The 103137-nt window shown below is 32.5% G+C and carries 111 protein-coding genes and 2 tRNA genes; 30 read left to right on the plus strand and 83 right to left on the minus strand.

The window, feature by feature from the left end:
- Positions 1-78: 78 nt before the first annotated feature.
- From dnaJ to KO361_02195, 8 genes are all read right to left on the minus strand, one after another.
- Entirely contained in the window at positions 79-1185 is a 1107-nt protein-coding gene (gene dnaJ, locus KO361_02160; GenBank protein MCC7574370.1) for a molecular chaperone DnaJ, read from the minus strand.
- Positions 1186-1281: 96 nt separating this feature from the next.
- A complete protein-coding gene (gene dnaK / locus KO361_02165) occupies positions 1282-3144 on the minus strand; it encodes a molecular chaperone DnaK (GenBank protein ID MCC7574371.1) in 1863 nt (620 codons plus the stop codon).
- Positions 3137-3664 carry a nucleotide exchange factor GrpE gene (locus KO361_02170; protein MCC7574372.1) on the minus strand — a complete coding sequence of 176 codons (528 nt, stop codon included), beginning with the start codon at positions 3662-3664 and terminating at the stop codon, positions 3137-3139. The genes dnaK and KO361_02170 overlap by 8 nt, the downstream gene beginning before the upstream one ends.
- Before the next feature lie 210 nt (positions 3665-3874).
- Positions 3875-3946, minus strand: a tRNA-Asn gene (locus KO361_02175).
- A gap of 46 nt (positions 3947-3992) precedes the next feature.
- Complete coding sequence (locus tag KO361_02180) at positions 3993-4739, minus strand: hypothetical protein (GenBank protein MCC7574373.1); 747 nt, start codon at positions 4737-4739, stop codon at positions 3993-3995.
- Between the two features lie 262 nt (positions 4740-5001).
- Entirely contained in the window at positions 5002-6057 is a 1056-nt protein-coding gene (locus tag KO361_02185) for a hypothetical protein (protein ID MCC7574374.1), read from the minus strand.
- A 4-nt stretch (positions 6058-6061) separates the two neighbouring features.
- Positions 6062-6952 (minus strand): hypothetical protein, encoded by an 891-nt coding sequence (locus KO361_02190; protein MCC7574375.1) that lies wholly within the window; start codon positions 6950-6952, stop codon positions 6062-6064.
- Positions 6952-7851 (minus strand): LysM domain-containing protein, encoded by a 900-nt coding sequence (locus tag KO361_02195; GenBank protein MCC7574376.1) that lies wholly within the window; start codon positions 7849-7851, stop codon positions 6952-6954. Before KO361_02195 ends, KO361_02190 begins: the two co-directional genes overlap by 1 nt.
- 215 nt (positions 7852-8066) lie before the next feature.
- Between KO361_02195 and KO361_02200 the strand changes: the two genes are divergently transcribed.
- Positions 8067-8141, plus strand: a tRNA-Met gene (locus tag KO361_02200).
- A gap of 167 nt (positions 8142-8308) precedes the next feature.
- Here the strand turns inward: KO361_02200 and KO361_02205 are convergent.
- Positions 8309-9130, minus strand: a complete 822-nt coding sequence (locus KO361_02205) for a methyltransferase domain-containing protein (protein MCC7574377.1) — start codon at positions 9128-9130, stop codon at positions 8309-8311.
- Between the two features lie 62 nt (positions 9131-9192).
- The gene (locus KO361_02210; protein ID MCC7574378.1) at positions 9193-9816 is read right to left on the minus strand and encodes a class I SAM-dependent methyltransferase; all 624 of its coding nucleotides are present in this window, start codon (positions 9814-9816) and stop codon (positions 9193-9195) included.
- Between the two features lie 331 nt (positions 9817-10147).
- Here KO361_02210 and KO361_02215 point away from each other — a divergent pair, with 331 nt between their 5' ends.
- Positions 10148-10372 carry a hypothetical protein gene (locus KO361_02215; GenBank protein MCC7574379.1) on the plus strand — a complete coding sequence of 75 codons (225 nt, stop codon included), beginning with the start codon at positions 10148-10150 and terminating at the stop codon, positions 10370-10372.
- A 1-nt stretch (position 10373) separates the two neighbouring features.
- On the opposite strand, the gene KO361_02220 is transcribed toward KO361_02215, so the two are convergent.
- The 4 genes from KO361_02220 to KO361_02235 are packed head-to-tail and all read right to left on the minus strand — an operon-like array spanning position 10374 to position 13128.
- The gene (locus tag KO361_02220; protein ID MCC7574380.1) at positions 10374-11144 is read right to left on the minus strand and encodes a nucleoside phosphorylase; all 771 of its coding nucleotides are present in this window, start codon (positions 11142-11144) and stop codon (positions 10374-10376) included.
- Positions 11137-11988, minus strand: a complete 852-nt coding sequence (locus KO361_02225; GenBank protein MCC7574381.1) for a glycosyltransferase — start codon at positions 11986-11988, stop codon at positions 11137-11139. Before KO361_02225 ends, KO361_02220 begins: the two co-directional genes overlap by 8 nt.
- 2 nt (positions 11989-11990) lie before the next feature.
- Positions 11991-12716 (minus strand): DUF2334 domain-containing protein, encoded by a 726-nt coding sequence (locus KO361_02230; protein ID MCC7574382.1) that lies wholly within the window; start codon positions 12714-12716, stop codon positions 11991-11993.
- Positions 12709-13128: a hypothetical protein gene (locus tag KO361_02235; protein ID MCC7574383.1), complete on the minus strand. Its 420-nt coding sequence runs from the start codon at positions 13126-13128 to the stop codon at positions 12709-12711. Before KO361_02235 ends, KO361_02230 begins: the two co-directional genes overlap by 8 nt.
- Here KO361_02235 and KO361_02240 point away from each other — a divergent pair.
- The 4 genes from KO361_02240 to KO361_02255 all read left to right on the plus strand — a co-directional run bounded on the left by KO361_02240 (position 13115) and on the right by KO361_02255 (position 15881).
- Complete coding sequence (locus KO361_02240) at positions 13115-13609, plus strand: NAD-dependent epimerase/dehydratase family protein (protein ID MCC7574384.1); 495 nt, start codon at positions 13115-13117, stop codon at positions 13607-13609. The genes KO361_02235 and KO361_02240 overlap by 14 nt on opposite strands.
- A gap of 364 nt (positions 13610-13973) precedes the next feature.
- Positions 13974-14549 carry a nucleotidyltransferase domain-containing protein gene (locus KO361_02245; GenBank protein ID MCC7574385.1) on the plus strand — a complete coding sequence of 192 codons (576 nt, stop codon included), beginning with the start codon at positions 13974-13976 and terminating at the stop codon, positions 14547-14549.
- Positions 14524-15036: a HEPN domain-containing protein gene (locus KO361_02250; GenBank protein ID MCC7574386.1), complete on the plus strand. Its 513-nt coding sequence runs from the start codon at positions 14524-14526 to the stop codon at positions 15034-15036. The genes KO361_02245 and KO361_02250 overlap by 26 nt, the downstream gene beginning before the upstream one ends.
- A 5-nt stretch (positions 15037-15041) precedes the next feature.
- Complete coding sequence (locus KO361_02255; GenBank protein ID MCC7574387.1) at positions 15042-15881, plus strand: aldo/keto reductase; 840 nt, start codon at positions 15042-15044, stop codon at positions 15879-15881.
- A gap of 8 nt (positions 15882-15889) precedes the next feature.
- Here the strand turns inward: KO361_02255 and KO361_02260 are convergent, their stop codons facing one another.
- Complete coding sequence (locus KO361_02260; protein ID MCC7574388.1) at positions 15890-16543, minus strand: class I SAM-dependent methyltransferase; 654 nt, start codon at positions 16541-16543, stop codon at positions 15890-15892.
- Positions 16544-16653: 110 nt separating this feature from the next.
- Between KO361_02260 and proS the strand changes: the two genes are divergently transcribed.
- Complete coding sequence (gene proS / locus KO361_02265; GenBank protein ID MCC7574389.1) at positions 16654-18126, plus strand: proline--tRNA ligase; 1473 nt, start codon at positions 16654-16656, stop codon at positions 18124-18126.
- On the opposite strand, the gene KO361_02270 is transcribed toward proS, so the two are convergent.
- A complete protein-coding gene (locus KO361_02270; protein ID MCC7574390.1) occupies positions 18113-18871 on the minus strand; it encodes a 50S ribosome-binding GTPase in 759 nt (252 codons plus the stop codon). The genes proS and KO361_02270 overlap by 14 nt on opposite strands.
- 154 nt (positions 18872-19025) lie before the next feature.
- Here KO361_02270 and KO361_02275 point away from each other — a divergent pair, with 154 nt between their 5' ends.
- Positions 19026-19412 (plus strand): hypothetical protein, encoded by a 387-nt coding sequence (locus tag KO361_02275; GenBank protein ID MCC7574391.1) that lies wholly within the window; start codon positions 19026-19028, stop codon positions 19410-19412.
- A gap of 10 nt (positions 19413-19422) precedes the next feature.
- On the opposite strand, the gene alaS is transcribed toward KO361_02275, so the two are convergent.
- The 4 genes from alaS to nrdR form a co-directional block, all read right to left on the minus strand.
- On the minus strand, positions 19423-21927 hold the full coding sequence (gene alaS / locus KO361_02280; GenBank protein ID MCC7574392.1) for an alanine--tRNA ligase: 2505 nt from the start codon (positions 21925-21927) through the stop codon (positions 19423-19425).
- 63 nt (positions 21928-21990) lie between these two features.
- Positions 21991-24138 (minus strand): ATP-dependent DNA helicase UvrD2, encoded by a 2148-nt coding sequence (locus KO361_02285; GenBank protein ID MCC7574393.1) that lies wholly within the window; start codon positions 24136-24138, stop codon positions 21991-21993.
- Positions 24139-24229: 91 nt separating this feature from the next.
- Positions 24230-27607, minus strand: coding sequence for a vitamin B12-dependent ribonucleotide reductase (locus KO361_02290; GenBank protein MCC7574394.1), 3378 nt, complete (start codon positions 27605-27607; stop codon positions 24230-24232).
- A gap of 110 nt (positions 27608-27717) precedes the next feature.
- Positions 27718-28167: a transcriptional regulator NrdR gene (nrdR, locus tag KO361_02295; GenBank protein ID MCC7574395.1), complete on the minus strand. Its 450-nt coding sequence runs from the start codon at positions 28165-28167 to the stop codon at positions 27718-27720.
- A 338-nt stretch (positions 28168-28505) separates the two neighbouring features.
- On the opposite strand from nrdR, the gene KO361_02300 reads away from it, so the two are divergent.
- Both KO361_02300 and KO361_02305 read left to right on the plus strand, forming a co-directional pair.
- The gene (locus KO361_02300; protein MCC7574396.1) at positions 28506-28820 is read left to right on the plus strand and encodes a hypothetical protein; all 315 of its coding nucleotides are present in this window, start codon (positions 28506-28508) and stop codon (positions 28818-28820) included.
- A 26-nt stretch (positions 28821-28846) separates the two neighbouring features.
- Positions 28847-29320 (plus strand): GNAT family N-acetyltransferase, encoded by a 474-nt coding sequence (locus KO361_02305; GenBank protein ID MCC7574397.1) that lies wholly within the window; start codon positions 28847-28849, stop codon positions 29318-29320.
- Here KO361_02305 and metG read toward each other — a convergent pair whose 3' ends face one another.
- From metG to KO361_02325, 4 genes are read right to left on the minus strand one after another with little or no spacing between them, the layout of a single operon-like run.
- A complete protein-coding gene (gene metG / locus KO361_02310; GenBank protein MCC7574398.1) occupies positions 29321-31435 on the minus strand; it encodes a methionine--tRNA ligase in 2115 nt (704 codons plus the stop codon).
- Position 31436: 1 nt separating this feature from the next.
- Entirely contained in the window at positions 31437-31868 is a 432-nt protein-coding gene (locus tag KO361_02315) for a hypothetical protein (GenBank protein ID MCC7574399.1), read from the minus strand.
- A 2-nt stretch (positions 31869-31870) separates the two neighbouring features.
- The gene (locus KO361_02320) at positions 31871-32707 is read right to left on the minus strand and encodes a hypothetical protein (protein ID MCC7574400.1); all 837 of its coding nucleotides are present in this window, start codon (positions 32705-32707) and stop codon (positions 31871-31873) included.
- Positions 32708-32716: 9 nt separating this feature from the next.
- On the minus strand, positions 32717-33340 hold the full coding sequence (locus KO361_02325; GenBank protein ID MCC7574401.1) for an METTL5 family protein: 624 nt from the start codon (positions 33338-33340) through the stop codon (positions 32717-32719).
- A gap of 209 nt (positions 33341-33549) precedes the next feature.
- On the opposite strand from KO361_02325, the gene KO361_02330 reads away from it, so the two are divergent.
- Together KO361_02330 and KO361_02335 are read left to right on the plus strand one after the other, a co-directional pair.
- Positions 33550-34041 (plus strand): hypothetical protein, encoded by a 492-nt coding sequence (locus tag KO361_02330; protein ID MCC7574402.1) that lies wholly within the window; start codon positions 33550-33552, stop codon positions 34039-34041.
- Between the two features lie 59 nt (positions 34042-34100).
- Positions 34101-34376: a DNA-directed RNA polymerase subunit L gene (locus tag KO361_02335; GenBank protein MCC7574403.1), complete on the plus strand. Its 276-nt coding sequence runs from the start codon at positions 34101-34103 to the stop codon at positions 34374-34376.
- On the opposite strand, the gene uppS is transcribed toward KO361_02335, so the two are convergent.
- From uppS to KO361_02350, 3 genes are read right to left on the minus strand one after another with little or no spacing between them, the layout of a single operon-like run.
- Positions 34377-35078 carry a di-trans,poly-cis-decaprenylcistransferase gene (gene uppS / locus KO361_02340; protein ID MCC7574404.1) on the minus strand — a complete coding sequence of 234 codons (702 nt, stop codon included), beginning with the start codon at positions 35076-35078 and terminating at the stop codon, positions 34377-34379. It abuts the gene before it with no gap.
- Positions 35079-35513, minus strand: coding sequence for a CBS domain-containing protein (locus KO361_02345; protein ID MCC7574405.1), 435 nt, complete (start codon positions 35511-35513; stop codon positions 35079-35081).
- Between the two features lie 13 nt (positions 35514-35526).
- Entirely contained in the window at positions 35527-37341 is a 1815-nt protein-coding gene (locus KO361_02350) for a nucleotidyltransferase domain-containing protein (GenBank protein MCC7574406.1), read from the minus strand.
- Between the two features lie 157 nt (positions 37342-37498).
- On the opposite strand from KO361_02350, the gene KO361_02355 reads away from it, so the two are divergent.
- Positions 37499-38050 carry a cytidylate kinase family protein gene (locus KO361_02355; GenBank protein ID MCC7574407.1) on the plus strand — a complete coding sequence of 184 codons (552 nt, stop codon included), beginning with the start codon at positions 37499-37501 and terminating at the stop codon, positions 38048-38050.
- Between the two features lie 3 nt (positions 38051-38053).
- Here the strand turns inward: KO361_02355 and KO361_02360 are convergent, their stop codons facing one another.
- From KO361_02360 to KO361_02435, 16 genes are all read right to left on the minus strand, one after another.
- Complete coding sequence (locus KO361_02360; GenBank protein MCC7574408.1) at positions 38054-38464, minus strand: 30S ribosomal protein S6e; 411 nt, start codon at positions 38462-38464, stop codon at positions 38054-38056.
- Between the two features lie 103 nt (positions 38465-38567).
- Positions 38568-38945 (minus strand): PadR family transcriptional regulator, encoded by a 378-nt coding sequence (locus KO361_02365; protein ID MCC7574409.1) that lies wholly within the window; start codon positions 38943-38945, stop codon positions 38568-38570.
- Positions 38946-38956: 11 nt separating this feature from the next.
- A complete protein-coding gene (gene rpiB, locus KO361_02370; protein ID MCC7574410.1) occupies positions 38957-39397 on the minus strand; it encodes a ribose 5-phosphate isomerase B in 441 nt (146 codons plus the stop codon).
- Positions 39394-40638 (minus strand): phosphopyruvate hydratase, encoded by a 1245-nt coding sequence (eno, locus tag KO361_02375; protein ID MCC7574411.1) that lies wholly within the window; start codon positions 40636-40638, stop codon positions 39394-39396. The genes rpiB and eno overlap by 4 nt, the downstream gene beginning before the upstream one ends.
- Before the next feature lie 94 nt (positions 40639-40732).
- Positions 40733-41206, minus strand: coding sequence for a hypothetical protein (locus KO361_02380; GenBank protein MCC7574412.1), 474 nt, complete (start codon positions 41204-41206; stop codon positions 40733-40735).
- Between the two features lie 2 nt (positions 41207-41208).
- Positions 41209-42969 (minus strand): translation initiation factor IF-2, encoded by a 1761-nt coding sequence (infB, locus tag KO361_02385; GenBank protein MCC7574413.1) that lies wholly within the window; start codon positions 42967-42969, stop codon positions 41209-41211.
- Positions 42970-43025: 56 nt separating this feature from the next.
- On the minus strand, positions 43026-44516 hold the full coding sequence (locus tag KO361_02390) for a hypothetical protein (protein ID MCC7574414.1): 1491 nt from the start codon (positions 44514-44516) through the stop codon (positions 43026-43028).
- 95 nt (positions 44517-44611) lie between these two features.
- Positions 44612-45520: a calcium/sodium antiporter gene (locus KO361_02395; GenBank protein ID MCC7574415.1), complete on the minus strand. Its 909-nt coding sequence runs from the start codon at positions 45518-45520 to the stop codon at positions 44612-44614.
- A gap of 72 nt (positions 45521-45592) precedes the next feature.
- Positions 45593-47578 carry an ATP-binding protein gene (locus tag KO361_02400; GenBank protein ID MCC7574416.1) on the minus strand — a complete coding sequence of 662 codons (1986 nt, stop codon included), beginning with the start codon at positions 47576-47578 and terminating at the stop codon, positions 45593-45595.
- 69 nt (positions 47579-47647) lie between these two features.
- Positions 47648-47872 (minus strand): DNA-directed RNA polymerase subunit K, encoded by a 225-nt coding sequence (locus tag KO361_02405; protein MCC7574417.1) that lies wholly within the window; start codon positions 47870-47872, stop codon positions 47648-47650.
- Entirely contained in the window at positions 47873-48658 is a 786-nt protein-coding gene (locus tag KO361_02410) for an exosome complex protein Rrp42 (GenBank protein ID MCC7574418.1), read from the minus strand.
- 10 nt (positions 48659-48668) lie between these two features.
- On the minus strand, positions 48669-49364 hold the full coding sequence (locus KO361_02415) for an exosome complex exonuclease Rrp41 (GenBank protein MCC7574419.1): 696 nt from the start codon (positions 49362-49364) through the stop codon (positions 48669-48671).
- Entirely contained in the window at positions 49361-50107 is a 747-nt protein-coding gene (locus KO361_02420) for an exosome complex protein Rrp4 (GenBank protein MCC7574420.1), read from the minus strand. Before KO361_02420 ends, KO361_02415 begins: the two co-directional genes overlap by 4 nt.
- A gap of 16 nt (positions 50108-50123) precedes the next feature.
- Positions 50124-50852 carry a ribosome assembly factor SBDS gene (locus tag KO361_02425; GenBank protein MCC7574421.1) on the minus strand — a complete coding sequence of 243 codons (729 nt, stop codon included), beginning with the start codon at positions 50850-50852 and terminating at the stop codon, positions 50124-50126.
- Positions 50853-50874: 22 nt separating this feature from the next.
- A complete protein-coding gene (gene psmA, locus KO361_02430; GenBank protein MCC7574422.1) occupies positions 50875-51591 on the minus strand; it encodes an archaeal proteasome endopeptidase complex subunit alpha in 717 nt (238 codons plus the stop codon).
- A gap of 1 nt (position 51592) precedes the next feature.
- Entirely contained in the window at positions 51593-51946 is a 354-nt protein-coding gene (locus KO361_02435) for a hypothetical protein (protein MCC7574423.1), read from the minus strand.
- Positions 51947-52189: 243 nt separating this feature from the next.
- Here KO361_02435 and KO361_02440 point away from each other — a divergent pair, with 243 nt between their 5' ends.
- A complete protein-coding gene (locus KO361_02440) occupies positions 52190-52903 on the plus strand; it encodes a hypothetical protein (protein MCC7574424.1) in 714 nt (237 codons plus the stop codon).
- A 38-nt stretch (positions 52904-52941) separates the two neighbouring features.
- On the opposite strand, the gene KO361_02445 is transcribed toward KO361_02440, so the two are convergent.
- Genes KO361_02445 through KO361_02455 form a run of 3 tightly spaced genes read right to left on the minus strand, consistent with a single transcriptional unit; the run spans position 52942 to position 60391 of the window.
- Positions 52942-55158: a hypothetical protein gene (locus tag KO361_02445; protein ID MCC7574425.1), complete on the minus strand. Its 2217-nt coding sequence runs from the start codon at positions 55156-55158 to the stop codon at positions 52942-52944.
- Between the two features lie 3 nt (positions 55159-55161).
- Positions 55162-59301 (minus strand): hypothetical protein, encoded by a 4140-nt coding sequence (locus KO361_02450; GenBank protein ID MCC7574426.1) that lies wholly within the window; start codon positions 59299-59301, stop codon positions 55162-55164.
- Between the two features lie 43 nt (positions 59302-59344).
- Positions 59345-60391 carry an AI-2E family transporter gene (locus KO361_02455; protein MCC7574427.1) on the minus strand — a complete coding sequence of 349 codons (1047 nt, stop codon included), beginning with the start codon at positions 60389-60391 and terminating at the stop codon, positions 59345-59347.
- A gap of 102 nt (positions 60392-60493) precedes the next feature.
- Between KO361_02455 and KO361_02460 the strand changes: the two genes are divergently transcribed.
- Positions 60494-61096, plus strand: a complete 603-nt coding sequence (locus tag KO361_02460) for an HIT domain-containing protein (protein MCC7574428.1) — start codon at positions 60494-60496, stop codon at positions 61094-61096.
- Between the two features lie 9 nt (positions 61097-61105).
- Positions 61106-61597, plus strand: coding sequence for an HIT domain-containing protein (locus tag KO361_02465; protein MCC7574429.1), 492 nt, complete (start codon positions 61106-61108; stop codon positions 61595-61597).
- 14 nt (positions 61598-61611) lie between these two features.
- Here KO361_02465 and KO361_02470 read toward each other — a convergent pair whose 3' ends face one another.
- The 4 genes from KO361_02470 to KO361_02485 all read right to left on the minus strand — a co-directional run bounded on the left by KO361_02470 (position 61612) and on the right by KO361_02485 (position 64526).
- A complete protein-coding gene (locus tag KO361_02470) occupies positions 61612-62580 on the minus strand; it encodes a deoxyhypusine synthase family protein (GenBank protein MCC7574430.1) in 969 nt (322 codons plus the stop codon).
- A 10-nt stretch (positions 62581-62590) separates the two neighbouring features.
- A complete protein-coding gene (locus tag KO361_02475; GenBank protein ID MCC7574431.1) occupies positions 62591-62788 on the minus strand; it encodes a hypothetical protein in 198 nt (65 codons plus the stop codon).
- Positions 62789-62842: 54 nt separating this feature from the next.
- Positions 62843-63922: a mechanosensitive ion channel family protein gene (locus KO361_02480; protein MCC7574432.1), complete on the minus strand. Its 1080-nt coding sequence runs from the start codon at positions 63920-63922 to the stop codon at positions 62843-62845.
- Positions 63923-63995: 73 nt separating this feature from the next.
- Positions 63996-64526, minus strand: a complete 531-nt coding sequence (locus KO361_02485) for a 50S ribosomal protein L16 (protein ID MCC7574433.1) — start codon at positions 64524-64526, stop codon at positions 63996-63998.
- Between the two features lie 208 nt (positions 64527-64734).
- Here KO361_02485 and KO361_02490 point away from each other — a divergent pair, with 208 nt between their 5' ends.
- Both KO361_02490 and KO361_02495 read left to right on the plus strand, forming a co-directional pair.
- Positions 64735-65166 carry a hypothetical protein gene (locus KO361_02490; protein MCC7574434.1) on the plus strand — a complete coding sequence of 144 codons (432 nt, stop codon included), beginning with the start codon at positions 64735-64737 and terminating at the stop codon, positions 65164-65166.
- Positions 65167-65330: 164 nt separating this feature from the next.
- Positions 65331-65645: a hypothetical protein gene (locus KO361_02495; protein MCC7574435.1), complete on the plus strand. Its 315-nt coding sequence runs from the start codon at positions 65331-65333 to the stop codon at positions 65643-65645.
- Here KO361_02495 and KO361_02500 read toward each other — a convergent pair whose 3' ends face one another.
- Positions 65646-66164 (minus strand): alpha/beta hydrolase, encoded by a 519-nt coding sequence (locus KO361_02500; GenBank protein ID MCC7574436.1) that lies wholly within the window; start codon positions 66162-66164, stop codon positions 65646-65648.
- A 21-nt stretch (positions 66165-66185) separates the two neighbouring features.
- Positions 66186-67565 carry a signal recognition particle receptor subunit alpha gene (locus KO361_02505; protein MCC7574437.1) on the minus strand — a complete coding sequence of 460 codons (1380 nt, stop codon included), beginning with the start codon at positions 67563-67565 and terminating at the stop codon, positions 66186-66188.
- 101 nt (positions 67566-67666) lie between these two features.
- On the opposite strand from KO361_02505, the gene KO361_02510 reads away from it, so the two are divergent.
- From KO361_02510 to gyrB, 3 genes are all read left to right on the plus strand, one after another.
- The gene (locus KO361_02510) at positions 67667-68710 is read left to right on the plus strand and encodes a hypothetical protein (GenBank protein ID MCC7574438.1); all 1044 of its coding nucleotides are present in this window, start codon (positions 67667-67669) and stop codon (positions 68708-68710) included.
- Positions 68707-69669: a 50S ribosome-binding GTPase gene (locus tag KO361_02515; GenBank protein ID MCC7574439.1), complete on the plus strand. Its 963-nt coding sequence runs from the start codon at positions 68707-68709 to the stop codon at positions 69667-69669. Before KO361_02510 ends, KO361_02515 begins: the two co-directional genes overlap by 4 nt.
- Before the next feature lie 107 nt (positions 69670-69776).
- Positions 69777-71690, plus strand: coding sequence for a DNA topoisomerase (ATP-hydrolyzing) subunit B (gene gyrB / locus KO361_02520; protein MCC7574440.1), 1914 nt, complete (start codon positions 69777-69779; stop codon positions 71688-71690).
- Positions 71691-71697: 7 nt separating this feature from the next.
- Here the strand turns inward: gyrB and KO361_02525 are convergent, their stop codons facing one another.
- Positions 71698-72381, minus strand: coding sequence for a ThiF family adenylyltransferase (locus tag KO361_02525; GenBank protein ID MCC7574441.1), 684 nt, complete (start codon positions 72379-72381; stop codon positions 71698-71700).
- 280 nt (positions 72382-72661) lie between these two features.
- On the opposite strand from KO361_02525, the gene ileS reads away from it, so the two are divergent.
- On the plus strand, positions 72662-75784 hold the full coding sequence (ileS, locus tag KO361_02530; GenBank protein ID MCC7574442.1) for an isoleucine--tRNA ligase: 3123 nt from the start codon (positions 72662-72664) through the stop codon (positions 75782-75784).
- A gap of 3 nt (positions 75785-75787) precedes the next feature.
- Positions 75788-76585, plus strand: coding sequence for a DUF814 domain-containing protein (locus KO361_02535; GenBank protein ID MCC7574443.1), 798 nt, complete (start codon positions 75788-75790; stop codon positions 76583-76585).
- 12 nt (positions 76586-76597) lie between these two features.
- Here KO361_02535 and KO361_02540 read toward each other — a convergent pair whose 3' ends face one another.
- The 13 genes from KO361_02540 to KO361_02600 form a co-directional block, all read right to left on the minus strand.
- Entirely contained in the window at positions 76598-77293 is a 696-nt protein-coding gene (locus tag KO361_02540) for a hypothetical protein (protein MCC7574444.1), read from the minus strand.
- A gap of 5 nt (positions 77294-77298) precedes the next feature.
- Entirely contained in the window at positions 77299-77547 is a 249-nt protein-coding gene (locus KO361_02545; protein MCC7574445.1) for a hypothetical protein, read from the minus strand.
- Between the two features lie 41 nt (positions 77548-77588).
- Positions 77589-78272 carry a hypothetical protein gene (locus KO361_02550; GenBank protein MCC7574446.1) on the minus strand — a complete coding sequence of 228 codons (684 nt, stop codon included), beginning with the start codon at positions 78270-78272 and terminating at the stop codon, positions 77589-77591.
- Between the two features lie 5 nt (positions 78273-78277).
- Positions 78278-78550 carry a hypothetical protein gene (locus KO361_02555; GenBank protein ID MCC7574447.1) on the minus strand — a complete coding sequence of 91 codons (273 nt, stop codon included), beginning with the start codon at positions 78548-78550 and terminating at the stop codon, positions 78278-78280.
- Between the two features lie 136 nt (positions 78551-78686).
- Positions 78687-79334, minus strand: coding sequence for a hypothetical protein (locus tag KO361_02560; GenBank protein ID MCC7574448.1), 648 nt, complete (start codon positions 79332-79334; stop codon positions 78687-78689).
- An 18-nt stretch (positions 79335-79352) separates the two neighbouring features.
- Positions 79353-79580, minus strand: a complete 228-nt coding sequence (locus KO361_02565; protein MCC7574449.1) for a hypothetical protein — start codon at positions 79578-79580, stop codon at positions 79353-79355.
- Positions 79581-79674: 94 nt separating this feature from the next.
- On the minus strand, positions 79675-80022 hold the full coding sequence (locus tag KO361_02570) for a hypothetical protein (GenBank protein MCC7574450.1): 348 nt from the start codon (positions 80020-80022) through the stop codon (positions 79675-79677).
- A gap of 11 nt (positions 80023-80033) precedes the next feature.
- Positions 80034-80321 carry a 50S ribosomal protein L21e gene (locus tag KO361_02575; protein MCC7574451.1) on the minus strand — a complete coding sequence of 96 codons (288 nt, stop codon included), beginning with the start codon at positions 80319-80321 and terminating at the stop codon, positions 80034-80036.
- Positions 80322-80333: 12 nt separating this feature from the next.
- Entirely contained in the window at positions 80334-81056 is a 723-nt protein-coding gene (locus KO361_02580) for a 50S ribosomal protein L11 (GenBank protein ID MCC7574452.1), read from the minus strand.
- Positions 81057-81164: 108 nt separating this feature from the next.
- Positions 81165-81728 (minus strand): transcription elongation factor Spt5, encoded by a 564-nt coding sequence (locus KO361_02585; protein MCC7574453.1) that lies wholly within the window; start codon positions 81726-81728, stop codon positions 81165-81167.
- 14 nt (positions 81729-81742) lie between these two features.
- Positions 81743-81982 carry a protein translocase SEC61 complex subunit gamma gene (locus KO361_02590; GenBank protein ID MCC7574454.1) on the minus strand — a complete coding sequence of 80 codons (240 nt, stop codon included), beginning with the start codon at positions 81980-81982 and terminating at the stop codon, positions 81743-81745.
- A gap of 11 nt (positions 81983-81993) precedes the next feature.
- Positions 81994-83094 carry a cell division protein FtsZ gene (gene ftsZ, locus KO361_02595; GenBank protein MCC7574455.1) on the minus strand — a complete coding sequence of 367 codons (1101 nt, stop codon included), beginning with the start codon at positions 83092-83094 and terminating at the stop codon, positions 81994-81996.
- A 91-nt stretch (positions 83095-83185) separates the two neighbouring features.
- Positions 83186-83923 (minus strand): FKBP-type peptidyl-prolyl cis-trans isomerase, encoded by a 738-nt coding sequence (locus KO361_02600; protein ID MCC7574456.1) that lies wholly within the window; start codon positions 83921-83923, stop codon positions 83186-83188.
- A gap of 243 nt (positions 83924-84166) precedes the next feature.
- On the opposite strand from KO361_02600, the gene KO361_02605 reads away from it, so the two are divergent.
- Complete coding sequence (locus KO361_02605; GenBank protein MCC7574457.1) at positions 84167-86491, plus strand: DNA polymerase II; 2325 nt, start codon at positions 84167-84169, stop codon at positions 86489-86491.
- On the opposite strand, the gene KO361_02610 is transcribed toward KO361_02605, so the two are convergent.
- Positions 86492-86764, minus strand: coding sequence for a hypothetical protein (locus tag KO361_02610; GenBank protein MCC7574458.1), 273 nt, complete (start codon positions 86762-86764; stop codon positions 86492-86494).
- A 198-nt stretch (positions 86765-86962) separates the two neighbouring features.
- On the opposite strand from KO361_02610, the gene KO361_02615 reads away from it, so the two are divergent.
- Positions 86963-87154: a hypothetical protein gene (locus KO361_02615; protein MCC7574459.1), complete on the plus strand. Its 192-nt coding sequence runs from the start codon at positions 86963-86965 to the stop codon at positions 87152-87154.
- Here KO361_02615 and KO361_02620 read toward each other — a convergent pair.
- Positions 87151-88188, minus strand: coding sequence for a radical SAM protein (locus KO361_02620; protein MCC7574460.1), 1038 nt, complete (start codon positions 88186-88188; stop codon positions 87151-87153). The genes KO361_02615 and KO361_02620 overlap by 4 nt on opposite strands.
- An 85-nt stretch (positions 88189-88273) precedes the next feature.
- Here KO361_02620 and KO361_02625 point away from each other — a divergent pair, with 85 nt between their 5' ends.
- On the plus strand, positions 88274-88726 hold the full coding sequence (locus tag KO361_02625; protein MCC7574461.1) for a hypothetical protein: 453 nt from the start codon (positions 88274-88276) through the stop codon (positions 88724-88726).
- Between the two features lie 58 nt (positions 88727-88784).
- Entirely contained in the window at positions 88785-89840 is a 1056-nt protein-coding gene (locus KO361_02630) for an AAA family ATPase (protein ID MCC7574462.1), read from the plus strand.
- Here the strand turns inward: KO361_02630 and KO361_02635 are convergent.
- From KO361_02635 to KO361_02665, 7 genes are all read right to left on the minus strand, one after another.
- Positions 89837-90736: a DUF58 domain-containing protein gene (locus KO361_02635; protein ID MCC7574463.1), complete on the minus strand. Its 900-nt coding sequence runs from the start codon at positions 90734-90736 to the stop codon at positions 89837-89839. The two genes, KO361_02630 and KO361_02635, sit on opposite strands and share 4 nt — an antisense overlap.
- Positions 90737-90744: 8 nt before the next feature.
- Positions 90745-91749, minus strand: coding sequence for a MoxR family ATPase (locus tag KO361_02640; GenBank protein MCC7574464.1), 1005 nt, complete (start codon positions 91747-91749; stop codon positions 90745-90747).
- Positions 91750-91820: 71 nt separating this feature from the next.
- Entirely contained in the window at positions 91821-92471 is a 651-nt protein-coding gene (locus KO361_02645) for a hypothetical protein (GenBank protein ID MCC7574465.1), read from the minus strand.
- The gene (locus tag KO361_02650) at positions 92472-93107 is read right to left on the minus strand and encodes a hypothetical protein (protein ID MCC7574466.1); all 636 of its coding nucleotides are present in this window, start codon (positions 93105-93107) and stop codon (positions 92472-92474) included.
- Positions 93108-93153: 46 nt separating this feature from the next.
- The gene (locus KO361_02655) at positions 93154-93741 is read right to left on the minus strand and encodes a hypothetical protein (protein ID MCC7574467.1); all 588 of its coding nucleotides are present in this window, start codon (positions 93739-93741) and stop codon (positions 93154-93156) included.
- Positions 93689-94831 carry a hypothetical protein gene (locus KO361_02660; GenBank protein ID MCC7574468.1) on the minus strand — a complete coding sequence of 381 codons (1143 nt, stop codon included), beginning with the start codon at positions 94829-94831 and terminating at the stop codon, positions 93689-93691. The genes KO361_02655 and KO361_02660 overlap by 53 nt, the downstream gene beginning before the upstream one ends.
- 58 nt (positions 94832-94889) lie before the next feature.
- Positions 94890-95906 (minus strand): hypothetical protein, encoded by a 1017-nt coding sequence (locus tag KO361_02665; GenBank protein MCC7574469.1) that lies wholly within the window; start codon positions 95904-95906, stop codon positions 94890-94892.
- A gap of 64 nt (positions 95907-95970) precedes the next feature.
- Here KO361_02665 and KO361_02670 point away from each other — a divergent pair, with 64 nt between their 5' ends.
- Entirely contained in the window at positions 95971-96264 is a 294-nt protein-coding gene (locus KO361_02670) for a DUF357 domain-containing protein (GenBank protein MCC7574470.1), read from the plus strand.
- Positions 96254-96727 carry a hypothetical protein gene (locus KO361_02675; GenBank protein ID MCC7574471.1) on the plus strand — a complete coding sequence of 158 codons (474 nt, stop codon included), beginning with the start codon at positions 96254-96256 and terminating at the stop codon, positions 96725-96727. Before KO361_02670 ends, KO361_02675 begins: the two co-directional genes overlap by 11 nt.
- Here the strand turns inward: KO361_02675 and KO361_02680 are convergent.
- The gene (locus tag KO361_02680; GenBank protein MCC7574472.1) at positions 96724-97707 is read right to left on the minus strand and encodes an RNA-guided pseudouridylation complex pseudouridine synthase subunit Cbf5; all 984 of its coding nucleotides are present in this window, start codon (positions 97705-97707) and stop codon (positions 96724-96726) included. The two genes, KO361_02675 and KO361_02680, sit on opposite strands and share 4 nt — an antisense overlap.
- Positions 97708-97720: 13 nt before the next feature.
- Entirely contained in the window at positions 97721-98134 is a 414-nt protein-coding gene (locus tag KO361_02685; protein MCC7574473.1) for a winged helix-turn-helix domain-containing protein, read from the minus strand.
- Between the two features lie 112 nt (positions 98135-98246).
- Between KO361_02685 and KO361_02690 the strand changes: the two genes are divergently transcribed.
- A complete protein-coding gene (locus KO361_02690; protein MCC7574474.1) occupies positions 98247-99311 on the plus strand; it encodes an aminopeptidase in 1065 nt (354 codons plus the stop codon).
- On the opposite strand, the gene KO361_02695 is transcribed toward KO361_02690, so the two are convergent.
- The 6 genes from KO361_02695 to KO361_02720 form a co-directional block, all read right to left on the minus strand.
- Positions 99308-100378: a hypothetical protein gene (locus KO361_02695; protein MCC7574475.1), complete on the minus strand. Its 1071-nt coding sequence runs from the start codon at positions 100376-100378 to the stop codon at positions 99308-99310. The genes KO361_02690 and KO361_02695 overlap by 4 nt on opposite strands.
- Positions 100379-100381: 3 nt before the next feature.
- Positions 100382-100894, minus strand: coding sequence for a hypothetical protein (locus KO361_02700; protein ID MCC7574476.1), 513 nt, complete (start codon positions 100892-100894; stop codon positions 100382-100384).
- 85 nt (positions 100895-100979) lie between these two features.
- Positions 100980-101480, minus strand: a complete 501-nt coding sequence (locus KO361_02705) for a 60S ribosomal protein L31 (protein ID MCC7574477.1) — start codon at positions 101478-101480, stop codon at positions 100980-100982.
- A gap of 11 nt (positions 101481-101491) precedes the next feature.
- Positions 101492-101665 carry a hypothetical protein gene (locus KO361_02710; GenBank protein ID MCC7574478.1) on the minus strand — a complete coding sequence of 58 codons (174 nt, stop codon included), beginning with the start codon at positions 101663-101665 and terminating at the stop codon, positions 101492-101494.
- A complete protein-coding gene (locus KO361_02715; protein ID MCC7574479.1) occupies positions 101658-102089 on the minus strand; it encodes a 40S ribosomal protein S19 in 432 nt (143 codons plus the stop codon). The genes KO361_02710 and KO361_02715 overlap by 8 nt, the downstream gene beginning before the upstream one ends.
- Before the next feature lie 127 nt (positions 102090-102216).
- A partial coding sequence (locus tag KO361_02720) for a hypothetical protein (protein MCC7574480.1) occupies positions 102217-103137 on the minus strand: 921 nt, incomplete at its 5' end.

A 103137-nucleotide genomic window follows, 5' to 3' on the forward strand; every position in this document is an offset into this window, starting at 1 on the left:
ATATCGGATATGATATCGGATATGATATCGGATATGATATCGGTAAAAATAATTAGTATTTAAATCTTTTGAAAAGAACTAACTAAAAATTTTTTTAAAAAAAGATTTATGAGGATTAGCATCCTCACCAGATTCCTTAGCATAACTCCTCAATAAGTCTTCTTGCTTCTTAGAAAGCTTTTTAGGAACCTCAACACTAACATGAACATTCTGGTCACCAGCACCAAAACCATCAGTATAAGGAATACCTTTACCTTTCATTTTAATAACAGTACCAGGCTGAGTACCTGCAGGAATCTTTAATTTAGCTCTTCCTTTAAGTGTAGGAATATCAACAGTGTCACCAAAAACTGCTTGAGTAAAACTAATAGGAACACCTATATGAACATCATTACCTTCACGCTCAAAGAAATCATCAGGCTTAACAGAAACAAAAATATACAAATCACCAGACTCAACACCAGGACCTCCAGGTTCACCTTCACCCGCAACCCTTATTCTAGAACCATTATCCAAACCCTGAGGCGTTTTAATCTTAATAGTCTTCTCACCATACACACTACCTTGACCCTTACAAGAACCACAAATCTTACCAGGAATCTTACCTAAACCATTACAAGAATCACAAATAGCCACTGATTGAAACGCACCAAAAGGAGTTCTCTTAGTAACACGAATATTACCAGCACCATTACAAGAATCACAATGCTTAAAATCACTACCACCTAAACCATTACAATCAGAACAAATATTCTTCTTTTTAACCTTAATATTTTTTTCAACACCAAAAGCAGCTTCAACTAAAGAAAGCTCCATGTTATAACGTAAATCATGACCTTTACTCCTGGATCTACGCCTAGGATTACCTCCAAAAAACATTTCAAAAACATCATCAAAATCAAAACCACCACCAAAATCAAAACCAGAATAATCAAAACCCGAGAAACCTTGACCACCACCCCCATTTTTGAAAGCAGCTTCACCATACTGATCATACATCTTTCTCTTTTCATCATCACCAAGAACAGAAGCAGCCTCATTTAACTCTTTAAATTTATCTTGAGCATTCTCATCTTTGTTCAAATCAGGATGATACTGCTTAGCCAATTTCTTATAAGCCTTCTTAATTTCTTCTTTAGAAGCGTTTTTATCCACGCCAAGTATCTTATAATAATCCTTACTCATAATATCAATCCCTTAAATAATTCCGCTTAAGTACAAACGAATTAATCAAACATTAATAAAAGTTTACAAAAAAAAATAAAAAAAATAAAAAAAAAATTATTTTTTCTTTGAACCCTTGTTATCTTCTTCCGAATTTACTTCTTCAAATTCAGCATCAACAACTTCTTCATCTTTCTTAGAATCAGAAGAACCTTGAGCTTGCTGCTTTTGTTGCTCCTCAGCTGCTTTCTTATAAAGCTCAGAAGATATTTCTTGCAAATCCTTATTTATTTCATCAGTTTTATCTTTAATCTTAGAAACATCTTTCTTTTCTTCTTCAAGCAGTTTCTTAAGCTCAGCAATCTTCTTCTTAACAACCCCTACTTTAGATTTGTCAAGCTTATCCTCATTTTCCTTGAAAAGATTCTCAGAAGAATAAACCAAAGCATCAGCTTGATTAATTATTTCAATTTCTTCTTTTTTCTTCTTATCTTCCTCAGCATGAAGCTCAGCATCTTTTTGCATCTTCTCAATTTCTTCCTTAGACAAATTAGTAGTTGCCGTGATCTGAATTTTTTGTTCCTTATTAGTTCCAAGATCCTTCGCAGATACATGCACAATACCATTAGAGTCTATATCGAAAGTTACCTCTATCTGAGGAACCCCTCTAGGCGCAGGAGGAATACCCACTAAATCAAATCTACCAAGAGTCTTATTATCCGCAGCCATAGGTCTTTCACCCTGCAAAACATGAATGTTCACAGCGGGCTGATTATCAGCGGCAGTACTAAAAACTTGACTTTTCTTAGTAGGAACCGTGGTGTTCTTAGAAATAATACTAGTCATCACGCCCCCAAGAGTTTCAATACCTAAACTAAGAGGAGTTACATCCAATAACAAAACATCTTTAACTTCTCCTGCTAAAATACCTCCTTGAATAGCCGCACCCATAGCAACAGCCTCATCAGGATTAACAGATTTATCACCTTCTTTTCCAGTTAATCTTTTAACCATTTCTTGCACTGCAGGAATCCTTGTAGAACCACCAACAAAAATTATTTTATCTATTTTATCAGCACTAGTACCCGCATCCTTTAAAGCTTGCTTAGTTGGAACTTCTAATTTTTTCAAAACAGACTGAATTAATTGTTCAAATTTAGCTCTTGAAAGCTCCATGTTTAAATGCTTAGGTCCTGAACTATCCGCGGTTATAAAAGGTAAGTTAATATTTGTTTTTAATTTAGAACTTAGTTCTATTTTTGCTTTTTCAGCAGCTTCTTTTAACCTTTGATAACTAGTTTTATCTTTTCTCAAATCCACACCTGTACTTTTCTTGAAATCATCAGCCATCCAATCAATTAATATTTCATCAATATCATCTCCTCCAAGAATGTTATCTCCGCTAGTAGCTTTAACTTCAAAAACACCATCTCCTAGTTCCAATATACTAACGTCAAAAGTTCCTCCGCCGAAATCAAAAACTAAAACGGTGTGCTCATCTCCTTTATCTAAACCATACGCTAGAGACGCAGCTGTTGGCTCATTAATTATTCTTAGAACTTCTAATCCTGCGATTTTTCCAGCGTCCTTAGTTGCTTGTCTCTGACTATCTTCAAAGTAAGCAGGAACCGTAATTACTGCTTTAGTTACTTTTTGACCAAGGTAAGATTCAGCATCAGCTTTAAGCTTTGATAAAATCATAGCACTAATTTCTTGAGGCGTATATTCTTTATCCCACATCTTAACTTTGTAATCTTCACCCATGTGTCTTTTAATGCTTCTTACTGTGTGCTCAGGATTCATTATTGCTTGATTCCTTGCAACTCTACCAACTAATCTTTCTCCATCCTCAGTCACAGACACTACTGAAGGCGTAGTTCTATCTCCTTCCGCATTAGGAATAATTACAGGTTTACCACCTTCCATCACTGATACCGCTGAGAACGTTGTTCCTAAATCTATACCTATTACTTTACTCATTTTTATCAACCTCCACGTTGTTTTTTTGTTTTGAAATTTTTACTTTAGGACTTCTTATTATCTTGTCACCTAATTTGTAACCTTTTTGAAGTTCCTGAAGTATTAATCCTGATTCTTTATCAGATTCTTCTACCATTACTGCTTCATGAACATTAGGATCGAATTTACCTGATGATTGTATTCTTTGAAGACCTTCTCGGTGAAGAACATCATATAATTGTTCATAAATAAGATTCATTCCTTGACTAAATTCACCTTCTTCTTTATTGTGTTTTAAAGCTAATTCAAAATTATCAAGCACAGGTATTAAATTCTTAATTAGTTCTTCATTAGATAATTTTATGAATCTAGATCGTTCATCTTCAGATCTTTTTCTAAAATTTTGAAATTCTGCGTGTGTTCTCTGAAGAGTATCTTTTAAATCATCAAATTCTTTTCTTGAAATAACTTCTTCATTTGTTGTTTCATTATTTTTTTCTTGAATGTTTTGTTCATCTTTTTGTTTTTCTTTTTTTGTCATAACAACCCACCTTTTCGTTTAAGTTAAATCAACCAATAATTTTATTTTGCGATTTGTTATTTTGTTTCTAGAGGAAACACAAACAAATGTTGTTGATTTAAAATCAACAATGATATGTGAATGTGTTTTTATTTAAAAAGATTACTGTAATAGAAAACATATATTAAAACATGAACAAATTCGTCAAATAAAATAAATCAGAAAAAAAAGCGGCTCTGGCCAGATTTGAACTGGCGACCTGTCGGTTAACAGCCGACCGCTCCACCGCTAAGCTACAGAGCCAACAAAAAAATAAAAAAAAAAATGAATTATTTAAAAAACTTATTAATTATTTCTTAACATCATCCTCAGAAGATTCATCAACGAAATCCTTATCATCCTCAACAGACTCAACTATTTCCTCATCCACATCCTCAACAGACTCAGAAGAATCTTTATCAATATCTTCTTCATCCTTAACTATTTCAGTGAAATCCCTATCCTCTTCTTCCTTAACGCTACGCTTAGCATCCTCTAAACCAACGAATCTAACCTCTAAGAACTTTAAAGGATAAATCTTACCAAGAGAATTCTTCCAATCCTTCTGATAACGAAGATTAATCAAACTATTCACGAAATCAACAAAGTCAACTTCTTTAAGAGTCTTCTTAATCTTAGCCCTAAGAGATAACCTAATAGCACTAGTAGCAGATTCATGAGTCTTAGAATTAGTCATAACGACAGTTTTAATCCTTAAAGACTTACCATCCTTAGACTTAGCCAAAAAAGAATCATCAATCTTATCCCTTTTTCTACGAACTAAACGCTTAATATAAGCAATACTAAGAGCATAACCAATCAACTCAGTCAAACCCTTATTGTCTTTAACTTCCTTAACACGAAAAGAAGCAATCACGTTTTGTTTCTTCATATCATTAGTAATCATAGCCAGATTCAAACTCAAAGTCTTACCAACCACGTCATTAGGATTATAAACCTGAGTTTCCCCTAAAAAAACATTATTCATAGATTCAGGAGCGTATAAACCATACCAAGCCTTCTTCTTTTTCTTAACAGATACATTTTTTGAAGCCATCATAATCACCTATTCGCTCTCTTGCGCTTCTCCTTCTTGAGGCGCTTTCTTTGCCATTTCCATCTCATCTGACCTTTCTTTTTCCAACGTCTTGAACTTCTTTTCATTTAATTCTTCACAACCACGAATAGTTGCTACTTGAACCTCCCATCATAGCTTTTTTATTGATTTTTAATTCTACAACGCGAAAACGCGCTAGAAACAAAGAAGAGAAAAAAAAGTTTATTTAAAAAGTTTTCTGAACAATAAGATTTAAAAATAACTAATAAAAAATCAAAGGAGAAACCAAGCCAGATTCCTTAATCCTGTCAACAAACAAAGGAGAAATCCTTTTTAAATCCGAATTAGAACGTTGAAAACCATGTTTAAACGCATAAAAATTCTTAGTATCATCAGTAACAACATACAAATCCTTTGAATCAACAACTAAATTACGCGTGTGATACGTAATCTCTATCCTAGGAATCCTATATTTATCAAAACTAGAAGATAAAGAATGTCTAGACGCGCCACCCCACGCATCAAACACAACATCATACTTACCAGACAAATAATCAAAAACCTCACCATTACTCGGAGAAGCACCAAAAGGATGAGCAAAAGAACTAACATTCAATTTATCAACACGATCCCCTAACAAATAATGAAACAACGCTTCAGATAAAACATGTTGCTCAAAAATATTATTCTTAGAAGCCCTAGCATTATTAGGATGAAGAACAGTGTGATGAGCCAAATCATAACCTAAGTCAACAAGCATCTTCATCTTATCAGAAGCAAGATCATCTTGCATAAAAGGCAACCTGAAATTGTTAGGAGTACCATAACTAACAAAGAAAACACCACCTCTACCAAAATCAAAATCGTCATAAAATTTTTCTAAAATGCCAACCGCACTATTATCACAAATAGAACCATCACTTCTTAACATGAATTGACCCGGACCTGCATCATCAAAAGTGAAAAGAACAGGCTTCTTACCCACAGGAACCTTTGAAAAATCACCTTCATAAAACTCAGATAACGAAACACTATAAAAATCATTAACATACAAATCAAACAATAATTTCTTAAAATTCTCAGGACTAATAGTGTATCTATCCTCTTTGTCAGCGAAATTATGAAACATCAAAACAGGAATCCTCTTAGATTCAAACTCATACCTAGCAGATTCTAAATTAACAAGAGAATCCAAAGAACTAACAGAATATTCTTTTTCAACAATATTTGAAGATAATTCAACGTCTTTAGACTGAAAACTAGAATAACTAGAACTAAGAAAAAAAAGAAAAGCCAAATCAAGAATTGCAAAATCCAAGGAATTACGAAGCCCCAACAACATCCCTCTCAGCAACAGAATCAATCAAAGAAACTGCTTTTTCATAAAGATCCTTTCTTTTATTAACCAAATAAGAATTACGAGATAAAGCACTCTTTATTTTACGTAAAGAACTAATATCTTTCGAATTAAAATTCTTATTACTAATCACTTTCTCCAAATTAGACACTCTGCTCTTCCAAGAACGCGCATGAGGTGCACCAACTAACTTATTAGACGAATCCTTAACGTAACTCGCAAGAACATCAGCCACGCATTTCACAGAACCAGAATTATCAGAACTAATATCCGCGATTAAATTAGTATAACAATCAGAACGATAATCCTTAATGTGCGAAGCAGAAAACTTATAAGAACCATTCACAAAATCATCCCGCTCAATTAAAGAATCATCAACATAAGAATCAATAGAACTCGCTGAAACACTCCCTGAAACAACTTTTCTCTTTTTAGATTTAACAGTTTTCTTTAAAAAATCATGAACCTCATATTTACCAAGAACTTTATCCATCTCCGACTTAACAACCTCATACTTATCTTTATCAACAACAACTAATCCAGGAAACTTATCAAAGAAATATTTCAAACCGCTTCTATCCTCAACGTCCTGAAGCAAGTTACCACCTGAAAAAAACCTGCAAATATTAGACCAATACCTCTTATTCACACTTTTTTTTAAATACTCCAAATTAGACTCTTCAACTTTAACTTTATTCTCCAACAAAACCAATTGATCCAAATAACCACGATACCTAGAATTAATCCTATCAGAAGCTTCAACGAATTCAGCAACCCTATACGCTTTAGCTTTTTTTAAAAAAGAAAATTTATTCAAAAAAGATACATACCAATCATTAACGAATCCAAGAACCATTATTTAACCCACTCCTTCTTTAAATGAACAACCCCGCTATAATCAACCAATCTACCCCTATCAGAAATAGTATTGCCTGTACTATTATTAAAATCAATAATTTCTTGCTTAGAAACAGAAACACCAACCCTGGACAAAAAACCATCAAGAGACTCAAAAGTATTAACTTCCTTAAAAGAAGGAAAATCACAATTCAAAACACCATCATACGTCTTAAGATTACCTTCAACCAATAACAAAGGCTGACCCCTAAGCACAAAATTAGGATTCTCAATGTTATTAATACGCGCCAAATCCTTATAAACGTTAACATCACCATAATACTTAGACGCAATACTAGATAAAGAACTACCTTTAGGAATTCTAACCCACCCAGGACCCTTAACATCAACAGAAGAATTATAAGAATCAACAACTATTGATTCTTTCGAACGAGCATTAGACAAAGAAGCCTTAGAACGCAAATCATTCAACAAAGAATCATAACTACTAATTCCCGAACTCACCTTACTTTCCAAATCAACAACTAAATAATTAAGACTATCCTTTTTAGACCGCAACAAACCATACTCTTCCCTCAAATTAACCAACTCAGACTCATACTTTCTAAGCTGATTAGAAGTCCTACGCTCAGCCCTAACAAGCACCCTATCCTCTTTAAATTCAACAAAAGCATTCTTCCAAGAATCAACAGCCAAATCAACAGAATCCTTATTAGAAACATAAGTAATAATACCTGCAAGAGTCAAAACAGCCAAACCAGTCCTAAGACGAGCACGAGAAGAATCAACAAAAGCCCTATGAAAACCAATCTTTAAACCATTATAAAAACCAGAAACCGCACCACCCACCCTAGACTTACCAGTTACAGCCCTATAATGCTTATCAAATGAATTCATAAAAAAAATCAAACAAAACAAATTAAAAACAATTACCACAAAAAAACCGAAAAAAAACAACAAAACAACAAAAAAAACAACCAAAAAAATAAAAAAAAACGAAAAAAAACACAAACAAAAGACGACAAAACAAAAACACAAAAAAAAACGAAAAAAAAGAAAAAGTAAAAGTAAAACTTTTAAATAAACCCAAATTATGAAAAACAAAGAAACACGCGGATATAACTCAGCCTGGTTAGAGTGTCGGTCTCATAAGCCGAAAGTCCCGAGTTCAAATCTCGGTATCCGCATACGGTTACGCTCGTATAACGCATAAGGGTTTCGCCTTCGGCTCAAGCCCTTTTTGTTGTACTTTTTCTCCTTTTATTATTTAATTATTAGTTATTTAGTTATAGTGGAATAAGTGTCCTAAGAACAGAGGGCATCCTACAAAAATATACATTGAACACAAACATCATTATTTTTTATATGCTAAATTATGTTTAGCTCTTTGAGATGTTAATACTTGTCCAACCGCGCCTATGCTAAGAAAAGCCATAATTAAATAAATCCACCAAGTAGACTTTAAGGTTATAAATGCTGTGATAAAAGGTATTGTTAAAAAATGAGCAAGTAATAATCCACCTATAACACCCACAACAATAGCCATAGTAGAATCGTTTTGTTCTTCTTTTGAAATTTCATTTTTCTTTTTTGCCATTAAATATGCGAGTTTGTTATTATAATCTTCATCTTCATCGTATTCTTCATATTCTTTGTATTTTATTATGTTCCAATCTGCATATAATTTTTTTAATTCGTGTTTTTTAAAATAATATCCTTCAGAATCTTCTTCTTGGGAATGATCACCTTCTAAAAAAGCTTCAAAAACATTAAGCCCGTCATTTTTTGTATTATTCTTTATTTTTAATAATAATTTTTTCAAGATTTCTTCAGAAAAAAAATGAACTACACCCAAAGCTAAAATAACATCATATTTTTCTTCAAACTCAAAAGATTCTAAATCAGCAACAACTGTTTTTATTTTTAACTTTCTTTTCTTTGCTTCTTTGCTTAATTCTTTTATTGCAGTTTTTGAAATATCTACGCAAGTAACATCAAATCCCTTTTCTGCTAAATGAAGACTATTTCCTCCTTCTCCACAACCTAAATCTAAAACTTTCCCACTCGTTTTATTTTTTAATAGTTCGTGAATTATAGTTTCATCATATTCAAATGTAAATTCATAATTATTACTAGAAAACACATTTCTTTCAAAAAAATATTTTTCTTCAGTCATGTCATATTACCTTCAGATATTTCTTAAATCTAATCTTTTTACAATAATACTTACAAAGCTATTCAAGTCTTTTCTTTTAATTTAGCAATTAAACAATAATGGTTGTGTTTATCGGTGTAAATTTCGAATATTTTAAAGTTCTTGAAATATTTTTTTAATAGTGCTTTTGTATAGATGTAATGAGGAACTCCTTTTTCAGGTCCGTCAAGCATAATATATGTTCTTGGTTCTATAAGTTTTACTTTAGATGCTCTTCCTTTCATTTTGTTTTTCGTGACTGTAATAAAAACTAATCCGTTTGGTTTGAGCACTCTTTCAATTTCTGAAATGCAAAAATTGATTTCTTTTAATTTTGCATGATGTATTACTTGAGTAGAAATTATTGCATCAAAAGTATTATCTTTGTAAGGGAAAGGTTTGTAGCAAGAGGAATTTTTTAGTTTTGCTTTTAATTTTAATTCATTAAGCCACGACCTTGTATGTTTTAAACCAGATTCAGAATTATCCATACCATAAACATCAAAACCTTCTTTTGAAAGTAAAACGATGTGCCTACCTGAACCGCATCCAAGATCAAGAACTTTTTTTACTTTATTTTTTTTAAAAAGATTTATGACTTTATTCATATCTTCGTGTGGCTTATGAAAAACTTTTCCGCTTTTTTTAAATATTGCATCCCAACCCATAAACATCTTATATACAGACATTTATATATAAATTTTTGGAAAGAACTGGCTAATAGGAACTTCTTTGTTTTCTGAAAAAAATTCACAATATTGCTTTTTCATACAAATTAATAATTGAAAAAGAAACATTTATAAGAATCAAGCACTCAATACGTTTTGTAAGTAATTCTTTTAATCAAAACCGAACAAAGACACGTGTTCGCACATCGCTGTGTGGGAATCATCTCAGTATCTGCAGTTATTATTTATTAGTGATTAATTTATTCTTTTTTAGAAATTTTTTGAAAAAAACTAAGAAATATTTATAAAATGAAACTTGTTTATTGTTATTATGAACTACGGCGCACAATCTTTAATTCACGAAAAAACATATTTGAAAAAGTTTAATTTGATATATGGTAAATTAAATAGCAAGCCTGATAAAGTTTTAAAAAGATATAAATCTTTTTTAAATTATAAAACTAAATCTTTTTGTTTGTTATCTTTATTTGATTCCGATACTCAAATTAAATTAAATTCTATAGATGACATATTGACAATAAGAAATATTAAGTAACTTATTTTAATGCTTTAATTAAACTAGTTTTTATTTTTTTACAAGAAAAAATTATTTCTTTCTCATGGAATTTAGGAACCCAATTAAAATTTTTGTCTACAAAATCACTCAGTATAAAAATAGAAGAAACTTGTACATCTCTATATTTAGCTATCGTAAAAAGTGCCGCAGACTCCATATCTATACAAACCGTACCTTCTTTTCTATATTTTTCCGCTTTCTTCTTAGATTCTTTATATCCTGCATCAGTAGTCCAAGAAATGCCTTCCTTAAAAAATATATTATCAGACTTAAAAAAATCTTTTATTTTATTATTTAAAGAGCCACTAGGATATGCATATTTTGATGCTTTTTCATAATGATAAGAAACACCTTCATCCCTAATAGATTTATCACATAAATAAATATCTCCTGCATTACCCTCAGAAATACTCCCACTTATACCAACAGTTATGAATCTTTTTACACCTCTGACAATTAATCTTTCAAATAATAAAGAAGATAAAGGCGCACCTATTCCAAATACAATCACACCACATTTATGTTTATTAAATATCAGTTCATAAAATTCATATTGACCTAATAAAGTCTCAACTAAAATTAATTTCTCACCATCTACAAATGAATTGAATAATTCTTTTTGAAAGAATATAAAACAAGCATCAGGATATTGTTTTTTATGAGAAAATTTCAATTCATACATATATTCATCTTCAGGAGTAATTATGTCCTCATCATAAGGATTATTATCTAATATTGGAATTTCATTCATTTTTATATAACTCAGTAGGAAATTTGTTCCCATCAAACAATACAGATACAAGGAAGCTTTTTTTATTTATATTATTTATGTTTCTTCTAGTAGTAGAATCATATTTCTTTATTTCATTGAGTAACTTGATACTTGGTTCTTGAGCTATTTCTTCTAAAGACTTGAAATTTGTTCCTAAATGATAGCCTGTACAATCATCAACTAAAGATACACAATAATTTTGTCTTAACAACCTTAACCCAAAATCTTCATCAAACCCACCCCACGAAACAAAATCTTCATCTATCCCATTTAAATCGTAAAAAATGCTTTTTTTTATTCCTAAATTGCCACCCCACACCTTAGAATGAAAATCTATGTCTTTGAGTACTCCTTTCCTAGGATCAATATCAGATATCAAACCCTTTTGAAGTTTGTTAAATCTTTTATTTTTAATATCTTCAAAAGAAATTTGAGACAAAAAGTCTGTTGTTACATAAAGAAGTCTGCCTAAAACTACTTTTTGAGAATTTTGTTCAAAATGATTTTCATAATCTTGAATCCATTGAGGAACAGTTATTATATCATCATCTAAAAAGATTAAATATTTCCCTTCAGCGAACTTAGCCCCTATATTTCTCATTTGTGGAACATTATAACCTTCTTTATCCAATCTTATGTATCTGCAAGGAATTTTTGAAGAATATAAATAATCCTTACAAAAATCTTTTGTGCCATCCTCAGATCCATCATCAACAATATTAATTTCAAAATTTTTATTTGATTGATTCTCTAAACTAACTAATGTTTTTTTAAGAGTTTCTTGTCTGTTGAATGTTGTTAAAATTACAGTGTATTTCGCCATTTTTATTTATCCAACCTCCTAATTTCAATGTCATTTTTGTTTAAAAAATGAAAAATATCCTCTAGATTTTTTGAATAATCACCCAACATATAATTGTGATGTAACAATATTCCTAAAAAACCATCTCTCTTTAGTTTCTTTTCAATATGAGGTATTAATGTTGCAGAATCATAAATTTTTTTTGTTGTATAATTTTCAATAATATCAATATTAACCGGAATAGACATAATTTTTTCCGATATCAACTCTATTTCAGAACCATATCCTGATATTAAATCATAATTTTGTTCAATCAACAATTCAATTTGAGGAAATTCATGTCGGGGAGGCACAAATGACAAGACATTATTGTCAAAAAAATTTGAGAACAATAATTTGCCTTTTTGTAATCTTTTTGTATTATCTGCAATAGAAATGCTTGAATGAAACTCACTATAATCTCCATTATGAGCAACATAATTTGTTCCATGATTAAACCCATGTTGCATAGTAAAAATATTGTCATCATATAACAATTTTGCCGAATCAAAATCCATAAACCGGATTTCTGATGGTATAACTGCCACATTTAAAGGAATATTTCTATCAATAAAGAGCTTTGCTAAAACTTTAAATTTATCATTATCATAACCGACATCGTCATCTCTAAAAAATGCAAAAGGTTTAACACTAATTTTTCTTGAGATTTTTTTCATTCTCCAATCCGGTACATAATCAATATTATTCATTTTCTGGAACTATTATATCGTTATTTATTAAATCGTCAAAATCAAATAACACATCTTTTTTTTCAAAACTTTTTTTAGAATTTAATAATTTTAAAGTATTATCATCAAATCTTATAAAATCCCCAATATAATCATTATAAACTCCTTTATGAGATACATAACACCAAGGAGCCAAGACAAAATAATCAGAAGACTTTTTTGTTTTTAAAATTAATTTTTTATTTTTGACCACATTTTCAAAAACTCGTAAATATTTTTCTAACATACTTTGATAATTAAAATTTGTTTTAATATAATTATGAACAATAGTAAAATCTTTTTTTGGAGAATCAAATATTTTAATAATTTGTTTATTTAATAAAAGTTCATCTTTATAATCTATTAAATTTACACAATCCATGTTTTCAGGCAAGTTATATCTTAAAGCACATAATGAACAACACGGTTTAGAATCAGTATCATTACGCTTTTTTAATATTTATGGACCTAAACAAGATTCAAGAATGGTAATTCCTAGATTTTTTGAACAAGCAATTTCAAATAAACCCATCCCGATTTATGGTTCCGGACAACAAACAAGAGATTTTACATACATTGATGATGCAATTAAAGCAACAATACTTTTAAGTGAAAAAAGTAAAGGTTGCGAAATAGTCAACATAGCTAATGAGAAAGAATTAAATATTAAAGATTTAGCAGAAAAAATACTCACAATCACAAATTCTTCTTCCAAAATAGAATTTATTAATACCATAAATAAAAGATATGATTATGAAGTTGAAAGAAGATTTGGTTGCGCTGAAAAATTATTTTCAATTACTAAATATAAACCTAAAACAAATATAGATGAAGGATTAAGAAAAATTTTTGAACACTACAATAAAAATAATTAGGATAGATATTAAATTAGTAATTATTTATCAAACAACTATTCATTAAAATATTAGCGCTTATTCACAATAGAGAACAAATTCTTCTTAAAAGAACAAAAATTAACAAGTGTTAATTAAATTTAACAAAAAGTAGTAAAAAAAGAAACATTCATAAGATTCAATCACTCATTATGTTTTGTAAGTAATTCTTTTAATCAAAACCGAACAAAGACACGTGTTCGCACATCGCTGTGTAAAAATCATCTCAGTATCTGCAGTTATTACCATTTAGTATCAAATACTCTGTGTTTCTTTTGAAAATCATTTCATCAAAACACATTTTTAGAAAACTTTATATACTAAATGTGGTTAATATTAACCAAATATGGATAATAAGTATAAAGTTGTGCTTTTTCTTGCAAAGAAAAATGAATCATACACTTTGCTAGAATTAAGTAAACAAGTAAAAATTCCTTATACAACGCTTCTCAGAGTAGTTAATAAACTAAACGATGTAACTACGACGATTACAAAAGGCAAGTCTAAATTAATACAAATAAAATGGAACGACATAACGACTTCTATGCTCGTTGTTGCATCTTTTGAAGAAAAAAAAGAATTCTTAAAAAAACATCCATTAATCAAGAAAATATCTGAGCAAGTTCAAGATATTGCTTTAGTTTTTGGAAGTTATGCTAAAGGCACACAAAAAAAAAACAGCGACATAGATTTAATCATAATAAATACTAAAGGTGAGAAGAGTGTTAGTTTTTCTAATTTAGAGATTTTGTACGACATAAAAATAAACCCTATGTTTTTTACAAAAAAAGAATTTAAACTAATGCTTCGAGACAAAGAAGAAAACGTAGCAAAACAAGCACTAAAAAATCACGTATTACTTACTGGATTTAAAGAATTCTGGGAGGAAGTAAAAAATGCAATTTCAAAAAGAAATATATAATGAAAAGTTCAAAAAACTCTTAAAAGAAGATTTAATAGTGAACTCGAATGCTCAATTCAAGATCAAATTATTTTTGAAAAAAGCCGAAAACAGTTATTTAATTGCGAATCATCATAAAACTCAAAAAGAAAATCCTGAACAAATATATTGGTGGCAATGGGCAATCACAATAAGTTATTACTCAATGCTTTATGCAGCTAAAGCAGCAATTCTTCAAAAAGGATACGAAGTAAAAACACACGAAGCAGCAGAAGTTGCTCTTGGACATTTACTCGTACCAAATAAATTAGAACTCGAAGACTTAGAATTATTAAATCAAACACATAAAGCATTCGAAGAAGAATACATAACATATTTTCAAGACGCAAGAATAGAAAGTAGCACCTCAAGATATCAAGCAAGACCATCATACACCGAAAAAAGAGTAACTGAGATATTAAAAAACGCGAAGAAATTCATAAACAAAATAGATAAAATACTTGAGTAATCCATATGATAAATAAAAAACTTTCATGCGGATTTGAAATGCCTGCTTTAGGTATTGGCACTTATTCTTTTGGTGGTGAATATGAACGTGATGAATCTAGAAAAGATGAATGGATTCAAGCAATCAAGGACGCGATAGAGTTAGGTTATACTCATATTGATACCGCAGAAATTTATGGTGCGGTTTTTACTGAGGAATTGGTTGCTGAGGCAATACGAGGCGTTGATAGGTCTAAGCTATTCTTAACTTCTAAGGTTTGGCCCACTAATTTTTCGTACGACTCTGTTTTAGAATCTGCTAAAGCTTCACTTAAAAGGCTTAATACAACTTATTTAGATTTGTATTTGCTTCATTCATTCAACCCAAATATTCCATTAAGTGAAACTATGCGTGCTATGAATGAATTAGTTGATAAAGGCTTAGTTAAGCATGTTGGTGTTTGTAATTTTACTGCTAAGCAATTATTAGATGCTCAGAAAGTTTCTAAAGCTAAAATCGTTGTGAATCAAATGAAGCACAGTTTATGGGTTAAAAACAAGCCTGATATTGAAACCTTTAAGTTTTGTCAAGAAAATGATATCTTGATTACTGCGTACAAGATTTTTGGCAGAAACAAAATAAATAACGATAAAATTGATTTGCTTGAAGAAATGAGTAAAAAATACGAGTTAAGTGTACATCAATTAATGATTGCCTGGGTTTTATCAAAGAAAAACTTCACAACAATCTTTACATCAATGCATAAAGATCATTTAAAATCTAACTTGGATGCTCTAAATGTAAGAATAACTTCTGATGATGTAGCCTTATTAGATGAAGAATTGTTAATAAATAGATTTAACTAAAATTTTAATCATTTTATTCTTTTTGCATAAATTACTCTAATCATCAGATTTGAGTTTCTGCTTTTTACTTGATAGTGTTTTTCAATCTTAAAGTTGGTACTCAATAATTTAGTAAAGTCTTCGTATGAAATAAATGTTGTGTAGTGGCCTTTTTTGTTAATTATCCAATTTCTTTTATTTGGATGTTTAGGAAGCTTCTTATTTTCTTCACAATTACTTATGCTATGAACATAAAAATATCCTCCTATGTTTAAATTTTCTAAAAGTGCTTCTTTATAAGTTTTCCAATAATATCTCCTAATATGATGTAAACATCCACAATCAATAACTACGTCGAACTTATTTTTTGATTCATACTTTAGTATGCTGGAAACTTGAAAGCTAGGATTTACTTTTTGTTTAATAGAATTAATCTTAGCAATTTTTATTGCTGTTTTTGAAAAATCTACCCCTGTTGATTTAAATCCTTTTTTTTGAAAGAATATTGTGTTTTTACCGTTACCACAACCTATATCTAATAAACATCCTCTTATTTTTTTTAATTTCAAAAAATCATTGAATTTTTTAACAGATTCATCTATTTCTTCTGTTTTATATGCTTGATGTGATTCTTTGCTCCAACTATGTTCCATGTATTTTTTTTCAAGTATATCTTTTATCATTATTTAACATAAACAAAGTATTTTTATTTAAATAATCATTGTTTTATGTTTTTTATTCTAATTGTTCATTTTTCAATATTTTTATAAATGACTAGTGCACTCTTGTTCTTATGGGAGCTAATAAACAAGAATTTAGTAAAGGAATCTCTGTGTCTAAGGATGAGAATTTCTCTGAGTGGTACACTGAGCTAATACAGAAAGCTGAGCTAGCAGATATGCGTTATAATGTTAAAGGATTTATTTGTTATATGCCTTGGTCAACAATTAGTATTAAAGAGATGTATAAAAAGTATGAGTCTGCTTTGGAAAAAACAGGTCATTTACCTCTTGTTATGCCTTCCGTTATTCCTGAGAGTAATTTCTTGTTGGAAGCTGAGCACGTTGAAGGTTTTGCTCCTGAAGTCTTCTGGGTTACTGAGACCGGAGATGGTCAGAAGTTGCAGGAAAAACTTGCTTTAAGACCTACTAGCGAGACTGCTTTATATAAAATGTATAGTTACTGGGTTAGGAGTTATAATGATTTGCCGTTTAAGAGGTATCAGTCTTGTCAGGTTTGGAGAGCTGAAGCCACTAAGGCGACTCGTCCATTTTTTAGAGCCAGGGAGTTTCATTGGATTGAGGCTCATAACGTTTTTGCTACTCTTGATGATGCTAGGGCTCAAGTCGTTGAAGATATGAATATTGCTTACGATATTCTTGGTAATGAATTCGCGATTCCTGTTTTGTTTTTTCAAAGACCTGAATGGGATAAGTTCCCTGGCGCCATTCATACTTACGCAGCGGATGCTTTGATGGATTCAGGTAAGGTTTTGCAATTACCTTCTACTCATTTGCTTGGTCAAAATTTTTCTAAGCCTTTTAATGTTAAGTTCATGGATAAGGACGGTGAAGAAAAGCACGGTTTTATTACTTGTTATGGTCCTGCTATTAGTAGGATTTATGGAGCTATGATTTCTATTCTTGGTGATGATCAAGGATTAATTCTTCCTTTTGATTTGGCCCCTAAACAAGTAGTCATAGTGCCTGTTTTGTTTAAGGGTAAAGAAGAACAAATTATTAAGAAGTGCGAGGAATTAAAAGCTTCTTTGGAAAAAGATTATTTAGTGGAGCTTGATTTAAGAGATATTAGTCCTGGTGAGAAATATAATCATTGGGAGCTTAAAGGAGTTCCTGTGAGATTAGAGCTAGGCCCTAAGGATTTGGAAAAGAACCAAGTTGTTTTGGTTAAGAGAACTGATAAGAAAAAAGAGTTTGTTTCTTTGAAGGATTTAAGTAATGTTTTAATTAATATTAAAAAGAGTTACACTAAAGAATTAAGAGATAAACAAATGCAGAAATTTAATGATTACATAGTTGATTGCGATACTATTAGCGACATAAAAAAAGTTGTAGATAATAAGAAAATGGCAAGAACAGGTATGTGTTCTATTGATATGGATTCTTATTCTTGTGCTGAAAAGATAGAGAAGCAAACTGATTCTTTTGTTCGTGGTAAAAAATTTGATGAAGAAAACACGAAGAAGAAATGTGTTGCTTGTGGTAAACCTGCGAGCGTAACTGTTTATGTCGCTAAGAGTTATTGATTGAGCCTTCTTGCCAGTCTTTGAGTATGGTTCTGCTTACTCTGTCGATGTCAGGCAAGTTACCTTTTTTTAAGATTTTTCTTTTTTTTGCTATTAATTCTATTTTTTCTTCTCCTTCTAATTCTTCAGGTATTTCGTAGTATTTTTCTATTAATCCAGGGAATTCTTCTAATATTCTTAGCACTACTAAATCAGGGTCTTTTATTTTGTTGTAATCAACAGTTCCTATCATTGCGTGTTTTTCTTTGTTTTTTTCACTGTAAGGAACCACTCCCGGAGTGTCTAAAAACACTATTTTGTTATCTGCTCTTATTCTTTGTATTCCTTTTGTGAATCCACTGACACTACTAACTCCTGCTGAGCTTCTTCCATTCATAGCATTTATCAAAGAAGATTTACCCACGTTAGGATATCCTAGTACACCTACTTGATAACATGTTTTTTCTGGATAGTGTTGTTTTCCTAGAATTATTAGTTTTTCTCTTAGCATTTTTAAGCCGTGATACTTAGTTGAAGAAACAAATATTGAAGGCTTAAATATTTTTTTTAGGTTTTCCGAGTCTTTTTGTTGTATTAAGTCACATTTTGTTAAAACATATATGAATGGTTTTTTTGTTCTTAATATTTTGTCTTCTACTTCTTTGTTTCTTGTTTCTAAGCTAAGACGAGAATCTATTATTAATAGTAAGATATCTGCTTCTTTAATTACTTTGTTTACCGCGTTCCAAAAGTTAACCATGAACATTAGTAAATTTTTTAATTATTTAAAGTGAACGAAAACAAACAAATCTTAAAAAAACTAATTAATCACTACTTTTAAATAGTTAATTGATAGAAAGATTTATAAATCTGATAAATTTTCTAAAAGCACCCCAAAAAAAAAACACAGAGGTAAAAATATGTTAAATAACGTAAAAAAAACAATAAAAGTAATGCTAAACACAGAATCCGTGCAAAGATTAAACAGAATAAGAGACAATTCAATAGAACAAATGTACGGAAACTTTAGAAACGGACATAATCCAGAAGACATAGTAGAAAAAATAAAATCATACCAAAGATTCGAAAAAGGAATAACACCATCAGAAATAATAACTTATCTAGCTCTAAGAAAAGCAGTGAGTTTCGGAGAAAAACTAGAAACAGCAGATCCTAAATTCATATACAATGCAGGAATGGAAAGAATAAAACTATACACAGACAACATAGTAGAACCACTAGGAATAACTCAAAGAGACATAACAGACACATTCAAAAAACAATACAATAAGTTCCTGAAAAACTAAAAAAAAATTTTTATTTTTTTAAATTCTTTTCAATATCAGCCTTGAATCTTTCAAGAGTTTTAATTAAGTGTTCAGGTTGAGTCTTCAAATTAATAGCTGCTTCTTCTAAGACGTTACCTTTAGATTTTTCTTTACTTTCAAGTTTTAACTCTTGAAGCTTTCCTTTCTTAGATTTTTTCCAAGCCTCAAACAATTCCTGCGCCCTAGAAGGAATCTGTTCTGCTTCACAACCAAGAAGCAATTTTGCTTCATTTATAGTCTGTCTTTCTTTTTCAAAAAAATTCTCAGCAGCAGCACCAGCTATGAATTCAAGCCTTATCACACCGTCCTGAATCTTACTAGTCCTAATAATCTTTATCCTTCCAACATCACCAGTAACATCTAAATGAGTACCACCACAAGCCTCAACATCAAAATCAAGAACATTAACAATTCTTAATTCCTTACCAGGAACCGCGCCACCTTGATAAATACGGACACCATACTGCGCTTCAGCTACGTTACGCTTCATAAAAGATTTGTAAATAGGACGATTCTGCGCGACTACTTCATTAGCCAAATCCTCTATTTTTTTAATTTCATCAGAAGATAATTGTTCATAATGAGTAATATCTAACCTACTCTTCTCCAACGTCTTAGAAGCACCCGCTTGCCAAACATGATCGCCAAGAATTCTTTTTGAAGAACCAGTAAGTAAATGCGTAGCGGTGTGATGCTGAGCCAATTGCATACGCCTATCAAAATCTATTTTACACTCAACAACAACCCCTTCTTTAAAATTAATATTTTTAAGTTCGTGTAAAACAATGTTTCCTTGTTTTTTCACACTAATAACTTCTTCTCCATTAATAGTTCCCAAATCATGAATTTGACCACCACTAGTAGGATAAAAAGCAGTACTATCAAGAATAACAAAATAAGAACTTTGTTTAATAATCTTTATCACGTTAGCTTTAAAATGAACCAAATCATAATGATTATAATACAAAATCTTTGTATTATTAACACCTTCTAATTCGAATTTCTCCTCAACAATTAATTCTTTTTTTTCAGACAATGCGTGCTTCTCAGTGATTAAAGAATAAAAATTATCAGGAATCTCAACAATTACTCCTTTCTTCTTAGCTTCTTCCCTAATAACTTCAGGATCCACGCCGTTACTATCATACACCTCTATTAATTTATCAACAGTTATTTCTTTCTGAATAAGTTTCTCAACTAATTTTTTGTTTCTCTCCTTACTTTCATCATATTTTTGTTTTTCAACCAAAAGAATCTTCTTTACATGACTTAGATTATTTGATAATTCAGGAAATAAACTCTTCAAAGAAGAAGCATGCCACTCACAAACATCACCCAAATCTAAATCCCAATTATTTTCATCAATGAATCTTAAAGCTCTACGAAGAATCATCCTTAAATTATAACCTCCTTTAACATTAGAAGGAAGAGCACCATCACTTATTGCGACTAACAAACTCCTAGAGTGCTCAGCAACTGAATACAAAGCTCTTAAAGGTAATAATTTATTTTTTAATTCATCAACACCCATACTCATTCTCTTAGCCACCAAGGACCAAGAATCATTCATATTATCAGATTCATCCATGTTCAACAAAGAACCAAAAGGTAAATACTTCTTCAAAAATACTTCGTCGCGTTCAACACCTGTTTTTTTAATTAATTTATTCATCACATCAGGAAAAACAGCATCATAAATAGTGCCAGAACCTTGAGAGAACCAAGCGATGCGCTCATGACCCATACCCATATCCAAAACTTTTAATTTAAGATTCTTAGGACCATCAAGCGTTTGTTCAAATAACATATAAACTTGATTAGCTAATTCCGCGCCGCGACAAAAGAACTCCATGCAAGAACCAAAATTACCACCACCAGCCCAAGCATCTTCATGAATCAACAATTCTTTCTCAGGAATACCAACAACTATGATGAACCAATCAAGCAAATCCTTAAAATATTTATCTTGATCCCAATCCTGCTCAGACATAAACGCGTGCTGACCAATCATAACGAACCCTGTATGATGAGACATAGTTATACCCACGTTATCAACATCATTAAACCTCAAAGAAAATTGAGGAACAACTAAAGGATTCGCAGGAGGATCAACATCACCATTCACAACGTAAGGCTGAAAATCATAAATGCTAGCCTGAACAAAATCCGTATCTTCACGCCAACGAGCAACCACTGAATAACGAGGAATAGGCGTATACCCCCTAGAACTCATAAAATCAGAAAATTCTTTCCAAACCTGAACATAAGACATATTCTTATTAACAACGAAATCATCAAAGAACTGAAAACCCCCACTACACGAAGGCTCACCACACAAAGTCCTTTCTAAATCTTTAGTCCAAAAATAAACACCACAAGAACAATGCTTACGAACAAAACCCTCCTCAACAAGTTTCTTAGTTGGAAAATATTCATCAGGATTCTTATTAACTTCTAATTTGAATTCTTTCTTGACTTGCTTATCCGGTTTCACATAATCACCTAGTATTTAATAAAAGAAAACTTTTTTGTTTTTATATGTTACTATAAAAACAAATTAAGAATACTTAGCGATTAAACTTAGTAATTCATCTCCGAACTTCTTTATTTTCTCAGAACCAATACCTTTAACAAGACCTAGTTCATCTACATCCAAAGGAGCTTTTTCTATTAATTCTAGAAGAGTAGAATCATGAAAAATAGTAAAAGCAGGAATTCCTAAAGAAATACTCTTATTTTTTCTCCAAACCTTTAACTCTTCTAAAAGTAACAACTTAGCTTTATTATTCAAACGAGAATCAACAAAAGACTCCGATAAAACATCTTTTTTTCCTTTATCACTAAACATGAACTTAGCAGATTTACCTTTCTCAGCCAATAAACGCATCTCAGAAGAAATAAAATAAGAAGGATTTTTACCCGAATAAGTCATCACGAGTTTTTTCTTAGCCCTACTAACAGCTACGTAAAACAAACGACGCTCCTCTTCTTCTTTATCATAATCCTTAATCTTAATAAGCTCAGCAACAGGGTGCTCAGAAGTCTTACAAGGAAAATTCATAGAGTTACAACCAAGAACAAAAACTAATTCAGATTCTAAACCCTTAATTGCGTGAACCGTAGCCAAAGTAACTTCTCCTTTCTTAGCATCAACTTTCTTAATTTGTTCATCACTCTTCACAACGTGAGAAACATTATTATTTTTAAGAAGCCTAGAAAATTCATTAAGCGTCTTATTAGTGCGAGCAAGAACAAAAATTTCTTCTCTAGGAATTTCAGAACCTAGAATTGCTTGAAGAACAAATAAATGCTCTTCTTCCTCTGACTTAAATTTTAAAAGCTTCAAAAAACCTTCTTCTTCCAACACAGATTCTAAGTCAGGCATATTCAATTTTTTAATCGCCAAATTCATAAATTGAACCAACAATTTTTGAGAACGATAATTTTTTCTTAAAAAAATAACTTCTACATCATCATGACTTTGTTCAAATTCCATTATGAACTTAATATCAGAACCACGCCAACCAAAAATAGATTGTCTAGGATCACCAACACAAAACAAATTCTCAGAATTTAACAATTCAACCAAATCCATCTGAGAAGAATTAACATCTTGAAATTCATCAATTAAAATATGATCAAATTCAGGAACTAAAGAAGAATTATTTCTAAAAAAAGATAAAGCATCAAGTAACTGATCAGAAAAATCACGAAGACCCCTCTCAGCCATGTATTCCTCTAATTCTTTACAAGTATTATACAGTAATTGAGCGCTTCTTAAAGAACTAGAAGGCGCATCCTTAGAAAAATCAACTAATCCACCTCTTGCCTTAAAAGTATCCAAAGCCAAAAAACAATCATTCATGAATATGGCTGCTAATTGATCATCAGTTTTACCGCGTCTTTGAGCATAAGAAAAATAAATACTTAAAGCATCTCTTAAATTCAAACCTTGCTCTTGCAAAGCCCTCCTAATACCAACAATTTTATCTTTAAAAGACATAACCCTTACGGGCTTATCATAAATCAAATCGTTATGCAATCTTAAAACTTTTTCACAAAAAGAATTAAAAGTTTCAACCCTAGCATTAGTAATTCCTGAAGATTCTAATCTATACATCATTTCTTGTCTTGCTTTCCTAGTAAAAGTAATCGCTAAAATCCTAGAAGGATTAACACCCCTGTACTTAATCAAGAATTCCACTCTCTTAGTTAAAACCCTAGTCTTACCAGAACCCGCACCCGCGACACAAACAACGTTCTTAGAAGGAGTAACCACTGCTTTTTTTTGTTCATCATTCAAATCTTTAAGAAAAAAATCAAAATTCTTAAACAATTCTTTCTCAGAGCTTGAAATAAAAGTTTTTTGATTATTAGAAAAAGCCAATTTTCGTTTAAAAAAAGTAGGCTTACGAAGCTCATCAACACCCTTCACAGAAATCTTTAAGACCTTAGCATATTTGTTAATAGTACTAAAAGAGATTTGTTCAATGAAACCATGCCTTATCAGAGAATCAACAACCATGCTTAATTCTTCTTTAGAATAAGCCAAATCACCAAAACAATTTAATTCATGCAATTTATTACGCTCAACAGAAGGATTATTAATATCACCAATTAAAATATCAATCAATAAATTTTTCCCAACATTAAAAGGAACCTCTTTTAAAGCTCTCAAAACAAGTAAATAATCTTTTTCGTCCATAAAATCACTCTAATAAATAAAAGGATTAGAAAAAACCTTTTTAATGATTGCGCATAAATGACTAGTGCAAAAAAAATAAAAAAAAAAGTTCTTAAGAGCAACCAGTAGTATTGCCACAATCTTCACAAACAGCACAACTACCACTTCTCTTAAGCTTCATAGATCCACAACCAGAACATTGCTCACCAGTATAACCCTTAGATTTAGCTTCATAAACCTCTGCTTCTTTTCCAGATATTCTTAGTTGTCTTTCCTTCGAAGGCTCAGGTAATTTAGTATCTGATTTAGTATCTGAAGCCTCCATGGTTTTAACGTGGACAAAGTCCTTTCTACCAAGATACTCATAACCAAGAGTTCTAAACACATAATCCAATATGGACGTAGCGTTTTTAATCACAGGATGACCCATAACCATACCTGCGGGTTCAAATCTTGTAAATGTAAAAGAATCCACGAATTCTTCTAAAGGAACACCATACTGCAATCCCTTAGATATAGCTACTGCGAAACAATTCAATAAAGCACCATAAGAAGCGCCTTCCTTGTAAGTATCAAGGAAAATCTCTCCTAAAGAACCATCTGCATATTCGCCTGTTCTAAGGAAAACTTTTTGACCACCAACAACTGCTTCTTGAACAAAACCCGTGCGCTTAGCAGGCATCTTTTTTTGCTTAAGCTTATACACAACTTGCTCATGAATCTTCTTACTATCAACAGTTTCATCAATGTCATCAGATTGCTTAAGCAACAATAATTCTGCATCTTCCTCAGAAGACGAACTAAGCGGTTGACTAAGCTTACACCCATCCCTGTAAAGAGCAACTGCTTTAACCATTAATTTCCAAGCATCTTTATGAGCACGAGCAACATCATTAATACTAGCATGCTTATCCATGTTAATAGTTTTACTAATAGCCCCTGAGATAAAAGGTTGAACCGCAGCCATCATTTGAATATGACCTGAATAATTAATGAATCTTTCACCAGTTTTACCACATCTATTCGCACAATCAAACACAGAAATATGCTCTTGCTTAAGATGAGGTGCCCCCTCAACAGTCATAGTACCACAAACATACTTCTCTGCTTTAGCAATATCTTCTTTAGAAAAACCAAGAGCTTCCAAAACATTAAGCTCAGGCTTATTTATTTGCTCATCAGTGAAACCAAGCTCTTTAAGAGCATCATCTCCTAGAGTCCACTTAGTGAAAGCATATTTCAACTCAAAAACAGTTTTAAGCTGAGACTCAACTTTTTGAATAGCCACGTCAGTGAAACCTTTTTCTTTTAAAGATTCATGATTAATACCAGGACTATCTTTTAAAGTCCCACTACCAACACAATAAGTAACTATTTCTTTAATTTCTTGATCATTATAGCCAAGAACTTCAAGAGCAGAAGGAACTGATTGGTTAACAATCTTAAAAAAACCTCCCCCAGCTAACTTTTTGAATTTGACTAAAGCAAAATCAGGCTCAATACCAGTAGTATCACAATCCATGACTAACCCGATCGTGCCCGTAGGCGCAAGAACAGTTACTTGAGCGTTCCTATAACCATACTCTTCACCCCAAGATAATGCATTATCCCAACAAGAACGAGCATGTTTAATCATATAATCAGGACAAGCTTCAGGACTTAAACCAACAGGCTTAATAGTTAAACCTTCATACTCAGAAGGCTTAGCATTATACGCTGCGCGTCTATGATTTCTAATTACACGAAGCATATCATCTCTGTTATTATCATATCTTGAAAAAGGACCTTGAGCTCTAGCAAGTTCAGCAGAAGTAGTATAGCTCTGACCACCCATTATAGCAGTAATAGAAGACGCAAAACCTCTTCCTTCCGGACTATCATATGCTAAGCCCATCCTCATCAATAAAGCACCAATGTTAGCGTAACCTAAACCAAGGGTTCTGTACAAATAACTCTTTTGAGCAATTTCCTTACTAGGAAACTGAGCCATCAAAACAGAAATCTCTAAGACAGTAGTCCATAAACGCACCGCGTGTTTAAACTTATCAACATCAAACATCTTGGTACCTTCATCATAAAACTTAGTCAAATTAAGACTGGCCAAATTACAAGCAGTATCATCCAAGAACATGTATTCAGAACAAGGATTACTAGCATTAATTCTTCCATCGTTAGGACATGTATGCCACTCATTTATAGTATCATCAAATTGAACACCTGGATCCGCACTCATCCAAGAAGAATAATTAATCAAATCCCAAAGCTTAGAAGCCTTAATTGTTTTGTGAACCTTACCATCAGTTCTTCTAAGTAAGTGCCAATCATCATCTTTATGCAAAGCTTCAAAAAACTTGTTAGGAACACGAACAGAGTTATTACTGTTTTGTCCAGCAACAGTCAAATAAGCTTCAGATTCATAATTAGAATCCATAACTAAAAAATCAATTTCTTTTTTATCTTGCTTAACAAGCATCAAAGCACGCTGAACATAATTAATAGAAACATCAGCATCAAGCGCTTTTTTAACTGCTTTTCTTAAAACAGCATTTTCTTTAAGATTAACTGATTTCTTTTCATACGCAATTTTCATTATGTTATTAAGATGATTCTTACAAGTAATACTACCTTGAACAAGCGCAGCTACTTTTTGTTCTTCTTTCATCTTCCAAGAAACAAAATCTTCAATTTCTGGATGATCAAGATCTAAACAAACCATTTTAGCAGCTCTACGAGTAGTACCTCCTGATTTAATAGCACCAGCAGCCCTATCAAAAACAGTTAAAAAAGATAACAAACCAGAAGATTTTCCACCACCAGATAAGTGTTCGCCTTTACCTCTAATCGTAGAGAAATTAGTACCTGTGCCAGAACCATATTTGAATAATCTTACTTCCCTGGTTATTAAATCAAATAAGCCACCTTCATTCACTAAGTCATCTCTTATTGTTTGAATAAAACAAGCATGAGGCTGTGGCCTACTATAAGCATCTTCTGATTTTCTGACTTCACCACTTTCAGGATCCGCGTAGAAATGACCTTGAGGTTCCCCTCTGATGCCATAAGCAGTAAATAATCCTGTATTAAACCATTGCGGACTGTTAGGCGCGCACATTTGATTAAGCAACATATACACTAATTCATCATAAAACGCGGCCGCATCATTATCTGATTTGAAATAACCGTAACGAACACCCCAATCAGTCCAACAACCTGCTAATCTATGAACTACTTGTTTAACGCTACGTTCAGGACCGAGAACTAATTTGCCATTTTCATCAACAGCGAATCTGCCTTCATCAGTTATTTGAGGAACACCTTTTTTTCTTAAATATTTTTGAGCCAATATATCCGTAGCCATTTGGCTCCAAGAAGAAGGAACTTCTACTTGTTTTATTTCATAAACAACTGATCCATCATTATTCTTTATAATTGAATCTTTGTATGTATACTCAAATAATTCATAAGGAGACTTTCCTTCATGAGTAAACATTCTCTTAACTGATAAACCCTTATCAGAAAAAACCGCGTTGGTTATGTTGTCAACAAACTTCTTACCGTACACATTGTATTTTTTTTCATCCATTCATATTCACCTAAACACTACTTCGAATCAAGCTTTTCCAGCTCTTTTCTAAACGACTCAATGTCTTGAAAATCATTATAAACAGAAGCAAAACGTATATAAGCGACTTGATCAAGTTTTTTTAATTGCTTAATAATAATTTCACCTATATTCTTTGTTGTTACTTCTTTTTTTGTATTAATCCTTAATTTTGATTCAACTTTTGAAGCAATAGCCTCTATTTGTTCTTGAGTAATAGGTCTTTTTTGACAAGCAATTTGCAATGATTTTATGACTTTTTGTCTGTCAAAAATTTCTTTAGTACCATTCTTTTTTAGTATCATTATGTTAATAAGTTCTATTTGTTCATAAGTTGTGAAACGTTTTTCGCACTTCAAACATTCCCTTCTTCTTCTTGTAATGTCTTCTTCTGTTTCTCTGGTTTCTAAAACCTTAGTTTCTGGATAGCTACAAAATGGACATTTCATTTTTTTATCAAGGAGCAAACACTAAAAAATATAAGAGCAAAAACCTGAAATGTTACTACATATAGGTTAAAGCTAATCTTTGAACACTACCCCTAGTGTTTAAACAAGTTCACAAGAGGTTTATAAATTTATCTGTTATTTCATACTATGTTTTGTAAAACATCATTTTTTTATACATATTAAATGATATGCTTTCAAAAACTAATTTCAAAAAATAACAAACCTAAGAAAAGGGTCTGAAAGGCTTCAAATTATAAAAGATTTATATATTAGTTTAATTTACAACTATAAAGGAAGGCACAAAATTAGCAAAAAGCTTTTCTGTGGGGTGAAGCACAGTGGATGAAAACATAGAACTAGGCGGAAAAATATTTTTATCAGGATTTAAGAATCTGAAAAGAGATGAATTACTAATAGCGAAAAAACTCATAGGGAGCTACGCTAGAAAATTCGGAGACGGACTAAAGAATTACGAATCATTAAATCTGCACTTAAAACCAGTACACAAAACTACGCCAGACTCTGAAAAATATGAATTACACATAAAATTAATTCACGATGGTAAAACAACCAACACAGAAGTAGTAGATCATAACGTGTTCGTATGCATAGATTCAGCACTTAAAAAAATAGAAGAACAAGTAATAAGATAACTTTTTTTGTTTTTATTAAATAAAAAATGAGAATAAAAATTCTAAAAGAAAACAGAATTAATGAATATTCTAAATTAGCAAGAGAAACAATCTCAGAGTCAAAATACTACAATGAAAACGCAAAAAAATCAGAAATACAAAAGTTAGGAATAAATCAAATCAAAAAAGATCTTAAAAACAAAAACAACATTTTCATATACGTAGAAAATCAAAAAGAAATAATAGCATTCTGTAATGGATACAAAGAACATGGATTGTTCTGGATAAATTGGATAGGTGTGAAAGAAACACATAGAAAAAAAGGCGTAGCAAAAAAAATAATACATTATTTAGAAGAAGAAATGAAGAAAAAAAATATTCACAAAATATGGTTTGATACACTAATAAAAAATGAAGAATCAGTTCAATTAATAAAAAAACTAAAATATAAAAAAGTAAGCACATTAAAGAATCATTGGTACAACCAAGACTTTTATCTCTGGGAAAAAATAATAAACTAATTACTTAACTCTTCCCTTTAAATTCTTATCAACAATTATTTCAGCACCAATTAATTTTACGCCTTCAGCACTCACACCTTTATCATCAACCAATAATTCAAATTCAAAAAATTCATCAATACTTATCTCTTTGTTTTCTGATTCAACACCTTCAAAATTCAAATAAGTACCAGGCTCAGCATTAGGACACTCTAATAAACCAACTTTTTTACCTTGAGAAACAGCGAGAAGCATACCTTCACTTAAAACACCTCTAAGTTTAGCAGGTTTAAGATTAGATACAACTATTATTTTCTTACCCACTAATTCCTCAGACTCATAATGACCTGCCAAACCAGAAACAATAGTTCTTTCTTCATCACCAAAACTAATCTTCTCAACAAATAATTTATCAGCATCAGGATGCTTAAAAACTTCTTTAATCAAAGCAACCCTAAACACAGGCTTCTTTAAAGAATCAAGATTTTTCTTCGCAACAACTTGCTTACCAGAATACTTATCAGATAAAGACTTTATGAAATCATCATCAACTTTTTCAAATAAAGGCTTAACTTCACCAATCTTATGATTCTCTAAACTCTTACCCAAATCATTAAAAGAATCAAAATCGCAATTTAATTGAGAAAGAATATTCTTAGAAGTTTCAGGCATAACTGGTTGAATCAATAAAGCCAAGTCTTTAATAACATTAACCAAAACAGTCAAATCATTCCTAGCAACACTTGGCTGTTCCTTTATTTTTTTCCAAGGCTCATTCTCTTGAAAAAAATGATTTGCTTTCTTAGATAAACCCATTATAGCCTTAATAGCTCTTTTAAGTTCTATATCTTCATAAAAACCAATAATTTCTTTTATTTCAGCATCATAATTCCAAGAATTAGTAATTTTTCCAACCTCGCCATCACAAAATTTATTCACAAAAGTCAAAGTTCTATTAACCAAATTAGCAAAATTACCAACAACTTCATTATTTAACTTATCTTGAAAATCCTTCCAAGCAAAATTAGTATCAGTTCTTTCAGGTCTGTTCATCATCAAATAATAACGCCAAACATCCGCAGGAATACCTGAATCCTGAATGTTATCCCCAAAAATACCTACCCCTCTAGATTTAGAAAACTTATCATCTTCATAATTTAGATATTCATTCACACTAAGCGTATCAACTAAAGTGTACCTATCATTCGTACCTATAAGAGATGCAGGAAATAAAACTGAGTGAAAAGGAATATTATCTTTTCCCATGAATTGAACAAGCCTAGTCTCATCAGGCGTTTTCCACCAAATCTCCCAATCAGATCTATTAGCCTTAGTTATAGCTATGTAACCAATAGGCGCGTCGAACCAAACATAAAAAACTTTTTCTTCGTAACCCTTAAGAGGAACAGGAATACCCCACTTTAAATCACGAGTAATAGCTCTTTCTTTTAAACCTTCTTTTAACCAAGAATTAGTTGTAGTTATAGCATTCTCAGACCAAGAATTTTTTGTTTTAATAATGTGTTTCTCTAACAAAGATTGTAATTCTTGAAGCTTAATGTATAAATGCTTAGTTTTTTTAAGAACAGGCTTAGAACCAGTAATTTTAGACCTAGGATTCTTTAATTCCTTAGCATCCAACAATTTCCCACAATTATCACATTGATCGCCTCGAGCGTCATTAAAAGAACAAAAAGGACAAATTCCTTCAATGAACCTGTCAGATAAAAACTTTTGAGCTTCAACATCAAAAAATTGTTCTTCTTCTTTCTCGATCAAAAAATTATTTTTATAGAGTTTAAAAAAAATGTCTTGAGTTATTTCTTTATTCTCAGGACTGGAAGTTCTACCAAAACAATCAAAGTCGCAATTAAACCAATCATAAACTTGTTTATGAATCTTAAAAAAATAATCAGTAGCTTCTTCAGGAGTCATGTTCATTTTTAAAGCAATAGCTTCAGTAGTAGTTCCATGTTCATCAGTACCAAGAACTGATAAAACTTTTTTTCCTCGTAAACGAAGAAACCTAGTATAAACATCTGCACTAACAATACAAACCATGGTTCCTAAATGAGGAACATTGTTAACGTAAGGCAAAGCACTAGTTACTAAAATCTTTTTTTCTAACTTAATCACCTCATAAATCCTCTACATCAATAGTTTTAGTTTTTTTCTTTTTTGGTTCTTTCATCTTCTTAGTTATAGGTATCTTAACTTTACAAGAATCACATTCAAAAACAAAAGACTTAACGCCTAAGAATGACTTTCTCTTAAAAGGAATCTTTGTTTTACCTTCATGATTACAAGAACCACAAACATAATCAACACATAATTCTAAAGAAGATTCATACTCATCAGCAGGAACTTCATGATTACAAGAACCACAAACATATTCTTTTGCACGAATCTTAGGTCTCTTAGTTTTAGAATCAATAGGCTTAGTCATTAATTCTTTTTTACACTTAGGACAAAGTTCGCGAAAAGCCCAAGCCCTAACACTTCCTTCAGGAGTTTTTCTTCTAGTAAAGTAAACGAGTTCATTCATATCTTCAGGTTCTCTTAATTCCATGATTATTCCTCCAACGATTTCTTTTTTATCTCAATAGAGATTGCTTTCTTTAAAGTTCTTATATAAAGCGGACAATTCAAATACTCTAATTCGTGTTCTGCGCAGAACTTTATTAAATTTTCCTTTTCTAAATCAGATGAAAATCCGACAAATATATTAATTGATTCAGCAGGATTTAAAACATCAAAATTTTTTGCTATCAAAATTTTTTTCAAACTAGAAGAATACTCAACCCATTTTTTTTTCTTAACATCAAAATTTTTAAGAGCCCATAATAATTCTTTGAAATCTATTTTTTCTCCTGAACCTGAATAAAAAGAATTTTTTAAAAAAAGTAATTCTTTAAAAACAGAATCGTCATCACATGCTATGAACGCACCTCCTGAATTAATAGATAAAGGTTTGTGTTTTCCAAAACTACCAATTATAAAATCTCCTTTTAAAGAATTAACATCACCAATAGAACAAACAACGTCATTAACAACCAATGCATTAATGTTTTTAAAATCATCATAAAAACTTAAAGGATCAGAATAAGCATATCCAGGATTAGTATTTATTATAATTAAAGAATCCTCTAAGAAAGGAAACTCTTCTTTAATTAAAACGCCTTTATTCATAGGTGCTTTAATCACTTTCAAACCAACCTTGTCACCTGATTTTTCATAAGTGTACCAACCACCTTCTTCTTGAAGAATAAGATTCTTAAAACCTTTATTTTTAGAATAACGCATAATTAATTCAGCAGCGTCCCTACACTTATCCATAAAAATAACACGCTTCTTACCAACAATGCTAGTTAATAAAGAAACACATTCAACAAAATAATTCTCATCCACAAATAACACCTACTTAATTCTTTTGCCTAAAAAACCACTAATTTCTATTATTTTAACTGGTTTGTCGTGATGCTCAAATAATTTCTTTAAATGATACTTGAAATCAAATACATCCACTACTTCAAATTCATTATCTTCAAAATATTTAACAACGTAATCTTTCGTGCTAGTCTTATGAATACTTAGAACATTATCTGATAAAGAAACTGCTTTATTAAGAAAAGTAGTATCAACGTTTTTATTCTTAGTACCAAAAGGAGGATTCATAATCACAAAATCAAAAATTCCTGTGATACTAGAAACATCTCCTTGAATTATTTCAAAAGAAGGCAATTCATATTCTTCTTCTACGTTCTTAATATTTTTTTCAAGAATCCTAATAGCTGAAGAATCTTTTTCTAAGAAAACAACTTTTTTAGCACCTAAAAGTAAAGCTCCAATACCTAGAATCCCTGTGCCTGCACCAAGATCAATAACTACTTTATCTTTAATTAAATTACGCATATGAGACGACCACAATAGCTCAGCAGCGACTTCTCCGCTTGTAGCATACTGTTCTAATCCAATAATAGGATTACTAAAAACTAATAACTTAGACAACATCCTAGATAAGTGTTTTAATGACATATTCATAAGAAATATTGAATGCTTTAAATAGATTAATATTAAAAACCGTGCTAAAAAAAATAAAACACTTAAAAAAAGCCAGAATTACTGCTTAGTGATTAAACAACGTTGTAAAAAAAAGCTGATTTTAATAAACACAAATCTTTAAAAAAAGACAATAGTTACCATTAAATAAAGTGTTTGGGGTAATAAGTGCAAAAAGTGAAACAAAGAAGTTGAAAGATTTTCAAACAGGAATAAAATCCGCGTTTGACGCAGTAAAAATGGAACTAGATGAGCACTTAGATTCTATAAATCACAGCACAAGAGAAATACAATCAATCTATGATTACATGAGTGAATTAGATGCTAAAATAGAGAAATTAAACGAACGAATAGACGATATGCAAATGCTAATAAATCCTGAACAACAAAAAGAAGAACCTATAAACTTAACCAACAGAGAACAAGAAGTATTCTTAGTGCTTTATTCAGAAGAAAAAATAATAATAAAAGAAATAGCAAAAAAACTAGGATTCACAGAAGAAATGGTTAATAAATATATATATAACTTAATATCAAAAGGAATACCTGTTCTGAGAGAATACAACGAAAAAACAGTTTCATTCTCCCTAGACCTAAAATTCAAAGATTTACAAGCAAAGAAAAACATTCTGAACATAAACGAATCAATATCTAAAGAAGTCCTAGCAGAAAAAACACTTTGAAACAATTCTAAAAATGTTTAATAGTTAATTTTATAAATTAAACAATGTTCCAATAAGACATGAAACTCACAATAATAGAAAATAAAGCACAAAAACTAGTATTTGAATTAGAAGGCGCAGACCACACATTATGCAATATTCTAAAAGACGAACTAAAAAATAATGATTCAGTAAGCGTATCAACCTACACAATAAGTCATCCACTAGTAGGAAAACCAAAATTCTTCTTAGAAACAAAAAAAGGAGAAAAACCAGTTGATGCCCTTAAAAAAGCAATAGATAACATAAAAAAACAAAACGCGACGATGCAAAAAGCATTCAAAACAATGAAGTGATTACTTCCCAAATCTTCTATCACGCTTAGAAAAATCATTAATGCACTTAACCAAGTCTTCTTTGCTAAATTCAGGCCATTTCTTATCTAAAAATACCCATTCAGAATACGTGCTTTGCCAAGGCAAAAAATTACTAGTTCTACGCTCACCACCCGTTCTAATAATCAAATCAGGACAAGAACTAAGATAAAGATTATCCTCAAAAACAGACTCATCAATATCCTCAACACTTAAATTCTTAGTTAACACATCATTAGCTATTCTTTTAACAGCCCTAAGAATTTCTTCTCTACCACCATAACCCAGCGCGACATTAAAAAAATAAGAATCATTATTCTTAGTTTTCTCAACTAATTCATCAATCCTTAATCTGACATCTTCAGGAAATAAAGATAAATCACCAAGAACTCTGATACGAACACCAGAATTTAAAAACTTAGAATCATTAAGAAGATTCTCAGAACATTTAAGAAATATATTCATCAAATAATCAAATTCGAGCTTAGGCCTATTAATATTCTGAACAGAAAACGCATAAACAGTTACTTCCTTAATATTAAGATCTTTACACCACTCAAGCAATTCAAAAACCTTTTTTTCACCGTACTCATGACCCTTCCAAGGACTAAGATTTAAAGACTTCGCAAATCTGCGATTACCATCCATTATTATACCGACATGACCAGGCTTAATATTAATCACCTAAACAGATTTATGTTCATCTGGCAGAAACTCAAACATACTATCTAATAAATCAGGCTCAATACCAAAAATGTCCTTCATAGTAACAATACCTTGCAAAACACCCTTCTCAATAACAGGCAAACGACGAACATCATTATTATTCATCAAAACCATAGCAGTATAAATACTTCTACCAGGCTCAATACTAATAATATCTTTAGAAGGAGTCATAATATCTTTAACAAGTATTTTATCAGGACTAATACCTGAAGAAACAACCTTAACAACTAAGTCTTGCTCAGTAACTATACCACAAAAAGCTTGCTTATTCATAACCACTAAGCTACCAACTTCTTTAGAAGCCATTATCTCAGCACAAGTCCTAGCAGTCTCAGAAACCTGAATAGTAACAGGTGTCGTCGTCATAATATCTCTTATAAAATAAGTCCTCATAAATAATACCCCCTCAAAGTATTAACTTTATCTTATCTTTAAAAATTTTACCTAAATCAATAATTAAAGATTCACAAACCTGCAAGTCCCTACCAGAACTAGGAGAATCCAACGCATCCTCAAAATCCTTAGGCTCACAACTCACAACCCTAGTTATTTTACCATCTTTCAAAAAAGCCTTCCTAATATTTTTCTCAGGAACCTCTATGTCCTCAATTAAAAACAATTCATCACCCGTCAAAATGATTTCACCAGTCTTAGAACCATGCAAGAACCTAACTCTTGTTTTTTGAACCTCTAATAAACGCCTACGCTGAGCATGCTCCAACAACTCAGCTATAACAAATTTAGAATTAGACACTAACTTATTAACCTCTGATTTTGTAAGTTTTCCAGCATCAAAATCTTTCTTAGCAGAAAAAATGCTTTTCAACTCAGAAAAAATATTAGGAGACAACAACCCCTTATCAGCGAGCTTAGACTTAGTAATAGTTATCAAAGAGTTTTCATCAACCTCATCCAACCCGTGAAGTCTAAGAACTTCCTTTAAAGCATGAACTAATTCATCAAACAACTTAACAAAAACCTCTTTGTCTTTCAAAGCCTGAATCTCCTCAAACAATTTCTTCATACGACTAAGAAAAATCTCCGTTTCTTCATACAACTCATCCAATAATTTACCAGATACTTTCTTCAAAATACCATGCTCCAAGTCCTTCCTAACCTTAACTAATCTTTCCAGAATCTTAACGTGCTTATCCTCTAACAATTTTTCTTTCTTAACAAATAAATGTCTAAGAACATCAGAACACTCCTTAGGCGTAGGAGGAGGCAAACCATAAATCATGACCGCTGCTTGACCAGTAGTAAGCGCAGCCCAATAAAAATCCTCCATACCAATCTCTTTAAATTTTAAAGAAACACGATCAAGAACTTGATCGCCCGCTTGAGCATACATATCAATAGCTTCAGGACTAGGTTTAATCCTACCCATTTGAAGAAGTTGCTTCCAAGGCATAAATGTGCCACGATCAAATAAAGGAACACCATCCCTTAAAAAAGTAAAAATCACAGGGTTAGCTTCTTTAACACTCTCCCAGAAATCAGTCAATAAATAAACTTGAACACCTAACTCTTTATCAATACCCGTCATTTTTCTAACTTCATAAACCATGCTAATAATAATAGATCTTAACTTATCTTTAAGTTCTACCCTAGTCATTTTTTTAACATCAGTATCATCAATAACCACGAAGGTATCAACATCAGACTCAGGCGTAGCCCTACCCTGAACTAAGCTACCTGCTAAGACATAAGAAACAATGTATTTCTCAAATTTCTTAGTAACCATAGCTTTATGAATCTCAGCCAATTTCAAAGAAGATAAAATACCCGTATCATAAACCGTGGCGGAATTAGCAATAAGCTCCATCAAATCATACTTAGCATCAAAACAATTCTGCCAAATATCAGTAACTAAAACAGTTAAAGGATTAAAAGATTTCTTAATACTCTCAGCCATTTTAGAAACAACTTCTGCGACTTTACCACGAAGCTCATCCTTACTCATTTTTTTACTATCAGAATCATCAATTACAACTAAGACATTAACTTTCTCCTTTTTCTCATCATCCTTACTAGGAGGAAGAAGAGCCAAACCCGACAAGTTACCTTCAAACTTAGCAACTAATTTATCTTTCAAAGATTCTAGATTTTTCTTGATATCATCAAGTTTTTTCTGAGAATCAACATCTAAGCCAGGAACATTAGCAGATTCTTTTTTATTATCAGACACACTTTTTTTTGATTTGTTATTTTTCTTAGCCATAAAAACAAACACCCCTAATTTTTTATAATAAGGTCATGAATAAAAAAAAACAAACTCTAGTTATATAAATGTTTTGCCAAAAAAATCAAAAAATATCCGAGAAAGAATTAGTAAAAGCAAAATTTTATTAATAAAAAACTAAAAACCAAAAAGTAAAATGAAAATAACAATATCTGGAACATTAGGAAGTGGAAAGAGCACAGTAGCAAAAATAATCTCAGAGAAACTAAACATAAAAAGATTTAATAGTGGAGGCCTAATGAGGCAAATGGCTGAAGAAAGAAATATGACTCTGAATGAATTACAAGAAATCGCTGAGAAAGACAGAAGCGTAGATGATGAAATAGATAGAAGACAAAAAGAACTAGGAGAAAAAGAAAATGATTTCATATTCGAAGGCAGATTAGGTTATCACTTCATACCTGATTCTTATAAAATATTCTTAAAAACAGATGTTGAAGTAGCTGCTGAAAGAATCTTAAAATCCATGAACGAAGAAAATAAAGAAAGACAACAAGAAGGACTAAAAAAAGATAAAAACGAGATAATAAACAGTCTTAAAAAAAGAAGAGAATCAGAACAAAAAAGATACCAAGAATTGTATGATTTAAACTACGAAGACGAAACTAATTATGATTTAATAATAGACACAACGAATATTAACGCGGAAGAAGTCAGCAATAAAATAATAAAAGAAATAAAAAAATAACAATTATTCTTCTTTAGGTGCTTCAACAGGAGATTCTTCTGCAGGAGCTTCAAACAAAGGCGTTTTTCCTTGTTTAGTAACCTTAAGATTGATTTGAACAGTTTTAGTAATAACTGTGTTACCTGCAACTGTTCTTCTAGCCTTACGACCATCCTCGTTTTTTCTAATACCTATACCTTTAACTATCAATATTTTCTTTCGGTTACCACCTAATACGTCTTTACGCATAGGAAACCCAGCATAATCACTACCACCTGTAATAACGAATTCATAACCAGGTAAACCAAAAGAATCACCTTTTATAGACTCCCCAATTTTTTTACCAATAAAAGCCTCAGCTTCTGCATCTTTAACATCCTTCTTCAAAGTCTTCTTAGAAACAGGATCCCCAATGTTTAACTTAAATTCTACCATTTTTTTTACCTCCGAGAGCATCCGTAACCAATAAATGATTAGGCCTCAGTAAACAATAGAAAAAACTATTCATTTTTAAATCTAACTACAAAAAAACAAAGAATTAACGCTTAATCCTTCTAATCTTGTTCTTTAAACCAAAAAAATACCTAGAAAACAAAGAATAAGACAAATCCAAATCATGTTTTCCTTTAACAGTTAAAAAATAAACTTTTCTCCTACCCTGCTTCTCAAACCTGACTAAACGCTTATTTTTAAGTTTCTTAAGAGCAGGATAAATAGTACCCGGAGTCAAAACAGTTCCTTTTCTCTTACCAATTTTTTTAGCTAAGTCCTCACCTGCTAAAGCCTTACTGCTTAACTCATGAAGAATTAAGAAACTAAGCAACCCTTTAAATTCGATGAAAGGAGACTCAGAAACAACATTAGCTTTAACAACTTTTTTAGATTTCTTCTTAACAACAACTTTTTTATCAACCACTACGACACAACTCACTTTTTTAATTCAAACTTCTTAATTTTATTAATCCTACGAAGATGTCTTCCCTTCAAAAAATCAGAAACAAAAAAAGCTTTAACAATACCAGGAACATTTTTTTTAAGAGTTTTACCACTAAGCACTAAAACATTAGCATCATTATGAGACCTGCTCAACTTAGCCTCAGAAGGCGTATGACAAAGAGCAGCTCTAACCCCTTTATACTTATTAGCAGCGATACTCATACCAATACCTGAACCACAAACAAGAATTCCTAAAGACTTATTCTTAATAACTGCTTCAGAAACCTCGAAAGCAAAATCAGGATAATCATCCGATTCCTTATTAGAAGGAGAAAAATCCTCATAATTAAAATCATTATCTTCCAAGAACTTAGTAACTGCTTCTTTAACTTTTACGCCTGCATGATCACTAGCAACAAACACTCTCTTCATAAAGAACCCCTCTTACCATACTTCATCCTAGGAAAAACACTGCTAATTCTTAATAATTGATTATATTTAGCAGTTCTTTCACCACGAGCAGGAGCACCTAACTTTATTTGACCACAACCAATACCCACCGCTAAATCAGAAATAAACGCGTCTTCAGTTTCACCACTCCTATGACTAACCATGACGTTCCAACCCGCACTCTTAGCTAAAAAAACCGCGTCAAGAGCCTCAGTAACTGTGCCTATTTGATTAACTTTCAAAAGCAAAGCGTTACAAAGCTTTTTCTGAATAGCCACTTTTATTCTTTCAATATTAGACACAGTTAAATCATCACCCACTATTTGAACTTTTTTACCAACCCTCTTAGTAAGAGCTGCGAAGCCATCAAAATCATCTTCAGAGAAAGGATCCTCAATACTAATAATTTTGTAATCATTAACTAATCCAACATAATACTCAACTAATTCAGAAGAAGACATAAACTTATTTTTATAAACTTCGTACCTCTTAACATCTTTATGATAAAATTCAGAAGCCGCAGGATCTAACGCGAAACCAACTTTAGAGAAATAACCTGCTTTTTTAGACGCGATAGTTAACAAATCAAGAGCTTCCTCCGCTCTAGTAATAGGAGGTGCAAATCCGCCTTCATCACCCACAGACGTAGCAAAAGAACCAAAAGACTCAGCGAGAATATCTTTTAAAGAATGATAAATTTCAACTACTATCCTAACAGCTTCCTCAAAATTCTTAGCCTTATAAGGCACAACCATGAATTCTTGAAACAACAATTCATTACCACAATGCTTCCCTCCGTTAATAACGTTAGCAAAAGGAACAGGTAAAACAAACTTAGAATTATTAACTAATTTTCCCAAGTATTCATGAAGCGTTAAATCATAACTAATCGCACCAACCCTAGCACAAGCCATACTAACACCTAGTATAGCATTAGAACCAATAATTTTTTTATTAGGACTCCCATCTTTAGCAATCATGGTTTCATCAATTAAGAATTGATCATCTATAGCTAATCCCTTCAAAACAGGACTAATAACGCGTTTAACTTTATTAACTGCTTTAGAAACATTCTTACCTCTGTACTCTTTAGTTTTATCTCTTAATTCAACAGCCTCATGAGAACCCGTACTAGCACCAGAAGGAACCATCGCGGAAGCGACAAAAGAAGACGTAAAAACCTCTGCTTCGACAGTAGGATTACCCCTAGAATCAAGAATCATACGCGCATTAATATTCTCAATTTTCACAAAAAAACACCTCTATTATTACAAATAAAAGACAAAGAACTAAGATATAAAAACTTTTTGGAAAAAACTAATTAAGTTCTTCATTAACATTTTTAAGTTTCCTAGATGAAGAAACAGAATTAAAAGCAATAAAATCCTTAACTTTAGCGCAACCAAGAAAATCAGATTCATTTTTCAAAATAACAAAACCCGATTCCACACCTATTCTTACATCAAACCCTTTGAACCAATCATGCTTTTCTTCCTGATTAATCTCAACAACGTTACAATTACACCTATCACCTATTAGCTGAGAACCTTCAATGCTTAATCTGAAACCATCCTTGTAAAACTTACCAAAATATAATCCGAGAGCATCAACCCTTAATTTATCAAAATCAAGCAACTCAACATCCCTATTAATTAAAAAAACCTTTTCTTTTTTACTAAGAACAAAAACATAATCAAGCTTTTCATCAAAACAAAATTGTTCCCTCAAAAAAAACATTATCTGCTTCACAGCCTTAGCATTCAAAACTTCATATTTACCAATATTAACCAAAACTAAACACCCCACACAGGGTTATGCTTACGCTTAATAGCAACAATTTCCTTCAAAACATCAAGCTCTAACTTAGACAAATGCTTAGTTAATTTCTTAATCTTCCTAAAATCATGCTCAGACATATCAGAAAAATAAATTTCTCCTTCAACTAAGCGTTTCTCCGCGATGATATTAGGAAAACTAGCCGCGACTTGTCTTCCCTTCTCAACTTCAGAAATACTTTTATTCTCAGATTGCATACTCTTAATAACATCAACCTTATTACCTTGCTTATCCATCAAAAAAGTACCTGACTTAACAAATCCTTCAATCACTTCTATACCTGCAATACAAGGATTACTCTGTCTAAAAATACAATTTTGCAAAACCTCTACTTTAGCAGGTCTAACTAAAGATTTAAGCTCTTCAGCCTCAAGCTTAGCAGTGACCTCATCAGACCACAATTTGTACTCATCAAGCAAAGAATAAATAATATCTTTAACAACCACTTTAACCTTATCCGTAGATTTTTCTTGTTTAATATTAAAACCAAGAATGACAGAGTGTAAAGGATCATCATCATAAGATGATTCAGCATCAGACAAATCCTTCTTAGTAATATTACCAATGCTAGCACGCCTAATACTAATATTTTGCTCCCTAAGCAACTTAATCAAAGCTTCCAAGCTACCAATAGTATCAGCTTTAACAATAATACCTTTTTTATCAGTTTCAAAAGCAACTTCATTAATTTGCTTCATTAAAGACTCTCTTAAAACATACTCATCCTGATCCTTTAAACCATGCAAAGGCATCCCCGCAACGACTTCCTCAGTAAAATCAGGACTACTAATCTTCACACCAGTAGCCGCAATTATTTCCTTAACGACTTTGAACCTAGACTTTTTATCACGCATATCCATTAATTCCTGAGGCATCAACAAAGCCCTAACCCTTGCAATTAACGGTTCAGATAAGGTACCAATCATCACAGTATCTCCTGCTTTCAAAGAACCATCATAAATAATTGCGTCAACACAACGACCAAGACCTTTATCATCCTTAACTTCTAAAATAATACCCTTAGCAGGCCCAGAAATATTTAATTTAAGACTTTCTTCTAAGAATTTTTGAGCTAAACCAGTAATAACCATTAACAACTCATCTAAACCAATACCCTGAGTCGCCGAACAAGGAATAATAGCGACTTGCTTAGTATAATCATCAACACGATCAAAACGCTCCGCGCTAATACTAAAACGTTCATAAAGAAAACCAATTAATTCATAAATCTTAGTTTCAACGACTGTACGAACAGACTCGCTTTGATCCTTAAAAGAAGCAGAAAACAAAGAACTAGTCTTTCTAAAACCCTGAATCAAATCAACTTTGTTAGCAGCAATAACAAAAGGCGTCTTAAACGCCCTAAGAATCTCAATAGCCTCAACTGTTTGAGGCTTTAAACCTTCATTAATATCAATAACAACAATAGCTATATCCGCTAAGTTACCCCCTCTTTTTCTAAGACTAGTAAAAGCCGCGTGACCAGGAGTATCAATAAATAAAATACCAGGAATAGTTATATTCATCTTTAAAGAATCAATTATAGGACCACACTTCTTTCTAATTACATCAATAGGCATAATAGATGCGCCAATTGCTTGAGTAATAGCACCAGCTTCACCTTTAACAATATTAGTACCTCTAACCGCGTCAAGAATACTAGATTTGCCATGATCAACATGACCCAGCACCGAAATAATAGGTGAACGAATAGCCATAACTCAAAGAACAACCTTTTATTATAAAAAACTAACTAAAAAAAAAAGAAAAAAAATTAAAAGAAATCCTCTTGTTTTTGCTTCTTCGTCTTCTTAAAATAAGGAGGATTAGACAAAACAGTTCTTTCTTTATTATTACTGGATTCAAACTTAGCTTTAGCCTTAGGAAGAGTTAAATCACCAACAACTTTTAATCTGGCTTTTACTTTATAAGTAAAAATTCTTTCTTCAAAAGGTTCTAATTCTTCAATATCCCAATAAAGCAACGTGCCTTTCTTAGAAGTCTTATTAACCCTAGACGGCCTAACATGACCAAGCTGAGTAGATTCAACGTAATCAGTTATACCTGATACTTTATCAATCACAGTTAAGTTCTTAACGGAACTACCTGAACGACTCCTAACAAATAATCTTATTCTAATATCAGAAGAACCTTCTCCTTTATCATGATCAATAACCACAACTTCTTTCTCGACAACCACAGGGCTTCTAAGATTAAAATACATAAATATTGCTAAAACAACCAATAATAAGAAAATAACCAAAGGCCAATAATTAGTTCTAACAATTATTATTTTTTGTTCGGTCGGCTTCAAAGTATGAGTCCACAAGAAACTAGATTCGCCATCAACAACTACGAATTCAGCACTAGGCGAAGTCTTAGAAAATAATTTCTTTAACCAACCAGCAGATAATGTAACTTCAGCTACTGCGTCCCTATTACCAAAGTTCTCAACAATTATCGTGTTAGTAACAATGAACAAAGCACTCCTAGAAGTTTCAAGTCTTGAAGGAGTAGACGAATAACCCTCCACTATGACTGTACCTCTATCCTGAGAAATAACTCTGTCAGTTTTAGGATAATAAATTTGAACAACTACTTCATATTCTCCAGGTGCTTGTAAAGGATCAAGCTGAAAAATGAATTCACTAGGAGGAATTTCTTGCAAAGGACCAATATTTATTTTTTCTTGACCTCTAAACAAATCACTAATAATCCTAATTTCTGCATCTTCAATATTTAAAGGATTCCTGTTTTTCAAACCCACAGTTAACCTAGCAGTATACCTAGGATCATATTTCTGAGGAAGATTAAGAATTACTTCTACGTTAGGAACAAAATCAAAAAATAATCCATCATAACTCATATGAACAGGAACTTGAAAAGTTTCAGATTCACCAGTTATTTGAGATTTTAAAATCAGATTCAAAGTATACACACCAATAGGCGTAGCTGGCTTAGGCCAAATATTAAGAACAAAACTCTCCGTGCTCTTAGGACGAACAAGTACTGAGGAAGGAGAACTCATCCAATTAAGAGAGTCACCAAGAGAAAGACGAACATCATATCTTCCTTCAGTTTCAAGCAAATTAGTTATAGTTATGTTATACGTAGCAAACTCATCAGGACTAATCCTGAAATTAATATTATTCTGACTCATAGCGAATTCAGAAGCTAAAGTAGAAGTTGACAAAAACAACAAGAACATAAAAGATGCTAAAATTATTGATGAAACCCCAAACATTGATGATTTTTTAAATACCATTTATAATTCCCTCCCTATAATAACGAAGATAGAAATCATTATTTAAATATTTTTCTTTGAAAAACACCTTAAATAACATAAAATGAAGAAAATAATTATTTAAAATACATGAACAACAAATAAGATGCGTAAAGAATTAAAAAAATTAAACCATGATATTTATTCAAATGATAATGATTCTTGATTTTGTTTTTCATTAAAAAAAACGTTAATAACAAAATACTAATAATTACGAATAAAAAATTTAAAACTCCGAACGAAGAAAAACCAATAGGAGCAACTAATGCTGAAACTCCTAGAACTAGCAAAACATTAAAAATATTAGAACCTATAACGTTACCAACAGCTAAATCATTTTTATTCTTTAACACACTAATAATAATAGTAACTAGTTCAGGAAGCGAAGTACCAAACGCGATAATAGAAGAACCAATAAACATAGTTGAGATTCCTAAAGACTCAGAAATAGATATAGCTCCCCCCACCACCCAATTACCCCCAAAATATAAACCTAGAGAACCAATCAATACGTAAAAAACAGAGAGTTTAGAATTGACTTTTTCCACGTTTTCAACGAACTCCTTCTTTCTACGAAGAATAATAAACAAATAAACAAAGAACAACAATAACAACAAAACACCATGAAACCTAAACAAAACAAGTTCTCCAAATAATAAAAAAGAAGAAAAAATAAGTAACAACAAAGCAAACACAGAACCTAAACTAAAAGGAATATCTATCTTAAAAGAATTCTTAGAAAAAACCAAAGAAACAAATAAAGCACCAACACCAAGAACTAGTAAAGTATTAGCAACATTACTGCCCGCTATGTTACCAATAATCAAATCATTCTCTCCTCTAATAGATGAATAAATATTAACAACTAATTCAGGAAGCGAAGTACCAAGAGCAACAACAGTTAAACCAATAGTCATCTCAGAAACATTATATTTAAGAGAAATCGCTGAAGCCCCTTTAATTAATAAATCCGCCCCTTTAATCAAGAACAAAAAACCTAAAAAAAATAGTAAATATTCAAACATGTATACACCAAGAAAAATAATAATTTAAACAATTTATAAATATTCTGGTTCGTACTTAACAACGAAACAATCAGAATCATCAACGACGTTAGTAAAACCTCTAAGCTTATCCAATAAAGAATCAACATCCACTAAGACTTGTTTTTCCTCACTAAAACTTACAGATTCAAAATTAATATCATCATGATTGGCCAACTTAGATAACTTAGAAAAAACATAATCATCACAAAGAACAAAAGAATCATTCTTATTAATCAAGAACCCTTTATTTAACAAAGACAAAATTTTTTCATTAACACCTAAAGAAAAACCTTGCTTAATAAGATCTTGCTCTTTAAACTCTTTTGACCTAAACGCGAATCTTAAAATACTGATTTCAGAATCATCAAGACTTTTCAAATCAGGAATCTTCTTAGTAACAAAATCATCCTTATTAATAATTATTTCACCATTAACCAATTCTATAAGCAAAGAATACTCACCTTCCTTATCTTTACAAGTAATCTTCTTACAAGGAATAAGCACATTACGAATCTCACCAATAGGAGAATCACTCATCAACCTCAAATCCTTATGAGACAAACCATGCTTAATCAAAGGCATAACTTTTTCTTCCTCAAAACTAGATACTTTATCCAAAAAATCAGAAGAAGACTCACTAATAACAGTGTGAGCTTTCCCCCCATGAAGACTCATCCTAGGCCTAATATTAACAAATAAAGGAACATCAGTTAAACCCGTAACTAACGCAGTACCAATAGGTAAATTCTGAATTTCTTTCTCAACAGAACCAGTAAGACCCTCAACAGAAGCACTAAGAGCCTTCAAATCATTAGGATTAGTAACTTTTAAAATTAATTGAGTAGAACACTGACTAAGCACGGATTTATCAACCCTAGCAGGCCTTTGACTTATAGCACAAAGCCCCAACCCGAACTTCCTACCCTCAGAAGCAATATTCCTTATAATCTTACTAGCTTTAGTCTCACCAAAACTACGCTCAGGACAATAATTATGCGCTTCTTCAAGAACCAAGAAAAAAGGAGGAACTTTATTCTTTTTACGAAGCTCAAACAAATCCTTACAAAGCTTAAACACAATAACTTCTTGAACATCAGGATTAATACCTTTAAGATTAATAATAGTTGCCTTACCAGGTTTTAAAAAATCAGAATAAGGAACAGGCGTACCAGAAAAAATATGCATATCCTTCAAGTGCTCAACCATGCTCATAATGCTCCACTTAGCACTACTCTCCTCAGATTCTAAAGCAAACATAATAGAATCAAAATCAGAACTCTTAGCAGTTTTTAAAGCACTAAAAAGAATCGCTAACTGAGTATTAGACATCTTACCAGGCATTAAATGAACAAGCTCTTGCTTATCAGAAGTCCTAGATAAACGAAGAGGCCTACAACCCTTAACAATTTCAGAATCACCAAATTCAATAACTTCAAAAGACTCAGGTTTCAAATCCAAAAAAGAAAGCTTCTCCAAATCCTGAACGACATCATTCTTAAAACGAAGAGAAGAATACTCCCCGTGAGGATCAATTATTAACAAAGGAATATTTCGTCTAATCATTTCCTCTAACAAAACACCTACTGCATAAGACTTACCAGACCCTGACTTAGCAAGAACAGCTAAATGCATAGACAAAACCTTGTTAAGATCCAAAAAAACCTTAATGTTCTTACCTTCTAATTCACCAATAAACGCTCCATTAGAAACATTAATCTTAATAACTTCCTCAATGAAATCATCCTCAGCCTCTAAAACCTCAGAACCAATATCTAAAGGAATCCTAAGCTTCTTAACCTTTTCATCCTCTTTAAAACCAATAATTTGACAAAACCCCGTAGTAGCATTAACTTCCTTTAAAATTTCAACTACTTGAGCCAAGACATAACCATAAGAAGGATGCATAACTTGAACGTACTGAAACTTTTTAGGTTCTTTTTCTGCATGAAAAAAGAAATCATTAGTCGTCGACTTTCCTACTATTCTACCTAAAATCATTAAAAAGAGTTATTAATCATCATTTATAATTATTTCTACAAACAAAAAAAGAAAAAAAAGAAAAAAGAATTATTTTTCGTGAGGCTTTAACCTCTTAATCTGCATAGGCAAAACACCTTCTTCAAATTCCTTCTTAGCAATCTCTAAAGGATTATACTTAAGCTCCTCTAATTGCTTCTTAGAAAGCTTAATCAAAAAAGGAGCACCCATACCTATCTGAAGAGCCCTAGCCCCAATTAATCTAGCTTTCTCATACTTAGTCACATAACCCTCTGGCAAAGATATCCTAGTCATTCAATTCACCTCGACTATTTTAGATCTTAAAACTTTAGAAGTCTTAATCGCTAAATCAACCATTTTCTCAATGTCCTTCATAGTTAAAGGAGAATCTCCTCCTTTCTGCAAAGCACAAATCTTATCATCATCCAAAACAGTCACAGTTAAACGAGCATCAACAGCCTTCTCCTCCTCATCAGTAGGATCAACGATTAACAAATCACCAATCTTACAAACAGTAATAGGAACAGGCATTTTTTGAAGCTCCAAAGTCTTATCAGTCTTAACATGATAATCAACAGTACCATCCTCATTCATCTTAGGAAACCTAGCATTCTTCAAAGCAGCAAGAGCAGCCAAGCCACCCATATCAATTAAGTTCCCATCATAATTCAAAGGAACAATATCAATAGCCACAGTCCAAACTTTTTCTCCTTTCTCCAAACAAAGAGACTTAGTATTGAAAGCCTTACTCTCCCTAATACCCCTATCTATAACTCTAGCAGTCTCAATGGATTCAATACTAGGAGGACCAGATTCAAATTCAGGATTACTAAGAGGAAGAAGCTCAGCTCCAACCATTAATACTCCGTCTTCAGGTGTATCAGGATAAGGCTTCTCAATAGCCATCTTAACACCTGCAAGAACCTCTGCGTCACCAAAAATGATCTTCGCAGAACCCTCAGCAGTAGATAAAAAACCAGTCTCAATACTTATAGGTCTTAATTCTTCAAGCTTCCTACCATCAATCCTTATACCTTTCTTTAAAGCATTCCTTATATGTTCTTTTACTTCATGATTCATCATAATTACCTCATTTATACTTATTCTTTAAAGCTTCTCTTTGCTTCTCAGCAATTAATCTCAAAGCAGGCTTAACCATTTCCAAGCCTTTAAAAAAATCCTCCTTTGAAACAATACCATCCATTTGAAGAAGAGTAATTTCTTCAGTGCTAGGAATCATCGCAATAGGAACATCCGCAGCTTCATTCTCATCCATGTGTTCTTCATCACCATCCAAGTCAACCAATAAATTACCACGAACCATACCCACTGAAACAGAAGATACCATGTCTTTCATAGTTAAACCCGCATCAGCCAAAGCAATAGCCGCTGCACAAATACCAGCACACCTACTACCCGCATCTGTTTGAGGAAGCTCAATAAAAACATCCACTACTGTGTTAGGATAATCCCTTAAATCAAGAACAGGCCTTAAAGCCTTCTCAGTCACCATACTAATCTCTTTACTTCTACGAGAAGGACCAGGTCTAACCCTAGAACCATCACCTGAAAAAGGAAGCATGCTGTAATTACACCTAAGAATCCCTGTTTTAGGATCTTGCAAAAACTTAGGATGCAATTCCCTAGGACCATAAACAGCCGCGTAAGCCTCAGTATCTCCTATTTTAAAACGAGCAGAACCATCCGCTTTCTTTATAACACCAGCCTCTGCTTCTACAGGCCTAGCTTCATCAAATTTTCTCTTACTTGGTCTTTCAAAAGTCATTGTTGATCACCTTGATTATTATGCTCAGATTCATCTTGCTCAGATAAATCAATAATTCTACCAGTTCTTTGTTCTAAGAACACCTTTATTTTATCAGTCATACCTTGATGATGACTTTCTTTTTCAATCTTCTTAATGGTTTCAGAAACAATCACTTCCATGTCAGGAGTACCCTCAAACCAAATCAAGCCATTCTGACCAATCATTATTTTACAATCAGTCCCTTTCTTAATCATAGAAACCATAGAACCTTTTTTACCAATAATCCTAGGAACCTTGTTAGGATTAACTTTCATAACTCTACCACCCCTAAGCTTTTTAAGCCCAGGACCCTTAGCAGTTACATCTATTAAGTTCTGACTAGTAACATTAGTTATTTTAACCATCACGAAATCTTCCAAATTAAAATACCTAGTAAGATCAGCGCCTTTAGCAATGAAATCAAAACTAGCATCCTTCAAAGGAAGAACAGCGGAATAAGGACAATTAATATCAAGCCTCCAACCACTCATTAAAATGTCATCGACCTTACCAATAATAACGTCGTTTCTTTGAGGTAAGTACCTACCCGCCATAGGAATAGATCTAAGCACTTTGCCTTCAACAGAGATAACTCCTAATCTATTCGCTAAGATGTCTTCGCTCAATCTGTAAGTCCCGTTACTTGGCAAGAAATCCAAGCCCTTAGCAAGAATTTGCCCAGGAACTACTACTTCTTTATCTTTCACTAATAATTCTCCCATTTTTCTTTTTCACCTTTCATTTATTAACATTAACTTCCGCGGAACCCTTAGTCCTCGAACCTAACTCATCCACTAAGTCCGCGTACATACCCGCAGGAATCTTCATTTTACAAACATAAGAACCATCACTCAACCAATCCTCAGACACAACAGAGCCTTGAGCCTTCAAAAAACCATGAAGCTTAGCAGCGAACTGCATAGGCAACCTTATCTGAAGAACTTTCTCCTCAACCCTGATAGGAAGAACAGGTTTTAAACCAGAAATAATTTCTTGAACTTGGTCTTCTGCTTTTCTATATTCATCAATTTTTAATTTAGATTCATTCAACGCGGACTCAATTCTATTAACAGGATGAGGTAACCCAGACCTAGGATCAATAGCTATTCTATGAATAGCATTAATTATTTGTTTTCTCTTCTCATCACGAAGCTTCTCTCTGTGCTCAGAAGATAATTGAACTTCTCCTTGTTTAATTAATTTCAAAGCAGCCTTAAAAAAGTCTTTAGTCAAAAAAGCTTGTTCTATGTCTTCTTCATTAGCTAATTCGCCTTTCTTCGCGTCAGAAAAAATATTCTCAGATTTTAACAACTCAGATAAATCCTCTATTGAATCAGAATTCTTATTCTTGAAATCAATAGCTAAGTCAGGATCAACAACTATTTCAAAGTTCTTACCGAACTTAGTAAACCTAACAAGGTTAAACTGAACTTTTTCATGAGCAAATATTTTTTCTTTCATTCTCATAACGAATCACCTAATCTTTTTTTTATTTACAAAATTTTTCTAATTTATCTTTTGGAACTTTTTCCATTTGCTTTGTGCTTAAAGGAATAATAGCTGCGTCGATTCGCTCAGGCTTAAAATTATCATTCAAAAATTTTTTAAGCATCTTAATAGCTAGTTGAAGACCTTCATCAACACTCATAGAGTCTTTGTATTCTTTATGAAGCATTTCTTCTATTTCAGGTTCTCCCTCACCAATAACAGTTGCCTTGTATTGATAATAAAGACCTGTCGGATCCGTTTCGAACAAAGTCAAACCAGTAGAATCAATGCCTGCAACTAATAAAGACACCCCAAACGGTCTTAAGCCTCCCGATTGAGTACAAAGTTGTTTTAGATTACACATGTCTTTGACAACCGCTAAGTTATCAATAGGATTATCATATTCTACGCGGTGTTGCTGAGCCTTAACCTGAGCTCTTTCAACTAAGACACGAGCATCAGATAATATACCTGCAGCAGTAGCCATGACGTGATCATCAATCTTAAAGATTTTCTCTATTGTATCAGGAACTACTAATTTGTCAACTAATCTCTTATCCGTCACTAATATAACGCCGTCTTTACAAACCATGCCTATAGCCGTGTTTCCTAATCTAACTGTTCTCTTCGCGTATTCAACTTGAAGAAGCCTACCATCAGGACTAAACATAGTTATAGCTCGGTCATAACCCATCATTTGATGTTGTACTGGTTCCATATTAATTACCTCCTAAACGTCTTGGTTCAGTTCTCGCTTTGTTAACTGAACCTGAAACTTTTTTTGTTGTTAAAATAACTTTTCTCGACCCTAATTCATTAATAAAAAGAAGAGAAGCTTTAACCCTGTCTAAGTACTTCGCTGAAGCCCTAATCAAAGCACAATTATCTTTAAAATCTAAAGGAATCAATCCCGCGCCCGCAGCATCTATTATTCCTAAGTTGTGATTAATCTTAGTCACTAATTCATTTAATGGTCTACCCACAAATTTATTAGTATCTAAAGTTATTAGTTCAATGTTCAAATACCTTTTTTTTTCTTTAAGGCTAGGCATAAGACCTTTTATTCGTCTCATAATAGTCACCTAGAAGAACCAACCCTCGCTCCATTCTTCTTTATATAGAGGGGGAACAAAAATTTGTTTATAAAGTTTTGTTTTTAACAGTACCAAGCGCCTTAAAAAAGACTCGGACTAAAAACAGGAAGTATTAAAAAAAAAGTAACTATTTATAAATGAATAACCGAAAAGAATAAAAACAAAAGAAACAACTCAAGATTCATAAAACTTTAAAATCTTAAAATTACGAAGGTGATACCTATGGCTAAGAAAAAAGATGAAAAACCCGAACACATGAAACACGTAGATACATACATGAAACACGCTGATGCAATAGATGTGTTCTCTGATAATTTACACTTGAAAATAATGAATGCTACTTCTAAGACTTTATTAAAAGAAGGATCATCATGGGTTAAAGACGGTGAATATGATAGAAAAGCTATTGCTAAAGGTGGAAAAGTAATAGATGATTTAACTGACGCTATGCTTAATGACTTAATAGCTGCTTCGTCACCACAATTCAAAAAGATGTATAATATTGATTTACCAAAATTAGGAGATGATCCTGCTTCAAAGCATTTCTATGAAAAATTCTTAGGTATAAATAAGAAAAATGTTAGAGAATTCGTAGATAAAAACAAGAAGAATTGGAGTCCTGAAGTACACCACGATTTCACGAGTGATTACGCTAAAAACTGGGTTAACGAACTTAGTTCTTATGCACACTCACACATAGACGCTGAGAAACACTTAGATGATTACATAAAAGAATACAAATTAAAAGACATCATAGACGATAAGATGCTTCCCGCATTTAAGAAATCAAATGAAGCTTCTTTACTAATAAGAGGAATGCTTGATTATTACAGAAAAGAAGGAAAGAACCCTGATGCAGGCGTAGTGCAAAACTTAGCGAATGCATACAAGCAAGAATCTAAAGGAAAAATAGACATAACAAAATACCTAAAATAAAAAATAAAAAAACTTTTTTTCTTTTTTTTCTTATTGTTTTATCTTTCGAATTTAGGAACGAATAATTCTTTGTGTTCTTCTTCCATCTCCACGACTTTACCCATAATAGTTAAGTCATGATGATATCTTACATCCTTAATATTATAAGAAGGATAATACAAATACAAGAAATTATTATACTTCAAATCCTCTACATTAATGGAAAAGAAATCAGGTTCATTAATGAATAATCCGCCTATTACGACTGAGTCGTTAAATGCTGTTTCATTAAATGTTACTTCTTCTTCACCTTTGAATAAGTCCCTAAAGAAACCAGAACTAATAGAATATGTTTTTTCAGGAACTAACAAAACAGGATTTTGTTCATTCGCACCAAGAACTCTTTCAGAAACAAGAATAACTTCGTAATTACCAGGTAATAAAGAAGTTTTTATCTCAGTTTCAGGATAAGACAAATTAAATATTCTTACAAAGCCCGGATTATCTTTCATTATTAACATAACAGTTAATATTTCATTTTCTTCAAGAACACGACCATCTTCCATTGCTAAATCCAAAGACCATGTTCTTTTCTCAGCGTCTTCTAATTCATTAATTTCTACGTTATTAACAAAATAAGATTTTTTTCTAGGCCTAATAATTATTTCTTTTTCAGGATACACTTCTAATATGAATTCATAAGACTCCTCAACTGTTAAATCAGAATCATAACTAACTTGGTAGTTCCCAGTTAAACTATGAAATTCTCCTCCGAAGCAAGGAGGAAGAAAACCTTCAATAACTGCTGAACCATCTTTCATCTTAGAATTACCAACAGGAATCGTAACGTCCAAACAAGTATATGCAAGAGCAAAATCCTCAACAGGACTCTCATCATAACCATTTCTAACAATTACTTTAACAGGAATAGTTCTTTGATCAGGATACCCGAATCCACCAAAATCATCTTCTAATTCATAAGAATCATAAACTATTTCTTCGAAGTCAGTTAACAAGAACTCGTTTTGTCTAACATTAACTTCAACTACGAACCTAAAAATATAACCTTCGTCATTAAAAGCAAAGGGATCCTCTACGGTAACTAGTACAGGATAAGCAATATCATAAAAGAATTCATAATCAGTCATAGCAAAATTAAACAAACCAAGCATACTAATTTGGAGCTTAGGCACCGCGGTAATAACAGGACCAAAACCAGGCTTTATGTTCAAATACATAGGCCAAGAAGGCATATAATCAAAAGAAACCCTTGTTCTTTCAAGCTTATCAGCATCAATATCAAAAGGTGGAAAAATAAAAGATGAATAAATCAAGTTAGCATAAGGATCATTAGTTAAAGGAATAAAAGAATCATAAGCACCCATAACTTGCAAGAAACCAGAATTATCAGCTAATTCAGTTCTCAAAAGTTCTTTAGATTCAAACAAGTTCCAAATAGCAGGAGAACTAACAGTGTGCTCACTATAACGACTAATAGGGGGAATAACAGCATTTTTACCACCCATACTCATTAATTCAAGCACTTTAATAGTGTACTCTTCCAAGAAAGAAGCATCAGAATAAAGTTGTGATTCATACAATAATTGCTTAGCAAAATCAAAAGTTTTTCTAAATTCCAAATCAACAACGTCATTAAACTTATTAAGCTTAGCAACAGTGTCATCCTCAAAGAACTCAACTTCTAAACCCCAATCAAGCTCAACAAAAACATCATCCATTCTAAACAAAACATTAGCAAAAGGCTCAGAATAAGAAATAGAATACAAAGAAGCATAATTACTAAAATCATTCAAACAATCAACGATGTTAGATTCAATGTAATCCTCAACTTGAGCCTTAACAGAATTAGGGCCGGATTCAAGAGATGGCACACCCATAATTAAAGAAACACTATCACCACCAGGATTATTAGGAGAATAATACCAATAAGGAATAACTTGATTACTACCAGGAAAAAACTCTAAAGCAGTATTCAAATACTCAGGGACTAAACCATGCTGAAACTGAGAAACATCTATGTAACCCCCTTGCAAACCCACCCTTATTAGAGCTTCTTTAGTTAAAGAACCAACACAATAATTAACATCAAGAACTAAAGGACTAAGCCTAGCGTCAAACTCAGTAACCAAAGCATCAGTAGGATCAGGCTCTACTTCATCAAACAAAAGAAAAAAAGCAATAAAAACTAAAACAAACACTATTAAACCCAAAATAACAAACACCGTAACTTGACCCTTTTTTTTATCCCAAACCATTTTTTATTCACTCACCAATTTTTGACAAATATAATTCTTATCCCCAACGACATCAAAATAATCACGAAGACCATTAACACTCACAGAGAACTCTAAACAAACCTTAACGAAGTCACCTTCATGCCTTATAATCTTACTACCCATACCCCCGAAGTTCTCAGGAACACCACTAGACGCCATAGGCTCCTCAGAACCAATAACTAACTTAGTAAAATCAACTTTATTACCTGCAGAGTCATACATATAAATATTATAACCTAACTCACCACCTTTACTAGTATAAATTCCTCCTTCAACCCAATAATTATAATAAGAATCCTCACCAGGAACTCTTTGAATACTTGATTTTCTACCCGTTATAAAAGCGCCAGGCCTATGACCCGCAGCACCCGCCTTAACCAATAAACCACCAGTATCAGGACTAACCGCTCTAAAACTCTTACTACAGAAACCCCAATCACCACTACCCGTATCAGCGAACCACTGAGAAAGCTGACCCATAGCTGTATGCCTTCCAAAATCAGAAGAAGACTCATCATCATCTCCCCCAAAGAAAGAACCAAGACTCCTAATAGCAGTTATACCACTAGAAACACCCCACGCAGTTTTAACACCCGTAGTAATAGAACCAAAATGATCCTCAAACTTCATATCAACAGCATTATTCCTTTGCTGACGAGACAAATTCTTTTCAGCGCCTTTAATAAGCTTAGCCGTATCCCTACTCTCCTTATTAATATTTGACCTTGAACATTCATCAATATTAAAAGGTTCACTATTACATAAAGCTAATGCTTCCGAATAAGCAGTATGTTTTTCTTGAGCCCTACGACAAGACCTAGACTGCTCATTACTTTCACAAGAATCTATAACCTCTTGACGAGCTGCATTCACCACTTCTTTATCTATAATTTTATTAGATTCAAAAATACTAATACCTGAAGCAACACGATTTAACTCATCAATATTTTCCTGATGTTCAGCTTTAGTTTTATAAAAATCATTCAAAAGTTTAACTTCAGTAGCTAAACCTTTCTTAAGATCAGGATACTTCTCAATTAATGCTTCATATTTCTTTTGGTTAGCTTCAGAAACCATATTAAAAGATTCAACGTTACCGAAAATACCGACGAATTTATTTATATCATGACTACTAAGCTGAGTTTCTAAATCTGAAATCTCTTTTTCCACACTAGCTAATTCCTTTTCTAACTCTTGTTTTGATTCTTCAAGTCTTATTAAATCCGCTAAATGCTCATTTTCCTCACCTATAATCTCAGGATGTTTTTCAAGATCTTCTATTTCAACCCTAATACTTTCCAACTCTTTTTCTAAATTTAAATACTTATCAGTTTTTCTGTTCAAATCATTATTAATTACTTCATACTTTCTAATATTAGATCTGGCAAAAGAATCTTGATTGAAATTACCAATAAGTTTACCTTCAGGAGAATAAACATTATAAGAATCAACAACTATTTTATCACCATCAAATCTGACATTATCAGGACTAACAATTCCTATGACTGTTTCAGTAACTTCATCCTTCTTTGTGATTCTTTCAACTACTTGGAACTGATAATCATCCTCATCATAAACCAAGTACTTGTTACCACCTAAAGATTCGCTGTAAGATAAATCAACAGCTTTAGGGAAGTGACCTACTTGTTGATCAATAGCTAATCTGCTCTTAATAATCCTATCAGCCTGAGTTAAAGGAACCTGACAGAAAGGAGCAGGATCAACCTTGTTAATATTCTTAGCTTGTTCAACCACGCTCTTCAAAGTGCTTATGAAAGTTCCTAAGCTTTGAACAAACACATTAGTTAAACACGCACCTTTAAGCAAGTTATTAACAGAGTTACCTTGAGCCATTATGCTACACGCAATAGGGAAAGCAAAACCAAACAAATTATAAGGATTATTAACAACATCGCTGAATCTAGAAGAAAAATCCCTAAACATATTAACAAAAGGAATCGCATCTAAAACACCTGTAGCTGTGTAAACACACGTAGAATAAGATCTTTCAGCCTCACAATAAGAAACACTTTGACCATGTTCAATCATACCAGTAGTTAAACAATCAAGATAATTACACTCAATGGATTGTTCAACTTTCAAATGATGAATAACAGCAGGAACACACTGCATAGCATAAGCAACATATTTACTCTTGTAAGGATCGTAGAAACTAGAATAACTATCTCTACCAAGCATTTGAGGAACCATATCCGCATCAACAGATAAATAATTCATAAAATCATCCAAGCCACTAACCAAATCAAAACCAACAATATCAGAAACAAAACTACCTTTACACATTAAGTAATTACAAAACTTAGCTGCATTCTTCACCATTTTATCATCTGATTTAAGAAGATTAATTGAAGACCCTGTTTCAATCATACCCAGTCCCGCATTTTGTTGACCCATCATTAAACCCACAACTTCTAAGACTTCACCAGCAGAACTCAATAAGCCCCCAACACTTTCTATGCCTGTTAACATAGTGCAAAACCTTATAGCGTTATCCATACTAGAATCCAACCCTTCAAAGACTTCTTCGGATCTCTCAATTTGCTCCCTTGTTGACTCAATACTATTATAGATCTTATCAGTTAAAGTATCCCTATTATCAAGAGTAATACTAAAAGTAAGATTTACTTTTTCAGGCTGAGAATAAAAATAACCATCTTTCTTAGATAATATTTCAAATTCACAAACATGCTTTAATTCACGAATATCAGAGTACCTATTATTGCTAGGATTATCAAGACCTGTTTGTCTTAAACCAACCCTAACATAAACTTTTTTAGAATCTTTATCAAAATTAAGAACATCAAACTTAGTAACATCTCCGCGAGTACCTGTTTCATTCACAATAACAGGAACACAACTACCAGTGTTCCCTTTAACACTTAACAATTCAGCACCTGAAACTCCTGATAAAATAGCTTCAACATAAAAAGTTCTTTCATAACCCATGTTACGAACATTCATTTTATTAGAAGACTGCACAGTAGCACCAAGACTCCAAAAATTAGGAATAATTTCTCTTTCAACTTCTACTAATTCAACTTCTAAATCTTCACGAACCTTATTTCCCGCAGCATCAGTAAAAATAACAGGAACAACATAAGTTCCTTTAGTAGTAACTAAAGACCTAACCCCCGCGGAACAATCAAATAATCCATCACGCAAAATACACTGACCAGTAATATTAGCCGAACCAACACTTTCACCTATTACTAACATATCCAAGACCGGGCTAACCGCGTCATAAACCTTAGCACTAATCCTGAACGTGTCATCAACACCAGTAAATCCAATTTCTCTAGCATCCACAACTTTTATTTCCTTAATCTCAGGAGGAGAAGCATCGCAAACTAAATTAAAATTATTATGCGTCACTTGTCTTCCTGCATCATCACTACTAGGACGACCCTCAAAAGGAAACAATGAAGCTCTAAATGCTTGATTATCTTCACAAACAATATTAACAGTACCATTACAATTATCAAAATCACAACCAATTATGTAACCCCTAGTACCCCCCAAGCTAAAACCTAAAAGACCACGAAAAAAACCAGCTTCTGAACTTTCAAATTTTAAAATAATATTATTAAAACCTGAAGAGATATAACAAACTTCTTCGTGACAAAACCTAGTCCCTATTAAATTAACCTTAGGATTAGCAGTCGTTCTCTTAAGAGGAATAATATTAGAAGAAACATCATCACCACGTTTTGCTATTATTTCAACTTCAGAAACATGAGTTGATTTTTCAAGAATTAACCCTCTAAACAAACAATTATAATATTCTTCTCTTTGTTCACAAGACGCTTTGCTTATATCCCAAGAACCATATTGACTCACATAACTATTCGTATAAATATTATCGTTTAAGTCACTAACATCAAAAACTATTCCTTGAAGAAAATCAGCATGAACTTTAACTTCTAAGTCAACAACGATAGGCGCCCTCTCAGAATAATAAGTAAGAGTTTTATTATTCCAAACTAATCTAGAATCAGTAATTTCAAGCGCGAACACACTATTTAACAAAGAAATAAAAATGAACAATAACAAAAATACCTTAACACCTTTCAAATGACTCACACCTTTTTTGAATTTAAACATTTTTATTTAAAAAGTTTTCTGAAAAACTCCTTGAAAATACTCATTAATTCTTTCTTATTAACACTGCTTGATTAAAAAAATTAATTAATAACACACAAAGCGCAACCAATATAGGACCCATAATTATTCCAAAAACACCAAATAATTTTAATCCGCCAAAGATTGCCATCACCATTAAAACAGGATGCATGCCTGCTTTTTCACCTAAAAATTTAGGCTTGAAAACATTCTCCATATACAATATTATGAAAGTTCCAAAAGCTAAAACACCTATGCCTGCAAATAGATTTCCTTGAACTAATTGAAATAAACCAGCAGGTATCCAAACCATGGCAGTCCCAACCAAAGGAATCAACGCTAAAACAGTCATCATTAATCCCCAAAAAATAGGATTTTTAAGACCGAAAATAAAAAACGCGAATCCCCCAAGGAAACCCTGAACGAAAGCCATCAATATGTGCCCATACATCACTCCATGAAGAACTTTTTTAGATTCTTTTGTTATTTCATCTTTATGCCTATTAGATACAGGAAGCATACCCATTATGCTAGCCAGAATCTTTTCACCCTCTTTAAATATATAAAATAATAAGAATAACAATATTAACAAACCAACAAATATCTCCGCTAACGAATTAATTATACTAGAAACGGACACCGAAAACGTGTCTCTAATAGCGCTAAACAAAGGAACAACTATGTTTTCACTAGACACATTTAAACCAAGAGATGACTCAATAGCTGAATCAACATCTTCAAAATTATAATGTGAAACCAAATTGTAAGTATTAGTAACTTCTTTTACCACGCTATTAACAAATAAGTAAGAAGAAACACCAATTAATAAAACTATTAATACAACGAGTAAAGAAGCTGACAAATTAGGACCTAAACCTTTGTTTCTTAAAAACTTATTAAGAGGAAAAAAGAACACTCCCAGCGTAGCGCCGAGAACTAAAGAATAAATAAAAGGTTTAAACAATAATGCTAAAGCTAAAACAGCCAATACATAAGCAAATAACAAGAAATAAAAAGCATTTTTAGAACCATTAGGAAATTCACTTTTTATTTTGTCGGATTTTTTCTTCAAACACTCACCTTTTACAAAGAAGACGAAACTTTTTAGTATATAAATGTGTTGATAATCCTTAAAAGAAAAGATTTTTATAAAAAAAGAAGTGTATCTTATTCCATGAGTGGTATCAGCGAAGAAGAATGGCAAAAAATGAGCCCTGAAGAAAGAGAAGAATTTCAAATAAAGAATTGCGTGTTTTGTAAAATTATTAGCGGAGAAATACCTTCTAAAAAAATTTATGACGATAATAACTTCGTAGGCATACTAGATATTAATCCCGGAGTGAAAGGACACATTTTAGTTCTTCCTAAAAAACACGTTCAAATAATGCCTCAACTAGGCACTGAGCTTAGTGGTGAATTAGGAATTGTTTGCAAAAAAATATCTGAGAAAATGAAAAAAGCATTAAGTGTTAATGATGTTTCAGTATTTGTTGCTAACGGCGCAGTCGCCGGACAAAACGCGCCTCATTTCATGATGCATATTATTCCAAGAAAAGAAAATGATAATATATCTCTTAATCCTGAATTAAAAAAATTTAGTTTAGAAAAAATTAATGATTACAGAAAAAAAATAATCAAAGGTCTAGGTTTGCCTGATTTAACAAATGAAAAAAAACAAGATGACTCCAAAGAAGAAAAACAAGAAGTTAAAGAATTAGAAACACAAAATGTTCCTGACAAGGATCTATTAGATAAAATATCAAAAATGTTTAATTAAAGAAAAAAAATGGAATTGCAATTAGAACAAGTAATAATTAGGGATGAAGAATTAGTTGTTTTTTTCCCAGAAGAAACAATTGTTGAAGGAGAACTAGTAGTTGCACCCATACACGCGTTTAAAACATTAGAAGATATACCTGAAGCACTTATTGAGAAAATGTTTCACGTGGTTAACAAAATGAGTTCTAGCTTGTTTGATTTATTAGGATGTCATGGAACTAATTTGTTAATACAGAACGGAGAAATAGCGGGACAAAAATCAGAATCATTATTCATAAGAATAATACCTAGATTCCAAGATGATTCTTTACAATTAAAATGGGATTCTTCTCCGAGCAGTCCTGAAGATTTGGAAAACGTGGTGAAATCTTTTAAAGATGCTGATGAAGAAAAAATACAAGAAGCATATTTAGAAGAACAAAAAAAACAAGCAACACAAAAAGTTCCTGAAGAAGAACAAAATGATTACTTGTTAAAATCTTTAAAAAGAAATCCTTAATTCTAAAAAAAAAATTATTTTTTTCTAAGAGTGGAAGCTATTAATAAAGGAAAAGTCAAAGAAAAATCAGCTCTCACTTTAGCAGTAGGTGCATCTAATTTAATTTTTGCCCAAGTCTTAGCTTCTTCTTGGTTACCCCCTGAATCAGAACCGTCAAACTCAGAAGCAGTAGTTAAATAAATCGCGTAATCAAAACCTTCTCTGAATATTTGAGCATTAAGATTGTAATGCTTAGAAATGCCCCCTCCTAGAATTAATGCGCCTGCTTTTTCTTGTTGAAGAACTTCATTAACAAGACTAACATGATCCTCAGTTACATCTATAATAAAATCTTTATTTTTTTGTTTGAAGAAATAAACTATGTCTCCAAAAGAACCATCCATTATGCCCGGACAATAAACAGGGACGTCGTTCTTAGCGGCCCAGTACAAATAAGAATCTTCACCTAGTTTCAATCCTGCTTTTTTAAGTAAATAAGAAGGAGAAACAACTTTTTTTTCTTTGAAAACTTCTGTTAATAATTCGTTTAAAAAACGTTCAAAATACAAATACCTGTTATTAGGAACAAATATGTTGCCTATTCTACCTACGCCGTGTTCAAACAAGGAACGACCAGACACATCAAATTCACCTAATTTAAATGAACTAAGACTCTTAATTATGTCTTCTTCTACTCCGCTAGCAGTAGTTATTATTGTGTGCATCTTTTTTTGTTTTACCAAAAAAGTAATTATATCTCTTAACCCTGAAGAAATAGCGTTACCTGTAAAAGAAAAATAAATAGGAACTTTTTCTTCAATCATAGTATTCATAATCGTTACTGCTTTAAAGAATTCTGTTGCTTGAAAACCAGTAGACCCAAAGCTCTTAATGAAAGAATCAAAATCAAAATCATTAGAAAAATCATAACCTTTTATCAAAGGATGATTATCTAACTCATTAGTTTTAACCATGTGTTTTTGATCACTGTAAGAACGTTTCATAAATCATCAACTATTCATTATTTAAATCAATATTAGAAGGTGGAATCTGAACTCCTCTTCCTAAAACATCTGCACAATCAGGACAATCATCAGTTTCCCAATCTTCACATATCCCATCATAATTACAACGCGTCTCAGGAGAACGCATACAACCCGTAGCTAACACTGATAAAATCAGCAAAACTAAAACAATTACTTTCTTATTCATTTTTAAACCCCCTAATACTTGCGAATATTTACTTATTTAAATATTTTGAGTTAATTATCTTTTTCTTTTAGTATTTTTTTTAATATTAATATTGTCAGAGTAAATCTTCCTAGCAGGAACAGGAATCTCTATTTTGTTTTTAATTAATAAAGAGTAAATAGCTTTAGTTATCTCGCTTTTCTTAACGAATAAATCATGATAATCATTAATGAATACCCCTATCATTAATTCTAAGTAATACTCCGCTACTTTAACAAAGAAAAATTTAGGCCTAGGATATTTTAATATGTCTTGTCTTTTATCTAACATATCAAAGATTAATTTTTCAACTTTTTCAACGTCTGTCCCTATCGCCACAGGCATAATAATTTTTAACCTTATAGATTTTGTTGGTTGAGCATAGTTCCTTATTTTCATGTTAGCTAAAACAGAGTTAGGAACATATATTTCTTCTAAATCAAAATTCTTAAGCTTTGTACTTCTAAGAGATGTTTCCATGATGAATCCAACTTCTCCATCAGGTAATTCAATTAAGTCCCCTTTACGAAACGTATCATCAAGAACTAAAGCTATACCTCCAAATATGTTTGTTAAAGAATCCCTAAACGCGAATCCTATGATTACGCTCGCTATACCTAGGCTTGTTAGTAATGCACCCACAGATATTTCCCATGTTTGTAAAATGAAAATTAAAGCAACAAATCCTAGTATTATGTCAACAACGCTTTTCATTAAAGGAATTATTCCTTCGTGAGTTTCGTCATTCCTATTTTTTTTAATTTTCTTGCTCCAATTTTCTAAGGAAATATGACTTATTATACTTAACATATACGTAATGAGTATAATGGATAAAGATATTAAGAAGCTATTAAGATTAGAATGAATCCTAGGATAGTCTCTTAAGTATGTGCTAACAATTGCTTGAACACCTAAAACAACTATTATGAAAAGAAGAGGGTGTTCTAGTCTTATTATTTTTTTAACATCATACATTGATTTTTTCTTTACGAATTTGTAAATGTATTTTCCTATTTGATGAACAAGAACCATTAGTAAAAGAACAGAAATTATTATTAAGATAGTTAATAAGAAGTCCGGATTAGATCCAAATAATTCAAGTAGTAGTTCTTTCATCTTATTTCAAGCAATACTCCGAGTATTTATACATTTGTTACAATTATGAGATGATTAAAAAACTAAAAAAAATTTATGCAGAAATAATTTTTTGGTCAACACTTATTGAGAAGTCACAAGGAAACTTTTTTCTTGCTCTGTTAAGTGCGTCTTTAGCAACACTTAATTTGTCTTTGTTAACTTCGACTTCAAGAACTGCTTGACCTTTTCTTACACGGGCAGCCAATCCTACTGCTTTACCAAATGAATGCGCCATACCTGTACTCATACGGTCAGCACCTGCACCTGCTGCTAGAGGATTATTTCTTAAAACATGATGAGGATAAACTTTTATTCTTAATTTATAATTTAAAGGTGCTTTTTCTTCTAGTAATTTATTTGTTGTTTTTCTGGCTGATTCTAATGCATTGTGTCTTAGTTGAATATCAGATTTTGATCTTAGAGATAAAACATAAGAATATTCTTTTTTCTGATTACCCATTACGTATTTTACTATTTTGTTGTTTGGAACTGCTCTTACGAAAGCTTTTTTTCTGTATTTTGATTTTCTAGTGTAAGGTCTTTCTAAGCGTCTCCAAGCCACTGCTCTCATTAATTTTGCCATGTTGGTGAGAAAAATATGTTTGTTTAAAAAGCTTACGGAAACTAATGGTTGTTTTTCTGACTATTTAACTAAATGTTTGTTAAGTTATTCTTAAAGTTTTATAAAAAAAACATTATGATGAAAAACATATTTTAATATACAATAATGTATATCATTATACTAAAAAATGGAAATATTTATATAGTGGCTATGACAAACAAACATAATAATGAGCTACTTAGACCAATTACAAAGAACAGGAACCATGGACGCGGTCCAAAGACAAACAACACAATTTAGCAACGCACCAAGAACAGAAACAACAAGAAAAGAAGACCCAATCACGAATTTTCAAGAACAAATAAACCAATTACAAACAACACTACTAGAACAAAAAAACAAATTCGACAGATTCCTCACAATAAACCAGAACAGAATAATGACCCTGGAGAAAGAGGTAAACCAGCTCAGAGAAGAGCTAAACAAAAAAACACAAATGCTCGATAAACTGAGCGATAAAGAAACCGTACAAAGAACTAGAGAAGCCCTGTTCAACAGAAAAGACAGGGCGCCTCTAGACAGCCCCGTAGACAGAAACAACGTAGCACCATCACAAGTCCAAATCGAAAAAATTTTCAATTGTAGCGGGAAAAAATTCTAAACCACCCCTCTTCAACCCGCTACAAATGAAATTAAAAATTGTCAAGAACGAGAGTTAAGCCGAAAGGGCAACTCCACCTTGGCAATCATATTTCTAAAATAACCGAAAAATAACCAAAAAACGTATAAAAAACAATATTAAAAACAAAACAAAAATAACAAACCGTGAAAGATAACGAACTAGAAAGAATAGCATTAATAGCAACAATAATCGGACTAATACTAATTCTAATAATGATGCCAAAATACGAACCAGTAGACGCACACTATTTAACAAACGACGATAACAATGCTTACCTAGAAGGAACAATAGTAAAAAAATCCTACAACGACGAAACAGGATGGAGTTACCTAGAAATAAACACCTGCAAAAATACAAAATCATTCTACAACGGAGAAATACCCTTACAAGAAAAAGAAAAAATACACATACAAGGCACATACCAAAACAACGTATTCAACATAAAAAAATACAAATAATTAATCAACCAAACTAAGAACATCAATTAACAAATCTTCAAAATCACTCATGCCCTTAAAATACATAGCATCATCAAGAAGCTGAACTTCATCACCCACAGACTCCGCCAAAAAAGCAGAATCATCTAAACTACTCTGATCATCATTTTCAGAAGCATACACAAAAAAATTCTTAGACTTATCCTTAACAACAGAAAAATCAAAATCATCAAGAGAAAAATCCTTAAAAACATTTTTCAAAGAAGAACCAGAAATAAAAAAAACACCCTTAACATCACGAAGCTTTTCCTCCAAAACCTTAAGCACAACAACCCTACCAGCGCCGTGACCAATAAAAATAGAAGACTCATCTAAATGCTTACGAAAATCCTTCAAAGCAGAAACCCAAGAATCAAAACTCTCACCAACAGAAGGCATAACCGGTAAGAAAAAAGAATGACCACGCTTAACAAGCTCAGAACTAAGCCAATCATACCAAGCATGACTTTCCCCATCCGATACCAAAATAATGTTAACCATAAAAAACCATAATAAACAATATTATTTAAAACCTTTGAAACCCTGCATCTTCTTCATCATACGCTGCATATCACGCTCAGAAGAACCAGGCTTAAGCATCTTCATCATTTTCTTAGACTGACGATACTGCTTCAACATACCACGAAGATCAGAAGCAGGCAAACCAGCACCCTTACTAATCCTATCAACACGAGAACCAGAAATAATATCAGGATCCTCCAATTCTTGCGTAGTCATACTACCAAGCAAAGGCTTCCACTTCTCCAACTCTTGCTCCCTATTCTGCAACATATCCTTAGGAATGTTAGCCGAACCAAGACCTGGAATCATATCCACTATTTTGTTCAAAGGACCCATTTTTTTCATAGCCTGCATTTGCTCATACAAATCCACAAGATTAAAATCACCTTTCAACAACTTCTTACCAATATCCTGAGCTTCCTCCTCACTAATAGCACCACGCGTCTTCTCAAGCAAAGCCTCCAAATCACCCATACCAAGAAGCCTCCCTACAAAACCCTCAGATTTAAACTCCTCCAAATCATCACTCTTCTCACCAACCCCAATAAAACGAACAGGAGAACCAGTAATAGCACAAGCAATCAAAGCACCACCACCCTTAGCAGTACCATCAAGCTTAGTAATCACAACGCCAGAAACTCCGCAAGTATCATGAAACGCGGACGCTTGTTTCTCCGCGGCCTGACCAATATCAGCACTCAAAACAAGCAAAGACTCATCAGGAGAAACCACTTTGTTAATACCATCAAGCTCAGAAATTAAATCATCAGAAAGAGCATCCCTACCCGCAGTATCAACAATCACCAAATCAAATTTCTCCAAATCCTTCTCAAACTTCTTATAAATCTTAACAGGATCCTTAACTGATTTATCCGTAAAAACCTGAATACCAAGACTTTTACCAATCTGCTCTAATTGATCCGCAGCAGCAGGTCTCCAAGTATCCAAAGAAATCATACAAACACTCACACCCCTCTTCTTAAAATAAGAACCAAGCTTACCCGCAGAAGTAGTTTTACCAGAACCAAACAAACCCACCAATAAAACCTTAAAAGAACCCTTCTTAGACTCCTTCTTAGCCCTTATACCCGACTTAAAATCAACTTTGCCACCTTGACCAAGAAAATTAACCAATTCCTCATAAACAATATTAACCAAATGCTCCTTCTTAGAAACAGACCTAGGAACTTCTTCATTCAATGCACGCTCCTTCATCTTCTTAGTCAAATCCAAAACGAGCTTAACATTAACATCAGACTGCAACAAAGCGCGCTGAATATCCTTAATTAATTCATTAATAAGCTTCTCATCAACAAATAAAGCATTAGTAATTTTTTTAAGAGTGCTTTTCAATGAATCAGACAACGAATCCAAAACCATACTAATAGAAGGAAAAAACAATTTATAAATTTTTATGCAAAAACAAACACTAAAAAATAAATAATAAACTTTTTAATGAAACATTATTTCTTAAAATAAATATGATAACAGAACAAGAAATACAAGAAATAAGAACAAAATTAAAAGAATCAGCAAAACCATTATTCTTTTTTGATGACGACGCAGACGGCGTAACATCCTTTGTTATGATGTATAAATTAGCAGGAGATGGAAAAGGAGTGTGCGTAAAAGGAAAACCAACCTTAGAAGCAGAGTACATAAGAAAAGTAGAAGAATATAGTCCTGATAGAGTATTCATATTAGACAAACCAATAGTAGAACAAGAATTCTTAGATCAAGTAACCCAAGAAGTTATATGGTTAGACCATCACCCAGTACAAGACAATAAGAACGTAAAATATTATAATCCAAGAAAAAAAAATGATGAAGACAACAGACCCACAAGTTATTGGGCATACCAAGTATGTAAAGAATTACCAGAAGCGCTATGGTTAGCAGGAATAGGAGTCGTAGGGGATTGGAGCTTAGCACTAAAAGAAGAATTAAACAAAGAATATCCTGATTTGTTACCTGAAAACATCACGAGTGCTCCAGAAGCATTGTTTAAAACAAAATTAGGCGAATTAGTAAAAATAATAGATTTTAATCTTAAAGGAACAACTACTCAAGTCATGCAATCAATAAAGATACTAACAAGAATAGAAAGTCCTTATGAAATATTGGAACAAAGCAGTCCTAAAGGCAAATATTTATACAAGAAATACGCAGCCATAAAAGAGAAATATGACTCTTTAAAAAAAGGCGTAGAAGTAACCGAGGAACCAATAATATTTTTTAAGTACACAGATAACAAATTAGCAATATCTAGTATGTTATCAAACGAATTATTATTTGAAAATCCTGATAAGATAATAATAGTAGCAAGAGAAAAATCAAATGAATTAATGCTATCGATAAGATCCACGAACATAAATGTTTCAGAAATATTAAAAGAATCACTAACAGGAACTAACGGATACGGCGGAGGACACGATAACGCGTGCGGCGCCTGTATAAACAAAGACGGATTTGAAACATTCATGGAAGACTTCAAAAATAATTTGAATAAAAAAATAAAAAAATGAATTTTCAAAAAACACAACCAGTAGAAAAAGGAAGTTTCTATTTAGACGTAGCTGTACAAAGAGCAAAAAAACAAGTGAATGCTTTAACAATAAGAATAAAAGATGAAGATAAAAAAGCATTAATAAAAGAAAAAACAAGAATTAAAGTAATAAAAGACACACTAATAAAAAGCTTCATTAACATAATAAATTCTTTTCCAGGACTTGATGGATTGCCTGAATTCTATTACGAATTATGCAAAAGCACTATGGATGTTGATGAAGTAAAAAAAGCATTATCAGTCATATCTTGGGCGCCAGGAAAAATATCTGAACTAGAACGAGAATTCATAAGACAAACAAGAGGAAAAACAAAAGAAGACATAATAAAAGCTAGACGCGCATTCATTGGAAGAATCTCATCCATAATAAAAAGAATGGACAAAAAACTAGAATTAATAGAACAAACAAGAAGAACAATGATAACGTATCCAGACATAAAAGATGATTTATTCACTGTGTGCATATCTGGTTTTCCAAACGTAGGAAAAAGCACGTTACTATCAAGAATAACTACTTCTAAACCCGAAATAGGAAATTATTCTTTTACAACAACAACGCTTAATACAGGTTATTTCAAGGACGGATTTGAAAAAATACAAATAATAGATGTTCCAGGAACACTTAACAGATTTGAAAAAATGAATAACGTAGAGAAACAAGCACACTTAGCATTAAAATACTTAGCTAACTTAATAGTGTATGTTTATGACTTAACAGAACCTTATTCTTTAAAAGAACAAGATGCTTTATTTGAAGAAACAAAGAAATTAGGAAAACCAATATTGATTTATGTAAGCAAAGCCGATTTATTAGGAAAACAAAAAATTAAGGAATTCATAAAAAATAATGAAATAAAAAACGCGAATTATGACTCTGAAGAACTAAGAAAAGAAATAACTAAACAACGAAGAAAATAACACAAAAAAATAAGGATTTAAACAACAAATTTTATAAATAAAAAAGGTTTCTTTAAATCAATAAAAAAAAGCGAGTTTATCGACAAAAAACTAAAGGGAGATTATTCATGAATCAAGATAATAAAGGAAGTTACGATTCTCATAACATAAAAGTACTAGAAGGCTTGACCGCTGTAAGAAAAAGACCTGGAATGTACATAGGAAGCACAGGCCTTAGAGGCTTACATCACATGATACAAGAAGTAGTTGATAATTCCATAGATGAAGCAATGGCTGGGCACTGCGACGAAATAAAAATAATAATACATAATGATACTTCTGTAAGCGTAGAAGATAATGGAAGAGGAATACCCGTGAGTATTCATAAAGAAACAGGACTTCCAGGCGTAGAACTAGTAATGACTAAGTTACACGCAGGAGGAAAATTTGACAAAGACAATTATAAGGTTTCCGGAGGACTACACGGAGTAGGTGTGAGCGTAGTAAACGCGTTATCAAAAAAAGTTGAAGCAACAGTTTATAGAGATGGAAAAGAATACTTTATAGAGTTTGAGAAAGGAATAACCACTAAGCCATTAACTCAAAAAGGAACAACTAACAAAAAAGGAACACTGATTAGGTTCTGGGCAGACCCTGAAATATTTGAAGCACTAGATTATGATTCAGCACTAGTAAATAACAGATTAAGAGAATTAGCATTCTTAAACAAAGGAGTAACAATTATTTTCAAAGATGAAAGACCAGGATTTGAAAAAGAAGCAAAACACATATACGAAGGAGGAATAGTAAGCTTCGTAGAACACTTAAACAAAAACAAGAACGTGATAACCAACACGGTGTATTTCTCAAAAGAAAAAGAAGGAGTAACCGCAGACATATGCATGCAGTACAACGATTCATACTCCGATTCAGTATTTAGCTTCGTTAACAACATAAACACTCACGAAGGAGGAACACACGTTTCAGGATTTAAAACCGCTTTAACAAGAACTCTAAATAATTACGCTGAAAACAACAAGTTACTAAAAGACAAAGACTCAAGATTCTCAAGTGACGACGTACACGAAGGACTAACATGCATAATATCCGTGAAAGTTCCAGAGCCACAATTCGAAGGACAAACCAAGACTAAACTAGGAAACAGCGAAGTAAAAGGAATAGTAGATAGCTTAGTAAGCACCAGTCTTAATACTTACTTAGAAGAAAATCCTTCAGAAGGAAAAAAAATAATAGAAAAAGTACTAAGCGCGGCGAGAGCAAGAGAAGCAGCTAGGAAAGCAAGAGATTTAACAAGAAGAAAATCAATACTGGAAAGTACCACGTTACCAGGAAAATTAGCAGATTGCTCAGAGAAAGACCCTGCTAAATCAGAATTATACATCGTGGAAGGAGACAGCGCAGGAGGAAGCGCAAAACAAGGAAGAAGCAAAGAGTATCAAGCAATACTTCCTTTGAAAGGAAAAATACTAAACGTAGAAAAAGCAAGACTTGACAAAATAATTTCATCTAACGAAATATCAACAATGATAACAGCGATAGGAACAAGCATAGGCGAAGAATTCAACTTAGAAAAAGCAAGATATCACAAAATAATAATCATGACTGATTCAGACGTGGACGGAAGCCACATAACTACTTTGATATTAACATTCTTCTTCAGATACATGAAAGAATTAATAGATGCAGGATACGTATACGTAGCACAACCACCTTTATACTTAGTAAAAAAAGGAAATCAAAAAATATACGTAAGAGACGAAAAAGGAAAAGACGAAATCCTAAAACAATTCGAAGACGCAAAAGGAGTAAGTATCCAAAGATACAAAGGATTAGGAGAAATGAACCCTGACCAATTATGGGATACCACAATGGATCCTCAGAACAGAGTTCTTAAAAAAATAACTATTGAAGACGCAGTAGAAGCAGACCGCGTATTCACCATGCTAATGGGCTCAGAAGTAGAACCAAGAAGACAATTCATCGAAGATAATGCTTACAAAGTACAAAACTTAGACATATAAAAAGAAATTATTTGTTTTTACGAGCATAATTCTTTTCGAAATTAAGATCCCATACATCAAAAAATAACATGTTTTTCTCATTAGGAATACCTAATAATACCTTAGCAGCTTTAGAAGCCACAACTCCCGCAGCTGTATGAACCGTAGCAGCCATTATGCCCTCTTCACTAATTCTTTTATTCTTAACATAATCAGATATCTCATTAAGAGTAGTACCTTGCTCAATCACGAATACTTGACCTTGACTACCACTAACAAAACAATAAATCATAGGAATCTTTTTCTTTGAACAATACTTATCAATAATCAAAGAAACCTCTAAGTCATTAGTACAATCAATAACCAAATCAGAATCTAATAAGTAACTATTAATAGGTGTTAATTCCTCATGAAAAGCCTTAATAGAAACCGCGTCATTAATAGAATCAAGACGCTTCTTAGCTTGTTTAGCTTTAAACTTATTAACGTCCTCTTGTAAAAACAAAGAAGTTTGCTGAATTTCATAATCAAGTATTCTACCTTTATCAATTAAACGAACACCTATACCTGCTCTAACAAGCATGTCAGCAACAACTGAGCCAACCCCTGCTAAGCCAACAACAGCCACTGTTTTAGCTCTCATTTCTTTAGCTCTATCACCTATTTGTTTGACTAATTCGTGCTTAGAATACTTATTATTCTTTGATGCCATATAAAAAAGGATTAACTAAGTTTTATATAAATATTTCGGGGATAAAAATCTTTTATTACACTAATATAAGAAAAATATTTATAAATATAGGAATTGATCCTCTAAGAATGCGAGCTAAAATCCGAGAAATTGTGAAAAACAAAAAAATAAATAAATACTTAGTTAGCATTATTTCTATTATTAACTAAATAAGGTTTCCCTAAAGATTATTAAAGGGAAAAAGAATACTTGTTAGTAATAGAAACATAAATTGATTCAGTGAACGAAAGGGGGTTCATTAATGGCAGAAAAATATGATTATAAAGCGATAGAACAAAAAATGCTTAGTTACTGGGAAAAAGAAGATATACTGAATAAGAAAAGAATAAAAAATAAAGATGGAAAGAAGTTTTATTTTTTACAAGGACCTCCTTATACTTCTGGAAGATTACACATGGGACATGGTTGGAATCACGCGTTAAAAGACGCAGTTCTAAGATATAAAAGATTTCAAGGATTTAATGTTTGGGACAGAGCAGGATATGACATGCACGGCTTACCAACCGAATTAAAAGTAATGAAAGAATTAAACATGAAGTTCAAAGAAGAAATACTTGAGTATGGAATGGATAAATTCAACAAGAAATGTAAGGATTACTCTGTTGAAATGATGAAGCACATGGATGATGATTTAATAAAAATAGGTATAACTCTTGATTTCTCAGATTCTTATCAACCAATAACTAATGAATTCATAGAAGGACAATGGGCATTAGTGAAAAACGCTGATAAAAATAAGCGATTATACTTAGGAGAACGAACCCTTTCTTGGTGTCCTGATTGTGGCTCTGCTTTAGCGAAACACGAACAAGAATATGAAACAGTTACTGATAATTCTATATTCGTAAAGATGCGTGTTAAAGAAAAAAACAATGAATTCTTAGTTATTTGGACAACTACTCCTTGGACTATTCCTTTTAATTTAGCAATAATGGTTAATCCCGAATTAGAGTATCAGAAGTGCAAGATTCTGAGCGGAGACTACAAAGGAGAAACATGGGTTGTAGCTAAGCAATTAGCAGGAGTGTTCATAAACGGAGTCGCAAACGCAGAATACGAAGTCGTAGAAGAATTCTTAGGTGAAAAACTTGAAGGAACAAGATATGAACATCCTTTCAGCAAAGATTATGATGTTTACAAAGAAATAAAATCAGATAAGTTACACAGCGTATTATTAAGTACGGAGTACGTTGATACAAGTGCAGGAACAGGATTGGTTCATTGTGCGCCTGGATGCGGACCTGAGGATTACGAAGTAGGATACAAAAATGGATTGCCTCCTTTTAATAATATTGATGAGAAAGGAACTTTTCCTGATGAAATGAAAATATTTGAGGGATTAGTAGCAAAGAAAGATGATAATAAATTCGTAGAAGCTTTAAAAGAAAGAAATGCTTTGATTGCTCAAAACGAAGTAGAGCACGAATACGCTCATTGTTGGAGGCATAAAACACCTGTTATTTTTAGAACGACTAAGCAATGGTTCTTTAAAATAGAGGATTTAAAAAAATCAATTTTAGAAAAGAATAAGCAAATAAATTGGGTTCCTAAGATAAGTAGTAATCAGTTCGATGCTTGGATAAGTAATTTGAGAGATAATTCTATTACTAAACAAAGATATTGGGGAACACCCGCACCTATTTGGGTTAATGAAAATGATGAGACTGATTACATCGTTGTAAGTAGTAAGAAAGAACTAGAAGATTTGGGTTGTGAAGTTCCTGAGGACTTACATAAGCCGTACATTGATGACGTAATAATAAAAAAAGATAATAAGATTTATAGAAGAATACCTGATGTTTTAGATGTTTGGATAGATGCAGGAATAACCGCTAGGAATTGTTTGTATAACAAAGAAGAATTGTTAAAAAAATGGATGGGTGTTGATTGCGTATTAGAAGCAAAAGAACAAATAAGATTGTGGTTTTACATATTAGCTGTTTGTGAAGAATTAATGGATAGTAAAGAATTGCCTTTTAAGAACGTGTATTGTCACGGTATGTTAACCGCTATCGATGGTGTGAAGATGTCTAAGTCATTAGGAAATATTATTTCGCCTTATGAAATAACTGATAAGTACGGCGCGGACACTATGAGGTTTTATTTGTGTTCTATAAGTGCAGGTCAAAATATTTCTTTTTCATGGGATGACATACAACAAAGGTATAGAACAATAAATGTTTTGTGGAACATACATAATTATTTAACTGATTTTTTAACGAATGAAAAAATAGATTTAGAAAAAGTTATGAAAAAAGATTTAAAACTAGAAATAGAAGATGAATATATTTTAAGTTTTTTAAATTCCGCAAAAAGAGATATAACTCTTCTTTTAGATTCTTATGAGTTAGATAAAGCGTGTAATTTGCTTAATGAATTAATACTTGTTTTTAGTAGAGACTACATTAAGATGATAAGAGAAAGAGCCGTAAGTGGTACAGATGAACAAAAAGAAAGTCTTGCTCAAACATTATTTGTTGTGTTGAAAGACATAATAATTATGAGTAATATATATACTCCTTTCATATCTGAGCAAATATATCAAAATTTGAAACAGTGGAATGTTTTAACAAAGGAATCTATTACTTTTGAGTCTTGGATAAGTTTTGATGAAAAGAAGATAAAGCCTGAATTAGTTGAAGATTTTGATAAATCCTTAAACATAATAACAGGGATACTTGGTGCTAGAGAATTATCAGGATTAGGAGTAAGATGGCCTGTAAAAAAAGTTTTACTTGTTTCAAAAGAGGAAATAAAACTAAGTGAAGAAGTACAAAGCGTGATAAAAGAACAAACAAATGTTAAAGAACTAGAATTTAGAACTGAGTTTGATTATGAATACGAAGTGAAACCTAATTACAAGAATTTGAGTTCTTTGTTCGGAGAAAAAACTAGTGATGCCGCCAAGGAAATAGATTCTAAAAAACAAGACATAATAATCGCGTTGAAAAAAGGCGAAGAAGAATTAGTGATTCTTGATCAGAACATAAAACTAAAAGATTGTTTGAACGTTGAAGAAAAAGTTAATAAGCCATTTTATGTTAGTGATACACCTATATGTAAAGTAGTGTTGGATTCTACTAGGAATGATGACTTAGACTCTGAAGGATATGCTCGTGAAATAATTAGAAGAGTTCAAGATATGAGGAAAAAAAATGATTTTACTAAGTTAGAAAAAATAAGTCTTAACTTAAAAGCTAAACAAGATGTTTTAGAAAAAATAAAGAAGCACACAGATTATATCAGCTTTAAAGTAGGTGCGAAGACTACGAGTTTTGAAGAATCAAATAAAGCCGAGTATCAAGAAACTTTTAAAATAAAAGGTTATGAATTTGAGATTAGTTTTGATAAACTAAAAAAATAAAAAATGGACCTAGTTATTAATCTGGATAAAAACGTTGAAGAGAACGCTCAATTATATTTTGAGAAAGCAAAGAAAGCAAAAAAGAAACTTGAAGGCGCGAAGAAAGCTTTGCACGAAACTAAGAAGAAATTAGAAAAACAAGAAAAAGAACATTCTAAAATAGTGAATAAAGAAGTCGCGTTGAAAAAAGCAAAACAACGAAAAAAGGAATGGTACGAGAAATACAAATGGTTTGTGAGTAGCGACGACATATTAGTTATAGGCGGAAAAGACTCTTCTAGTAATGAACAAGTAATAAAGAAGCACGCAGATCCTTGGAACCTTGTTTATCACACAGAAGCACCAGGCAGTCCTTTCGTAGTAATCAAGAATGATAAAGACCAAGAAATTCCTGAAACAACAAAAGAAGAAGCAGCCATATTCACTGGTACGCACACTAAGGCTTGGGAATTAAACATGAAAAGCGTAGACGTATTCGAAGTAAAACCTGAACAAGTAACAAAAGAAGCAAAATCAGGAGAATACATATCAAAAGGAGCTTTCATGATATATGGTAAAAGAAAGAATTACGATGTGTTAATAGATTTAAGCATAGGTTACTTCGAGAAAGACGGTAATAAAATAATCATGGCAGGTCCTCTAAGAGCTGTAAAAAAGAAATGTGAGAATTACTTAGTCTTAAAACAAGGTAATTTAAAGAAAGGAGAATTAGCTAATAAGCTAATGAAAAAATATGATTTGCCAACGAACGAAGAAATACTAAGCGCTTTGCCTAGTGGAAGATTTGAAATAAAAAAATAAAAAAAATAATAATTATATTACTTCTGAAGCATAAAATGTTACGGTTACGCTACCACCTGTGCTCGCAGAATTAGGAATTCTAATCTCGAAATGAGCTAAGAAACTATTATCACTTCCAGAAGTTAAATTAGAGCAAGCATTATACAAACTCGTGTTTTGAAAAATGTTATAATTAGTCATATTAAGATTATCTGTTTTGTTGCCTAAGTAACCCGCACAACCACCATTACCTACGTAGTCGCCCCAACCATCATTAAGTAATTTGTATCTTAAAGAAGAATTATCAGTACCACTTATTGCTTCACCTGTGCGCAAAAAATCTCCTCCAAAATCAGTACCAACGTCACTAACATTGAATTCTACGTTAGCAGGAAGATTACCATTATTCCTAACAGAAATAGGAACAGGACTATTATAATCAGGACAAGCACCTGCGCCATCTCCTTGAGACGTTTCAGAACTAATATTGACACCTACTCCTTCATCAAGAACACAAGTACCAAAATTAATACTTGGACTGTCTTCAGTCGTTATACTTATGACTTCTTCAATAAGCAAACTAATACTACCTGTGTCAGTATCATTAAAAGTTTGATAACCAGTAGTAGACATAGCACCTAATCTAGAAATACTAATAAAAGTGCTACCAAACGAAACCACTATCGCCGCTAATAAAAGAACAGCTAAAGTCTTATTTGAAATATCCATTTTCTTTAATCCTCCAAAACATCATTTTCATTATTATCTATGTCAAGAGTTATAACTCCTGAAGCAGAATATTCATCCTGCGAATTCTTAATATTTAAAGAAATAGAACCTGAAGAAGAATCCTTCAATTCAGAATCTTGATAATCATTAAAAGACAAAGCTTTAATCAACATGAACACACCTAGAACAGAAACTAGTATGAACAAAATAATAAGTCCCAAAACGACCCTATCCATTTTTTTTTCTTTTTCCAAAACGAATCACCCAAAAAAAAATAATAAAAAAAAGTTAATAATTAGTCAGTCTCCATAGCATAAAACGTAACGGACACCGTATCCCCTGTGCTAGCAGCATCAGGAATCTTAATTTCGAAATGAGCCAAAACACTATTCGCACCAGAACCAGCAGCGCCCGTAGTTAAATTACCACAAACATTATGCAAACTCGTATTCTCAAAAATCGCGTAACTAGCCATACTAGAAGTACCTGACGTGTTACCTAAATTAAGAGCACAACCTGCTTGATTACCTAATAAACCATTGTTAATTATTTTGTACCTTAAAGAAGAACCTCCTTCACCAGTATCCAAGAAATCTCCTGAGAAATCAGTACCTACTTTACTAACATTAAACTCTACTTTAGCAGGAAGATTACCATCATTCCTAACAGCAATAGGCGTAGCCTCAGAAATACCATTACAAAGAGACGTGTTCAAAGTATACTCTGAGTTAATCACTATGTTAGTAGCACCCGCTCCGAAGTCACAAGTACCAAAATTAATATTTCGCTGATCCTCAATAGTAATACTAATAAGTTCCTCAATAGTTAATTGAACCGTTCCAGAATCAGTATCATTAAAAGCTTGATAACCCGTCATTGATATAGCACCAAGCTTGCTTAAACTAACAAAAGTACCTCCAAGAGACACAACGATAGCAGCAAGCAACATCACAGCCAAAGTTTTATTTGAAACACTCATATTATTCATTCCTCCAAATCATCATTCAAAATAATCTCAGAATCAGAACTAACCAATTCATGATTAACAACATCTAAACTTATCATACCCGTAGAAGTGTACTCCTGACCTTCCTTAGCCGTATTAAACGAAACTAAACCCGCAGAAGCATCCTTAATAACTGATTCATCATCAGAAAAATATAATACTTTAACCAATAAAAAAGTGCCAATGATTGAAGCGCAAATAGCAAACACAACCAAGCCAATTAATACTTTGTTAAAAACATTTTTTTCCAATACGAACACCTACGAGACATAACAATGCCTTAATAACAAAAATATTTAACATTTAAGTATATAAACCTTTCGATTAAAAAGAACTGTTTACAGACGAATACATAAAAAAATCATCGCTAAAAAGTTAAAACAAAAATTAATACTCAAAAGCAGTAAAAGTAACAAGAACAGTAGAAAAACCAACATCAACATCATCAGGAATAACTAATTCAAAATCAATAACGACGCTGTTCTCACCACCCACAACGTCAACACCTAATTGCTCACAAACCTCGTATTCATCATCAACAACTAAAAAAGAAGAAAAAGAACCAGGACCTATACCACTCAAACAACCACCGCTATTTCCCTCTCTACCCTCATTAGAAACCTTATATGCTATGTCAGAAACATTAGAAGGAGAACTAAGAAAAGATCCGTTCCTAAGAGCGCCAACCTCATTAGATTTAACAGTCACAGTAGCCACGACACCCCCATCATTCCTAACAGAAATATTAGTTCGCTCATAATACTCACAAGACTCAAAAGTATCCTTTAAACCATCAGAAGTGATATTAAAAACCCTATCCAACAATTTGCATTGACCAAAATCAATAAAAGAACCATCCTCCGTCGTGATAGACAACTCCGATAAGATATCCAAACTAATAAATCCTTGATCATACATGAAATTACTCGTAGACTTCAAAGAATCCAAAGAATAAAGATTAACAAACACACTAGAAACAGAAAAAAAAAGAGCAAAAATCAACAACGAAATCAAAACCTTATTCGAAACCACCATGAAAACAACCCAGCCTCACTACTCAGCAATATCAAGACTAATCTGACCCTGAGAAGAAGAATCCTTCTTCGAATAATCCTTGATATCAAGAGAAATACTCCCAGAAGTATAAGATACTTGAGGAACATCCTCTTGCGCCCTAAAATTAGACGTCTCAAAAAAAACAGTAGTAGCACCAAGAATAGAAATCAAAATAGCCAAAACAGCCAATATAAAAACAGTTTCATTAGACAAATCATTACTCATCGCGAACATCCTCACTAATTAATAAAAAAAAATATTCCTAAAATATTATATAAAACTTTCTGTTTTAAAAAAAAAAAGAGTTTAAAAAAAAAAATTATTTTTTGTATTCTTTAACAACACCAACAATCTTAGACATATTCTCCTTAGTAACAGTTAACGCATAACCTTGAAGAATAACTTTAACGTCCTCAACGTCACCAGGCAACAAATCAACAATCTTCACAATGTGCTCATCCTTCAACCTAGGAATATCTAAATCAACAAGTTTCTTAGACAACTCAGCAGCCGCAGACTTAGACAAAGGCTTAAAATGATTAAGATAATCAATAGCTTTACCAACCCTGAAACTAGGCTCTCCATCCCTCTTCTGAATAGAAGACAAAACACTCTTTAATTCTGCAAGAGAAACAGGTTCTTTTCCAACTATTTCTGGCTTAGACACAATAATTCACCTCAAACCTTCCTTAAATGCACAGGGTGCACAATAAGCATTTTTTCTTTCTTAAAATCCATGATTTTAACTTCGTAACAAGAACCACGCTTAGCCAAAACAACTCCTGACTTACCCACGAATCTAGGACAATAAGTACCCTCAAAAACAGCGGGCTCATAACCTAAAGCGACTTTGTCACCAACATTAAACTCAGCCAAATAAGCCTTAAGACTAACCTTACCTTTTTTCCTATTCTTCTTAGAAAGCAAAGACGACTTACTCCTCCTAACACCACCAATTCTAGCCATAATCAATCACCTTTATTTCTTACCTTTACCTGCTGCTTTATCATCCTTAGGAGCTAACTTAGCAATAATCTGATCAGGAATCTTAGCATCCTCTAAAGCCTTTCTAATCTGATCCGCGGACTTCTTCTCATTCTGAGCAATAATCTTCTTAGCCTGAGCCTCAAAGAAAGCACGCTTCTCCTCTAATTCTTTCTGAAGACGCTTACGTTCCTCTTCAATTTGCTTCATTTCATCAGCAGTAATCTCAGTCTTCTCAGCCTTAATCTCCGCATCAAACTTACCCTCATTAACCATGATTAAAGCTTTCTCAGCAGAAACCTCTTCTACCTTAACACCCATAGACTTGCAAGAACCAATAATTTCCTTAACTCGTTCCTTAAGAGTCTTACCAGACAAAGCATCTTCTTTCATCTTAGCAATCTTAATAATTTGCTCAATCTTAAGATCCGCAACCAATTCCTTATCAGGTTTACCAGAACCCTTATCCACGCCAGCTTCCTTCTTAATAAGAGCAGAAGCAGGAGGAGTCCCAATAGAAATAGTATACTCCTTAGTATCTGAATCAACAGTTACCTTAACAGGAACTTGCATCCCTTTATAATCAGCAGTCTTCTTATTAATATCAGCAACCACGGCACCAATATTCACACCCAAAGGCCCCATAGCAGGACCAAGAGGAGGCGCAGCAGTAGCCTTACCACCTTCAATTAAAACTTCAACTGAACTCATAGCCATATTTATTCCTCATTTTATTAACATAAATCCAAAAGAACGAAATAACCACCAATTTATAAAGCTTTTGCCCACGAAGAAGCAGAAACAAAAAAAAAATAAAAAAAATAATTATTCATCACGCCTAATAACTTTAATAGCATCCATCTTAATCGTTATAGGAATAGGAACCGCTGCATCAAGAAGTTCAACAACGACTTCTTCCTTAGCTTTATCCACCCTAGAAATCTTACACTTCTCACGTTTAAACGGACCACTAATAATTTCCGCGATGTCATTCTTCTGAATATTAACATCTTTCTTAACTTGCTCAAGCATATGCTCAATTTCCTTATAATTAATCTCATTAGGCAAAATACCACGAGCATAAGGAACACCATAAGCAGCTTGCTCAGCATCCCCTCTGGATTCAGCTTCAACGAATATGTAACCACGCATCCCATGAGGCCTAATAACAGAATAAACACTAATCTTCTTCCTAACAACGTTACTAGAAACAAAAGTCATAACTTGATCTTCACGATTAGCAGTAACCCTCAAAGCAAACAACTTAGTACTAATACCTTCAGTCTTAGGTTCTTCTTTCTCAGGCACAGACTCCTGATTATCCATTTCCTTAATCCTTTTGAGTTCTTCCTCACCAGGCATGTTCTTCTTAAGAATATCTTCATCCATAATAAATCACTCCTTCAATTACCTCGCATAAACATTAAATAAAACACCAAAACAAACACGATGCCAACAGCCAAAAAAATAGAAATAGCAAAATCAACAATGTGCAACAAAAAACCAGCGAAGCCAATAAGCAACAAACCAAGACCTGAAACCTTAGTAATAGTCCAATACTCTTGCTTAGAAGGCTTCTTCGAAATACGAAGAACCCTTTTACACTCTGTCAAAAAATTTCTAAGCTTATCCATCCTATTCATCTTAATTTACCTCAGTCAACAAAAGTAATACCTAACTCCGATTCTTTTTCTTTTTTCCTTTCACTCATAGGCTTAGAAGCATAACCACCAATGATTTGAGAAGACTTAACACCTGTAACAACAAGCATTACACGAATACTACCTTGTAAATCCTCAGATATCTGAGCACCCCAAATCATTCTAGCATCCTCATCGAGCTTACTAGCAATACTCTCAACGACTCTACGAGCCTCCTCAAGAGTCATGTCAGTGCCACCCGCAACATTAATCAATGCGCCACTAGCACCAGTTATATCAACATCAAGCAAAGGATTATTAACCGCTTTTTCAACTGCTTCTTCAGCCCTACTAGCAGAATCAGATTCTCCAACACCTATAAGCGCGACACCACCATCACCCATCACTGCACGGATATCAGCAAAATCAAGATTTACTAATCCCGCCTTAGTTACAAGCTCAGCGACGCCCTTAACCGCGTTAGTCAAAATCTCATCAGCAATCTTAAACGCGGTATGCAAAGGAAGATCAGGAGCCAATTCCAATAATTTATCATTAGGAATAACAATCAAAGTATCAACGTTCTTCCTCAAAGCTTCCAAACCATGAATCGCGTTTTCATATCTACGCTGACCCTCCATTTTAAAAGGAAGAGTAACAACACCAACAGTTAAAGCACCTGATTTCTTAGAATATTCAGCAATAACAGGCGCAGCACCAGTACCAGTACCCCCACCTAAACCACACGTAATAAAAATCATATCAGCATGATTAGCCGCGCTCTTAATTTCTTTCTCAGACTCACGAGCAGCTTCCTCACCTATCTTAGGAATACTACCAGCACCCAAGCCCTTAGTTAAATCTCTACCAATCAAAATCTTCTTATCAGCAGAAGTATACAATAAATCTTGAGCATCAGTATTCAAAGCAATAGTTTCAGCACCAAAAATACCTATTTCAGTGATTCTATTAATAGTATTATTACCCCCACCACCGCAACCAAAAACCTTGATGTGAGCCTTCTGCTTAGCTAGTAATTCCTCTAACTCAGCATCCAAATCATTGGATTTTTGTTCGATATCAGTTCGTTTCACACTATTTATTGTTTCAACCATTTAACACTCCCCTCGCAATGAAAAAAAACATAATTTTTTCTTTTAACAAATGTTTTGAATGAGCGAGTATATAAATTTTTTTAGTAATAACTCACTCATCAGAGGCATTATCCTCAACTTTTTTCTCCGAAACTTTATCAACTTTTTTCTTAGTTTCAAAAACAACACTTGTTTTAGTAACTTTTTCAACTTCGCTCTTCAAATTCTTAAGCACGTCCTCAGGTAAATCCATTGACACCTTAACTTTAACTTCGTCGTTATTAACAACTAATTCATCATAAGGTAAACGAATCAAAGAAAGCACAGATTCAACTTTTTCTTTGACGTCATCAATTTTTCTTAAAATACTAATACTGTATTTAACTGTTTTACCTGATAAAGGATGATTAAAGTCAACGATTACGCGACCACCACTAACACTTCTAACAACGCCTCTAGAACCATCTAAGTCAACAGTTAAACCAGGAAACGGATTAACTTTTTGTTTCTTAAAAACATTTAAAGGCATTAATTTTAAAAGCTTTGAATCCTTTTTACCAAAAGCATTCTCTTCACCTAAAATAATGTCATGTTCACCAACATTTAAACCAATAAGTTGCTCGTCCAAACCCGGAAGAACATGATTTTCACCAACACAAATCTTCAAAGACTTAAAATCATCCCTAGTAACATGAGTATGGCCGTGATTGTGACCATGATCGTGATCGTGCTCACAAATCATTCCTGCTTTTTCTGCATCATCAGGAATAGTAGTGTCAAAAATAGAACCATCATCTACTAGTGAAGCAGTGTAATTAATTTCTATGAAATCTCCTTTTTTTATAGTCATTTTTTTTACCTCGAACGATTAATATCATTAAACTTTTTTTTCTTTCATAGAAACCAGGTTTACTTTCTGGCGCGTCAACAATTTTTTAACGATTTCTTAGAAAGATACGACTTAGAACAATTTCTTTTTTTATAAATGTTTCTATGTTCCCTTTGATGACCTTAACAACAACAAAATGAATAAGTAAGTCAATACATAAAATATAGAGAAAACTTTTTTAGTTACATAACATTTCTATTATTAATGAGTCAAAAACAAGAGTGTGAAGGTTTCATAATTAATTCTGTTTATAAAATAGAAAACAAAGAATCATTTGTTTATTGTTATGGAAGATTAAAGAACAAAAAAAGTTTTTGTTTTAAGAAAAGAATCAAGCCTTATTTTTATGTTAAGTTGAAAGATAAAGAAAAAATTAATAAATTTTTAAGTGTTGAATTTGAAGAGACACAATTAAAGAGTTTCTCAGAAGAATTATTAGTGAAAGTTTTGTTTGATAATCAATCTGATTTAAATGATTCTAAGAAGTTATTGGATAAAGAAGGATTTGTTAGTTATGAAGCTGATATTAAGCCAGAGTATAGATTCCTTATGGATAATGACTTGTTAGGCTCTGTTTTTATAAGTGGCGATGTAAGTAAAAGTGATTTGTTGGTTGATTCTTTTTTTGAAGAACCCATAATTAGTAAGGGTTCTTGGATTCCTGGTTTTGAAGATTTAAAGATTTTAGCTATAGATATAGAGACAAGCATGGATTCTGAAAAATTATATTGTGTTTCTTTAGTTCAGAACACGGGTGAAGAAGAAGTTTTGATTGTTGGTAAAAAAGGTTTGAAGAAAAGTACTTGTTGTGAATCAGAAATTGACTTGTTAAATACTTTGAAGGAAAGAATTCTTAAAATTGATCCTGATGTAATAACTGGTTGGAACTTAATAGATTTTGATTTAAAAATTCTTAGCGATAAATCTAAAAAAGGTTTATTTATTTCTAGGAATGAAGAAGAGGTAAGACTTAGAATAACTGATTCTTTCATGACTGATTCTAAAGCCGAATGTGAGGGAAGAGTTATACTTGACGGAATACACTTGTTAAAGACTAGTTTTGTAAGATTAGATGATTATAAATTAGGAACTGCCGCGAAGAGTTTTTCTGATTCTTATAAGTTAATAGGTGACGAGAATAAAGGTGAAGAAATAGAGGAATCTTATAAGAGTAATCCTCAAAAATTAGTTGATTATAATTTGATGGATTCAAAGTTAGTTCTTGATATTCTTAAGAATTCTGGCACTATGGAATTAACAATTCTTAGAAGTAAATTGACAGGTATGCCTCTTGATAGAGTGAGAGCCAGCATAGCTAGTTTTGATTCTTTGTACATAAGGAATTTGCATGAACGAGGATTTGTTGGTCCTAACATGAAGTATTTTAATAGAGAAGAAAGAACTACTGGTGGATTCGTTATGAATTCAGAACCTGGAATTTATGATTATGTATTAGTTTGTGATTTTAAAAGTCTTTATCCTAGTATCATGAGAACTTTCAATATTGATCCTTTAATGTTTGTTCCTGATTGTTCAAAAAAAGATTTGATAAAAGCTCCTAATGGTGCTTGTTTTAAACGAGAACAAGGAATACTTCCTTTAATATTGGAGGATTTGTGGAGTGAAAGAGAAAAAGCAAGATTAAGAAATGATTCTTTAACTAGACAAGCTATAAAGATATTAATGAATAGCATGTACGGCGTATTAGCAAGTCCTAATTGTAGATTTTATAGCACGGACATGGCTAACGCGATTACTCATTTTGGTCATTTGCTTCTTAAGAAAACAAAAGAAATACTTGAAGAAAAAGGTTACAAAGTTATTTATGGAGATACTGATAGTGTTTTTATTTCTGTTAAAGACACAACTAATGAAGATGCTAAAATAACAGGTGAAGAGATACAAAGATTCGTTAATGATTTCTTTACGAAGTACTTAAAAGATAATTACGGTGTTGAAAGCAAAATAGAAATGGAATTTGAAAAGACTTTCAAAAAGTTTTTTTTACCAAGAGTTAGAGGAAGCGAGGAAGGTGCAAAGAAAAGATATGCAGGCTTGCTTATTAGTAAGAGTGAAGAAAAAATAGATTTTACAGGATTAGAATTTGTTAGAAGAGATTGGACCGAAGTAAGTAAGAAATTTCAATTGGAGTTATTAGAAAAAACATTTAAAGAAGAAAATCCTGAGGAGTACATAAAAACGTTTGTTAATGATTTAAAAAAAGGAAAATACGATTCTTTGTTAGTGTATAGGAAAGCGTTAAGAAAAGATGTTGATGAATACACTAAGACGACGCCTCCACACGTTAAAGCAGCCAAGTTACTTGATAAAATAACCAGTAACATAATCGATTACGTTATAACAGTTGAAGGTCCTGAGCCTGTGCAGAAACAAAAAAACAAGATAGATTACGAGCATTACATAGATAAACAAATTAAGCCTTTAGCAGATTCGATTCTTTGTTTTTACGAAACGAGTTTTGATGAAGTGATAGCAGGAAGTCAACAAAAAACTTTAGGCGGTTGGTAATTAAACTAATTTGACGAAGCCGTCTTCTGGAGAAAATATGAATTTGTCTTTAAGCAATTCTTCAAGAATTCTAAGAGTTTCATTTTCACTAATACCTTCCATACGAGTTTCAATAATTATTTCTTCAACTTGAATCTTCTTACCTTTAGAACCACTCATTTCTCTTAATAAATTCATCATTTTTATTTTAGAATCAACACTGCTTTCTTCCATTATTTTAGAAGCCATCATTCTTTGAATTCTTAATAAGTCATCAAAATCGCTCGGATTCATTTTACATAAAGCTAAATCAAGCCTTTTGCTAATTAAACGCTTGAAATAAGCAACCCCTTAATCACAGAATAATCCATAAAACATTATAAATATTTTGTTATTAGTATACAAAAAGCATCACTAGGTTCACAAAAATGACTCACAGAAATACGGAAAAAAAAGAATACTTATATAAACACTGAGCGCGAACTAACAAGAATGGTACAAGCATATTGCGTAAAATGTAAAGAGAAAGGCGTAACGATGAATAACCCAGTCATACACGTGACTCCTAAAGGAGGATACATGGCTAAAGGGAGCTGCCCAAAATGCACAACTACACTGTGCGCTATGATGTCAAAAGACAACGCAGAAGCAGCAATAAATTCAGGCGAAGCCAAGAAGAATTAAGAACGAGACGTCATACGAGTATGATAATCACTTAATTTTTTTAACAAAGCTTTTTTTTCAACAACACCTAGAGATAGGTTGTTGACTATTTTTTCAAAAGAAAAATCAAGACTTAAAAAATTACTTCTAAGAATTCTTCCCGCTTGTTCAGCTTGAACACTTAACTCTTTAGCAGTAGAAGAACCAAAAATATTAGTAGCAGGTAACTTCGTGAAACCATTCGCGCCTGCTTCTAAAAAAAACTTAATTTCAGGAATCCTAGATACAGCCGTACCCGCCATTATCTCAATCAAAGGAAAATCAATGCGCGTACGAGCAATCCACTCAACGACGTCCTCAGGCGCAGGACCATTACTGTAAGGCGTGCCCCTAACAGGTCTTAACGCGTAATAAGTAATCCTGTCAATTTTGTAATCAAAAATTAATTTCTTAGTCAATTCATAGTCCTTAATGGATTCGCCTAAACCAAGAACAACAGTTATACCTTTCTTAAAACCAAGCTCTTCAACTTCTTTTAACATATCAAGATAAGGCTGTAAGGGCTTATCAGGACAAGTCTTGTTATGAAGTTCTTCATTAACCGTTTCCAAACTAGCAACGACTCCTTCAACATAAGGTTTTAAAGCTAACAATTCCTCTTTTTTCAAAACGCCGAGATTAATCCAAATTTTTTCTTCGAATATCTCAGAACAAATCTTCGCAGCCATAAGAAGTTCTTCAAAAGAATAAACATCATAGCCCCCTGTTAAGAATTCGAGTTTCCAATCACAAACCTTACTAATAATAGCTTCAGAATAAACAGATTCTTTGGATCTGCGAGCATTTTCAGCAAAAGCAATCTTGTGTTTCTGAGTGCTACGAAAACAAAAATCACACGTGCCTTTAGAACAATACCAACTAAGAAAAACACAGCGACCAAACCAAACATCTTTCCCAAAATTATCCAAAAAAACTTTGTTAGCTTTCTCAACTAATACTTTCTGTTCATCACTAAGTAAAACTTCTCTTACAACATTATTACTAAGCACAGGCATAAAAATAAAGAAAACAACCTTTTTTTTTAAAACTAACTAAGAAAACCAAAAAGATTAAATAAATAAAAAACAAAAAGAAAGAATAATGGCAGCAATAGAAGTAATTTGTAGAAGATGCGGAAAAAAAGCACCCGCTGATGAATTCAAAGTAGATCACGTATACAAATTAGCAGTATGTAATGTTTGTCACACAGGAAGAAAAAAAGACTTGCCTAAAAGACCAGAAAAAGAAAAAACATTAAGAGAATTAACAGATGAATACATAAAAAAACAGTCAAAGAAACCGGAAAGATACGAAATACTGCGAAGTAAGATAATGGAAGAAGATGATGACTACTTAGAAAAAGCAGTCAGAAAGAAAAAAGAAGAAATGCAAAGACGAAAAGAAAACGCGGTAAAAGTAACGTTTCTAAACGGAAACAAAGTACTATACCCTTGTCAGAGTTGCAAATACAAATTCAAATACGACATAGAAAAACAAAGACCCACGAAGTGTCCTTATTGTGAGAAACCAATACACCCAGACATAGAATTCTAATAATTATCGAATAATCAACAAGCAAATTTTATAAATAAACAAAACTTACACGAACAATATGGGAGTGTTCAACGAAATTCTAAGATCAGATCAAACATTAATAAAAAATGATGACGCATTAAGCTATGAATTCTTACCAAAACTATTACCCTTCAGAGAAACAGAACAAAAATATTTAGCTACGTGCATAAAGCCTTTATTCAACAACAGATCAGGAAGAAACTTATTAATACATGGCCCTCCAGGAATAGGAAAAACAGCAGCTACGAAACACGTCCTTAGAGACTTAGAAGAAGAAACAGATGAAATAGAAGTAATATTCATAAATTGCTGGCAAAAAAACACCACGTATAAAGTATTACTAGAAATCTGCGACGTCATAGGATATAGATTCACACAAAACAAAAAAACAACGGAATTATTCAAAGTTATTTCATCAATAATAAATAAAAAAAGCGCGGTATTCGTGTTTGATGAAATAGATAAAGCAGAAGAACTAGACTTCTTATATTATGTATTAGAAGAAATACACAGAAAAGCCGTGTTCTTAATAACTAATTACAAAACGTGGATGTTAGAATTAGATGAAAGAATAAAATCAAGACTAGTGCCTGAATTACTAGAATTTAAACAATACAACTTAGAAGAAACCAAGCAAATATTAAAAGAAAGACTGACTTATGCTTTCTACGACGGAGCTTGGAAAGAAGAAAACATAAAACCAATATATGACAAGGCGTACGAAGTTAAAGATATAAGAACAGGCTTATTCTTATTAAGAGAATCAGCACTCATAGCAGAAGAAGAATCAAGTAAAGAAATAAAAAAAGAACACGTACAAAAAGCACTAAGAAAAATAGATGATTTCACAATAAAAAACAAAGACTTACTAGAAGAAGAAACCCAACTCATATACGAATTAGTAAAACAAAAATCAGGAAGCAAAATAGGCGATTTGTACAATACCTACAAAGAAAGAGGAGGAAACTCATCATACAAAACTTTTCAAAGAAAAATAAACAAATTAGAAGAAGCAAAATTCATAAGTACAAAGAAACAAACAGGTAGCGGAGGAAACACAACAATAGTAGAAAAGAAAATCACTGATTTCTAAAACTGACGCTTACCCCTCAATTGAAAAAAATTAACAAATTTAGTAACATAATCATCATCATCCGTAGACAACAACAAATAATCACCTTTACTCCTCTTAAAAACATTACTAAGATATTCTTCTTGTTCAATGATTCTCTTGTTATAAGCAACTCTTATCTTCTTAGTATCAACATATAAATTATCACCAGAAACAGGATCTTTAAGCATTAATTGCCCCGCACCCTCAGGAATAAACCTATCCCTAGGATCACGAATAACCAACGCTATCAACTCATAATCCTCAGAGAGCATATGAACATAACGCTCCCAAGACTCAGGAAGATTAAAAAAATCAGACACAATAAAAATAACTCCTTTATCACCAAGAAAAGCCTTAGAACTTAACAACGCCTTATTAAAATCAAACACGCCACCATAATTCTCAATATTAAGCAAATTAAGCTTAATCCTAGTCAAAGGCTCCATACCAATATTAGGCTTTACCTTAATCTTTAAAGAATCAGTAGCCATAGCCATACCAATCGCGTCACCCGCCTTATTAATAGCATCAGCAAGAACATAAATAATTTCAGCAGCATACTCACACTTAAGAACGCCGTGACTAGAAAAAAACATTGAATTACCAACATCAAACAAAAAGAAAACACTAAAATTCTTATAATCCTCAAACTCACGAATCAACGTGGATTTAGCACGCAAACTAGCCTTCCAATCAATCATACTAGCATCATCACCATACTCATACTCACGAAAACCCGCGAACTCCATACCATGACCTTTAAACGTAGTAGCCCACTCCCCTTGCAAAGTCCTAGATAAAACGTCTCGCCTAGAATTAATATCCACTTTATGAAGCCTAGACTTAATATTTATATTCAAATCACTAACTGGCATTTTAACCTCTAAAGTATACGCACCTTAGCAATAATTTCATCAATAATTTTCTCAGTAGTAATTCCTTCAGCCTGACCCTCAAAATTAACAATGATCCTATGTCTAAGAACGTTTTTAGCAACACCCCTAATATCATCAGGAGTAACATTAATATTACCATTCATAAGAGCCCTAGCTTTAGAAGCTAAAAATAACGCGATACTAGCCCTAGGAGAAGCACCCGTACCAATATATTTACCAATCTTCAAATCATACTTATCAGGGAAACGAGTAGCATCAATAATCCTAATAATGTACTCAGACATCTTACGCTCAACAGTAATCATCTTAACAAGTTTCTGAATATCAATTATTTGCTCAGCGTCAAGGACAGACTCTAACTCATAATCCTCAAATTTATGCATAGTAATATTAGTAGTAAGAATTCTTAACTCCGATTCATTACTAGGATAATCCATCATTAACTTAAAAAAGAAACGATCCAACTGAGCCTCAGGCAACTTATACGTACCCAGTTGCTCCAACGGATTCTGAGTAGCCATAACAAAAAAAGGATAAGGCAAAACGAAGGTTTCCTTACCAATAGTAACTTGGCGCTCCTGCATCGCCTCAAGCAAAGCAGACTGAACCTTAGGAGGACTACGATTTATTTCATCCCCTAAAACGAAGTTAGCGAAAACAGGACCTTTAACCGTGTAAAAACCCTTACCTTCTTCGTAAGTCGTAATACCAAGAATATCTGTAGGCAACAAATCAGGAGTGAACTGAATCCTAGAAAAAGAACAACCAGTAATACTAGCAAGAGTCCTAATAACAAGAGTCTTACCAACACCCGGAATACCCTCAAGAAGAACGTGACCATTACACATTAAAGCTTCAATCAAACCATTAACGACTTGTTCCTGACCAATAAAAATCTTAGAAACCTCTTCCCTAATCTGCTTTAATTTTCTTTGATAAACCCTGACTTTTTCATTGAGTTCCTCAGAAGAAATAACATTTTCTTCAACCATTAAATAACTCACCCCTTCAAACAATAAACTAACGCACTAACTCCTTTAAATAATTTTTGAAAAAAAAATGATTAATCCATAATGCCCAGCAATTTATAAATCAACAACGAAGACATCCTCAAAGAATCCTCCACGTCATCAAAGTATAAACTAATACAAAAATCAGAAGCCTCAATCCTAGGCGAACCTTGTCTGAATTCAACAACTAAATCATCAACGCTAGCATCATCACAAGTCACCCAAGAATACTCCTCAAGATTCTCAGCAGAAACAATAACCGTTACTCCATGAACACCACGAAGAATCCTAGCCAATTCATAACCTGCTAAACTAATATAACCAGATTGTTTCGCTAAAACTTCCTCAGAAAAAGACAAATAAACCTGACCATCAACTAATTGAGTCAAAAAGAAATACTGATTAGCATCAGAATCATAACTAAAAACTTCTAAGTCAACAGGATGATACCTGAATTCAAATCTTTGAACAACATCACCCAGCATTACGTTCGTAATCCAAACATTTTCAAGCTGAGGATGCCTAGAAAATTCATAACCATTATAAAACTCATAATCAACAGAATTAACAACTTCTTTTTTAGAAGAAAAAATCAATAATAACAAAACAAGAAACAAAATTAAACCAACAAATAAATAAGATTTCTTAAAAACTAATTTGTTAACATCAGCCTTCTTTTTAGCAACAACTTTTTTCTTAACCAATTAAATCACCCCTTGAACACTAAGTAAAAGATAATCAGAAACTCTTAACAAAGATTCTCCGTTACCAACAACTTCAAAACAAAAAGGACTAATTTCTAATATAGCTGGAGAACCAACTTCTTCAGATAAAACAAAAACAGGAGAAGAACTAGAAGCAGAATCACAATTAATAACTTCGCGATCAGACTCATAAACACTATGACTAAATAAACCATACTTTGCAGGCTTAAAAGAGTACTCTGCGAATTCAAAAACTAAAACATCAAAAAATAACAAGTTAGCATTAAACTCAAATTCTTCACTAACAGGCCTCCTAGAAAACAAAACCCTATCTGCTTGTTTCAAAAAAGACAAATCAGCAGAAACATTAACTAAACCCGCTTCGAAAGGAGAAAAAAACAAGAAAACATCCCCTCCTAAATCAGCATGAAACCTAACAAGTTCCTGCATGAAAACCTTATCATCAAAAATAACTCTTTGACTAAAACTAACATCATTAAAAACAATGATGCTTTGATCATTAGACAAATCCAAAGAAAAAGCCAAAATACTAAAAACCATTAAGAAAACTAAAACTAATCCAATTAAAGCATTATTTCTTTTTCTCCTCTTCTCAAGCTTAGCTGAACGCCTCATAAACAAACACGAAATAAGTTCTTTTTAAAAAATTTACTAAAAAAAATTAGTTATTAACAATATCCAAAGAAATAGTAGGCTTCTTGGTTTGCTCAACAAAAACATCCAATAACCCCCCTGAAAAGAATCGGAGAAGCCAACGCTTATCAGACTTCATAACATAAAAATGAATCTCACCCTCAACGTCTTGATAATCCATGTTCTTAGGAACCACAGCTCTAAAATCAAAACGAGCACCATCAGAATCAACAAATAAACCTTGATTATTAACTTTTACTAAGTCAGAATAATCAGATTTAATAAACACGAATCCTTCAATTTCAGACAACAAAAACAAAGACCTGGAAGAATAACCTCCAGGAATAACACCTCCAAAATGAAGCTTATCAGAATCAAGAATGATACCTACGTGATCAGTCACGTTCAAAGTAAAATTAATACTCTTAAATTCTACAACTTGAAAAGAAGAATAAACCTTCAAACCAAAAAACAATAATGCTATAATAAAAACAACAACTAAAGAAATAAAAACGAATAATTTGTAATCAAAACCAACTTTTTTCTTACGCGCCTTCTTCAAATCACAACACCCGCCTATTAGTCTTTCTAAACAAGAAAACAAGTAAGAAACCAATGATTAACAATATTAAAATAGAAACAGATAACCAAATCACGACGCCAGAAACACTCCTAGAAGAACTTAAAGCAACAAGTTCAACATCAAACACCTTAGATTTACCATCAAAAAAAACAGTTAAAGAACCCTTATGAATTCCTTCATCTAAATCACGTAAATCAATGTATTGCTTATCAACATTTACTTCGCCGAAAGCATCAAGCTTAACAGACTTAGTAGTAGTAGACGCATTACCAATATCTAGGATTCCATAAACATTAGAAAACACTCCGTTCCAAAGACTCTCAACAACAAAAGAAAACATGACTATTTCACCAACACTAAAATTACTAGGACTAAAACTCTTCAAAGAAATATCTTCTTCACCGACTCTTAAAATGCGCGATGATTCAACCTCGTTATCAAAAGAAACAGCTTTAAGAGAAACATTAAAATTACCTGATAAAAAAGAACTAGAAGGAATAAACGTAGAATCAGAATAACGCTCATTACGCTCAAGAAACCTCCTATCAAAAGTCCTAGAAAAAACTTCTTCACCACTAGCACTAGTAACAAATAAAGTACTAACAAAACCAGTAGTTCTAGTTCCTCTAGCTTGAACTTCCCAATTAACAACAGTATCCTCACCTTGATTAACATTAACAGGAGCCAACTTAGTAATAATTATGTATTCACCAGGATACGCGAAAGTAACAAGAATCCTCGCGACTAAAGCAGTAGTCACAGCCATGAAGCCTTGAGAATCCTGAATTTTTTTAGTAAAAATAATCCTTGCTTCCTTAACATCTACTTCATCAAGATTAGGAGGAATATTAAGAGAAATATCAACTTTCTTCGCTTCCCCAGGTTTAAGAATAATATCATCAGTATTAACAGTTATGTACTCAGCTAAATCATGAGAAGTACCAACACTAATAGCAATAGTACTAGAAGAAGAAGACCTTAAAATAAAAGAAAAATCCTCCTGCAAACCATTAATCTCATCATATTCAAATCTATGACTTCCAGGAGACATAGCAAAAGCACTCACGAAACCAGAAAAAAAAATAAGAAATAAAAACAATGACACCAAAAACTCTTTTTTCATAAATAAAAAGACTAAAAACAGAACTATATAAATTTTACTCAAAAAAAAATAAGGAGAATTAGATGAATAAACCCATCTTTTTCTTTATCTTATTAGTTACTTCATCACTAAGAGGATCTTGATTATATCTCAAAGCCAAATAATAAGAAGAAACATCCGCAATCAATAAAGAAGTAACAAATTTAACTAAACCCTTACCATTAATACTTAGCTCAGTAACATCAATCCCTTGATCCTGCAAAGAATCCTTAAACACAGATATTTTCTTCTTTAAACGAGACAAATCATCAGAACCTGAAAGAAAAAACGCGTGAAACAACGCATTCTTATTAACAAAACCCTCAGCTTCATAATAATCAGCACCAGATAAAACATTAGAAAACGCGGAAGACTTAGCATTAACATTAATCAATCTCTTAAACCTATGAGCTGAATTCTCCAAAGAAGAAGACGCATAAATAAGAGGAATAACCCCATAAAATTTTGAAGATAAATCCTCAGCAACTTTAGAAACATCTTGCTTCCTCAAATAATTAACAGCTTCCTGAACATCATCAACGACGCTACTAACCAAGCCTAAATCCTCAAACAATCTAAGCAAAGTACCTATGATTGTGAAAACAGAACACCTAGACGGCAAACCCTTAATTAAATCAATAACAGGAACACCCAGAGAATCCTCACTTAATCTATCACCCGAAGTAATAATTAAAGAACTAGCACCAACCCTCCTAGCACGCCTAAGCCAAGAAATACCTTCCTCAGAAGCACCAGAATAAGAAACAACAATAACCAAGTCATTATTAGTTAAAGTTAAAGAATCATCATAAGATTCTGAGAACAACAACCTAACTTTACCTTGCAAGTAATCACCAACAATCCTAGAAGCATTCAAACTCCAAGAAGAACCAACAATTATTATGTTACCAGAAAAATCAATCTTCTCAATCAAAGACCTAAAAGACCTATTATAAGAAGTTCTCAAATCCTCAGCATAACCTTGAATAAACCTTTTATAATTCTGAGAATCAAACTTTGACAAATCACCAGGAAAATCGGAAACCGAGTCACTCATTAAGACCACCCAAACATGAGAACGTAGAAAACGTTTATATAATTTGTGAAAAACCCCTTAAGAAATGGAAAAAGAAATAACAGAACAAAAACTCAAAAAATATTTTGAAGTAACAGGTAAAGCACTAGAAAAAGCAAAAAACGCAATAAACAAAGAAGAAAAAGAAAAAGCAGAAGACTTCTTAGATATGGCATCAAGATATTATTCAGACGCAGAATTCTTTAAGAAAAAAAATGATTACGTACTAGCATACGGCGCATTAAACTACGCACACGGATGGTTAGACGCAGGAGCAAGAATAAAATTGTTCTTAGTTAATGACAGTACGTTATTCACAGTTGATGAAGATGAACTTTGAAGAACCAGAAACTTACAGAACAAAGAAAAGCGTGATGCTAGATACCTGCTTCATAATACACGAAGTAACAAATCAAAGAGAAAAAAAACTATTAGAATTCTGCGAAGAAAACGAAGTCTTAATAACAAGTTTTAACTTAAAAGAATTAAAACACGTATCAAAAAAATTAGGCCATGACAAAAAAATAATAAAAGACTTCTTGAACAAAGCAAAAATAACAATTATACACTTGCCTGTTTCCCCAGGACAAAAAGAAAAAGAACGAAATTACATTAATAATTTCGACCCTGAATTAATGAAAAAAATAAGAGATCCTAGCGACGCAGTACTAGTAGTAAGCGCTATAAAATCAAAATCAGACATATTAACCAGGGACAAACACCACTTATTCACAACTACACTAGAAGAAGAACTTAAAGAATACAAAATAAGTGTTTACAACGATTTAAGCAAATACGACTAATTCTTAGGATAAACACCAGGCTTCATGAACACTTGATCAGTTTTAACAGCTAAACCCTTAGCTAATTTAATCATGTTATTAGAATTCAATAAAGCTTCACCAACCAAAACTAGTTCATTCTTCAAAGTAAGAACCGCGACTACGTCCCCTTTAACAATATCAGAATCTAATTTAGATATGCCCGGCACTTTAAGAAAAGCCCCATTACACAAAGAATCAACAGCGCCATCATGAATAAAAATTTTCTTTAAATGATCCACTCCTCTTTCAACAGGCTTAATCATTTTTTTCAAAAGAGAATCATCACCTTCATTATAAAAATGAAACGCGTCCGCTAAGTCTTGAAGAGAAACCATTTCATCCTCAGAAAAAGGACCTGCCTTAGTCCTAACGAGTTCAGCCATGTGAGCCCCACAACCAAGCTTTAAACCAATATCATGAACTAATTTCCTAATATAAGTACCTGCTTCACAACCAACTCTAAAAAGAACATCAGAACCTTTAATCTGCAAAATTTCCAAGTAATAAATATTTCTTTTTCTTAACTGACGCTTAACCGCGGACTTAACAGGAGGAAGCTGAGTAATAGACCCAAGAAAATGATTTTTTAAAACATCTCTAAGTATTTCTTCACTAATAACTTTATGAAGATGCATCAAACAAACATATTCCTTACCCGCAGTCAACAAACAATGAGTAATCCTCGTCGCACCTGATAAAGCAACAGGAAGAACCCCTGTAACGCCAGGATCAAGAGTTCCAGAATGACCTGCTTTTTTAATATCAAGAACTTTTTTTAAAAAATCAACGGCTTGATGACTAGTAGGCCCAGAAGGCTTATTAAGAATAATTATACCTGAATCAAGTAATTCTTTAACGCTACGATTCTCAGGCGAACAACCAACAGAATCATTAGTTACAGAAACTTGTTTAGTAAGAACATCAAAACTTCTTTTTTCAAAAGGTAAAACATTATTCAAACAAACCAACTCCTCATTTCTTATCCAAACCTAACTTCTTATCAAGATTCCTACCAATGAAGCTAAGAGAATCAAAAGCATCATTAACTTCTCTTCTAAGATTCTCAGAAACATCTTCAAGATTCTCAAACATCAAGTAATACTTATTATTAACTTCACTAACAAGCCCAACACTCATCAACTTGTTAAGATGATAAACAACTGTGCCCCTAGACAAAGAAGTTCTCTCAGCTATATCATCACTGGATAAACCATTAGGTTTTTGTTTAACTGCTTTAAGCAAAACAATGAATATTCTAAAACAACTACGATCCTTATCCCTAATATTAAACAAACCAAGAGTGCCTCCGAACCATTGCAATAACTCATTAATATTATCATTACTAGGCTCAGAAGTTCTAATTATAGTGACGCGAGTGAATCTCATAAATAAACGTTAATACGTACTTATTTAAATAAATAACTTAATTTTTTAGAACAAATAAAGATAAATAAGAGTCATAGAAAAGTTTAAAAACAATTTAATAAAGAAATAAATAATGCAGAAACAAAGAATAAAAGAAATAGTTAATCAATCCAAATTTAAAAACAAAATAAGAATAGATGTCTTTAAAAAAATATTAACTGATAATCTGAAAGCAAAAAACGAACAAATCATAATCATAGGAGATAAAGGAAGGGAAGACAGATTAATATCTCCTATAATGACTAATGCTTATTCATTAGCAGCTGAAGAACTAGGACTTAATTATGAAACTATTTATCAAAATTTTAAAACAAGAGGAGAATCAGCAGACGCAATAGTAGTTAAAAAATTAATGATGCTCCCTAACAAAAGCATAATAATAGTTAATATATCAAACAGAATAGGGAGCTTAGGACCGTTAGGATTAAGTTTTAGGAAGTTCTGCGCAGACAGACAACACAGATTCATATCTTCGAGCAGTTTAGGAAGTATAGACAACAAGAAACTAAGTTTCTTAATAGATTGTTTAGACATAGATTACAAAGAAATAGAAAAGAAAACCAAGAGATTAGAAAAAATACTGAGTGAAGCTAAAGAAATAAACATAACTACTAAGATAGGAACAAACATAACTTTCGGAGTGAAGGGAATGCCTGGGAAATCCGCGACAGGAATATACTCCGAGCCAGGAACCGGAGGAAACCTGCCAGGAAGCGAAGTGTATATAGCTCCTAAAAAAAATGAGGTGAACGGAAGAGTTTACATAGATGGAAGTTTAAGAATAAAAAACAAAACCATACTACTAAAAGAACCCGTAAGGTTAGATATAAGCAAAGGAAGCATTACTTCTATGAATAATACGTACGAAGCCAGACAATTATTAGAAACTCTTAGATGGGCTCAGAAAAAAGCAAAGAACCCTGATAATGTTTGGAAAATAGGCGAGTTAGGAATAGGCCTAAACAAGAAAGCAAAAGTGATAGGCTCCACTATAATAGATGAAAAAACTTACAAAACCGCTCACATAGCCATAGGAAGCAATTCTTGGTTCGGAGGAGACATTAAAACATTCATACACCTAGACCAAGTATTTCACGACCCAATAATAAAAATAGACGGTAAACTTCTCAAATATTAAATAGGATTAAAATAAGTCGAACCCGAAGCGTTTGCTTGTTCAGCTAAAGAAACAGGAACAATAGATTTATGCAAAGTATTAGTAAGATTGTAAGGCTGAGAAATATCAATAGCTAAAACAGTAGCTACATCTATTTGGCTACTGAAAACATATTCCCCATAAGAATCAGGAACTAATTTATTATGCCAAAAATGCCAATCAATACTACTACTACCACTTCTTATGACTGTGTCATAATCTGAAGGATCAGAATAAATAGGAAGAACAACAGAAGTAATACCAAGATCCGAAGGCGAAAAATTTCCACGAAGCCTATCTAAGAAAGAAGGAGACTTATTATATTCAAAGAATCTTTGATTAACCACTAATTCATTAAACGTAGATGCTTTCTCATTAAAATCAGGACTTATATGATTGTATTTTTCATCAACACTAATAATTATGACATCACTAAAATTCTCAACTCGAAGAGGAACAAGTACTTCATCAACAACTACGTGAACAGGATCTTTCAAACCAATAATACTGAAAGACTCAGACATATTCAAAGAAACATTAAGACTAAAATCATCCTCAATCATTAATATGTTAAACAAAAAATGTATATCCAGCAACCAAGGAGAAGACTGATTCAAAAAAACATCAGAAACAACGAATTCAACTTTTAAACCCGTATTTTCTCTAATAAAATTATACAAATCAACCTCTATTTTTTCTTTAAGATTAGCTTGATCACCACAATAATTAGAACCTCCCAAATCAAAATAACCATACTCTAAACAATTAACGAATTCAAAATCAAAATCATCAACAAAAGAATTCTCAACGAACATAACTTCTAACATAGCAGACAAAGCCTCTTTAGAACTAACAACTGCTTGAGCCCTAGCAATGTTCTCAGCTTGAAACATGAAATTATTAGCAGTAACAATCTTGATTCTATCAACATCAACTTTGTGATCAAGAGGCAACTCAATAATATAAAAAAACAACAACAAAATAAAAGAACTAATAACTAATGCAACAATAGTAAAAACGACGCCCTCCTTATTATTAAACAAAACCATTCTTCATGACCAAATCGTTATATTAGTAGTAGTAATATGAATATCTAAGGAATCGTCAACGTAATAAGTCAAAATCCTACCCGTCAAACTCGTCCTAGCATAATCCAATCTTTCAAGATTATCCTCATAAATAATTGTGTCATTAACAACGTACTCAAAACCAAGATGACTAGGCACAACGAACCTAGTAAGATTAGCAACCAAAACACTAGCCCTAGCAGTATCCCCCCCATCCTCAATGAGCATCTTATACACTTTTTGATAAACAAACAACTCTAAGTCTTCCTCGTAAGCATCATCATACGCGAACTGATACTTATCCCTAACATCCTTCATAGTCGTACTAGCAAGAAAACTAAGAAAATTATTCAACTCATGATAAGTATCCTCAACAACAGGCCTACTAGAATAAATAGACATAACAAGCATAATAGTAACAGTAACAATTAAACCAGCAATCAAAGTATCAAGAGTAAAAAAAACCGCGCCGGACTTACCTCTTTTTATTATACTCACCACCTTCTAAAAACAAAGAACATAATAAAACAACTATTATATAATATTTTCTAAGAAATAAAAAGTAAAAAACCAAAAAAAAAGATTAATCAGACTTCTTAACCGCTTTCTTAACAGACTTCTTAACAGTCTTAGAAACAGGCTTCTCAGAAACAGCTTCTTCAACAGAAGAAACTTCTTCAGACTTAGCCTTCTTAGCTTCTTTAGGTTCTTCAACTTCTTCAACAGAACCATCACTAGGTTGTTTAAGCTTAGCCGCTAACTTATCCTTGAAACTAGTAGGCTTATCAGTTTTCTCAGTCTGAACTTTTTGAACTTTGTAATCATAACCCTCAAGCTCAACAGAAACAAAATCATCATGCTGAACAGTCTTAACAGTCACTTTACCCGGAGGATTAGTAATACCTTTACTCCAAACAAATTCATTAAGAACAGAACCAATCCTAACATCCTCAGACTTCATGTGCTTCTCCACGAATTTCCTAATCTGACTCACAGCTCTCTTAGCCCTATAATACTTAGGAACTTTAATAAAACCTTGCCTTAAAGGAATAGTATAAACTCTCTCAACTTTATTTTTAGCCATTTTAATAATCCTCATACCTTGATACTGCTACGTCTCCAACTCCTCTTAACGAAAGTGTGCCTACCAGGATGAAGTTTCCTACTAGCACCATTAATTTTAGGAACAACCCAGAAAGGAGCCCAACGAGTCATACGACCATGCTTCACTAATTTTTTCTTTTTAGATAAATGAATAAACCTAGACATTTTTAGCACCTTTACCCTTAAGAGCTTCTTTAGAAGCATCATTAATCAATTTAACTCCAGCAATAGTAACAGTTCGCCCCTTATGAACACCAACACCTTCTTGCTTCAACAAACCAGAAGACTCTAATTGTTGAAGAACCTTACGAAGAACGTTCCTAGAAGCACGAGAAGAACTCGCAGGATTAACACCGTTATCCTTCCTAGTACCATATTTCACGCTTAACTTAGAAACACCAACCGGACCAAGCTTTTGAACACTCAAAAGAACAGCCGCTGCTCTAACGTACCACCAATCCTGCCTAACAGGAGGTCTTTGTTTACCATGACCCGTCTTAACATAAGACGCCCACTCAGGAGGATTAACACTACCCCTAAGCTTAACAGCCAAATTCTCTATTACATCATTATTATTTATTACTTTCATATTATTTGCACCTTCAATATCCTGAACCACAAGTCATCATTGCAAACCTCTAAACCAATCAGGAGAAATGATGATTGTTTTAAAAAGCTTATGGTTATAAAAAAGACTAAATGCTAAAAAAAAATGGTTAAATCCAAGAAAGAACAGCTTTAGTATAAAGATAAACCTTAGACAACTCATAATAAATATTATTCTTTTCAACATCACTCATTTCATCATAAAGACGCAACAACTCAAAATAATTACTCTTAACAGAAACAGACTCTGAGAAACAAAGAGCTAAAAAAGAATTATGAACCAGAGCTTGAGCATTATCAAACACAGGCTTAGGCAACTCTAATTCTAAAGCTCTAAACGTAAAATCATCCTTAGATAATTTACTAGTGTTCATAATCAACATCCTCGTTTCCTGAATAAAAGTTAATAATGCTTGCTTAGATAAAAGAACAGATTTACGCTCCTTAGGAAATAAAGATTCAACGTACAAAAGCATTCCTTGACGAAGCGAAGCATTAAAAACACGTCTACGCAAACCCTTCTTAGATTCTTCAAGATCAAATTCTAAAGAAATCTTTAAAGCTAAAGATAAATACTTCCTAGAAACACTAAGCACCGCTATTAAGTCCTTACTTGTTCTATCAAAATCAGCATTAGAAGAATTAAAAACTCTTATGTACAACTCATTAACAATTCTTAATAAATCAGCTTTATCAGAATCATTCAACAAGAATTGTTTTCTTTTCTTCCTAGTAAGCCACCAACCAATCTTAGCAAAGAAAGACATGATTTGCTTCCTGAAAACAATGTACGCAGCTAATAAAGAAGCAATAAAAACAACTATTAAAGCAGTAAACAAAATAAGATTATCAGCGGATTCATCAATTATAAGACCAGGCGTTTCAATTCTTCTACAAGGCTCACAAGGCCCACCACAATCAACACCATCCTCACAAAGAATACTACCATCAAGCATAACATGACAATTCTGAACACCATCAAAACAAGTAGCTTCAGGATCCTCAGGGATTTCTTCTACGCTACAAGGCTC

This window comes from Candidatus Woesearchaeota archaeon, from assembly GCA_020854775.1.
GTDB lineage: Archaea > Nanobdellota > Nanobdellia > Woesearchaeales > 21-14-0-10-32-9 > 21-14-0-10-32-9.

Bases quoted from the DNA above. Each gene is read 5' to 3' on its own strand.
- dnaJ (MCC7574370.1), bottom strand. From the start codon at position 1,185: ATGAGTAAGGATTATTATAAGATACTTGGCGTGGATAAAAACGCTTCT.
- dnaK (MCC7574371.1), bottom strand. From the start codon at position 3,144: ATGAGTAAAGTAATAGGTATAGATTTAGGAACAACGTTCTCAGCGGTA.
- KO361_02170 (MCC7574372.1), bottom strand. From the start codon at position 3,664: ATGACAAAAAAAGAAAAACAAAAAGATGAACAAAACATTCAAGAAAAA.
- KO361_02180 (MCC7574373.1), bottom strand. From the start codon at position 4,739: ATGGCTTCAAAAAATGTATCTGTTAAGAAAAAGAAGAAGGCTTGGTAT.
- KO361_02190 (MCC7574375.1), bottom strand. From the start codon at position 6,952: ATGGTTCTTGGATTCGTTAATGATTGGTATGTATCTTTTTTGAATAAA.
- KO361_02195 (MCC7574376.1), bottom strand. From the start codon at position 7,851: ATGAATTCATTTGATAAGCATTATAGGGCTGTAACTGGTAAGTCTAGG.
- KO361_02205 (MCC7574377.1), bottom strand. From the start codon at position 9,130: ATGACTGAAGAAAAATATTTTTTTGAAAGAAATGTGTTTTCTAGTAAT.
- KO361_02210 (MCC7574378.1), bottom strand. From the start codon at position 9,816: ATGGGTTGGGATGCAATATTTAAAAAAAGCGGAAAAGTTTTTCATAAG.
- KO361_02215 (MCC7574379.1), top strand. From the start codon at position 10,148: ATGAACTACGGCGCACAATCTTTAATTCACGAAAAAACATATTTGAAA.
- KO361_02220 (MCC7574380.1), bottom strand. From the start codon at position 11,144: ATGAATGAAATTCCAATATTAGATAATAATCCTTATGATGAGGACATA.
- KO361_02225 (MCC7574381.1), bottom strand. From the start codon at position 11,988: ATGGCGAAATACACTGTAATTTTAACAACATTCAACAGACAAGAAACT.
- KO361_02230 (MCC7574382.1), bottom strand. From the start codon at position 12,716: ATGAATAATATTGATTATGTACCGGATTGGAGAATGAAAAAAATCTCA.
- KO361_02240 (MCC7574384.1), top strand. From the start codon at position 13,115: ATGTTTTCAGGCAAGTTATATCTTAAAGCACATAATGAACAACACGGT.
- KO361_02245 (MCC7574385.1), top strand. From the start codon at position 13,974: ATGGATAATAAGTATAAAGTTGTGCTTTTTCTTGCAAAGAAAAATGAA.
- KO361_02250 (MCC7574386.1), top strand. From the start codon at position 14,524: ATGCAATTTCAAAAAGAAATATATAATGAAAAGTTCAAAAAACTCTTA.
- KO361_02255 (MCC7574387.1), top strand. From the start codon at position 15,042: ATGATAAATAAAAAACTTTCATGCGGATTTGAAATGCCTGCTTTAGGT.
- KO361_02260 (MCC7574388.1), bottom strand. From the start codon at position 16,543: ATGATAAAAGATATACTTGAAAAAAAATACATGGAACATAGTTGGAGC.
- proS (MCC7574389.1), top strand. From the start codon at position 16,654: ATGGGAGCTAATAAACAAGAATTTAGTAAAGGAATCTCTGTGTCTAAG.
- KO361_02270 (MCC7574390.1), bottom strand. From the start codon at position 18,871: ATGTTCATGGTTAACTTTTGGAACGCGGTAAACAAAGTAATTAAAGAA.
- KO361_02275 (MCC7574391.1), top strand. From the start codon at position 19,026: ATGTTAAATAACGTAAAAAAAACAATAAAAGTAATGCTAAACACAGAA.
- KO361_02285 (MCC7574393.1), bottom strand. From the start codon at position 24,138: ATGGACGAAAAAGATTATTTACTTGTTTTGAGAGCTTTAAAAGAGGTT.
- KO361_02290 (MCC7574394.1), bottom strand. From the start codon at position 27,607: ATGTTTACTCATGAAGGAAAGTCTCCTTATGAATTATTTGAGTATACA.
- nrdR (MCC7574395.1), bottom strand. From the start codon at position 28,167: ATGAAATGTCCATTTTGTAGCTATCCAGAAACTAAGGTTTTAGAAACC.
- KO361_02305 (MCC7574397.1), top strand. From the start codon at position 28,847: ATGAGAATAAAAATTCTAAAAGAAAACAGAATTAATGAATATTCTAAA.
- KO361_02315 (MCC7574399.1), bottom strand. From the start codon at position 31,868: ATGGAATTAAGAGAACCTGAAGATATGAATGAACTCGTTTACTTTACT.
- KO361_02325 (MCC7574401.1), bottom strand. From the start codon at position 33,340: ATGAATATGTCATTAAAACACTTATCTAGGATGTTGTCTAAGTTATTA.
- KO361_02335 (MCC7574403.1), top strand. From the start codon at position 34,101: ATGAAACTCACAATAATAGAAAATAAAGCACAAAAACTAGTATTTGAA.
- KO361_02345 (MCC7574405.1), bottom strand. From the start codon at position 35,513: ATGAGGACTTATTTTATAAGAGATATTATGACGACGACACCTGTTACT.
- KO361_02350 (MCC7574406.1), bottom strand. From the start codon at position 37,341: ATGGCTAAGAAAAATAACAAATCAAAAAAAAGTGTGTCTGATAATAAA.
- KO361_02355 (MCC7574407.1), top strand. From the start codon at position 37,499: ATGAAAATAACAATATCTGGAACATTAGGAAGTGGAAAGAGCACAGTA.
- KO361_02360 (MCC7574408.1), bottom strand. From the start codon at position 38,464: ATGGTAGAATTTAAGTTAAACATTGGGGATCCTGTTTCTAAGAAGACT.
- rpiB (MCC7574410.1), bottom strand. From the start codon at position 39,397: ATGAAGAGAGTGTTTGTTGCTAGTGATCATGCAGGCGTAAAAGTTAAA.
- eno (MCC7574411.1), bottom strand. From the start codon at position 40,638: ATGATTCTTGATTCTAGGGGTAATCCTACTGTCGAAGCAGAGGTTTTT.
- infB (MCC7574413.1), bottom strand. From the start codon at position 42,969: ATGGCTATTCGTTCACCTATTATTTCGGTGCTGGGTCATGTTGATCAT.
- KO361_02390 (MCC7574414.1), bottom strand. From the start codon at position 44,516: ATGGTATTTAAAAAATCATCAATGTTTGGGGTTTCATCAATAATTTTA.
- KO361_02400 (MCC7574416.1), bottom strand. From the start codon at position 47,578: ATGATTTTAGGTAGAATAGTAGGAAAGTCGACGACTAATGATTTCTTT.
- KO361_02405 (MCC7574417.1), bottom strand. From the start codon at position 47,872: ATGACTAGGATATCTTTGCCAGAGGGTTATGTGACTAAGTATGAGAAA.
- KO361_02410 (MCC7574418.1), bottom strand. From the start codon at position 48,658: ATGAATCATGAAGTAAAAGAACATATAAGGAATGCTTTAAAGAAAGGT.
- KO361_02415 (MCC7574419.1), bottom strand. From the start codon at position 49,364: ATGACTTTTGAAAGACCAAGTAAGAGAAAATTTGATGAAGCTAGGCCT.
- KO361_02420 (MCC7574420.1), bottom strand. From the start codon at position 50,107: ATGGGAGAATTATTAGTGAAAGATAAAGAAGTAGTAGTTCCTGGGCAA.
- KO361_02425 (MCC7574421.1), bottom strand. From the start codon at position 50,852: ATGAGAATGAAAGAAAAAATATTTGCTCATGAAAAAGTTCAGTTTAAC.
- psmA (MCC7574422.1), bottom strand. From the start codon at position 51,591: ATGGAACCAGTACAACATCAAATGATGGGTTATGACCGAGCTATAACT.
- KO361_02435 (MCC7574423.1), bottom strand. From the start codon at position 51,946: ATGAGACGAATAAAAGGTCTTATGCCTAGCCTTAAAGAAAAAAAAAGG.
- KO361_02440 (MCC7574424.1), top strand. From the start codon at position 52,190: ATGGCTAAGAAAAAAGATGAAAAACCCGAACACATGAAACACGTAGAT.
- KO361_02445 (MCC7574425.1), bottom strand. From the start codon at position 55,158: ATGGTTTGGGATAAAAAAAAGGGTCAAGTTACGGTGTTTGTTATTTTG.
- KO361_02450 (MCC7574426.1), bottom strand. From the start codon at position 59,301: ATGTTTAAATTCAAAAAAGGTGTGAGTCATTTGAAAGGTGTTAAGGTA.
- KO361_02460 (MCC7574428.1), top strand. From the start codon at position 60,494: ATGAGTGGTATCAGCGAAGAAGAATGGCAAAAAATGAGCCCTGAAGAA.
- KO361_02465 (MCC7574429.1), top strand. From the start codon at position 61,106: ATGGAATTGCAATTAGAACAAGTAATAATTAGGGATGAAGAATTAGTT.
- KO361_02470 (MCC7574430.1), bottom strand. From the start codon at position 62,580: ATGAAACGTTCTTACAGTGATCAAAAACACATGGTTAAAACTAATGAG.
- KO361_02475 (MCC7574431.1), bottom strand. From the start codon at position 62,788: ATGAATAAGAAAGTAATTGTTTTAGTTTTGCTGATTTTATCAGTGTTA.
- KO361_02480 (MCC7574432.1), bottom strand. From the start codon at position 63,922: ATGAAAGAACTACTACTTGAATTATTTGGATCTAATCCGGACTTCTTA.
- KO361_02485 (MCC7574433.1), bottom strand. From the start codon at position 64,526: ATGGCAAAATTAATGAGAGCAGTGGCTTGGAGACGCTTAGAAAGACCT.
- KO361_02490 (MCC7574434.1), top strand. From the start codon at position 64,735: ATGAGCTACTTAGACCAATTACAAAGAACAGGAACCATGGACGCGGTC.
- KO361_02500 (MCC7574436.1), bottom strand. From the start codon at position 66,164: ATGGTTAACATTATTTTGGTATCGGATGGGGAAAGTCATGCTTGGTAT.
- KO361_02505 (MCC7574437.1), bottom strand. From the start codon at position 67,565: ATGGTTTTGGATTCGTTGTCTGATTCATTGAAAAGCACTCTTAAAAAA.
- KO361_02510 (MCC7574438.1), top strand. From the start codon at position 67,667: ATGATAACAGAACAAGAAATACAAGAAATAAGAACAAAATTAAAAGAA.
- KO361_02515 (MCC7574439.1), top strand. From the start codon at position 68,707: ATGAATTTTCAAAAAACACAACCAGTAGAAAAAGGAAGTTTCTATTTA.
- gyrB (MCC7574440.1), top strand. From the start codon at position 69,777: ATGAATCAAGATAATAAAGGAAGTTACGATTCTCATAACATAAAAGTA.
- KO361_02525 (MCC7574441.1), bottom strand. From the start codon at position 72,381: ATGGCATCAAAGAATAATAAGTATTCTAAGCACGAATTAGTCAAACAA.
- ileS (MCC7574442.1), top strand. From the start codon at position 72,662: ATGGCAGAAAAATATGATTATAAAGCGATAGAACAAAAAATGCTTAGT.
- KO361_02535 (MCC7574443.1), top strand. From the start codon at position 75,788: ATGGACCTAGTTATTAATCTGGATAAAAACGTTGAAGAGAACGCTCAA.
- KO361_02540 (MCC7574444.1), bottom strand. From the start codon at position 77,293: ATGGATATTTCAAATAAGACTTTAGCTGTTCTTTTATTAGCGGCGATA.
- KO361_02550 (MCC7574446.1), bottom strand. From the start codon at position 78,272: ATGAGTGTTTCAAATAAAACTTTGGCTGTGATGTTGCTTGCTGCTATC.
- KO361_02560 (MCC7574448.1), bottom strand. From the start codon at position 79,334: ATGGTGGTTTCGAATAAGGTTTTGATTTCGTTGTTGATTTTTGCTCTT.
- KO361_02565 (MCC7574449.1), bottom strand. From the start codon at position 79,580: ATGAGTAATGATTTGTCTAATGAAACTGTTTTTATATTGGCTGTTTTG.
- KO361_02575 (MCC7574451.1), bottom strand. From the start codon at position 80,321: ATGGCTAGAATTGGTGGTGTTAGGAGGAGTAAGTCGTCTTTGCTTTCT.
- KO361_02580 (MCC7574452.1), bottom strand. From the start codon at position 81,056: ATGGCTATGAGTTCAGTTGAAGTTTTAATTGAAGGTGGTAAGGCTACT.
- KO361_02585 (MCC7574453.1), bottom strand. From the start codon at position 81,728: ATGGATGAAGATATTCTTAAGAAGAACATGCCTGGTGAGGAAGAACTC.
- KO361_02590 (MCC7574454.1), bottom strand. From the start codon at position 81,982: ATGAATAGGATGGATAAGCTTAGAAATTTTTTGACAGAGTGTAAAAGG.
- ftsZ (MCC7574455.1), bottom strand. From the start codon at position 83,094: ATGGTTGAAACAATAAATAGTGTGAAACGAACTGATATCGAACAAAAA.
- KO361_02600 (MCC7574456.1), bottom strand. From the start codon at position 83,923: ATGACTATAAAAAAAGGAGATTTCATAGAAATTAATTACACTGCTTCA.
- KO361_02605 (MCC7574457.1), top strand. From the start codon at position 84,167: ATGAGTCAAAAACAAGAGTGTGAAGGTTTCATAATTAATTCTGTTTAT.
- KO361_02610 (MCC7574458.1), bottom strand. From the start codon at position 86,764: ATGAATCCGAGCGATTTTGATGACTTATTAAGAATTCAAAGAATGATG.
- KO361_02615 (MCC7574459.1), top strand. From the start codon at position 86,963: ATGGTACAAGCATATTGCGTAAAATGTAAAGAGAAAGGCGTAACGATG.
- KO361_02620 (MCC7574460.1), bottom strand. From the start codon at position 88,188: ATGCCTGTGCTTAGTAATAATGTTGTAAGAGAAGTTTTACTTAGTGAT.
- KO361_02625 (MCC7574461.1), top strand. From the start codon at position 88,274: ATGGCAGCAATAGAAGTAATTTGTAGAAGATGCGGAAAAAAAGCACCC.
- KO361_02630 (MCC7574462.1), top strand. From the start codon at position 88,785: ATGGGAGTGTTCAACGAAATTCTAAGATCAGATCAAACATTAATAAAA.
- KO361_02635 (MCC7574463.1), bottom strand. From the start codon at position 90,736: ATGCCAGTTAGTGATTTGAATATAAATATTAAGTCTAGGCTTCATAAA.
- KO361_02640 (MCC7574464.1), bottom strand. From the start codon at position 91,749: ATGGTTGAAGAAAATGTTATTTCTTCTGAGGAACTCAATGAAAAAGTC.
- KO361_02650 (MCC7574466.1), bottom strand. From the start codon at position 93,107: ATGAGGCGTTCAGCTAAGCTTGAGAAGAGGAGAAAAAGAAATAATGCT.
- KO361_02660 (MCC7574468.1), bottom strand. From the start codon at position 94,831: ATGAAAAAAGAGTTTTTGGTGTCATTGTTTTTATTTCTTATTTTTTTT.
- KO361_02665 (MCC7574469.1), bottom strand. From the start codon at position 95,906: ATGAGTGACTCGGTTTCCGATTTTCCTGGTGATTTGTCAAAGTTTGAT.
- KO361_02670 (MCC7574470.1), top strand. From the start codon at position 95,971: ATGGAAAAAGAAATAACAGAACAAAAACTCAAAAAATATTTTGAAGTA.
- KO361_02675 (MCC7574471.1), top strand. From the start codon at position 96,254: ATGAACTTTGAAGAACCAGAAACTTACAGAACAAAGAAAAGCGTGATG.
- KO361_02685 (MCC7574473.1), bottom strand. From the start codon at position 98,134: ATGAGATTCACTCGCGTCACTATAATTAGAACTTCTGAGCCTAGTAAT.
- KO361_02690 (MCC7574474.1), top strand. From the start codon at position 98,247: ATGCAGAAACAAAGAATAAAAGAAATAGTTAATCAATCCAAATTTAAA.
- KO361_02695 (MCC7574475.1), bottom strand. From the start codon at position 100,378: ATGGTTTTGTTTAATAATAAGGAGGGCGTCGTTTTTACTATTGTTGCA.
- KO361_02705 (MCC7574477.1), bottom strand. From the start codon at position 101,480: ATGGCTAAAAATAAAGTTGAGAGAGTTTATACTATTCCTTTAAGGCAA.
- KO361_02710 (MCC7574478.1), bottom strand. From the start codon at position 101,665: ATGTCTAGGTTTATTCATTTATCTAAAAAGAAAAAATTAGTGAAGCAT.
- KO361_02715 (MCC7574479.1), bottom strand. From the start codon at position 102,089: ATGAAAGTAATAAATAATAATGATGTAATAGAGAATTTGGCTGTTAAG.